Source organism: Burkholderia sp. Bp8991 (genome assembly GCF_003853795.1).
Classification (GTDB): domain Bacteria; phylum Pseudomonadota; class Gammaproteobacteria; order Burkholderiales; family Burkholderiaceae; genus Burkholderia.
On sequence record NZ_QTQJ01000017.1, the window covers coordinates 57,672 to 165,253 of the forward strand.

Annotated in this window: 108 protein-coding genes, 5 tRNA genes and 1 pseudogene; 48 read left to right on the forward strand and 66 right to left on the reverse strand. The window is 67.6% G+C overall.

Annotated elements, in window-relative coordinates:
• Window positions 1-60 precede the first annotated feature (60 nt).
• Entirely contained in the window at window positions 61-1,236 is a 1,176-nt protein-coding gene (gene hpnI / locus DIE02_RS20110) for a bacteriohopanetetrol glucosamine biosynthesis glycosyltransferase HpnI (RefSeq protein ID WP_044849116.1), read from the reverse strand.
• 640 nt (window positions 1,237-1,876) lie between these two features.
• On the opposite strand from hpnI, the gene DIE02_RS20115 reads away from it, so the two are divergent.
• Window positions 1,877-2,875: an LLM class flavin-dependent oxidoreductase gene (locus DIE02_RS20115; RefSeq protein ID WP_124487406.1), complete on the forward strand. Its 999-nt coding sequence runs from the start codon at window positions 1,877-1,879 to the stop codon at window positions 2,873-2,875.
• A gap of 42 nt (window positions 2,876-2,917) precedes the next feature.
• Here DIE02_RS20115 and DIE02_RS20120 read toward each other — a convergent pair whose 3' ends face one another.
• Complete coding sequence (locus DIE02_RS20120) at window positions 2,918-3,979, reverse strand: alpha/beta fold hydrolase (protein WP_124487407.1); 1,062 nt, start codon at window positions 3,977-3,979, stop codon at window positions 2,918-2,920.
• 174 nt (window positions 3,980-4,153) lie between these two features.
• Between DIE02_RS20120 and pdxY the strand changes: the two genes are divergently transcribed.
• The 3 genes from pdxY (at window position 4,154) to DIE02_RS20140 (ending at window position 9,103) form a co-directional block, all read left to right on the forward strand.
• Window positions 4,154-5,014 (forward strand): pyridoxal kinase PdxY, encoded by an 861-nt coding sequence (gene pdxY, locus DIE02_RS20125; protein WP_124487408.1) that lies wholly within the window; start codon window positions 4,154-4,156, stop codon window positions 5,012-5,014.
• Window positions 5,015-5,451: 437 nt separating this feature from the next.
• Window positions 5,452-7,596 carry a phosphocholine-specific phospholipase C gene (locus DIE02_RS20130; RefSeq protein ID WP_124487409.1) on the forward strand — a complete coding sequence of 715 codons (2,145 nt, stop codon included), beginning with the start codon at window positions 5,452-5,454 and terminating at the stop codon, window positions 7,594-7,596.
• Window positions 7,597-7,954: 358 nt separating this feature from the next.
• Window positions 7,955-9,103: a branched-chain amino acid ABC transporter substrate-binding protein gene (locus DIE02_RS20140; RefSeq protein ID WP_044844737.1), complete on the forward strand. Its 1,149-nt coding sequence runs from the start codon at window positions 7,955-7,957 to the stop codon at window positions 9,101-9,103.
• A gap of 218 nt (window positions 9,104-9,321) precedes the next feature.
• Here the strand turns inward: DIE02_RS20140 and DIE02_RS20145 are convergent, their stop codons facing one another.
• A complete protein-coding gene (locus DIE02_RS20145; RefSeq protein WP_124487410.1) occupies window positions 9,322-10,083 on the reverse strand; it encodes a FadR/GntR family transcriptional regulator in 762 nt (253 codons plus the stop codon).
• Between the two features lie 424 nt (window positions 10,084-10,507).
• Here DIE02_RS20145 and gudD point away from each other — a divergent pair, with 424 nt between their 5' ends.
• Window positions 10,508-11,860 carry a glucarate dehydratase gene (gudD, locus tag DIE02_RS20155; protein WP_124529690.1) on the forward strand — a complete coding sequence of 451 codons (1,353 nt, stop codon included), beginning with the start codon at window positions 10,508-10,510 and terminating at the stop codon, window positions 11,858-11,860.
• A 112-nt stretch (window positions 11,861-11,972) separates the two neighbouring features.
• Here the strand turns inward: gudD and DIE02_RS20160 are convergent, their stop codons facing one another.
• The 3 genes from DIE02_RS20160 to DIE02_RS20175 all read right to left on the reverse strand — a co-directional run bounded on the left by DIE02_RS20160 (window position 11,973) and on the right by DIE02_RS20175 (window position 14,578).
• A complete protein-coding gene (locus DIE02_RS20160; RefSeq protein WP_124487413.1) occupies window positions 11,973-12,437 on the reverse strand; it encodes a DUF2214 family protein in 465 nt (154 codons plus the stop codon).
• A gap of 37 nt (window positions 12,438-12,474) precedes the next feature.
• Window positions 12,475-13,275, reverse strand: a complete 801-nt coding sequence (locus DIE02_RS20165) for a hypothetical protein (protein WP_124487414.1) — start codon at window positions 13,273-13,275, stop codon at window positions 12,475-12,477.
• Window positions 13,276-13,513: 238 nt separating this feature from the next.
• Entirely contained in the window at window positions 13,514-14,578 is a 1,065-nt protein-coding gene (locus DIE02_RS20175) for a glycosyltransferase family 4 protein (RefSeq protein WP_044844742.1), read from the reverse strand.
• A gap of 563 nt (window positions 14,579-15,141) precedes the next feature.
• Between DIE02_RS20175 and DIE02_RS20180 the strand changes: the two genes are divergently transcribed.
• A complete protein-coding gene (locus tag DIE02_RS20180; protein ID WP_124487416.1) occupies window positions 15,142-16,971 on the forward strand; it encodes an ABC transporter ATP-binding protein in 1,830 nt (609 codons plus the stop codon).
• A 109-nt stretch (window positions 16,972-17,080) separates the two neighbouring features.
• On the opposite strand, the gene otsA is transcribed toward DIE02_RS20180, so the two are convergent.
• Together otsA and otsB are read right to left on the reverse strand one after the other, a co-directional pair.
• Complete coding sequence (otsA, locus tag DIE02_RS20185; RefSeq protein WP_124487417.1) at window positions 17,081-18,457, reverse strand: alpha,alpha-trehalose-phosphate synthase (UDP-forming); 1,377 nt, start codon at window positions 18,455-18,457, stop codon at window positions 17,081-17,083.
• Window positions 18,454-19,206 (reverse strand): trehalose-phosphatase, encoded by a 753-nt coding sequence (gene otsB, locus DIE02_RS20190; protein WP_124487418.1) that lies wholly within the window; start codon window positions 19,204-19,206, stop codon window positions 18,454-18,456. Before otsB ends, otsA begins: the two co-directional genes overlap by 4 nt.
• Before the next feature lie 283 nt (window positions 19,207-19,489).
• On the opposite strand from otsB, the gene DIE02_RS20195 reads away from it, so the two are divergent.
• Genes DIE02_RS20195 through DIE02_RS20205 form a run of 3 tightly spaced genes read left to right on the forward strand, consistent with a single transcriptional unit; the run spans window position 19,490 to window position 21,485 of the window.
• Window positions 19,490-20,137, forward strand: coding sequence for an SCO family protein (locus tag DIE02_RS20195; RefSeq protein WP_124487419.1), 648 nt, complete (start codon window positions 19,490-19,492; stop codon window positions 20,135-20,137).
• 24 nt (window positions 20,138-20,161) lie between these two features.
• Window positions 20,162-20,602 carry a copper chaperone PCu(A)C gene (locus DIE02_RS20200; protein ID WP_044844747.1) on the forward strand — a complete coding sequence of 147 codons (441 nt, stop codon included), beginning with the start codon at window positions 20,162-20,164 and terminating at the stop codon, window positions 20,600-20,602.
• A gap of 10 nt (window positions 20,603-20,612) precedes the next feature.
• Entirely contained in the window at window positions 20,613-21,485 is an 873-nt protein-coding gene (locus DIE02_RS20205; protein ID WP_124487420.1) for a cytochrome c oxidase assembly protein, read from the forward strand.
• A gap of 14 nt (window positions 21,486-21,499) precedes the next feature.
• On the opposite strand, the gene DIE02_RS20210 is transcribed toward DIE02_RS20205, so the two are convergent.
• Both DIE02_RS20210 and DIE02_RS20215 read right to left on the reverse strand, forming a co-directional pair.
• Complete coding sequence (locus DIE02_RS20210; RefSeq protein WP_124487421.1) at window positions 21,500-21,991, reverse strand: GNAT family N-acetyltransferase; 492 nt, start codon at window positions 21,989-21,991, stop codon at window positions 21,500-21,502.
• A gap of 127 nt (window positions 21,992-22,118) precedes the next feature.
• Entirely contained in the window at window positions 22,119-22,985 is an 867-nt protein-coding gene (locus tag DIE02_RS20215; RefSeq protein WP_124487422.1) for a pirin family protein, read from the reverse strand.
• Between the two features lie 110 nt (window positions 22,986-23,095).
• Here DIE02_RS20215 and DIE02_RS20220 point away from each other — a divergent pair, with 110 nt between their 5' ends.
• Together DIE02_RS20220 and DIE02_RS20225 are read left to right on the forward strand one after the other, a co-directional pair.
• Window positions 23,096-24,013, forward strand: coding sequence for a LysR family transcriptional regulator (locus tag DIE02_RS20220; RefSeq protein ID WP_044844751.1), 918 nt, complete (start codon window positions 23,096-23,098; stop codon window positions 24,011-24,013).
• Between the two features lie 165 nt (window positions 24,014-24,178).
• On the forward strand, window positions 24,179-24,691 hold the full coding sequence (locus DIE02_RS20225) for a GAF domain-containing protein (RefSeq protein WP_124487423.1): 513 nt from the start codon (window positions 24,179-24,181) through the stop codon (window positions 24,689-24,691).
• Window positions 24,692-24,818: 127 nt separating this feature from the next.
• Here DIE02_RS20225 and map read toward each other — a convergent pair whose 3' ends face one another.
• Window positions 24,819-25,625 carry a type I methionyl aminopeptidase gene (gene map, locus DIE02_RS20230; RefSeq protein ID WP_044844753.1) on the reverse strand — a complete coding sequence of 269 codons (807 nt, stop codon included), beginning with the start codon at window positions 25,623-25,625 and terminating at the stop codon, window positions 24,819-24,821.
• Complete coding sequence (locus DIE02_RS20235; RefSeq protein WP_044844754.1) at window positions 25,625-25,864, reverse strand: ParD-like family protein; 240 nt, start codon at window positions 25,862-25,864, stop codon at window positions 25,625-25,627. The genes map and DIE02_RS20235 overlap by 1 nt, the downstream gene beginning before the upstream one ends.
• A 140-nt stretch (window positions 25,865-26,004) precedes the next feature.
• Here DIE02_RS20235 and DIE02_RS20240 point away from each other — a divergent pair, with 140 nt between their 5' ends.
• Window positions 26,005-26,664: a helix-turn-helix domain-containing protein gene (locus tag DIE02_RS20240; protein WP_124487424.1), complete on the forward strand. Its 660-nt coding sequence runs from the start codon at window positions 26,005-26,007 to the stop codon at window positions 26,662-26,664.
• Window positions 26,661-27,209 (forward strand): GNAT family N-acetyltransferase, encoded by a 549-nt coding sequence (locus DIE02_RS20245; protein ID WP_044844756.1) that lies wholly within the window; start codon window positions 26,661-26,663, stop codon window positions 27,207-27,209. Before DIE02_RS20240 ends, DIE02_RS20245 begins: the two co-directional genes overlap by 4 nt.
• Before the next feature lie 332 nt (window positions 27,210-27,541).
• Here the strand turns inward: DIE02_RS20245 and DIE02_RS20255 are convergent.
• The 5 genes from DIE02_RS20255 to uvrC form a co-directional block, all read right to left on the reverse strand.
• Window positions 27,542-27,615: transfer RNA gene (locus DIE02_RS20255), tRNA-Cys, on the reverse strand.
• Window positions 27,616-27,716: 101 nt separating this feature from the next.
• A tRNA-Gly gene (locus DIE02_RS20260) sits at window positions 27,717-27,792 on the reverse strand.
• A 51-nt stretch (window positions 27,793-27,843) separates the two neighbouring features.
• Window positions 27,844-27,919 (reverse strand) — tRNA-Gly (locus DIE02_RS20265).
• A 150-nt stretch (window positions 27,920-28,069) separates the two neighbouring features.
• Complete coding sequence (gene pgsA / locus DIE02_RS20270; RefSeq protein WP_124487447.1) at window positions 28,070-28,657, reverse strand: CDP-diacylglycerol--glycerol-3-phosphate 3-phosphatidyltransferase; 588 nt, start codon at window positions 28,655-28,657, stop codon at window positions 28,070-28,072.
• Window positions 28,658-28,756: 99 nt separating this feature from the next.
• Window positions 28,757-30,799: an excinuclease ABC subunit UvrC gene (gene uvrC / locus DIE02_RS20275; protein ID WP_124487448.1), complete on the reverse strand. Its 2,043-nt coding sequence runs from the start codon at window positions 30,797-30,799 to the stop codon at window positions 28,757-28,759.
• Window positions 30,800-30,875: 76 nt separating this feature from the next.
• Between uvrC and earP the strand changes: the two genes are divergently transcribed.
• The 3 genes from earP to DIE02_RS20290 all read left to right on the forward strand — a co-directional run bounded on the left by earP (window position 30,876) and on the right by DIE02_RS20290 (window position 34,424).
• The gene (earP, locus tag DIE02_RS20280) at window positions 30,876-32,072 is read left to right on the forward strand and encodes an elongation factor P maturation arginine rhamnosyltransferase EarP (protein ID WP_124487449.1); all 1,197 of its coding nucleotides are present in this window, start codon (window positions 30,876-30,878) and stop codon (window positions 32,070-32,072) included.
• 138 nt (window positions 32,073-32,210) lie between these two features.
• Window positions 32,211-32,768 (forward strand): elongation factor P, encoded by a 558-nt coding sequence (gene efp / locus DIE02_RS20285; RefSeq protein WP_044844759.1) that lies wholly within the window; start codon window positions 32,211-32,213, stop codon window positions 32,766-32,768.
• A 270-nt stretch (window positions 32,769-33,038) separates the two neighbouring features.
• A complete protein-coding gene (locus tag DIE02_RS20290; RefSeq protein ID WP_044844760.1) occupies window positions 33,039-34,424 on the forward strand; it encodes a sigma-54 dependent transcriptional regulator in 1,386 nt (461 codons plus the stop codon).
• Window positions 34,425-34,581: 157 nt separating this feature from the next.
• Here the strand turns inward: DIE02_RS20290 and nagZ are convergent, their stop codons facing one another.
• The 22 genes from nagZ to DIE02_RS20400 all read right to left on the reverse strand — a co-directional run bounded on the left by nagZ (window position 34,582) and on the right by DIE02_RS20400 (window position 54,505).
• The gene (gene nagZ, locus DIE02_RS20295; protein ID WP_124487450.1) at window positions 34,582-35,610 is read right to left on the reverse strand and encodes a beta-N-acetylhexosaminidase; all 1,029 of its coding nucleotides are present in this window, start codon (window positions 35,608-35,610) and stop codon (window positions 34,582-34,584) included.
• A 16-nt stretch (window positions 35,611-35,626) separates the two neighbouring features.
• A complete protein-coding gene (acpS, locus tag DIE02_RS20300; protein WP_044844762.1) occupies window positions 35,627-36,064 on the reverse strand; it encodes a holo-ACP synthase in 438 nt (145 codons plus the stop codon).
• A 69-nt stretch (window positions 36,065-36,133) separates the two neighbouring features.
• The gene (pdxJ, locus tag DIE02_RS20305) at window positions 36,134-36,910 is read right to left on the reverse strand and encodes a pyridoxine 5'-phosphate synthase (RefSeq protein WP_124487451.1); all 777 of its coding nucleotides are present in this window, start codon (window positions 36,908-36,910) and stop codon (window positions 36,134-36,136) included.
• Window positions 36,907-37,746 (reverse strand): DNA repair protein RecO, encoded by an 840-nt coding sequence (gene recO / locus DIE02_RS20310; protein ID WP_014897645.1) that lies wholly within the window; start codon window positions 37,744-37,746, stop codon window positions 36,907-36,909. Before recO ends, pdxJ begins: the two co-directional genes overlap by 4 nt.
• Entirely contained in the window at window positions 37,733-38,632 is a 900-nt protein-coding gene (era, locus tag DIE02_RS20315; protein ID WP_006476493.1) for a GTPase Era, read from the reverse strand. Before era ends, recO begins: the two co-directional genes overlap by 14 nt.
• A gap of 60 nt (window positions 38,633-38,692) precedes the next feature.
• Complete coding sequence (gene rnc / locus DIE02_RS20320; RefSeq protein WP_124487452.1) at window positions 38,693-39,988, reverse strand: ribonuclease III; 1,296 nt, start codon at window positions 39,986-39,988, stop codon at window positions 38,693-38,695.
• 153 nt (window positions 39,989-40,141) lie between these two features.
• The gene (gene lepB, locus DIE02_RS20325; protein WP_124487453.1) at window positions 40,142-41,035 is read right to left on the reverse strand and encodes a signal peptidase I; all 894 of its coding nucleotides are present in this window, start codon (window positions 41,033-41,035) and stop codon (window positions 40,142-40,144) included.
• A gap of 16 nt (window positions 41,036-41,051) precedes the next feature.
• Window positions 41,052-42,845 carry a translation elongation factor 4 gene (gene lepA / locus DIE02_RS20330; protein WP_044844766.1) on the reverse strand — a complete coding sequence of 598 codons (1,794 nt, stop codon included), beginning with the start codon at window positions 42,843-42,845 and terminating at the stop codon, window positions 41,052-41,054.
• Window positions 42,846-43,083: 238 nt separating this feature from the next.
• Window positions 43,084-43,320: a glutaredoxin family protein gene (locus tag DIE02_RS20335; protein WP_124487454.1), complete on the reverse strand. Its 237-nt coding sequence runs from the start codon at window positions 43,318-43,320 to the stop codon at window positions 43,084-43,086.
• A 7-nt stretch (window positions 43,321-43,327) separates the two neighbouring features.
• On the reverse strand, window positions 43,328-44,833 hold the full coding sequence (locus DIE02_RS20340) for a DegQ family serine endoprotease (RefSeq protein ID WP_124487455.1): 1,506 nt from the start codon (window positions 44,831-44,833) through the stop codon (window positions 43,328-43,330).
• Between the two features lie 16 nt (window positions 44,834-44,849).
• Window positions 44,850-45,902 (reverse strand): MucB/RseB C-terminal domain-containing protein, encoded by a 1,053-nt coding sequence (locus DIE02_RS20345; RefSeq protein ID WP_124487456.1) that lies wholly within the window; start codon window positions 45,900-45,902, stop codon window positions 44,850-44,852.
• Between the two features lie 5 nt (window positions 45,903-45,907).
• The gene (locus DIE02_RS20350; protein WP_124487502.1) at window positions 45,908-46,525 is read right to left on the reverse strand and encodes a sigma-E factor negative regulatory protein; all 618 of its coding nucleotides are present in this window, start codon (window positions 46,523-46,525) and stop codon (window positions 45,908-45,910) included.
• Between the two features lie 87 nt (window positions 46,526-46,612).
• Window positions 46,613-47,212, reverse strand: coding sequence for an RNA polymerase sigma factor RpoE (rpoE, locus tag DIE02_RS20355; protein WP_006752490.1), 600 nt, complete (start codon window positions 47,210-47,212; stop codon window positions 46,613-46,615).
• Window positions 47,213-47,303: 91 nt separating this feature from the next.
• The gene (locus DIE02_RS20360; protein WP_124487457.1) at window positions 47,304-47,768 is read right to left on the reverse strand and encodes a hypothetical protein; all 465 of its coding nucleotides are present in this window, start codon (window positions 47,766-47,768) and stop codon (window positions 47,304-47,306) included.
• A 12-nt stretch (window positions 47,769-47,780) separates the two neighbouring features.
• Window positions 47,781-49,013, reverse strand: coding sequence for a beta-ketoacyl-ACP synthase II (gene fabF / locus DIE02_RS20365; RefSeq protein ID WP_044844772.1), 1,233 nt, complete (start codon window positions 49,011-49,013; stop codon window positions 47,781-47,783).
• Window positions 49,014-49,177: 164 nt separating this feature from the next.
• Window positions 49,178-49,417, reverse strand: a complete 240-nt coding sequence (gene acpP, locus DIE02_RS20370; RefSeq protein WP_004197638.1) for an acyl carrier protein — start codon at window positions 49,415-49,417, stop codon at window positions 49,178-49,180.
• Window positions 49,418-49,561: 144 nt separating this feature from the next.
• The gene (gene fabG, locus DIE02_RS20375; RefSeq protein ID WP_044844773.1) at window positions 49,562-50,311 is read right to left on the reverse strand and encodes a 3-oxoacyl-ACP reductase FabG; all 750 of its coding nucleotides are present in this window, start codon (window positions 50,309-50,311) and stop codon (window positions 49,562-49,564) included.
• Window positions 50,312-50,347: 36 nt separating this feature from the next.
• Window positions 50,348-51,280 (reverse strand): ACP S-malonyltransferase, encoded by a 933-nt coding sequence (fabD, locus tag DIE02_RS20380; protein ID WP_124487458.1) that lies wholly within the window; start codon window positions 51,278-51,280, stop codon window positions 50,348-50,350.
• Between the two features lie 85 nt (window positions 51,281-51,365).
• Window positions 51,366-52,355, reverse strand: coding sequence for a beta-ketoacyl-ACP synthase III (locus DIE02_RS20385; protein ID WP_044844775.1), 990 nt, complete (start codon window positions 52,353-52,355; stop codon window positions 51,366-51,368).
• On the reverse strand, window positions 52,356-53,462 hold the full coding sequence (gene plsX / locus DIE02_RS20390; protein WP_044844776.1) for a phosphate acyltransferase PlsX: 1,107 nt from the start codon (window positions 53,460-53,462) through the stop codon (window positions 52,356-52,358).
• 129 nt (window positions 53,463-53,591) lie between these two features.
• Window positions 53,592-53,771 (reverse strand): 50S ribosomal protein L32, encoded by a 180-nt coding sequence (gene rpmF / locus DIE02_RS20395; protein ID WP_006051932.1) that lies wholly within the window; start codon window positions 53,769-53,771, stop codon window positions 53,592-53,594.
• A gap of 98 nt (window positions 53,772-53,869) precedes the next feature.
• Window positions 53,870-54,505: a DUF177 domain-containing protein gene (locus DIE02_RS20400; protein ID WP_044844777.1), complete on the reverse strand. Its 636-nt coding sequence runs from the start codon at window positions 54,503-54,505 to the stop codon at window positions 53,870-53,872.
• A 265-nt stretch (window positions 54,506-54,770) separates the two neighbouring features.
• On the opposite strand from DIE02_RS20400, the gene DIE02_RS20405 reads away from it, so the two are divergent.
• Entirely contained in the window at window positions 54,771-55,403 is a 633-nt protein-coding gene (locus DIE02_RS20405) for a Maf-like protein (RefSeq protein WP_124487459.1), read from the forward strand.
• Window positions 55,400-56,122 (forward strand): SAM-dependent methyltransferase, encoded by a 723-nt coding sequence (locus tag DIE02_RS20410; RefSeq protein WP_124487460.1) that lies wholly within the window; start codon window positions 55,400-55,402, stop codon window positions 56,120-56,122. Before DIE02_RS20405 ends, DIE02_RS20410 begins: the two co-directional genes overlap by 4 nt.
• 63 nt (window positions 56,123-56,185) lie before the next feature.
• Here DIE02_RS20410 and DIE02_RS20415 read toward each other — a convergent pair whose 3' ends face one another.
• From DIE02_RS20415 to DIE02_RS20430, 4 genes are read right to left on the reverse strand one after another with little or no spacing between them, the layout of a single operon-like run.
• Window positions 56,186-57,178 (reverse strand): S49 family peptidase, encoded by a 993-nt coding sequence (locus DIE02_RS20415; protein WP_124487461.1) that lies wholly within the window; start codon window positions 57,176-57,178, stop codon window positions 56,186-56,188.
• A 12-nt stretch (window positions 57,179-57,190) separates the two neighbouring features.
• The gene (locus tag DIE02_RS20420; RefSeq protein WP_124487462.1) at window positions 57,191-57,601 is read right to left on the reverse strand and encodes a Rieske 2Fe-2S domain-containing protein; all 411 of its coding nucleotides are present in this window, start codon (window positions 57,599-57,601) and stop codon (window positions 57,191-57,193) included.
• A complete protein-coding gene (locus DIE02_RS20425) occupies window positions 57,598-58,257 on the reverse strand; it encodes an HAD-IA family hydrolase (RefSeq protein WP_044844782.1) in 660 nt (219 codons plus the stop codon). The genes DIE02_RS20420 and DIE02_RS20425 overlap by 4 nt, the downstream gene beginning before the upstream one ends.
• A 5-nt stretch (window positions 58,258-58,262) precedes the next feature.
• Window positions 58,263-59,267, reverse strand: a complete 1,005-nt coding sequence (locus tag DIE02_RS20430; RefSeq protein WP_124487463.1) for an RluA family pseudouridine synthase — start codon at window positions 59,265-59,267, stop codon at window positions 58,263-58,265.
• Window positions 59,268-59,991: 724 nt separating this feature from the next.
• Between DIE02_RS20430 and DIE02_RS20440 the strand changes: the two genes are divergently transcribed.
• From DIE02_RS20440 to DIE02_RS20465, 6 genes are all read left to right on the forward strand, one after another.
• Window positions 59,992-63,177 carry an Rne/Rng family ribonuclease gene (locus tag DIE02_RS20440; protein WP_124521937.1) on the forward strand — a complete coding sequence of 1,062 codons (3,186 nt, stop codon included), beginning with the start codon at window positions 59,992-59,994 and terminating at the stop codon, window positions 63,175-63,177.
• A gap of 131 nt (window positions 63,178-63,308) precedes the next feature.
• Window positions 63,309-64,421 carry a GTP 3',8-cyclase MoaA gene (gene moaA / locus DIE02_RS20445; RefSeq protein WP_124521377.1) on the forward strand — a complete coding sequence of 371 codons (1,113 nt, stop codon included), beginning with the start codon at window positions 63,309-63,311 and terminating at the stop codon, window positions 64,419-64,421.
• Between the two features lie 28 nt (window positions 64,422-64,449).
• Complete coding sequence (gene mobA / locus DIE02_RS20450) at window positions 64,450-65,067, forward strand: molybdenum cofactor guanylyltransferase MobA (RefSeq protein WP_124521896.1); 618 nt, start codon at window positions 64,450-64,452, stop codon at window positions 65,065-65,067.
• A 105-nt stretch (window positions 65,068-65,172) separates the two neighbouring features.
• The gene (gene glp, locus DIE02_RS20455) at window positions 65,173-66,462 is read left to right on the forward strand and encodes a gephyrin-like molybdotransferase Glp (protein ID WP_124521379.1); all 1,290 of its coding nucleotides are present in this window, start codon (window positions 65,173-65,175) and stop codon (window positions 66,460-66,462) included.
• 37 nt (window positions 66,463-66,499) lie between these two features.
• Window positions 66,500-66,775 carry a hypothetical protein gene (locus tag DIE02_RS20460; protein ID WP_006476519.1) on the forward strand — a complete coding sequence of 92 codons (276 nt, stop codon included), beginning with the start codon at window positions 66,500-66,502 and terminating at the stop codon, window positions 66,773-66,775.
• Complete coding sequence (locus DIE02_RS20465; protein ID WP_124521898.1) at window positions 66,772-67,257, forward strand: GNAT family N-acetyltransferase; 486 nt, start codon at window positions 66,772-66,774, stop codon at window positions 67,255-67,257. The genes DIE02_RS20460 and DIE02_RS20465 overlap by 4 nt, the downstream gene beginning before the upstream one ends.
• A 102-nt stretch (window positions 67,258-67,359) precedes the next feature.
• On the opposite strand, the gene DIE02_RS20470 is transcribed toward DIE02_RS20465, so the two are convergent.
• The 5 genes from DIE02_RS20470 to pncB form a co-directional block, all read right to left on the reverse strand.
• Window positions 67,360-68,838 (reverse strand): DNA recombination protein RmuC, encoded by a 1,479-nt coding sequence (locus tag DIE02_RS20470; RefSeq protein WP_124487469.1) that lies wholly within the window; start codon window positions 68,836-68,838, stop codon window positions 67,360-67,362.
• Window positions 68,835-69,824 (reverse strand): D-glycerate dehydrogenase, encoded by a 990-nt coding sequence (locus tag DIE02_RS20475; protein WP_124521900.1) that lies wholly within the window; start codon window positions 69,822-69,824, stop codon window positions 68,835-68,837. Before DIE02_RS20475 ends, DIE02_RS20470 begins: the two co-directional genes overlap by 4 nt.
• 81 nt (window positions 69,825-69,905) lie before the next feature.
• Complete coding sequence (locus DIE02_RS20480) at window positions 69,906-71,336, reverse strand: sodium:proton antiporter (protein WP_124521902.1); 1,431 nt, start codon at window positions 71,334-71,336, stop codon at window positions 69,906-69,908.
• 52 nt (window positions 71,337-71,388) lie between these two features.
• Window positions 71,389-72,051, reverse strand: coding sequence for a lactate utilization protein C (locus tag DIE02_RS20485; RefSeq protein ID WP_059523763.1), 663 nt, complete (start codon window positions 72,049-72,051; stop codon window positions 71,389-71,391).
• Window positions 72,052-72,140: 89 nt separating this feature from the next.
• A complete protein-coding gene (gene pncB, locus DIE02_RS20490) occupies window positions 72,141-73,337 on the reverse strand; it encodes a nicotinate phosphoribosyltransferase (protein ID WP_124521381.1) in 1,197 nt (398 codons plus the stop codon).
• A 283-nt stretch (window positions 73,338-73,620) separates the two neighbouring features.
• Between pncB and fdxA the strand changes: the two genes are divergently transcribed.
• The 8 genes from fdxA to DIE02_RS20535 all read left to right on the forward strand — a co-directional run bounded on the left by fdxA (window position 73,621) and on the right by DIE02_RS20535 (window position 78,009).
• Window positions 73,621-73,944: a ferredoxin FdxA gene (fdxA, locus tag DIE02_RS20500; RefSeq protein ID WP_011351384.1), complete on the forward strand. Its 324-nt coding sequence runs from the start codon at window positions 73,621-73,623 to the stop codon at window positions 73,942-73,944.
• 105 nt (window positions 73,945-74,049) lie between these two features.
• Window positions 74,050-74,125: transfer RNA gene (locus DIE02_RS20505), tRNA-Asn, on the forward strand.
• Between the two features lie 74 nt (window positions 74,126-74,199).
• Window positions 74,200-74,275, forward strand: a tRNA-Asn gene (locus DIE02_RS20510).
• A 107-nt stretch (window positions 74,276-74,382) separates the two neighbouring features.
• Window positions 74,383-74,868, forward strand: a complete 486-nt coding sequence (locus DIE02_RS20515; RefSeq protein WP_044844793.1) for a CreA family protein — start codon at window positions 74,383-74,385, stop codon at window positions 74,866-74,868.
• 61 nt (window positions 74,869-74,929) lie between these two features.
• Window positions 74,930-75,835: an AraC family transcriptional regulator gene (locus DIE02_RS20520; protein WP_124521904.1), complete on the forward strand. Its 906-nt coding sequence runs from the start codon at window positions 74,930-74,932 to the stop codon at window positions 75,833-75,835.
• Between the two features lie 117 nt (window positions 75,836-75,952).
• Window positions 75,953-76,738, forward strand: a complete 786-nt coding sequence (locus tag DIE02_RS20525) for an AzlC family ABC transporter permease (protein ID WP_124521906.1) — start codon at window positions 75,953-75,955, stop codon at window positions 76,736-76,738.
• Window positions 76,735-77,073: an AzlD domain-containing protein gene (locus DIE02_RS20530; protein ID WP_044844796.1), complete on the forward strand. Its 339-nt coding sequence runs from the start codon at window positions 76,735-76,737 to the stop codon at window positions 77,071-77,073. The genes DIE02_RS20525 and DIE02_RS20530 overlap by 4 nt, the downstream gene beginning before the upstream one ends.
• A 159-nt stretch (window positions 77,074-77,232) precedes the next feature.
• Window positions 77,233-78,009 (forward strand): DUF4088 family protein, encoded by a 777-nt coding sequence (locus tag DIE02_RS20535; RefSeq protein WP_044844797.1) that lies wholly within the window; start codon window positions 77,233-77,235, stop codon window positions 78,007-78,009.
• Window positions 78,010-78,126: 117 nt separating this feature from the next.
• Here DIE02_RS20535 and DIE02_RS20540 read toward each other — a convergent pair whose 3' ends face one another.
• A complete protein-coding gene (locus DIE02_RS20540; protein ID WP_124487477.1) occupies window positions 78,127-78,537 on the reverse strand; it encodes a hypothetical protein in 411 nt (136 codons plus the stop codon).
• A gap of 280 nt (window positions 78,538-78,817) precedes the next feature.
• Between DIE02_RS20540 and DIE02_RS20545 the strand changes: the two genes are divergently transcribed.
• From DIE02_RS20545 to fumC, 3 genes are all read left to right on the forward strand, one after another.
• Window positions 78,818-79,036 carry an RNA-binding S4 domain-containing protein gene (locus tag DIE02_RS20545; RefSeq protein ID WP_006753074.1) on the forward strand — a complete coding sequence of 73 codons (219 nt, stop codon included), beginning with the start codon at window positions 78,818-78,820 and terminating at the stop codon, window positions 79,034-79,036.
• A gap of 129 nt (window positions 79,037-79,165) precedes the next feature.
• Window positions 79,166-80,554: a multidrug efflux MATE transporter NorM gene (gene norM, locus DIE02_RS20550; RefSeq protein ID WP_124487478.1), complete on the forward strand. Its 1,389-nt coding sequence runs from the start codon at window positions 79,166-79,168 to the stop codon at window positions 80,552-80,554.
• Between the two features lie 144 nt (window positions 80,555-80,698).
• Complete coding sequence (gene fumC, locus DIE02_RS20555) at window positions 80,699-82,093, forward strand: class II fumarate hydratase (RefSeq protein WP_044844800.1); 1,395 nt, start codon at window positions 80,699-80,701, stop codon at window positions 82,091-82,093.
• Window positions 82,094-82,150: 57 nt separating this feature from the next.
• On the opposite strand, the gene DIE02_RS20560 is transcribed toward fumC, so the two are convergent.
• Window positions 82,151-82,663 carry an acyl-CoA thioesterase gene (locus DIE02_RS20560; protein ID WP_014897688.1) on the reverse strand — a complete coding sequence of 171 codons (513 nt, stop codon included), beginning with the start codon at window positions 82,661-82,663 and terminating at the stop codon, window positions 82,151-82,153.
• 136 nt (window positions 82,664-82,799) lie between these two features.
• Window positions 82,800-82,940 carry a hypothetical protein gene (locus DIE02_RS35575; protein ID WP_185500387.1) on the reverse strand — a complete coding sequence of 47 codons (141 nt, stop codon included), beginning with the start codon at window positions 82,938-82,940 and terminating at the stop codon, window positions 82,800-82,802.
• 178 nt (window positions 82,941-83,118) lie between these two features.
• Here DIE02_RS35575 and DIE02_RS20565 point away from each other — a divergent pair, with 178 nt between their 5' ends.
• The gene (locus tag DIE02_RS20565; RefSeq protein ID WP_124521910.1) at window positions 83,119-83,826 is read left to right on the forward strand and encodes a helix-turn-helix transcriptional regulator; all 708 of its coding nucleotides are present in this window, start codon (window positions 83,119-83,121) and stop codon (window positions 83,824-83,826) included.
• A 162-nt stretch (window positions 83,827-83,988) separates the two neighbouring features.
• Window positions 83,989-86,526: a DUF6600 domain-containing protein gene (locus DIE02_RS20570; RefSeq protein WP_124521912.1), complete on the forward strand. Its 2,538-nt coding sequence runs from the start codon at window positions 83,989-83,991 to the stop codon at window positions 86,524-86,526.
• Between the two features lie 162 nt (window positions 86,527-86,688).
• On the opposite strand, the gene DIE02_RS20575 is transcribed toward DIE02_RS20570, so the two are convergent.
• The gene (locus DIE02_RS20575; RefSeq protein WP_044844804.1) at window positions 86,689-87,660 is read right to left on the reverse strand and encodes a thymidylate synthase; all 972 of its coding nucleotides are present in this window, start codon (window positions 87,658-87,660) and stop codon (window positions 86,689-86,691) included.
• A 42-nt stretch (window positions 87,661-87,702) separates the two neighbouring features.
• Window positions 87,703-89,100, reverse strand: a complete 1,398-nt coding sequence (locus DIE02_RS20580) for a sigma-54 dependent transcriptional regulator (RefSeq protein WP_124521914.1) — start codon at window positions 89,098-89,100, stop codon at window positions 87,703-87,705.
• On the opposite strand from DIE02_RS20580, the gene DIE02_RS35580 reads away from it, so the two are divergent.
• Together DIE02_RS35580 and DIE02_RS20585 are read left to right on the forward strand one after the other, a co-directional pair.
• Window positions 89,080-89,478 (forward strand): hypothetical protein, encoded by a 399-nt coding sequence (locus tag DIE02_RS35580; protein WP_185641329.1) that lies wholly within the window; start codon window positions 89,080-89,082, stop codon window positions 89,476-89,478. The two genes, DIE02_RS20580 and DIE02_RS35580, sit on opposite strands and share 21 nt — an antisense overlap.
• A 123-nt stretch (window positions 89,479-89,601) precedes the next feature.
• Complete coding sequence (locus DIE02_RS20585; protein ID WP_124487482.1) at window positions 89,602-89,928, forward strand: hypothetical protein; 327 nt, start codon at window positions 89,602-89,604, stop codon at window positions 89,926-89,928.
• A 25-nt stretch (window positions 89,929-89,953) separates the two neighbouring features.
• On the opposite strand, the gene DIE02_RS20590 is transcribed toward DIE02_RS20585, so the two are convergent.
• Window positions 89,954-90,163: a hypothetical protein gene (locus DIE02_RS20590; protein ID WP_124521916.1), complete on the reverse strand. Its 210-nt coding sequence runs from the start codon at window positions 90,161-90,163 to the stop codon at window positions 89,954-89,956.
• Window positions 90,164-90,190: 27 nt separating this feature from the next.
• Between DIE02_RS20590 and DIE02_RS20595 the strand changes: the two genes are divergently transcribed.
• Entirely contained in the window at window positions 90,191-90,691 is a 501-nt protein-coding gene (locus DIE02_RS20595) for a dihydrofolate reductase (protein WP_124521918.1), read from the forward strand.
• Window positions 90,692-90,781: 90 nt separating this feature from the next.
• On the opposite strand, the gene pmbA is transcribed toward DIE02_RS20595, so the two are convergent.
• Window positions 90,782-92,152, reverse strand: coding sequence for a metalloprotease PmbA (pmbA, locus tag DIE02_RS20600; protein ID WP_044844808.1), 1,371 nt, complete (start codon window positions 92,150-92,152; stop codon window positions 90,782-90,784).
• Window positions 92,153-92,280: 128 nt separating this feature from the next.
• Here pmbA and yjgA point away from each other — a divergent pair, with 128 nt between their 5' ends.
• Window positions 92,281-92,886, forward strand: coding sequence for a ribosome biogenesis factor YjgA (gene yjgA / locus DIE02_RS20605; RefSeq protein WP_311766850.1), 606 nt, complete (start codon window positions 92,281-92,283; stop codon window positions 92,884-92,886).
• The gene (gene mog / locus DIE02_RS20610; protein ID WP_124521922.1) at window positions 92,870-93,487 is read left to right on the forward strand and encodes a molybdopterin adenylyltransferase; all 618 of its coding nucleotides are present in this window, start codon (window positions 92,870-92,872) and stop codon (window positions 93,485-93,487) included. Before yjgA ends, mog begins: the two co-directional genes overlap by 17 nt.
• A gap of 16 nt (window positions 93,488-93,503) precedes the next feature.
• Here mog and orn read toward each other — a convergent pair whose 3' ends face one another.
• Window positions 93,504-94,124: an oligoribonuclease gene (gene orn, locus DIE02_RS20615; RefSeq protein WP_124487484.1), complete on the reverse strand. Its 621-nt coding sequence runs from the start codon at window positions 94,122-94,124 to the stop codon at window positions 93,504-93,506.
• Between the two features lie 117 nt (window positions 94,125-94,241).
• Here orn and DIE02_RS20620 point away from each other — a divergent pair, with 117 nt between their 5' ends.
• Genes DIE02_RS20620 through DIE02_RS20630 form a run of 3 tightly spaced genes read left to right on the forward strand, consistent with a single transcriptional unit; the run spans window position 94,242 to window position 96,816 of the window.
• The gene (locus tag DIE02_RS20620; RefSeq protein WP_124521924.1) at window positions 94,242-95,501 is read left to right on the forward strand and encodes a M48 family metallopeptidase; all 1,260 of its coding nucleotides are present in this window, start codon (window positions 94,242-94,244) and stop codon (window positions 95,499-95,501) included.
• Window positions 95,498-96,439, forward strand: coding sequence for a ribosome small subunit-dependent GTPase A (rsgA, locus tag DIE02_RS20625; protein ID WP_040143718.1), 942 nt, complete (start codon window positions 95,498-95,500; stop codon window positions 96,437-96,439). Before DIE02_RS20620 ends, rsgA begins: the two co-directional genes overlap by 4 nt.
• Before the next feature lie 59 nt (window positions 96,440-96,498).
• Complete coding sequence (locus DIE02_RS20630) at window positions 96,499-96,816, forward strand: putative signal transducing protein (RefSeq protein ID WP_044844812.1); 318 nt, start codon at window positions 96,499-96,501, stop codon at window positions 96,814-96,816.
• Window positions 96,817-96,892: 76 nt separating this feature from the next.
• On the opposite strand, the gene DIE02_RS20635 is transcribed toward DIE02_RS20630, so the two are convergent.
• The 6 genes from DIE02_RS20635 to rpsP all read right to left on the reverse strand — a co-directional run bounded on the left by DIE02_RS20635 (window position 96,893) and on the right by rpsP (window position 101,019).
• Window positions 96,893-97,831 carry a CobD/CbiB family protein gene (locus DIE02_RS20635; RefSeq protein ID WP_044844813.1) on the reverse strand — a complete coding sequence of 313 codons (939 nt, stop codon included), beginning with the start codon at window positions 97,829-97,831 and terminating at the stop codon, window positions 96,893-96,895.
• Window positions 97,832-97,950: 119 nt separating this feature from the next.
• The gene (locus DIE02_RS20640; protein WP_044844814.1) at window positions 97,951-98,637 is read right to left on the reverse strand and encodes a CoA pyrophosphatase; all 687 of its coding nucleotides are present in this window, start codon (window positions 98,635-98,637) and stop codon (window positions 97,951-97,953) included.
• An 87-nt stretch (window positions 98,638-98,724) separates the two neighbouring features.
• On the reverse strand, window positions 98,725-99,117 hold the full coding sequence (gene rplS / locus DIE02_RS20645; protein ID WP_006486838.1) for a 50S ribosomal protein L19: 393 nt from the start codon (window positions 99,115-99,117) through the stop codon (window positions 98,725-98,727).
• A gap of 133 nt (window positions 99,118-99,250) precedes the next feature.
• Entirely contained in the window at window positions 99,251-100,045 is a 795-nt protein-coding gene (trmD, locus tag DIE02_RS20650) for a tRNA (guanosine(37)-N1)-methyltransferase TrmD (protein ID WP_124487488.1), read from the reverse strand.
• Window positions 100,045-100,722: a ribosome maturation factor RimM gene (gene rimM, locus DIE02_RS20655; RefSeq protein ID WP_124487489.1), complete on the reverse strand. Its 678-nt coding sequence runs from the start codon at window positions 100,720-100,722 to the stop codon at window positions 100,045-100,047. The genes trmD and rimM overlap by 1 nt, the downstream gene beginning before the upstream one ends.
• A gap of 42 nt (window positions 100,723-100,764) precedes the next feature.
• On the reverse strand, window positions 100,765-101,019 hold the full coding sequence (gene rpsP / locus DIE02_RS20660) for a 30S ribosomal protein S16 (RefSeq protein WP_006476550.1): 255 nt from the start codon (window positions 101,017-101,019) through the stop codon (window positions 100,765-100,767).
• Between the two features lie 153 nt (window positions 101,020-101,172).
• Between rpsP and DIE02_RS20665 the strand changes: the two genes are divergently transcribed.
• Together DIE02_RS20665 and DIE02_RS20670 are read left to right on the forward strand one after the other, a co-directional pair.
• The gene (locus tag DIE02_RS20665) at window positions 101,173-102,312 is read left to right on the forward strand and encodes a sorbosone dehydrogenase family protein (protein ID WP_124521926.1); all 1,140 of its coding nucleotides are present in this window, start codon (window positions 101,173-101,175) and stop codon (window positions 102,310-102,312) included.
• Between the two features lie 111 nt (window positions 102,313-102,423).
• The gene (locus DIE02_RS20670; RefSeq protein ID WP_124521928.1) at window positions 102,424-102,891 is read left to right on the forward strand and encodes an NINE protein; all 468 of its coding nucleotides are present in this window, start codon (window positions 102,424-102,426) and stop codon (window positions 102,889-102,891) included.
• A gap of 18 nt (window positions 102,892-102,909) precedes the next feature.
• On the opposite strand, the gene DIE02_RS20675 is transcribed toward DIE02_RS20670, so the two are convergent.
• The gene (locus DIE02_RS20675; RefSeq protein ID WP_124521930.1) at window positions 102,910-104,088 is read right to left on the reverse strand and encodes a PA0069 family radical SAM protein; all 1,179 of its coding nucleotides are present in this window, start codon (window positions 104,086-104,088) and stop codon (window positions 102,910-102,912) included.
• Between the two features lie 91 nt (window positions 104,089-104,179).
• The gene (locus DIE02_RS20680; RefSeq protein ID WP_044844820.1) at window positions 104,180-104,668 is read right to left on the reverse strand and encodes an Lrp/AsnC ligand binding domain-containing protein; all 489 of its coding nucleotides are present in this window, start codon (window positions 104,666-104,668) and stop codon (window positions 104,180-104,182) included.
• A gap of 145 nt (window positions 104,669-104,813) precedes the next feature.
• Here DIE02_RS20680 and DIE02_RS20685 point away from each other — a divergent pair, with 145 nt between their 5' ends.
• Window positions 104,814-106,100 carry a D-amino acid dehydrogenase gene (locus DIE02_RS20685; RefSeq protein WP_124521932.1) on the forward strand — a complete coding sequence of 429 codons (1,287 nt, stop codon included), beginning with the start codon at window positions 104,814-104,816 and terminating at the stop codon, window positions 106,098-106,100.
• A gap of 323 nt (window positions 106,101-106,423) precedes the next feature.
• On the opposite strand, the gene DIE02_RS20690 is transcribed toward DIE02_RS20685, so the two are convergent.
• Both DIE02_RS20690 and DIE02_RS20695 read right to left on the reverse strand, forming a co-directional pair.
• Window positions 106,424-107,359, reverse strand: coding sequence for an electron transfer flavoprotein subunit alpha/FixB family protein (locus DIE02_RS20690; RefSeq protein WP_044844822.1), 936 nt, complete (start codon window positions 107,357-107,359; stop codon window positions 106,424-106,426).
• 16 nt (window positions 107,360-107,375) lie between these two features.
• A pseudogene (locus DIE02_RS20695) lies at window positions 107,376-107,582 on the reverse strand (electron transfer flavoprotein subunit beta/FixA family protein); the annotation flags it as partial.

The window sequence follows — 107,582 nt, forward strand, 5'->3', positions numbered from 1 at the left end:
CCTTCGGGCCGGATTCGATCGGGACCGGGCGCATCGCCGGTTCCCTTCGGGGAACGTACGTCAGCGGCCGTCCCCGCCCTCCACGATCACCGTCGCGCGTTCGCCGCCGACGACCGTCATCCGCGCGCCGCGCCACACGACGTGCGTGCCGAACACGGCCGCGAGCCATTCGAGCGCGAGCAGCGTGTCGCGCACCGCGACGAGCGGCAGGTCGCGCCAGAACGCGCGCCAGCCGTCCTCGCCGCGCGCGTGCAGCACCAGCCGCCCGAACGCGCCCACCACGGCCGCGCCACCCGCCAGCGTGCCGGCGACGGTGCCGTCGAGACGCAGCGCGAGCGCCGCGCCGATCGCGAGCCACGGCGCGGTAAACGTGATGAACAGGAACGCGAAGCCGGCCGGGTTCAGCGAACGGATCGTGCGCAGCCAGCGCGTCTCGCGGTGCCAGAGCGGCCCGAACGACGGCTCGATCACGTCGGTCGCGACCTCGACCTCGGACAGCACGGTGCGCCGCCCGAGGCGGCGCGGCAGCTCGGCCAGCCAGAAGTCGTCGGCCAGCTCGTCCTTCAACGCGAGAAAACCGCCGATCCGCTCGAGCGTGTCGCGCGTGAGCGCCAGCGTCGCGCCGAAGCCGAAGCGGCTCGAGCGGCCGAGGTGCGTGATCCGGACCGACGGCGCGAACCACGCATCGACGAACTGCGCGCCGATCCGCGTCCAGAACCCGCCGACGCTGCGCGCATGATACAGGCACGTGACGACCCCGACCGACGCGTCGGCGAGCGGCGCCGTCACGCGCTCCAGATAGTCCGGCTTCACCGCGATGTCGCTGTCCGCGATCACGATGCGGCCGTACTTCGCGCGTTCGGCGAGATTGATCAGGTTGCTGACCTTCAGGTTCTTGCCGTGCACGCGCGCGTCGATCACGAGCGTGATGTCGCATTCCGGATAATCGGCGCGCAGCCGCTCGACCACGGCGACCGCCGGATCGGAGGCCGACGCGACCCCGAACAGCACTTCATGGCGCGGGTGGCGCTGTTCGCAGAACGTCGCGAGGTTCTCGTACAGGTGCGGCTCGGCGCCGCACAGCGGCTTGAGCACGCTGACGGGCTCGAAACCGTCGCGTGCGGCGGTGCGCGGCGTGCGCGGACGCGGCGCGAACGCCGCGACGAACGCATAGCCGGCCGCAGCCAGCGTGAACACGGTCAGGAGCCAGTCGAGCAGCGTGACGGTCGGCGTCATGCGCGACGCCCTCCGGCGACGCGGGCGCCCTGCCGACCGATCGAACCGGGTTGAACGTGATTGGGTATTCCGACAGCAACGAACGCGGGCACGACCCGACTCCTTGTTCCAGCAGCGTCTGTGTAATGGGGAGGCACGGCCCATTTCCCCGAAAGCGGCCATGCCCGGCATCGCGTGGCACATCCTCGCGCGATGCCCGGACGGGATGCGGGAAGATTCTAATGGCTACCGTCGGCACAACATGGACAGGCGCCGGATTTTAGCAGCCCGCGCCACCCCGCGCTTGGCACCACGCGAAACGGACTACTGCGATTTCGGCAAAGCTGTGCGGCCGGGGAACCATTCCGGTGCCACCTCGTTCACGTTAGCGTAAGCACTTTGCAGGCGGATTGCAGTCTTGAAAATCAAACGTTTCGTGGAAATTTGTATGTCGATGCGAAGACATGCCCAATCGCCGTAAAGATCGGTAATTATTCGGTGATTAGATTGATTTTTGCAACAGTTGCCCGCGCCACCTTGCGCCCCTGAAAGGCGCATGGGTATCCGCGCGTCGCCAGCGCGTTCCGGAACCCTTTGGCAAAATCATCGCCAACTGTTGCGCATCCGCATCACCGCGCCCCTCCCTTCCGAAGGCCACCCGATGATTCCGTTTTCCGTACTCGATCTCGCCCCCATTCCCGCCGGCGCAGACGCCGCGCAGGCGTTCCGCAACACCGTCGATCTCGCGCAGCACGCGGAGCGCCTCGGCTACCGGCGCTACTGGCTCGCCGAACATCACAACATGCCCGGCATCGCGAGCGCGGCGACGGCCGTCGTGATCGGCCACGTGGCGGGAGCGACGAAGACGATCCGCGTCGGCTCGGGCGGGATCATGCTGCCGAACCATGCGCCGCTCGTGATCGCCGAGCAGTTCGGCACGCTCGCGTCGCTGTATCCGGGGCGCATCGACCTCGGGCTCGGTCGCGCGCCCGGCACCGACCAGACCACGTCGCGTGCGCTGCGCCGCGACCTGATCGGCAGCGCCGACTCGTTTCCGGACGACGTCGCCGAGCTGCAGCGCTACTTCGCGGAACCGGTGCCCGGCCAGCGCGTGCGCGCGGTGCCCGGCGCGGGGCTGGACGTGCCTGTGTGGCTGCTCGGTTCGAGCCTCTTCAGCGCGCAACTCGCCGCGATGCTCGGGCTGCCGTTCGCGTTCGCGTCGCACTTCGCGCCGGACTACCTGATGCGCGCGCTCGAAGTCTATCGCGCGCAGTACCGGCCGTCGGCCGCGTGGCCGAAGCCGCATGCGATGGTCGGCGTCAACGTGTTCGCGGCCGATACCGACGACGAGGCGCGGCGCCTCTTCACGTCGCTGCAGCAGCAGTTCATCAACCTGCGTCGCGGCACGCCCGGCAAGCTGCCGCCGCCCGTCGACGCGCTCGAGGCGAGCGAGTTCGAACTCGCGAACGTCGCGCATGCGCTGTCGTTCGCGGCCGTCGGCTCGCGCGACACGGTGCGCGACAAGCTGCGCGACCGGATCGCGCAAACCGGCGCTAACGAGGTGATCATCACCGCGCAGATCTACGATCACGCCGCGCGCGTGCGCTCGTTCGAGCTGGCCGCGCAGATCCGCGACGAACTCGCGAACGAAACCCGCTGACCTGGCGCACGTGCCCCCCAGGCGGGTGCGCCCGCCTGCGCGTCACTGCGGGTGCACCGCCCCCATCCCGTCGAGCAGCGCCTTGTGGAACGCGTCCGGATCCTGGATCTGCGGCGCGTGCCCGAGCGCCGGGAATTCGACGAGCTGCGCGCCGGGAATCGCCGCCTGCGTGCGTTTCGCGAGTTCCGGGTAACGGCCGAGCTTCGCGTGCACGTCCGGCGGCGCCACGTCCTTGCCGATCGCGGTCGTGTCCTTGTCGCCGATCAGCAGCAGCGTCGGCACGCGTATCGCGCCGAGTTCGTAGACCACCGGCTGCGTGAGGATCATGTCGTAGATCAGCGCCGAGTTCCACGCGACCGCGTCGCGGCCCGGGCCGCGATACATGCCGGCGAGCATCTGCACCCAGCGCTCGTATGACGGCGCCCACTTGCCCGCGTAGTAGGTCGCCTGCTCGTAACGGCGGATGCCGTCCGCCGTCGTCTTCTGCTCGCGTGCGTACCAGTAGTCGACCGACAGCGGCGGCACGCCGAGCGCCTTCCAGTCCTCGAGGCCGATCGGGTTCACCAGCACGAGCTGCTCGGTCGCCTTCGGGTACATCAGCGCGTAACGCATCGCGAGCATCCCGCCCGTCGAATGGCCGACGATCGTCGCCGATTTCACGCCGACCGACTCGAGCAGCGCATGCGTGTTGCGCGCGAGCTGCTGGAAGCTGTACTGGTAGCGCTCGGGCTTCGACGACTTGCAGAAGCCGATCTGGTCCGGCGCGATCACGCGATAGCCGGCGCGGCTCAGCACGCCGATCGTGTCTTCCCAGGTCGCCGCGCAAAAGTTCTTCCCGTGCAGCAGCACGACGGTGCGGCCGTTCGGGTGCGCCGGCTGCACGTCCATGTACATCATCTCGAGGGTGTCGCGCTGCGACACGAACGCGTAGCGATGCACCGGCTCCGGATAGGCGAAGCCTTCCAGGCGAGGGCCGTACGCGGGCCCGTCGTTGCCGGCCGGTGCCGGGACGGCGACCGCGACCGACGTCGCGCATGCGGCGGCGACGCCCGCGCCGAGCACGGCCGCGCGCGCGAGGGAGAACATCTTGCAATTCGAAGGCATGGCGCTCACGGTAATGGGAAATGCACGCGGTCAGCCGGGCGGCTTCACGCCCCGCGATTCTACGCGGTCGGGCTGACGACGGCGCGCAACACTCGTCGGCCGAGCGACTTCCGCGCACGCGACGAACTCGGGTATCGTGTGACGAGACCCTGAAACGCCTGCAGGCGAACGCTCATGAAAAACGTCCTCAGCATTCAGTCGCACGTCATCTACGGACACGCCGGCAACAGCGCGGCCGTGTTCCCGATGCAGCGCCTCGGCGTCAACGTCTGGCCGCTCAACACCGTCCAGCTGTCGAATCACATGCAGTACGGCCACTGGGCCGGTAGCGCGATCGACGCCGCGAAGATGGAGCAGCTGGTCGACGGCGTCGCCGCGATCGGCGCGCTCAAGCGCTGCGACGCGGTACTGTCCGGCTTCCTCGGCTCGCCGGCGCAGGCGCGCGCGACGGTCGAGATCGTGCGCTCGGTGAAGGCGATGAACCCGAACGCGTGGTACTTCTGCGATCCGGCGATGGGCCAGACGGGCGGCATCCGCCCCGAACCCGGCGTCGAGGAATTCATCGTCGCGGAGATGCCGGCGCTCGCGGACGGCATGTCGCCGAACCACACCGAGCTGCAGAAGCTCGCCGGGCGGCGCATCGAGACCGTCGCCGAAGCCGTCGACGCGTGCCGCGCGCTGATCCGCCGCGGGCCGAAAATCATCCTTGTCAAGCACCTGCACGACCGCAGCAGCCCGGCCGACCGCTTCAACATGCTCGCCGTCACCGAGACCGAAGCGTGGATCGGCCAGCGCCCGCTGTATGCGTTTCCGCGCCATCCGGTCGGTGTCGGCGACCTCACCAGCGCCATTTTCGTCGCGCGCCGGTTGCGCGGCGACTCGGTGCGCGCCGCGTTCGAGCACACGCTCGCGGCGGTGCACGCGGTCGTGAAGGCAACCTACGACGCACGCCGCTACGAGCTCGAACTCGTCGCCGCGCAGGACGAAATCGCGCGCCCGAGCGAATGGTTCGGCGCGTGGGTGACGGACGCCTGACGCCGCTGCATCCGCATCGCCGGCGCGCGTCAAGCGCCATCTGCTGCCTGCTGTCCTGCTGTCCTGCTGTCCTGCTGTCCTGCTGTCCTGCTGTCCTGCTGTCCTGCTGTCCTGCTGTCCGCTGTCCCGCTGTCCCGCTGTCCCGCTTTCCCGCTTTCCCGCTTTCCCGCTTTCCCGCTGTCCGCTGTCCGCTGTCCGCTTTCCCGCTATCCGCGTCCCCGCTGCCCGCTGCCCGCTGCCCGTTGCACCGCGACCGTCGGCCGTTGTCCGTTCAACGCCGCGCCTGCAAACGTTTCCGGACTTCACATGAATGACACCGATTTCTCGCTATGCTCGCGGCGGCACGACCCGGCGCAGCCGCATCCTGCGCCACGGGGCGCGTCCATTTTCCGCATGTCCCGCCAACCGGCTCCCCCCTTTAACGCACGATAACGACCATGACCCGATCGAACCGTCGTGACTTCCTGCGCGTCGCCGCCGGCACCGCCGGCGCAGCCGCGCTGAACCTGTTCCCGCCCGTGATCCGCGATGCGCTCGCCATCCCCGCGAACCGCCGTACCGGCACGATCCGCGATATCGAACACATCGTGATCCTGATGCAGGAGAACCGTTCGTTCGACCATTACTTCGGCACGATGCGTGGTGTCCGCGGATTCGGCGACCCGCGCCCGCTGCGCCTCGCGAGCGGCAAGTCGGTGTTCCATCAGCCGGTCGGCCCGGCCGAGCTGCTGCCGTTCCACCCGGGCGCCGACAAGCTCGGCCTGCAGTTCCTGCAGGACTTGCCGCACGGCTGGCAGGACATGCACGCCGCATGGAACAAGGGCCGCTACGACCAGTGGGTGCCGAACAAGGGCACCACGACGATGGCGTACCTGAAGCGCGACGACATCCCGTTCCACTACCAGCTCGCCGACGCGTTCACGATCTGCGACGCGTACCACTGCGCGATCCCGAGCTCGACCGACCCGAACCGCTACTACATGTGGACCGGCTACGTCGGCAATGACGGCACGGGCGGCGGCCCGGTGCTCGGCAACGAGGAAAAGGGCTACGGCTGGACGACCTATCCGGAAGTGCTCGAGCAGGCCGGCGTGTCGTGGAAGATCTACCAGGACGTCGGCACGGGGCTCGACGCGAACGGCTCGTGGGGCTGGACGCAGAACCCGTACATCGGCAACTACGGCGACAACGCGCTGCTCTACTTCAACCAGTACCGCAGCGCGCTGCCCGGCACGCCGCTGTACGACAAGGCGCGCACCGGCACCAACATCAGCGCCGGCGGCACGCTGTTCGACGTGCTGCAGCAGGATGTGAAGAACGGCACGCTGCCGCAGGTGTCGTGGATCTGCGCGCCGGAAGCGTACTCGGAGCACCCGAACTGGCCGGCGAACTACGGCGCGTGGTACATCGAGCAGGTGCTGAAGGTGCTCGTATCGAATCCGGACGTGTGGAGCAAGACCGCGCTCTTCATCACCTACGACGAGAACGACGGCTTCTTCGACCACGTGCCGCCGCCGTTCGCACCGCAGTCGCGCGAGAACGGGCTGTCGACGGTCGCGACGACCAACGAGGCATTCGCCGGCGACGCGTCGCACATGGCCGGCCCGTACGGGCTCGGGCCGCGCGTGCCGATGCTGGTGGTGTCGCCGTGGACCAAGGGCGGCTGGGTCTGCTCGCAGACCTTCGATCACACGTCGCTGCTGCAATTCATCGAAGCACGCTTCGGCGCGCAGTACGCGGTCACCGCGGCGAACGTGTCGCCGTGGCGCCGCACGGTGTGCGGCAACCTGACGTCCGCGTTCGACTTCGCGACGCCCGACGCAAGCTGGCCGCAGCTCCCGGACACGAGCGGCTACGCGCCGCCCGACCGCAACCGTCACCCCGACTACATCCCGGTGCCGCCGGTCGTCCAGCATCTGCCGAAGCAGGAGGCCGGCCTGCGTCCGGCGCGCGCGCTGCCGTACGAACTGTTCGTGCACGGCCGGATCGACAATGCGAGCGGCCAGTTCCGGCTGACCTTCGCGAACACCGGCACCGCGGGCGCGGCGTTCCAGGTCCAGGCGCGCAATCGTGTCGACGGCCCGTGGACCTACACGGTCGACGCCGGCAAGCGGGTTTCCGACCTGTGGAGCCCGGCGCCGTCGCTCGGCCTGTACGACCTCGACGTGTACGGCCCGAACGGCTTCTACTGCCACTTCCGCAGCCCCGCGGCGATGGCGGTCGGCCCCGCGAGCATCAACCCCGAGGTGATCTACGGCTACGACGTCGCGAACGGCAACATCACGCTGCGCCTGATGAACCGCGGCCACCAGGCCGTGCGGCTCAAGGTGACGAGCGCCTACGGCCACGGCCATGCGCGCGAGTTCGACCTCAAGCCGGGTACGCACGTCGACGACTACTGGGATCTGCGCGGCAGCCACGGCTGGTACGACCTGACCGTCAGCGACGGCCGCCCGCTCGGCTTCCTGCGCCGTTTCGCGGGCCACGTGGAGACCGGCCGCCCGAGCACGAGCGACCCGGCGATCCGCACGAACGCGTCGCATGACGACGCCGAAGCCGCGTCGGACGCCCTGTCCGACTGACGACGGCGAACGCGGCGCGGCCCCCTCTGGGGGTTGCGCCGCCCGCCCGCACCCGCCTCCCGTCCATTCGTGACGGGAAACTCCCGATACCAGCCGCCCGCGCTCGCGCGGAAGCTGTGCGCAAATCCGCATCGAATGCGCGGCAAATTGCCAAGACCCGCGCATATCGGCGACCTATATATCGAGACGATCGGGGCTCCTCGCAGAGCCTGACGGGAGGTCCTTTCCGGGAAGCATCAGCAAGCCGACCTCCACGTCCGATTCCGAGAAGCGGTCGAACCGCCCGCCCGTCGCACGCGCCCGGCCCGCCGGCTGCGTGCGGTACCCACCCGCTGGTGTTAGAACAAGAGGAACGAACATGACATTCCGTCATTCCCTGTTGTCGGTATCGGTCGTATCCGCGGTAGCCCTTCTCTCGCAACACGCCGCCCAGGCCGCCGACGCGTCCGACGTGAAGGTCGGCTTTGCCGCGCCGCTCACCGGCGTGAACGCCGGCTACGGCAAGGATCTCCAGAACGGCGTGCAGCTCGCGCTCGACGACGCCGCCGCGCAGAAGGTGCAGATCGCCGGCAAGCCCGTGCATTTCGACCTGGTCGTGCAGGACGACCAGGCCGACCCGCGCATCGGCGTGCAGGCCGCGCAGGCGCTCGTCGACCAGAACGTGTCGGTGGTGGTCGGCCACTTCAACTCGGGCACGACGATTCCGGCGTCGGTGGTCTACGACAAGGCCGGCATTCCGGTGATCGACCCGGCCGCGACCAACCCGACGCTCACGTCGCGCGGGCTCGCGAACATGTTCATGGTGATCGCGACCGACGGCCAGAACGCCGGCAACGCGGGCAAGTACGCGGTCGACGTGACCAAGGCGAAGCGCATCGCGATCATCGACGACCGCACCGCGTTCGGCCAGGGTGAGGCCGACGAGTTCGAGAAGGCCGTGAAGGCGGCCGGCGGCAACATCATCGGCCGCGAGTTCACCAGCAACCAGGCGGTCGACTTCCGCGCGCAGATCACGAGCCTGAAGGGCAAGAACCCCGACCTGATCTTCTTCGGCGGTCTCGACTCGCTCGCCGCGAACTTCATCAAGCAGATGCGCCAGCTCGGGCTGAACGCGCAGTTCGTCGGCGGCGGCGGTGTGAAGGACAACGAGTTCATCAAGATCGCCGGCCCGGCCGCGGAAGGCGCGATGGCGTGGGAATACGGGCGGCCGCTCGACGAGCTGCCGCAGGGCAAGGATTTCGAGCAGCGCTTCAAGAAGCGCTTCGGCGTCGACGTGCTGTCGTACGCGCAGTTCGGCTACGACGCGGCGTGGGCGGCGATCAAGGCGATGCAGGCGGCCAACTCGACCGACCCGAAGGTCTATCGCCCGGCGCTGAAGAAGGTCGACTTCGAAGGCGTCACCGGCCGCATCTCGTTCGCGAACGACGGCTCGCTGAAGAGCGGGATGTCGACGCTGTACCAGGTGAAGAGCGGCGCGTGGAAGACCATCGTGACGAAGGGGGGCTGATCGGGCAGGATCGGCGGTCCGGGTAGGGGGCCGCCCCGGGGCGCGGGCGACGGCGGGAACGCCGCCCCGGCGCCCCTCCCACGATGCAGGTGAACGGACGATCCGCAGCCGGCGCTAAAACGATCGGCGCAATCGCATCGATCTCATACGATGACTGATGTTGCGGCGATATTCGTCAAGGCCTGCGGCGCCGCGCAGGCCATGTCGGCGGCCACGCGTCAGCTGGCCTGCGTGTCGCGTTCCGCCTCGGCCGCCTCGTGCGCACGGCGCAGCCGCTCGCGGCTGTTGGTCAGGTGCGTGCGCATCGCGGCGCGCGCGGCTTCCGGGTCGTGACGCGCGATCGCCTCGTAAATGTCTTCATGCTCGTGATTGAGCCGGCCGACATAGCGCTCGAGGTCGTCGCCGGCGAAGCGCGCCGAATTCACGCGCGTGCGCGGAATGATCGACGCGCCGAGCTGCGTCATGATGTCGACGAAATAGCGGTTGCCGGTGGACTGCGCGATCTGCAGGTGGAACTGGAAATCGAGTGGTGCCGTGTCACGGCCGCCGCCCGCCCCCGACGCGATCGCGTCGAGCGCGCGCCGCAACGCGGCGAGGTCGGTATCGTTCGCGCGCTGCGCGGCGAGGCTCGCGCATTCACTTTCGAGGCTGATGCGCAACTCGAGCACCGCGAGCACGTCGCGCAGCGTCGTGATGGTCGCGGGATCGATGCCGAGCGTCTGCCGGCGCGCCGGCTCGAGCACGAAGCTGCCGATGCCGTGGCGCGTCTCGACGAGGCCGCTCGCCTGCATCCGCGAGATCGCTTCGCGCACGACCGTGCGGCTGACGCCCTGCGCCGCCATGACTTCGGTTTCGGTCGGCAGCTTGTCGCCGGGACGCAGCGTGCCGTTTTCGATCTGCGCGGTCAGCGCGTCGACGACATCTTGTGCGAGGCTGCGTGCGCGACGGCGCGGCGCTGCGGGAAGCGTGGGCACGGACATGAGGCCGGTTCCTTTTTGAATGATCGTAATGTGAGCCGAGGGTTTACGCGGGGTTTGAGCGAACGCCGATGATTCATTATACTGCGTCACAAGTCATCCGACGACTGATGATCGCGACACGGATCTCCTGTCGACCGAGGCTGGCGCTCCAGCACTGCCCGGTCCCGTGGTTCGCGATCGGCCGGCATTCGCGCTTCTGCGCGGCTGCCGGCGCCCGGTTTCGGGACCGATCGAAGCGCGCTTGCGCGCGTGCTCCGGCCTGTCGCGACACCGGCATCGAGCGGGTCGCCCCCATCCTTTCGGGTTGCTGTCGACATGCGGGGCTTGCGCACCGCGCACGTCGGTTGTCGAATGATCGCACCTCCCGCCGCGCGCAGCAAAGATTTTGCCGCACGGCATTGCCCACTCTTTTGCCATCGCCGCCATGAACGCCGTCACTGCCTCGCCTTCCCACGACACGCCGCGCATCGTCGACCTGCAAGCCATTCCGGTCGCCGGCCACGACAGCATGCTGCTCAACCTGAGCGGCGCGCACGGCCCGTTCTTCACCCGCAACCTCGTGATCCTGAAGGACAGCGCGGGCCGGACCGGCGTCGGCGAGGTGCCGGGCGGCGAAAGCATCCGCCGCACGCTGGAGGACGCGCGCGCGCTCGTCGTCGGTCAGCCGGTCGGCAATTACCATGCGGTGCTCAACGACGTGCGGCGCACCTTTGCCGACCGCGATGCGAGCGGCCGCGGCCTGCAGACCTTCGACCTGCGCACCACGATCCACGCGGCCACCGCGCTCGAAGCCGCGCTGCTCGACCTGCTCGGCCAGCATCTCGGCGTGCCCGTGGCGGCCCTCCTCGGCGAAGGGCAGCAGCGCGAGCGCGTCGAGATGCTCGGCTATCTGTTCTACATCGGCGATCGCACGCAAACTGCGCTGCCCTATCGCGACGGCCGCTGCGCGACCGACGACTGGACCCGCGTGCGCGACGAAGCCGCGCTGACGCCCGAGGCGGTCGTGCGCCTCGCCGAAGCCGCGCATGCGCGCTACGGGTTCAACGACTTCAAGCTGAAGGGCGGCGTGTTCGAAGGCGCGCGCGAGGTCGAGGCCGTGACGGCGCTTGCCGAGCGCTTCCCCGAAGCGCGCGTGACGCTCGATCCGAACGGCGCATGGTCGCTCGACGAGGCCGTGCGGCTGTGCCGCGACCTGCATCACGTGCTTGCGTATGCGGAAGATCCGTGCGGCGCGGAGAACGGTTATTCGGGCCGCGAGGTGATGGCCGAATTCCGCCGCTCGACCGGGCTGCCGACGGCCACCAACATGATCGCGACCGACTGGCGCCAGATGGGCCACGCGGTGCAGTTGCAGGCGGTCGACATCCCGCTCGCCGATCCGCACTTCTGGACGATGCAGGGCTCGGTGCGCGTCGCGCAGATGTGCCGCGACTGGGGCCTCACGTGGGGCTCGCATTCGAACAACCACTTCGACGTATCGCTCGCGATGTTCACGCACGTCGCGGCCGCCGCGCCCGGCCAGGTCACCGCGATCGACACACACTGGATCTGGCAGGACGGCGAACGGCTGACGCGCGAGCCGCTGAAGATCGAGAACGGGCTCGTGGAAGTGCCGAAGCGTCCGGGCCTCGGCATCGACATCGACATGGAGGCGGTCGCGGTCGCGCACGAACTGTACAAGCAGCACGGGCTCGGCGCGCGCGACGACGCGGCCGCGATGCAGTATCTGATTCCGGGGTGGACGTTCAACAACAAGCGCCCCTGCCTCGTGCGCTGAGCGCGGGACAAAACGGGCGGCGGGTCCGCCCGGTCGGCATGCGCGGCCGGCCGGGCCTAGCCGGCCAGACCTAGCCGGCCGCACCTACCAGGCCAGACCTAGCCGGCCGCACCTACCCGGCCAGCCCAATCCCCCGCGCCATCCCCGACGCGGCGAGCACGATCACCATCACGAGCACGGCCTGCCAGTGGCCGATCCGCACATAGGTCCGTGCGCGGCCCAGATCGGGCATCTGCTGCTGCCGCGCGGCGATGCGCCAGCGGATCAGCCCGAGCATCGGCACGATCTCGAGCAGCAGGATCAGCACGAGCGCGGTCATCTTGAGGTGAAAGAGCGGCTCATGAAGGTAGTACGCCGAGCCCTTCTCGAAGCCGCCGAATGCGCGCGTGAGCCCGGTCGCGATCAGTACCAGCGCGGACAACCCCCAGGCCGCGTCGGCCTTGAACACGCCGGGCAGGTCGGCGGCCTGCGCCGACGCGATGACCCGGCGCAGCGCACGGTTGCGTCCCGCGATCGCGGCGAACGCGACGCCGAATGCCATCAGGTGAACGGCTGCCAGCAACCAGCGGACGATCATTGCGCCTCCTTGTCGCCCGCGCGCCGCGCAGGCCTTGTCAGACGATCTGTTTGAGCGCCGCGTCGAGCGCGAGCACCGCGACGCGGTCGCCCTCGGTCGCGAGCGGCGCGCGCATCACGATCTGCCGGTTATGGCCGACGGCCGCCGGCGAATCCCACAGCAGCTCCACCTTCGGCCGCCGGAACAGGCTGCCGCGACGCGGCGGCACGGCGGCCGGCTGCGCACCCTGCTCGCCCGCGGCGGGCGCGACCCGGCCGGGCCAGCGCACCGACAGTTCGCGCGCGTCGTACTGACCGACCTTGCGGCTCTCCATCCAGACGATCGCGGTACGCGTGAGCGTGTCGAGCGAGATCGCGTAGCGGCCGACCGCGAAGCGGCGCGCGGCCACGTTGGTGCGCCACAGCGGCCGCGGGCGGCACATCCAGACGATCGCCGCATAAAGCGCCGGCGCGGCGACGAGCCAGCCGTTGGTCGCCGTCACCGCGTGCAGCGCGCGGCGCCAGCCGGCCGCCCACGCGAATGCGCCGATCGACCACACGGCGAACAGGAAACCGATCAGCGCGAAGACCCGCAGCGCCTGGCGCAGCCACTGCGGCAGCGGATGGAACGGCCGCTCGGCGCGCGCGACGGCGCCCGGCAGCGCGAGCAGCAGGAAGATCAGGACGAGATAGACGAACGCCCAGGGCGACGACACCATCGCCGACAGCGACGCGCGATAGCCCATCTGGGACATCGAGAACAGCCAGCGCGCGAGCAGCACGAGACCGATCGCGCGCAACGCGAAGATCACGCCGGCGCCGGGGGCCGGTGCTGCGCGCGTGGTTTTCGTTCTCGCCAAGACTGCTCTCCTCTCGATGTTCGTGCGGGGCCGGATTTCACGGCACGGCCATTATAGGGACATTACCGTCTGGACAGACGGCCGGATGGCGTGCCGGACCGCTTCCGCGGCCGTTCGTGGCGCCGGGCGCGGCGAGAATACAACAGATCCGCGCCGCAGATGTGACAACGCCCCGCCGGAGACCCGGACGGGGCGTCGATGACGGGGCCTCAGCCGCGGTGCGGCCGGCGGCCCGGCATCAGCCTGCGTTGACTTCGCGCAGGACGGTGCGGCGCTTCTGGCGCAGCAGTTCCTCGTAGCCCTTCACATAGTTCTGCGCCATCACCTTCGACGAGAAACGGGCTTCGAACGCGGCGCGCACCTTCTCGCGCGGCAGCGTATCGAGGCGCTTGAGCGCCGCGACGGCCGACAGTTCGTCTTCGACGACGAAGCCCGACACGCCGTTCTCGATCACTTCCGGCACCGAGCCGCGCTTGAACGCGATCACCGGCGTGCCGCACGCCATCGCCTCGATCATCACCAGGCCGAAGGGCTCCGGCCAGTCGATCGGGAACAGCAGCGCGTGCGCATTGCCCAGGAATTCGGTCTTTTCCGACTCGCTGATTTCGCCGATGTACTCGACGTGCGGCAGCGCGAACAGCGGCTTGATCTTCTCTTCGTAGTACGCGCGGTCAGCCTTGTCGAGCTTCGCGGCGATCTTGATCGGCAGGCCGGCCTGCTCGGCGATGCGGATCGCGGTGTCGACGCGCTTTTCCGGCGAGATGCGGCCGAGGAACGCGAGGTAGCTCGGCTTCACGTTCGGGATCGGCGTCAGCAGGTTTTCCGGCAGGCCGTGGTACACGGTCGACAGCCAGTTCGCCTGCGGCAGCGGGATACGCTGGTTATCGGAGATCGACACGACCGGCACGTCGCTGAACGCATTGAAGATCGGCTGCAGTTCCGGCAGGTCGAGACGGCCGTGCATCGTCGTCAGATGCGGGACCGGCTGGCGCGAGAACAGCGAGAACGGGTAGTAGTCGATGTGGCAGTGCAGGACGTCGAACTCTTCCGCGCGGCGGCGCACCTGCTCGAGGAGCAGCATATGCGGAGCCATCACGTCGCGGATCGTCGGGTCGAGGCGCAGTGCCTGCGGCCAGCACGCTTCGAGCTTCGCCGACGTTTGCGAATCGCCGCTCGCGAAGAGCGTGACGTCATGCCCCATCTCGACAAGTGCTTCGGTGAGGTAGGACACCACTCGCTCGGTACCACCGTACAGTTTCGGGGGCACCGCTTCGTGCAACGGAGCGATTTGGGCGATTCGCATGCGTAACTCCTAAAAAATCGGCTAAAAACCAGGTATGGGTCGGCAACCTGCCGGCGGTCCGGGCTGGATGCATTTCATCCGAAAAATCGGACGAATCAGCCTGCCGGGGGCGTCGAACCCGCGCTGCTCAAGGAGCGTCGGCGACGCGACAGGCATAGAACGTTTGAAACGAAGACCCGTTGACAGGGGTTCGTAAAAACCTGGAATCGAACCCGGAGCCGATTATCTAGGGTTAATCCCGATACGGCGCACAACATTTCAAACTCTTTGCTTTGTTACAAAGGCGCAACACTTTGCAACCCGCGGACTTGGGTGTCCGTTCTAGAGTGGAAGGCTCTTTTTGGCGTTCCGAGTCATCCGCCACGGCCGGCATCGTGATTCCGGTGCACGCGGCAGGACGGATGCCGGATTTTATCTCAAAATTGATCGCGCGCCCCTGACCAAGGCAAGATTCGCGCTGCGCAATGCACGGCCTTGTTTACAATGCCGGATTATTCAGTCCGGGCGGCCGTGGGCTGCGATCCTGACGATCCGCTCAACCACCGAATCACCGCACGCATATTTTGGAATCTCTCACCCCTGCCCAGCGCAACGCCCACAACGCGAAGCTGTCGAGCTACGCGCATCGGCCGATCGCGTTCCTGTTCCGCTACATCCGCCTGCATCCGGTCGCGCACCTGGTCGTGCTCTGCAGCGTGCTGGCCGCCGTCGGCTGCGCGCTCGGCTCGCAATACGCGATCAAGCACCTGATCGACGTGCTCGCGACCGGGCGCCATCATCCGGGCCCGCTGTGGAGCGCGTTCGCGCTGCTCGTCGGCCTGATCGCGGCCGACAACCTGCTGTGGCGCGTCGGCGGCTGGGCCGCCGCGCACACGTTCGTCGCGGTCACCGGCGACCTGCGGCGCGACCTGTTCCAGTACCTGATCGGCCATTCGCCGACCTACTACTCGGAAAAGCAGCCGGGCACGCTCGCGAGCCGCATCACCGCCACGTCGAACGCCGTCTATACGTCGGAGAACACGATGGCGTGGAACGTGCTGCCGCCGTGCATCGCGGTGATGGGCGCGATCCTGATGATCATCGTCGTGAACCCGCTGATGGCCGCCGGCCTGCTCGGCTGTTCGGCCGTGCTCTCCGTCGTGCTGTTCAAGCTCGCCGGGCGCGGCTCCGCGCGCCATCACGCGTTCGCGTCGAAGGCCGCCGCGGTCGACGGCGAGCTCGTCGACGTGATCGGCAACATGGGCCTCGTGCGCGCATTCGGGATGACGCTGCGCGAACAGAAGCGCTTCGGCGCGACGGTGAAGGCCGAGATGGACGCGCGCCAGCAAAGCCTGTTCTACCTCGAGAAGCTGCGCCTGCTGCACGCGGTGATCACCGCGATGCTGTCCGCCGGCCTGCTCGGCTGGGCGCTGTGGCTGTGGGACCAGGGCCGCGCGACCTCGGGCGACATCGTGCTCGTCAGCTCGCTCGGCTTCACGATCCTGCACGGCACCCGCGACCTCGCCGTCGCGCTCGTCGACGTCACGCAGCACGTGGCACGCCTGTCCGAAGCCGTGAAGACGCTGCTCGAGCCGCACGGGATGCCGGACCGCTCCGACGCGCAGCCGCTGTCGGCCAAGGGCGGCCGCGTCGATTTCGAACGCGTGACGTTCGCGTATCCGCATCGCCGCGCAATCCTCGACCACTTCGATCTCCATATCGAACCGGGCCAGCGCGTCGGCCTGATCGGCAAGTCGGGCGCCGGCAAGTCGACCGTGCTCGCGCTGCTGCAGCGCTTCTACGACACGCAGGACGGCGCCGTGATGGTCGACGGCCAGGACGTGAAGGCGATCACGCAGGACAGCCTGCGCCATGCGATCGCGCTCGTGCCGCAAGACATCTCGCTGCTGCACCGGACCATCTACGACAACATCGCGTACGGCCGCCCCGACGCGACCCGCGAGGAAGTGCTTGCCGCCGCGCGCGACGCCCGCTGCTCGGAGTTCATCGAGGCGATGCCGGAAGGCTATGACACGATCGTCGGCGACCGCGGCGTGAAACTGTCGGGCGGCCAGCGCCAGCGCATCGCGATCGCGCGCGCGATCCTGAAGGACGCGCCGATCCTGCTGCTCGACGAAGCGACGTCCGCACTCGACAGCGCATCCGAGGAAGCGATCCAGAGCGCGCTCGACCGCCTGATGGTCGGCCGCACGGTGATCGCGATCGCGCACCGGCTGTCGACGCTGCGCAACTTCGACCGGATCATCGTGATGAGCAACGGCAAGGTGATCGACGACGGCAGCCCCGACGTGCTGCGCAATCGTCCGGGCCTGTACCGCGACCTGCTCGCGAAGCAGCACGGCCGCCATCACGCCCCCGACGGCACCGCGCCGACCGGCGAACGCGTGGCCTGACGCCGCCCAGGCAGCATCCCGTCCTGGCAGCCGATAAAAAAACCGCCGTGCGCGAAGCACGGCGGTTTTTTTCATGGCGCCGCGCGACCGTCGCCGCGCGGCACGCGGATCACACGCGCTGCAGGTCGCGCAGGAAGTTGTCGCGCCACACCGACACGTTGTTTTCGCGCAGCTGCGCGATCATGTCCGCATAACGCGCGCGCCGCTCCGCGAGCGGCATCGTCAGCGCCTGCGACAGCGCATCGGCCATCCCGTCGATGTCGATCGGATTGACGATCAGCGCGCCCGTCAGCTCGCGCGCGGCGCCCGCGAAGCGCGACAACACCAGCACGCCCGGATCGTCCGGATTCTGCGCGGACACGTACTCCTTCGCGACCAGGTTCATCCCGTCGCGCAGCGGCGTCACGAAGCCCACGCGGGCGAGGCGATACAGTGCGGCCAGCACCTGCCGATCGTACTGGCGGTGAATGTAGAGGATCGGCGCCCAGTCGAGCTCCGCATAGCGGCCGTTGATGCGCCCCGACTCCGCTTCGAGCTGCAGGCGGATGTCCTGGTACGCGCGCAGGTCGGCGCGCGTCGACGGCGCGATCTGCAGGAACGACACGCGGTTGCGGATCGAGGTCTGGTGCTCCAGCAGCTTCTCGAACGCGCGGAACCGCTCGACGAGCCCCTTCGAATAATCGAGCCGGTCGACGCTCATGATCAGTTGGCGCCCGCGCAGCGACGTGGCCATGCGCGCGGCCTTGCCGTGCTCGCCCGCCTGCGCGAGCGACGCGATCTCGTCCGGATACACGCCGATCGGATAGGCGGCCGCGCGCAGCGTGTTGCCGAACGCGCTCACGCGCACCGTGTGCCCTTCGCGCGCCACTTCGCCGCCGGCCTCGAACTCGATGTAGTCGCAGAACGCGCGCAGGTCCGGCTCGGTCTGGAAGCCGAGCAGATCGAACGCACACAGCGACTCGACGAGCTCGCGATGCGGCGGCACGTTGACGAGCACCTGCGCGGCCGGAAACGGAATGTGCAGGAAAAAGCCGATGCGGTTCTTCACGCCGGCCGCACGCAGCGCACGCGCGAACGGGATCAGGTGATAGTCGTGCACCCAGATCACGTCGTCGTCCCGCAGCAGCGGCACGAGCTGCTGCGCGAGCCAGACGTTCACTCGGCCGTAGCCGTCGAACTCGTGGCGGTCGTACTGGATCAGGTCCGCGCGGTAATGGAACGCGGGCCACAGCGTCGCGTTCGAGAAACCGCGGTAATACTGGTCGTAATCGCGGCGCGACAGCCCGACGGTCGCGAACGTCACGGGGCCGCGCTCCTCGATGCGGATCTGCGGCGCACCGGACGCGACCACCTCGCCGCTCCAGCCGAACCACATGCCGCCCGTCTCCTTCAGCGCATCGTAGACGCCGATCGCGAGACCGCCCGCCGCCGGCTCGCCTTCCGAAATCGGGGCGACGCGGTTCGAAACGATGATGAGTCGACTCATGCGCCCTGCAGCTCCGCGCCAAGCCAGCGGGCGATCTGCGCGTGCAGCGCGTCGACCGAGTCGAGCCGCGTGCGGGCCGACGTCTCGCCCGCGCCGACCTTGATCGACAGGCCGCCGCGCGCGTTGACCACCGCGAAGCCCTTCTCGTCGGTCAGGTCGTCGCCCGCGAACAGCGGCACGCGGCCCGCGAACGGCGGCTCGTCGAGGAACGCGGCCAGCGCGCGCCCCTTGTCGACACCCTTCGGCTTGATCTCGAACACCATCTTGCCGGGCTGCAGCACGTACGCATCCGCATATTCGGCGACGAGGCGCTCGGCCGCCGCGCGCGCGGCCGGCTCACGCTCGGGCGCGTTGCGGTAGTGCAGCGCGACGGCCGCCCCCTTGATTTCGAGCAGCATGCCCGGATGACGGTCGACGACGGCCGCGAGCTCGCGCTCGATGCGCAGCAGCCGTTCGTCGTTGAAGCCGATGCGCTGCGTGTCGCCGTTCGCGTCGCGCCGCTCGGCGCCGTGCAGGCCGGCGATCGGCAGGTCCGGCATGTTCAGGAACGTGTCGAGGTTGTCGATGCCGCGACCCGACACGATGGCGACTGCACCGTGCGAACGGCGCCGCAGTTCATCGAGCAGCGTCAGCAGCGACGCCGGCACGTGAATGCTGTCGGGCGTCGGCGCCAGCTCGACGAGCGTGCCGTCGAAGTCGAAAAAGAACGCGGTATCGGTCAGGGACAGGGAAGCCGGAACGGATTGCATCGATTCGATGGTCTGAGAGCGGCCTGCCAACGCGGGGGCCGCCGCTGCGAGAATGGAATTGTGCGCATCTTACCGCGCCTGCGTACCGAGATGGGCGAAACCGGTGCGGGGCTTGCCTCGCGCCGCCGTCCGCGTCAACTGCGACATATTGCCCCGCTCGCCCGTGCCGTACGGGTTTCGAAAGGACGCGGGCGCGGGAATTGCGCTACAGTCGGCAACCGCCGGCCGCGCGACGCATGGCGCCGCGCCGGCCGACGACCGTTCCGTCCGATCGAGCCCCAGGATGTCGTCTGCCCGTCCCGCGCCGCACTGGCGCTTCCTCAGCCTGACCCGCCTCGTCCGCGCGGCCGCGGCGCTGACCGCCGCCGTCGCGCTCGCGGCCTGCACGCACGACGAGCCGGGCTGGCGCCTGACCAACGTCACGGGCCACCTGCCCGACCTGTCGTTCACGCTCACCGGCGGCGACGGCCGCACGGTCGACGCGAACGCGTTTCGCGGCCGCATCGCGCTCGTCTACTTCGGCTACACGCACTGTCCCGACGTCTGCCCCGAAACGATGGCGCGGCTGATGGAAGTGCTCGCGAAGCTCGGCCCGCAGGCGAACGGCGTGCGCATCCTGTTCGTCTCGGTCGATCCCGCGCGCGACACGCCGCAGGCGATGCAGTCGTACGTCTCCGCGTTCGATGCCGCGCACGCGCGCGGCCTGACCGGCACCGACGGCCAGATCGAATCGCTCGCGAAACGCTATCGGGTCGCGTACCAGATGGAAAAACGCGACCCGTCCGGTGGCTACGAAGTCACGCACAGCTCGGCCGTGTACATCTTCGACGCGACCGGCCGCGCGCGCCTGCTCGCGACCGACCGCGATTCGCCCGACGCGATCGCCGCCGATGTCCGCCGTATCATCGACACCGCCTCCACCTCCTCCTGAATTCCGAACTCCGACATCTCCGACATGAAGACGACCCTCAAGACGTTCGCCCTCCTCGCCGCGCTGTGCACCGCTGCGCAAGCCTGTGCCGCGGGCGCGATCACCGCGCAGAATGCATGGGTGCGCTGGCTGCCGAACCGGCTGCCCGCGGGCGGCTACGTGACGCTCGTCAACACGGGCGACAAGCCCGTCGATCTGGTCGACGTCGACAGCCCCGACTACGGGATGGCGATGCTGCACCAGACCGTGTCGAACGGCTCGACGCAGAAGATGGAAATGGTCGACAAGCTGACGATCCCCGCGCGCGGCAAGGTCGACATCGCGCCGGGCGGCTATCACTTCATGCTCGAGGAACCGAAGCACGCGATCAAGCCCGGCGACACCGTGCGCCTGCGCCTGAAGTTCTCCGACGGCGAAACGGTCGACACGCCGTTCGCCGTGAAGTCGCCGGCCCAGGCGAAGTGATGCGCGCGCGATGAACGTCCTGTACTGGCTCGATCCGTGGGAACCGTCGCCGACCGTGGTCATCGCGGTGCTGACGGCCGCCGTGCTGTTCGCGCGCGGCGTGAAGAAGGCGAAGGTGTCGCCGCTGCGGCAGTTCTCGTTCTGGCTCGGGCTGACGGCGCTCTACATCGCGCTGCATACGCGGCTCGACTACTTCTTCGAGCACGAATTCTTCCTGCACCGCGCACAGCACCTGGTGCTGCATCACCTCGGGCCGTTCTTCATCGCACTGGCCTACCCGGGCGCCGCGATCCGCGCGGGCATTCCGTTTCGCTGGCGGCAGCGCTTCGTGCGCCCCGCGCTCGCGTGGGCACCCGTGCGCGCGACGCTCGACGTGGTGTTCCATCCGGTCGTCGCGGTCGTGCTGTTCGTCGGGCTGATCTATTTCTGGCTGCTGTCGCCGATCCATTTCGTCGCGATGCTGGACTGGCGCCTGTATCGCGTGATGAACTGGAGCATGGTGATCGACGGGCTGCTGTTCTGGTGGCTCGTCGTCGATCCGCGTCCCGCGCCGCCCGCGCGGCTGTCGCCGGGCCGCCGGATCCTGATCGTCGTCGCGGCGATTCCGCCGCAGATCGCGCTCGGCGCGCTGATCTTCTTCACGCCGCACGAGCTGTATCCGATCTACTCGATCTGCGGACGTGCGTTCACGTGGCTCAGCCCGCTGCGCGACCAGCAGATCGGCGGCCTGCTGCTGTGGATTCCGGGTTCGATGATGAGCGTGATCGGCGCGCTGATCGCGCTGCGGCACTGGTTGCGGTTGTCCGCGCGCGGCCGCTTGATCGAAGAGCGGGCTGCAGCCCTGCACGCGGCACGCCCGCCGGTGACGCGCCCCGCCCACTGACGGCGCGCCGCGCGTCAGCCGCGCGCGCTGGTCATCCACACGTGCGGGATGCCGTCCTCGTCGTGCACGTCCGAACTCGGCGTGAAGCCGAATGCCCCGTAGAAGCGCTGCAGGTGCGCCTGCGCATGCAGGCTCACCTGCGCATCCGGCCACTGCGCGCGGATGTGCCCGATCGCGCGAGAGAGCAGCGCGTTACCGAGGCCGGCGCCGCGAAACGCGGCGGTCGTCAGCACGCGGCCGATGCGCACGTCAGGGTGCTGCGCATCCGGCAGCAGCACGCGCAGGTAACCGGCGAGACGGCCCGCGGGATCGTATGCGGCCAGGTGCCACGCAGCCTGGTCCGCACCGTCGATGTCGCGATAGACGCAGTTCTGCTCGACGACGAACACGGCGCTGCGCGCGTCGAGGATCGAATAGACTTCGCGCGCCGTCAGCGCGTCGAAGAATTTCCAGTGCCAGTCGAGATCGTCGGCATGCAGGGATGCGGCGGGTGCGGAAGCATTCATGGTCGGTCCTGATTCGGGCGCGCCGGCCGGCGCGCGGCAGCCGTCGATTATGCCTCGAAGCGCACGCGGCACGCGTGCCGCCCTTCCCCGCGTGAAAAAGGGCCCCGCATTGCGCGGGGCCTGTCCGTCATGCCGGCATCCGGCCGAAGCGGCCGTTGTTGAAATCGTCGATCGCGGTCCGGATTTCCTCTTGCGAGTTCATCACGAACGGCCCGTAACCGACGACCGGCTCATCGATCGGCTCGCCGCTCAGGATCAGCAGCTTGGCGTCGCCGTTCGCTTCGATCTCGACGTCGCGGCCGTCGCGGCTCAACTGCACGAACTGCGCTTCACGGGCGACCGTCTCGCCGTTCACCAGCAGCGTACCGCTCAGCACGACCACCGCGAGCGTGCGCCCTTCGGCGATCGGGAACCGCGCACGGCCGCCGGCTGCGAGCCGCACGTCCCACACGTCGATCGGCGTGTGCGTGCGGGCCGGGCCGCGCCGGCCGTCGAATTCGCCCGCGATGATCCGCGCGCGACCTGCGCCGTCCGGCAGTTCGACCACCGGGATGTCCGCGTCCAGAATCGTCTGATAGCCGGGCGCACCCATCTTGTCGGCGGCGGGCAGGTTCACCCACAGCTGCACCATCTCGAGCGGGCCGCCCCGCTTCGTGAACGCTTCCGAGTGGAATTCCTCGTGCAGGATCCCGCTCGCGGCCGTCATCCACTGCACGTCGCCCGGGCCGATCACGCCGCCCGCACCGGTCGAGTCGCGGTGCGCGACTTCGCCGTCATAGACGATCGTCACCGTTTCGAACCCGCGGTGCGGGTGCTGGCCCACCCCGCGCGGTGCCGAAGCCGGCTCGAAGTTCGCGGGACCCGCGTAGTCGAGCAGCAGGAACGGGCTCAGGTGCGTCCCGTGAGACTGGTAGCTGAACATCGAACGCACCGGGAAACCGTCGCCGACCCAATGACCGCGCGGCGCACTGTACACACCCTGGATCTTCTTCATTTGCCTTCTCCGAATTGCGGCGAAACACGTGTTTCGCAACCTGAGTAGGAATATAGAGGTGGAACGATCGATCCGGTAGACTGCCAAAATCGCACTCAGCGTTCTATTTCATGAACGATAACGAACGGGATCTGAACGATCTCTATTACTTCGTGCAGGTGGTCGAGCACGGCGGCTTCGCACCGGCCGGGCGCGCGCTGAACATGCCGAAGTCGAAGCTGAGCCGCCGCATCGCGCTGCTCGAGGCGCGGCTCGGGATGCGGCTGATCCAGCGTTCGACGCGCCGTTTCACCGTCACCGACGTCGGCCAGACCTACTACGCGCATTGTCGCGCGATGCTCGTCGAGGCGGACGCCGCCGACGAGGCGATCGCGTTGCTGCACGAGGAGCCGCGCGGCATCGTGCGGGTCAGCTGCCCGGTCGTGCTGCTCGATTCGCTGGTCGGCACGATGATCGCCGCGTTCATGGTCGCGTGCCCGCGCGTCGAGATTCACCTGGAAGCGACCAACCGGCGCGTCGACGTGGTCGGCGAAGGGATCGACGTCGCGATCCGCGTGCGCCCGCCGCCGCTCGAGGACAGCGACCTCGCGCTGCGCGTGCTGGCCGAACGCGGCCAGTGCCTCGTCGCGAGCCCCGCGTTGCTGCGCGAGCGCGGCGTGCCGGCCGTCCCCGCCGACCTGACCCGCCTGCCGAGCCTCGATCACGGCGTGCCGCAGGCCACGCACGTGTGGCGGCTGCGCGGCCCCGACGGCGCGCATGCGGAAATCCACCATCAGCCGCGGCTCGTCACGGGCGGCATGCTCGCGCTGCGCGCGGCCGCCGTCGCGGGGGTCGGCGTCGTGCAGCTGCCGACGATGATGGTGCGCGACGAAGTCGCGCGCGGCGAACTGGCGACCGTGCTGCCGGACTGGGCGCCGCGCCGCGAGATCGTGCATGCGGTGTTCGCGTCGCGGCGCGGGCTGCTGCCCGCGGTGCGCGCGCTGCTCGATTTCCTGGCCGAGCGGTTCGCCGAACTCGAGCCCGATTGAGCGGCATCGCCACGGCGGTCACCCCGCGTTCGGCGTTTCGGCGTGTGCGTCGCGAACCGGACGCTGCAGACCGGCCGCGCGTGCCGTAGACTGCGGGACGCGCATCGCGCTTTTCACGCCGTTTTCACAACCCCGCTGTTCACAACCTCTTTTCGCCCTTCAGCCATGTTCACGCTGTCCACCGACCCTCACGCCTCCAAGGCCGAACTCTATGCGACGCTCGTCGAGCAGGCACGCGCGCTCGTCGAATCGGAACGCGACCTGACCGCGAACGCCGCGAACTTCTCCGCGCTCGTCTATCACTCGCTCGACCGCCTGAACTGGGCCGGCTTCTATTTCTTCGACGGTTCGGAACTCGTGGTCGGGCCGTTCCAGGGCAAGCCCGCGTGCGTGCGGATCGCGCTCGGCAAGGGCGTGTGCGGCACGGCTGCGCAGACCCGCGAGACGCAGGTCGTGCGCGACGTGCATGCATTCCCCGGCCATATCGCCTGCGATGCCGCGTCGGAATCGGAAATCGTCGTGCCGCTGGTCGCTGCCGACGGCACGCTGATCGGTGTGTGGGACGTCGACAGCCCCGTCGCCGCGCGTTTCGACGACGAGGACCGCAACGGAATGGAAGCGCTGTGCCGCGTGTTCGTCGAACACGCGTGGCAGAAGGCGCGCGGTCGAGCCGCGTGACGCTGCCGGCGGTGGCTGCGGAGGCCGCAGCCTGCTGATCGCGCCGCTTGGCCGCCAACGAAAACGGGCCCCGCTCATTCACGCGGGGCCCGTTTTCGTTGCGTCGCGGCGCGCGGCGCGCCGCGTGTCAGGCCGCGTGCGTGCCGGAAAGCGCCGCGAACGCCGGCGGCTTCACGTCGTCCGACAGGATCTCGAAGCCCTGCTCCGTCACGACGACCATGTGCTCCCACTGCGCGGACAGCGAATGATCCTTCGTGACGACCGTCCAGCCGTCCGCCAGCACGCGCGTATCGCGCTTGCCCGCATTCAGCATCGGCTCGATCGTGAAGATCATCCCCGGCCGCAGCGGCACGCCGGTGCCCGGGCGACCATAGTGCAGCACCTGCGGCTCGTCGTGGTACACGTCGCCGATCCCGTGCCCGCAGTACTCGCGGACCACGCTGAATCCCTCGCGATGCGCGACCTGCTGGATCGCATAGCCGACGTCGCCGAGCGTCGCGCCGGGACGAACCGCGCGGATGCCCGCATGCATCGCCTCATAGGTCGTCGCGACGAGGCGCCGCGCGAGTTCGCCCGGCTCGCCGACGAAGTACATGCGGCTCGTGTCGCCGAACCAGCCGTCCTTGATCACCGCGATGTCGAGATTCACGATGTCGCCGTCGCGCATCGGCCGCGACGACGGAATGCCGTGACAGACCACGTGATTGACCGACGTACACAGGGTTTTCGGATAACCGTGATAGCCGATGTTCGCCGGGATCGCGCCGAGCACGTCGACGATATATTCGCGGCAGCGCACGTCGAGCTCGTCGGTGGTGACGCCCGGTTTCACGTGTTCGGTGATCATCGTCAGCACCTGGGACGCGAGCTTCGCGGCCTCGCGCGACTTGGCGATTTCCGCGGCACCGCGGATCGGGATTTCGCGCCTCGCCATTACGCCACCTGCTCGATGCCGTGGGCGACGACCGATTCCGTGCCGCCGGCATCGCCGCCGCGCGCTTCGGTCTCGATCAGCAGCCGGCAGATATCGCCGTAGGACAGCGACGGATTGAGTTCCGCCAGCATCCCGACGCGCAGCCAGTGCTCCGCCTGCGCATTGATCGAACGGCTCAGCGCGGTACTGGTCGAGCGCAGCCGTTCGTGCATGTGCTCGGATATCTTGATGATTCCCATATGTCTCTAATTAAACGAAATATAGTCGTTTCGTATATTACGCTCACCCCGGTCGCCCGGCAAGCGCCCGGCTGCCGGCGAATCGCCGATCCGGGATCCCGTTGACATCGAATTCCAACTTGCTGGAAAATAAATCCATCATGAAAGAATCAATCGACGCCCCTGGCGACGACACCGGCATCAACGAACGCATCGCCCGGCGCGTGCGCGAGCTGCGCACGCTACGAGGCTACACGCTCGATGCGCTCGCCGCGCGTTCCGGCGTCAGCCGTTCGATGATCTCGCTCATCGAGCGCGCGTCGGCGAGCCCGACGGCCGTCGTGCTCGACAAGCTCGCGGCCGGTCTCGGCGTGTCGCTGGCCGGGCTGTTCGGCGGCGATCGCGACGACGCGCCCGCGCAACCGCTGGTGCGGCGCGCGCAGCAGGCGGAATGGCGCGATCCGGCGTCCGGTTACGTGCGGCGCAACCTGTCGCCACCCGGCTGGCCGTCGCCGATCCAGCTCGTCGAAGTCGATTTCCCGCCCGGCGCGCGCGTCGCGTACGACTCCGGCGGGCGCGAAAGCGCGCTGCATCAACAAACATGGGTCATCCACGGGCGCGTCGACGTCACGTGCGGCGACCAGCTTCACGAACTTCACGAAGGCGACTGTCTGGCCATGCGCGTCGATCAGCCGCTGATTTTCAGCAACCCGTCGTCGCACGTCGCGCGCTATGTCGTCGCGATCTGCGATGTCCCCGCCGCCGCCGGCGCGCGGAGTGTTTCATCCGTTCAAGGCCGACAGGCGCAGGAGCCAGCATGAATTCCCCGAAACCGCGCGAAGACGTGCGCCTGATCGATTGCAGCGAGGCCGAGCATGCCGCGGCCATCCTCGACATCCTGAACGACGCGATCGTGAATTCGACCGCGCTGTACGACTACCGGCCGCGCCCGCCGGAAGCGATGGTCACGTGGTTCGCGACGAAGCGCGCCGGCGGTTTTCCGGTCGTCGGCGCGGTGGATGAATCGGGCACGCTGGTCGGCTTCGCGAGCTGGGGCACGTTCCGCGCATTCCCCGCGTTCAAGTACACGGTCGAACACAGCGTGTACGTCCACCGCGACCATCGCGGCCGCGGGCTCGGCGAGCTGCTGCTGCGCGAGTTGATCCGGCGGGCGCGCGAAGCCGAAGTGCATGTGCTGGTCGGCTGCATCGATGCGACCAACGGCGGCAGCGTCGCGCTGCACACGCGCCTCGGCTTCGTGCACTCGGGCACGATCACCGAAGCGGGCTTCAAGTTCGGCCGCTGGCTCGATGCGGCGTTCTATCAGCTGAGGCTCGACACGCCGGCTCGGCCGGTCGATGGCTGATCGGCATCGTCGAATGTTTGGCACGCTCATGATGACGCGGGCGGCCGCAGCCGCGGTCCGGAAAACGGCATCGACACCCCGTCGGATCTCGAATCGAAAATTCGCAAACAGGTTTTAGACGAACCGGCCGACGGCAACAATCCGAATCGCAGGACGATCGTGCTGCCGATCCTGAACAGCAAGGGCCGGCATCTGCTCGCGATTTACGACTATGGCGGCAAGAGCACGTCGAAGTGCGAGCGGGTGACGCTGACGTATCCGGCGGAGTAGCCGCGCGGATCGAGCGCAGAAAAAAGAAAAGCCCCGCCGAAGCGGGGCTTTTCTTTTCTTGCTGGAGGCGCGAGCCGGAGTCGAACCGGCCTAAACGGCTTTGCAGGCCGCTGCATAACCGCTTTGCTATCGCGCCATAAGCGGACTGTCCGGATGCCGTTGAGGCAAGCGACATATTTTTTATTCGAGGACCATCAGTCCATCAAATAAAAAGGGAAGCGTGGCTTCCCCATGACTTGGAGCGGGAGACGAGTCTCGAACTCGCGACCTCAACCTTGGCAAGGTTGCGCTCTACCAACTGAGCTACTCCCGCATTGTCCTGCACCTGCAGCGCTTTGCCTTACAACACGCTGCCAGAAAAATCTGGAGCGGGAGACGAGTCTCGAACTCGCGACCTCAACCTTGGCAAGGTTGCGCTCTACCAACTGAGCTACTCCCGCGTATTGCTGCGCTACTTCTACTGCTTCCCCGTCACACACTTACTTCGTCGTGCAGCGGAGAAGCGAGATTATGTCGAAGGCACATTCGTGTGTCAAGGGCTTTTCCAGCCCTTTTTCCAAAAAACTGCGAACCGACCGTGCAGGGGCCGGTCACGCACCGCCGCGCTCGCGAATCTGCGGCCATGCGAGCTTCATGTAGTACAGCATCGACCAGATCGTCAGCACCGCGGCGAGGTACATCAGCCACTCGCCCCACGCGCGCGTGTCGATCGTCGCGATGCCGAGCGGCAGCGGGCCGTAGTACAGCAGCATCGGAATCGCGACCATCTGGCACGCGGTCTTGAACTTGCCGAGCTGGTTCACCGCGACGCTCTTCGACGCACCGATCTGTGCCATCCATTCGCGCAGCGCCGAAATCGCGATCTCGCGGCCGACGATCACGAGCGCGATCGCCGCATCGACCCGCGAAATCTGCACGAGGATCAGCAGCGCGGCCGTCACCATCAGCTTGTCCGCGACCGGATCGAGGAACGCGCCGAACGACGACGTCTGGTTCCACTTGCGGGCGAGAAACCCGTCGAACCAGTCGGTCAGCGCGGCGAGGATGAAGATCGCCGCCGCCGCGAGGTTGCGGTGCGCGCCGCCCATCACCGTGTCCGGCAGATAGAACACGCCGACGACGAGCGGGATCAGCACGATCCGTACCCACGTCAGGAAAATCGGGAAATTGAACGGCATGGCATGCGGGTCAGTAAAGGATTCGCAATTGTGCCGTGTCGACCGGCCTGCCACAAGAACGCGAGATCGCGCTCAGGCGCGGCCGGTCGCACGGCCGGATCAGTGAAGCTGCTTGTAGATCTGCTCGGCGAGCGCGTGCGAGATGCCGTCGACGCTCGCCAGTTCCTCGACGCTCGCCGCGACGACACCGCGCAGCCCGCCGAACCGCGCAAGCAGCCGCTGCCGGCGTTTCGCACCGACCCCTTCGAGCTCCTCGAGCCGCGAGGTCTGGCGCGCCTTCGCCCGTTTCGCGCGCATCCCGGTGATCGCGAAGCGGTGCGCCTCGTCGCGGATCTGCGCGACGAGCATCAGCGCGGCGCTCTCCTTGCCGAGTTCGAGCGGCGTGCGGCCGTCCGCGAACACGAGCGTCTCGAGGCCGACCTTGCGCCCCTCGCCCTTCGCGACGCCGACCAGCATCGACGTATCGAGCCCGAGCTCGGTGAACACCTGGCGCGCGATCTCGACCTGCCCCTTGCCGCCGTCGATCAGCACGATGTTCGGCAGCAGGCTCGATGCCTCGGCCTGGCGCGTCGATTCGCCGTCGATGCCGGCCGCATCGTCGACGGCCGCCGCCTGCGCGGCCTGCTCGACCATCTTCTCGTAGCGGCGCGTCAGCACCTGCCGCATGGCCGCGTAATCATCGCCCGGCGTGATGCCGGTGATGTTGTAGCGACGGTACTCGCCCGACTGCATCTTGTGATGGTGATAGACGACGCACGACGCCTGCGTCGCCTCGCCCATCGTATGGCTGATGTCGAAACATTCGATCCGCAGCGTCGCGAGATCGTCGCTTTCGAAGCCGAGCGTTTCCGCGAGCGCGCGCGTGCGCGCCTGCTGCGAACCCTGCTCGGACAGCAGCCGCGCGAGCGCGATCTGCGCGTTCTGCTCGGCCATCGACAGCCACGCGCGCCGCTGCCCCTGCGGCTGCCGCACCAGCGAGACCTTGTGACCGGCCTGCTCGGACAGCAGCTCGAGCAGGTCGCGGCTCGCGGGCGCATGGCTCACGACCAGCACGGGCGGCACGCGATTGCCGAGATAGTGCTGCGCGATGAACGCATCGAGCACCTCGGCCTCCACCGACGCGCCCGCGTCACGCGCGGCGGCAGCGTCTTCCGCGGGCCGGTCGGGCAACGCCGCAGCGGTGTCGCCGGCAGCCTCCGCTGCGTCGGCCTCGCCCTCGGCCTCGTCGCCGAGCCCGCCTTCGGCCAGCGTCAGCGCACTTTCGACGTGCGCCGGGAAATAGGCCTTGTCGCCGAGATGCCGGCCGCCGCGCACCATCGCCAGGTTCACGCACACGCGTCCGCCCTGCGCGACCACCGCGAGGATGTCGACGTCGCTGTCGCTGCCGACCTCGATCGCCTGCTGGTGCAGCACCGTCGCGAGCGAGCTCATCTGGTTGCGCACGGCGGCTGCCTGCTCGAACTTCAGCTCGGCCGCGAACGCGTGCATCTTCTGCTCGAGTTCCTTCATCACTTCCGATTGCCGGCCGAGCAGGAAGCGCGCGGCGTTCGACACGTCGATCGCGTAGTCGTCCTCGGAAATCGCGCCGACGCACGGCGCCGTGCAGCGCCCGATCTGATGCAGCAGGCACGGCCGCGTGCGATTGTTGAAGACCGAATCCTCGCAGGTGCGCAACTGGAATACGCGCTGCAGGATCTGGATGCTCTCGCGCACGGCCCACGCGCTCGGGAACGGCCCGAAATACTGGTTCTGCTTGTCGACCGAGCCGCGGTAGTACGCCATGCGCGGAAAGCGGTGCGCGGTGAGCTTCAGGTACGGATACGACTTGTCGTCGCGAAACAGGATGTTGTAGCGCGGCGCGAGCGCCTTGATCAGGTTGTTCTCGAGCAGCAGCGCCTCCGCCTCCGAGCGCGTGACGGTCGTCTCGATGCGCGCGATGCGCGTGACCATCATCGCGATGCGCGGCGACAGCTGCGTCTTCGTGAAATAGCTCGAGACGCGCTTCTTCAGGTCGCGCGCCTTGCCGACGTAAAGCACGGCGCCCGCCGCATCGTAGTAGCGGTAGACGCCCGGCATGTGCGGCAGTTGCACGAGGATCTTCTTCGGTTCGAACGGGGTGTCGGCGGCTTCTGGGGATGTCATGCGCGATTCGGGTGCCTTGTGGCGCGGAACGGGTCCATTAGAATCGCCAGTTTAGAGCATTCACCGGTCCGCTTCGATGCCCCGCACCGCCCTCGCCTCCCCTGCCTCCGCTGCGCCGCTCGCGCCCGACGAACCGATCGCGTGCGACCTCTTCTGCACCGTGATCGACAACTTCGGCGACATCGGCGTGTGCTGGCGCCTCGCCCGCCAGCTCGCGCACGAGCACGGCTGGCAGGTGCGCCTGTTCATCGACGACCTGCGCACGTTCGCGCGGCTGCTGCCGGGGGTCGATCCCGATGCCGGGCGGCAGACGCTCGACGGCATCGTGATCGAGCACTGGCATGCGGAAGTCGGCGACGCACTGGAGATCGCCGACGTCGTGATCGAGGCCTTCGCATGCGAGCTGCCCGGCGCCTATCTCGCCGCGATGGCGCGCCGCGCGCGCCGCCCGGTGTGGATCAATCTCGAATACCTGAGCGCCGAGGACTGGGTCGCCGATTTCCATTTGCGGCCGTCGCCGCATCCGCGCTATCCGCTGCTGAAGACGTTCTTCTTCCCGGGACTGTCGGCCGGCACGGGCGGCGTGCTGAAGGAACGCGACCTCGACGCGCGCCGCACCGCCTTCGAAGCCGACGCGGCGGCGCGCACCGCCTGGTGGCGGCATGCGACGGGCGACGCGCCACCGGCGCCGGGCACGACCGTCGTCAGCCTGTTCGCGTATGAGAATCCGGGCGTCGACGCACTGCTCGCGCAGTGGCGCGACGGCGCGTCGCCCGTCGTCGCGCTCGTGCCCGCCGGCCGCGTGTCGCCGGCCGTCGCCCGCTTCTTCGGGGTCGAATCGTTCGGCGCCGGCGCGCGCGCAAGCCGCGGCAATCTGACCGCGTACGGGCTCGCGTTCGTCCCGCAGGCCGACTACGACCCGCTCCTGTGGGTGGCCGACGTCAACTTCGTGCGCGGCGAGGACTCGTTCGTCCGCGCGCAGTGGGCGCGCAAGCCGTTCGTATGGCACATCTACCCGCAGGCCGACGATGCGCACCTGCCGAAGCTCGACGCCGCGCTCGCGCACCTGTCGGCCGGCCTCGCCGACGCACCGCGCGCGGCACTCGGGCGCTTCTGGCATGCATGGAACGGCGCCGGCACGCCCGACTGGGCCGATTTGCTGCAACACCGTGCCGCACTGGATGCCAACGCGGCGTGCTGGGCCGACGCGCTGGCGAGCGTCGGCGATCTCGCCGGAAAGCTGGCGGAATACGTAAAATCTCAGTTAAAATAAGCGGTTATCCGACGGCTGACCACGCAAGCGCTCGCGTTTGGGGCTCTTGGCACCTACCGGAACGCACCGCCGCTTGCGCCGTCAGCCGTTGCGCAACGCTCAGGCACCTATTTATTTGATTGGATCAGGACAGTTTTTATGAAGACCGCACAGGAACTCCGCGTAGGCAACGTCGTGCAGATCGGCAGCGAAGCATGGGTCATCGCAAAGGCGGAATACAACAAGTCGGGCCGCAACTCCGCCGTCGTCAAGATGAAGATGAAGAACCTGCTGACGAACGCAGGCCAGGAATCGGTCTACAAGGCTGACGACAAGTTCGACGTCGTCGTGCTCGACCGCAAGGAAGTGACGTACTCGTACTTTGCCGACCCGATGTACGTGTTCATGGACGCCGACTACAACCAGTACGAAGTCGAAGCAGAAATGATGGGCGAAGCGCTGAACTACCTCGAAGACGGCATGGCGTGCGAAGTCGTGTTCTACAACGAGAAGGCGATCTCGGTCGAACTGCCGACGATCCTGGTTCGCGAGATCACCTACACGGAACCGGCCGTCAAGGGCGACACGTCGTCGGGCAAGGTGCTGAAGAACGCCAAGCTCGCAACGGGCTTCGAACTGCAAGTGCCGCTGTTCTGCAATACCGGCGACAAGATCGAAATCGATACGCGTACGAACGAATATCGCAGCCGCGCGTAATCGCCTGCGATTTCCGGATCGAACAAAGCGCCCTTCGGGGCGCTTTTTGTTTGTCTGGCGTCAACAGCAGCGGGCGTCGGCACCATGGACAGCACGAAATCCAGCATTAAAGGTATTCAATTTGTATCATCGGTAACTGTTTTATAGCGTGAAAGAAATAATGCACGTCAGGCGTTCAGCGGGGCATAAAATCAGTTTTTAATCTGACATGCGGCTGCGGCCGGCTCGATGGCCGACAGCCCGCCTCTCTTGACTCGACTCGCGTCCACCATGCCACACGCCCTGATTGTCGAAGACGATCCCAACAGTCTGTCCGGCCTGACCGCGCTGCTCGCCGCAGACGGCTTCTCGGTCGACACGGCCACGTCGCTCGCCGAGGCACGCACGGCGCTCGGCCGCTCGATTCCCGATGTCGTCCTGGTCGACCTGAACCTGCCGGACGGCAGCGGGTTCGACCTGCTCCAGCACCTGCCGCAGCAGCAACCGAACGGCTCGCTGCCGGTGATCGTGCTGACGGGCAACGCGACGGTCGAGAGCGCGATCGAAGGCCTGCGTCACGGCATCTGGGACTACCTGCTGAAGCCGATCAACATTCCGCGCCTGCGCAGCCTGCTGGCCCGGATTCCGCGCCCCTACGAACTGATCGACGAAGTGCGGACGCTGCGCGCGTCGCTGCGCCACCTCGGCCGCTTCGGCGCGCTGGTCGGCCGCAGCGAGGCGATGCAGCACGTGTACGACATGATCGAGCACAACGCGGGCACCGAAACGGCCGTGCTGTTCACCGGCGAAGCCGGCACCGGCAAGAAGCTGGCCGCGCGCACGCTGCACGACCTGAGCCGGCGCCGCAAAGGGCCGTTCGTGTCGTTCGACTGCCGCACGATCGCCCAGGCCGGACGCCACGGCGCGTCGCTCGACAGCGTGCTGTTCGGCCATGAGCGCGGCGCGTTCGACGGTGCCGAGCGGCGCGAGTCGGGCCTATTCGAACAGGCCGGCGGCGGCACGCTGTTCCTCGACGAGATCACCGCACTGCCGCTCGTGCTGCAGGAGGCGCTGCTGCATGCGCTCGACTCGCAGAACTTCATGCGGATCGGCGGCACGAGCTCGATCGCGAGCGACTTCCGGCTGATCGCGACCACGCGCCGCCCGGCCCGCGAGGCGGTCGCGAACGGTATGCTGCGCGAGGATCTGTGGCTGCGTCTCGATGCGGCGTCGATCACAATGCCGCCGCTGCGCGAACGCGACGGCGATGTCCTCGCCATCGCGGACGCGCTGATCGACGACCTCAACCGCGAAGCGCGCGGCACCGGCCGCAGCACAACCGACAAGCGCGCGGCGCCGGGCTTCGTGCGCGAATGCGTGTCCTACGAATGGCCCGGCAACGTGCGCGAACTGCAGGAGCGCGTGCGCTTCGCCTATGACGCATCCGGCGATTTCATCGAAACGCTGCGCGCGGGCGAAGCAAGCTTCGCGGCCGGCGCCGCGCTGAACGGCAGCAGCGTGCAGATCAAGGTCGGCACCCCGCTGTCCGACGTCGAGGATCTGCTGATCCGCGCGACGCTCGACGCGGTCGGCGGCACGCGCCATCGCGCAGCGACGCTGCTCGGCATCAGCCCCAAGACGCTGTACAACAAGTTGCAGCGGATGAAGGTCAACTGACCGGGCGGCCGTTGTTCGGGGCGCCGGCCGGAGCTGACGGTTAGTTGCGCAAAGGCGTGTGACCCCATGCTTCGCCGTCAAAGCAAAAAAGCCGCGCAAAAGCGCGGCTTTTTTGCTTTCGGCAACGGAACAGGCGGCTTCGCGCCGCCCTTCCCGCTTACGCCAGTGCGCTGCTCAGCAGCGCCTGCGCCTGCAGATACTCGGGCTGCGCGATCAGCTTGTCCCACTTGAGCGGCTTGCCGCGCGCCCGCATCCGCTTGATGCGCCGCACCGACTCGGCCGACGCCTGCGCCTTCAGGCCGTTCAGCACGACTTCGGCCGCATCCGGCTGGTTGCAGACGAGCACCATGTCGCAACCGGCGGCGAGCGCCGCGTCGGCCGCCTGCGTGAGCGTGCCGCCCTCGCGTGCCGCCTCCATCGACAGGTCGTCGCTGAAGATCGCGCCCGTGAAGCCGAGCTGCCCGCGCAGGATGTCCTGCAGCCACACGCGCGAGAAGCCGGCCGGCCGCTTGTCGACCTGCGTGTAGATCACGTGTGCGGGAATCACCGCGGTCAGCGCCAGGCCGAGCCAGTCGTACGGCGCAACGTCCTGCTTGAGGATCGCGTCGAGCGGCCGGTCGTCGGTCGGCAGCGCGACGTGCGAATCGGCTTCCGCGAAGCCGTGCCCCGGGAAATGCTTGCCGCAGTTCGCCATGCCCGCGAGCGACAGCCCATGGTTGAGGCTCTTCGCGAGCAGCGTGACGACGCGCGGGTCGCGATGGAACGCACGATCGCCGATCACCTTCGAGTGCCCGTAGTCGAGATCGAGCACCGGCGTGAAGCTCATGTCGATGCCGCATGCGCGCAGCTCGGACGCCAGGATGTAGCCGACCGCGGTCGCGACCTTCGTCGCGAGCAGCACGTCGCGGTCCCACAGTTCGCCGAGGCGGCGCATCGCCGGCAACACCGTGAAGCCGTCGGTGCGGAACCGCTGCACGCGGCCGCCTTCGTGATCGACGGCGATCAGGATGTCCTCGCGCACCGCGCGGATCGAGTCGGTCAGCGCGGTGAGCTGCGCACGGTTCTGGAAATGCCGCGCGAACAGGATCACGCCGCCGGTGTTCGGATGCGCAAGGCGCCGCGCATCGTCGCGCGACAGGGCCGTGCCGACGACGTCGAGCATGACCGGGCCGGGAGTCGTTTTCATCGAATCGGAAAGTCCGTCAGGGAGTGGTTCGGGAAACAGGTGCGGGTGCAGGCGGCGCTGCGTCGGTCTCGGCGACCACGAACGACACCGCGTAGTCGCGTTCGTCGCTGACCGTCACGCGCGCCGTGATGCCGCGCGCGGCGAGCCAGTCGGCCAGCTCACCCGACGCGACGACGTACGGCTCGCCGCTGCGCTGGTTGAGGGTCTGCAGCGCGCGCCACGTCATCGGCCAGTGCATGCCGAGCCCGATCGCCTTCGAGAACGCTTCCTTCGCGGAAAAGCGCGTCGCGAGAAACGCGATGCCGCGCGCCTCGGAGCGCGCGCGGCGCGCATGGAACACGCGCAGTTCGTCGGGGCCCAGCACCTTCTCGGCAAACCGGCCGCCCGTGCGCTCGAGCACGGCCGCGATGCGGCTCACCTGGACGATGTCGGTACCGATGCCGTAGATCGCCATGTCAGCGCCCGCCGTGACGCACGGACGACGCCGGGTGACGAGCGAAGCGCGCGCGCACGGAATGCATCGTCAGCGCGCGCCGCCGTGCAGCGCGGCCACACGCGCGGCGACCATGATCGCCTTCATCTCGCGCACCGCGTTGTCCCAGCCCGCGAAGATCGCGTGCGCGACGATCGCGTGGCCGATGTTCAGCTCGACGATGCCGTCGATCGCGGCGATCTGCTGCACGTTCGTGTAATGCAGTCCGTGACCGGCGTTGACCTTCAGGCCCAGTTGCGCGCCGGCCTGCACGCCCGCGACGATGCGTTCGTATTCGCGCTGCTGCTCGGCTTCGTCGTGCGCATCGGCGTAGCGGCCGGTATGCAGCTCGACCACCGGCGCGCCGGCTTCGTGCGCGGCGCGGATCTGCGTTTCGTCCGGATCGATGAACAGCGACACGCGCACGCCGGCGTCGGCGAGCTGCTGGCATGCCGCACGCACGGCCTCGAAGCGGCCGGCGACGTCGAGACCGCCTTCGGTCGTCAGTTCCTCGCGCTTCTCGGGCACGAGGCACGCGTCGTGCGGACGCACTTCGCATGCGATGTCGAGCATCTCGGCCGTCACCGCGCATTCGAGGTTCATCCGCGTCTTCAGCTGCGGGCGCAGCGTGCGCACGTCGGCGTCGACGATGTGGCGGCGGTCCTCGCGCAGGTGCAGCGTGATCGCGTCAGCACCGGCCTCTTCGGCCGCGAGCGCCGCGCGGATCGGATCGGGATAGGCCGTGCCGCGCGCGTTGCGCAGCGTCGCGACGTGGTCGATGTTCACGCCGAGGTCGATGACGGTGGGCGTTGTCAGGAAGAAGCTCATAGGTTTTGCAGGTCGATCAGGATCTGACGCGTGGCAAGCGGCGTACCGCCGAGATAGGTGTTCAGCAGGAAGCGCATCAGCGTCTTGCTTTGCGCGACCGTCTGGGCTCGATGGTAATCGTCCTGCTCCATGTCGAGCAACGTCTGTCCGGTAATCACCGGCCAGTGCGACGGCACGTCGTCGTCCGCATTGCGCACGCCGCGCTCGGGATCGAACACGTAGCGGCGATCGGGCTCGACCGCCCGGCGCGCGACCGTGCGGTTCAGCGCCATCGCATAGCCGGTCTCGCGCAGCAGCACGCGCTCGAACGAGCGCAGCACCTGCACCGCGGGCTCGCCGTGCGCGAGACGCGTCAAGGTCAGCACGTAATGATTGAAGAGCGGTGGCTGCGGATCCTCGCGCGCGCAGAATTTCACGAGCAGCTCGTTCGCGTAGAAGCCGCACAGCAGCCCGTCGCCGCCGAGCGGCAGCATCCCGCCGACCCACTCGGCGCCCGTCAGCGTGCGCACTTCGGATTTGCCCGACCAGGACAGCAGCAGCGGCTGGAACGTCTGCAGCACGCCGCGCAGCGCGGAGTGCGGGCGCTTCGCGCCCTTCGCGACGAGCGCGAGCCGGCCGTGATCGCGCGTCAGCACGTCGATGATCAGGCTCGTTTCCCGGTACGGATAGCTGTGCAGCACGAACGCCGGCTGCTCGGCGACGCGGAAATCGGACGTGCGAGAGGTCGCGCGCCGCGCCTTGCGACGCGGCGGTTCGGGCGGTGCCGGCAATGGCGCGTCGTTCGCGCCGGCGGTCACCGCATCTTCGGTCGACGTCAGCGCGTCATTCGTACCCATAGGCGCGCAGCCCCGCCTCGTTGTCGGCCCAGCCGCTCTTCACCTTCACGAAGGTCTCGAGGTACACGGGGCCGTCGAACAGCTTCTCCATGTCCATCCGCGCCTCGGTGCTGATCTGCTTGAGCTTCTCGCCCTTCTTGCCGATCACCATCGCCTTGTGCGAATCGCGTTCGACGAGGATCGTCGCGAAGATGCGCTTCAGGCGCCCTTCCTCCTCGAATTTGTCGATCAGGACGGTGCTCGTGTACGGCAGTTCGTCGCCGGTCCAGCGGAACACCTTCTCGCGCAGGATTTCGGCCGCGAGAAAGCGCGAGCTGCGGTCGGTCAGCTCGTCCTCGCCGTAGATCGGCTCGCCTTCCGGCAAGTACGGCTTGATCGTGTCCAGCAGGCGCTTGATGTCTTCCGGCTTCTGCGCCGACAGCGGCACGAGCTCGGTGAATTCGCGCAGCTCGCTCACCTTCTGCATGAACGGGAACAGCGTAGCCTTGTCGTTCACGCGGTCGATCTTGTTCGCGATCAGCAGCGTCGGCATGCCGGGCGGGATCAGGTCGAGCACCTTCTGGTCGTCGGGCCCGAAGCGGCCGGCCTCGATCACGAACAGGATCACGTCGACCGACGTGAGCGTCGACGTGACCGCGCGGTTCAGCGAGCGGTTCAGCGCGGTGCTGTGACGGGTCTGGAAGCCCGGCGTGTCGACGAACACGAATTGCGCGTCGTCGAACGTGTTGATGCCGGTGATGCGATGGCGCGTGGTTTGCGCCTTGCGCGACGTGATGCTGATCTTCTGGCCGACGAGTGCGTTCATCAACGTCGACTTGCCGACGTTCGGGCGGCCCACGATCGCGATCATGCCGCAACGGAAACCGGTAGGAGCGGGAGTGTTCATATCGTTTGGGAGACAGGTTCGGAAACGGCCGCGCGACGCGCGGCACGATCGATGGGCAATTCAGTGATCGGCATCGGCCACGCGCGCCTGCGCGGCAGCGAGGCTTGCGCCGCCCTGCGGCGCCTCGGGGCCGGGCGCCGCGGCGTCGCGGGCGCGCGGTGTCGCACGCGAAGCGGCGTCGGAACCGGCAGCAGGCTTGTCGGCGGACGACACGGCCGGATCGGTCGCCTGGCCCGCCGGCTTGTCGGCTGCACGGGGCGCGCCTTCGGCTGGCTTGTCAGTGCGTTCGGCTGGCTTGTCCGCCGCGCGCGCGCCGGGTTCGCTGCGATCCGCCGGCTTGTCTGACGGTTTGTCGGTCGCCTTGTCGGCAGGTTTCTCGCCAGGCTTGTCGGCCGTCGGTTTCGCGGGCCGGTCGGCCTTGTCCGCGGCTGTATCGACATGCGCCGCGCGAATCGCGGCCATCGGCGCCTGCGCCGGCCGATCGCCCGGCTGTGCGCCGGCATCGGCCGCTGCGGACGCGGCGGCGGCCGCCTTCGCGTCGCGCGCCGCCGCACGCTCCTTGCGCTCCGGAGAACGCAGGTCGAGCGCTTCCTGCACCCCCTTCACGCCGGGCACGATTTCAGGCTCGACATGCTTCGACCCGCGTGCGTTCTTCGAACGCTTCGGCTTCGCGGCCAGCATCGGCGCGGCTGCCAGCACCTCGTCGAGCGCCTTCTTCGCGGCGGCCTGCTCGGCCGCCCGCCGGCTCGCGCCGGAGCCCGACACCTTCACGTCGAGCTTCGGCACCGTGCATTCGACCTCGAACTGCTGATTGTGCGCCGCACCATGGGTCGCGACGACCGTGTAGGTCGGCAGCGCGATCTTGTGCCCCTGCAGGTATTCCTGCAGCAGCGTCTTCGCGTCCTTGCCGAGCGTGCGCGGATCGATGTGGTCGAGAATCGGGATATAGAGGCGCTTGATGACCCCTTGGGCGGCTTCGAAGCCGCCATCGAGGAATACCGCCCCGATGATGGCTTCGAACGCGTCCGCGAGGATCGACGGGCGACGGAAGCCGCCGCTGCGCAACTCGCCCTCGCCCAGCCGCAACCCTTCGGAAATATTCAGGGCCTGAGCGATTTCATACAGCGACTGCTGCTTGACGAGATTGGCGCGCACGCGCGACAGGTCGCCTTCGTCCAGCTTGCTGAAACGCTGGAACAAAAGGGCGGCCACCGCGCAATTCAGAACGGAATCGCCGAGAAACTCGAGCCGTTCGTTGTGCGTGGCACTGTGACTGCGATGGGTCAAAGCCTGGCGCAACAATTCCGCATTGCGAAATTCGTAGCGCAGCCGGCTTTCCAACTGGGATAGGGGCATGTGCAGGAGTATAACGCGGGCGCCGGTCGGGCCGAAACGGCACGGCCGGACGCGAAAAGGCGTGACGAGGCGGTGTTGCCGCCGGTTCTTAAAGTAGTTCGGCAATACGCGACGCGGCCCGTGCGTCGCGTATTGCGTGTGAATCGAATACGGTCAGTTGAAGGAACCGATGCGCTTCAGGTCGCCGAAGTTCATCCAGATGAAGAACGCACGGCCGACGATGTTGTTGTCCGGCACGAAACCCCAGTAGCGGCTGTCCGCGCTGTTGTCGCGGTTGTCGCCCATCATGAAGTAGTGACCGGGCGGCACCTTGCAGATCACGCCGCGGCTGTTGTACGTGCAATTGTCGCGATACGGATAGTCGTAGGCGCCCATCACGAACGGCGGCACGGCGGGATTGTTGAGGATCGCGTTCTTCTTCGTGCCGATCGTTTCCTCGAACTGCTTCGCGTAGTTCTGGCGCTCGTCGTCGAAGAAATCCGGCAGCGGCGTTTCGGGCACCGGCTGGCCGTTGATCGTCAGTTGCTTGTCCTGGTAAGCGACCGTGTCGCCCGGCAGGCCGATCACGCGCTTGATGTAGTCGACCGACTCGTCCTTCGGATAACGGAACACGACGACGTCGCCGCGCGACAGCGGGCTGCCCTGCGTGATCTTCGTGTTCGTGATCGGCATGCGCAGGCCGTATTCGAACTTGTTGACGAGGATGAAGTCGCCGACCAGCAGCGTCGGCACCATCGAGCCCGACGGGATCTTGAACGGCTCGACGATGAACGAACGCACGACGAACACGGCCAGGATCACCGGGAAGAAGCTCGCGGTGTACTCGAGCCACCACGGCTGGCGCAGCTTTTCGTCGCGCAGCTTCGAACGCGTCTGCCCCGCGTTTTCGTCCGCGAAACGCTTGTCGATACGCGACTGCTGACGATCGAACTCCTCGATCGCCGCGTCGGCCGCCTTGCGCCGCTGCGGCAGGAACACCAGTTTGTCCAACACCCACGCTACGCCCGTCACGACGACGAGCACAAAAAGAATCAGCGCAAAATTCATAAAAGGATCAGTCCTGTTATTTGTCTTCGACGCGCAAGATCGCGAGGAACGCCTCCTGCGGGATCTCGACCGAACCCACCTGCTTCATGCGTTTCTTACCTTCTTTCTGCTTCTCGAGCAGTTTCTTCTTTCGCGTGATGTCGCCGCCGTAGCACTTCGCGAGCACGTTCTTGCGCAGTGCCTTGATGTTCTCGCGTGCGACGATGTGCGCGCCGATCGCGGCCTGGATCGCCACGTCGTACATCTGGCGCGGAATGATCTCGCGCATCTTCGCGGCAACCTCGCGACCGCGGTATTGCGACTGCGACCGGTGCACGATGATCGACAGCGCGTCGACCTTGTCGCCGTTGATCAGCATGTCGACCTTCACGACGTCCGACGAACGGTATTCCTTGAACTCGTAGTCCATCGACGCATAGCCGCGCGACACCGACTTCAGGCGATCGAAGAAGTCGAGCACGATCTCGGCCATCGGGATTTCGTACGTGAGCTGCACCTGGCGGCCGTGATACTGCATGTTGATCTGCGAGCCGCGCTTCTGCTCGCACAGCGTGATCACGGAACCGACGTAGTCCTGCGGCATGTACAGGTTCACGGTGACGATCGGCTCGCGCACTTCGGCGATGCGGCCGGGCTCCGGCATCTTCGCCGGGTTCTCGACCATGATCGTCGAGCCGTCGCTCTGCACGACCTCGTAGACGACCGTCGGTGCGGTCGTGATGAGGTCCATGTCGAACTCGCGCTCGAGTCGCTCCTGCACGATTTCCATGTGCAGCAGCCCGAGGAAGCCGCAGCGGAAACCGAAGCCGAGTGCCTGCGACACTTCCGGCTCGTACTGCAGCGATGCATCGTTGAGCTTCAGCTTCTCGAGCGATTCGCGCAGCGCGTCGTACTGGTTCGCCTCGACCGGATAGAGGCCCGCGAACACCTGCGGCTTCACTTCCTTGAAGCCCGGCAGCGGTTCGGCGGCCGCCTTGGTCGCGTGCGTGACGGTGTCGCCGACCTTCGCGGCCGTCAGTTCCTTGATGCCGGCGATGATGAAACCCACCTGCCCCGCCGACAGCGAGTCGAGATTGCGCGACTTCGGCGTGAACACGCCGACGTGCTCGACCGGATACTGCGCGCCGGTCGCCATCATCTTGATCTTGTCCTTCGGACGCAGCGTGCCGTTGACGATCCGCACGAGCATCACGACGCCGACGTAGTTGTCGAACCACGAGTCGATGATCAGCGCCTGCAGCGGCGCGGCCGGATCGCCCTTCGGCGGCGGCACCTTCGCGATCAGCGCTTCGAGCACGTCCTCGACGCCGAGACCCGTCTTCGCGCTGCAGCGCGTCGCGTCGGTCGCGTCGATGCCGATCACGTCCTCGATCTCCTCGATCGCATTCTCGGGGTTCGCGGCCGGCAGGTCGATCTTGTTCAGCACCGGCACGACCTCGACGCCGAGCTCGATCGCCGTGTAGCAGTTCGCGACCGTCTGCGCCTCGACGCCCTGGCTCGCGTCGACCACGAGCAGCGCCCCTTCGCACGCGGACAGCGAACGGCTGACTTCGTACGAGAAGTCGACGTGCCCCGGCGTATCGATCAGGTTGAGGTTGTAGACCTTCCCGTCGCGAGCGCGATAGGACAGTGCAGCCGTCTGCGCCTTGATCGTGATGCCGCGCTCGCGCTCGATATCCATCGAGTCGAGCACCTGCGCTTCCATTTCACGGTCGGCGAGGCCGCCGCATACCTGGATGATGCGATCCGCGAGCGTCGACTTGCCATGGTCGATGTGCGCGATGATCGAGAAATTGCGAATATGATCCATTCAGTGCCGATCAAGCGAAAAAGGCGCGCTCGACGACTGCGGAGCACGCCTTGTAAGTCGGTGAAAAAACGGCTTATTTTAGCCGAAAAGGCCTTTGCCGGGCGGTAATTTGGGACGCCCGGTCAGGGACGCCCGGTCAGGGACGCCCGGCCAGGGACGCCCCGCCGGAGGCCCTGGCCGGCGCGTCCGCCGCCGGAAGCCCCGCGCAACGCGCGGCCGGCCGGCAGCAGAGCCGGGTTCAGCGCCGAGCCGCGAGCGCGCCGCGCACCCTCGCCTCGTCGAACCGGTGGCGGCACACTTCCGTGCCATCCAGCAACAGCACCGGCACGTCCTCGTCGTAACGCGCAACGAGTGCCGGATCCGCATCGATGTCGACGTAGTCGACCGCGACGCCGAATTCGGCCGCCAGCGGCGCCAGCGCATCGCGCAGGTCGTCGCACAGATGGCACCAGCCGCGGCCGTAGAGCGTGAACATCGGCGCGTTACTTCTGAACCGCGCGCGGGCGCACCGGCACGAACTGCGTGTTGTCGCCGCGCCGCACCAGCACCGCGACCGCCTTCTGCGGATCGAGCTGCGCGGTCACGTCGGCGAACTGCTTCGCGCTCGTGATGTCGGTGTCGCCGACGCGCAGCACGATGTCGCCGCGCTGCAGCCCCGCTCGGGCCGCCGGGCCGTCGACGCCGTCGATCTGCACGCCGTTCTTCAGCTTCAGCGACTTCAGCTGATCCGCGGAAAGGTCGCTGACCGTCAAGCCGAGCGAATTCGCCTGGCGCGGCTTCTGCGGCGCGCTCTTGCGCTGCTCGGCCTTCGCCGTCGTCTCGGCCGGCGTCTCGGCGATCGTGATCGGCAGATCGCGCGCCTGACCCTTGCGCCATACGCTGACGGTCGCCTTGGTGCCCGGCTTCGTGTCGCCGACCATGCGCGGCAGATCCGACGCCGCATCGACCGGCCGGCCGTTGAACTTCAGGATGATGTCGCCCGGCTGGATACCGGCCTTGTCGGCCGGACCGCCCGGTTCGACGCTGCTGACGAGCGCGCCTTCCGCCTTCGGCAGCCCGATCGAGTCGGCCACGTCCTTCGTCACCTCGCCGATCGCCACCGCGATGCGGCCGCGCGTGACCTTGCCGGTCGCCTTCAGCTGGTCGGCCACGCGCATCGCCTCGTCGATCGGGATCGCGAACGAAATGCCCATGAAACCGCCGGTGCGGCTGTAGATCTGCGAGTTGATGCCGATCACCTCGCCCTGCATGTTGATCAGCGGGCCGCCCGAGTTGCCGGGGTTCACCGCGACGTCGGTCTGGATGAACGGCAGGTAATCGCCCGTGTTGCGGCTCTTCGAACTCACGATGCCGGCCGTCACGGTGTTGTCGAGGCCGAACGGCGAACCGATCGCGACGACCCACTCGCCGACGCGCACCTTGTTCGAATCGCCGATCGCGACGACCGGCAGGTTCGACGCCTGGATCTTGACGACCGCGACGTCCGTGCGGTCGTCGACGCCGATCAGCTTCGCCTTGAATTCGCGCTTGTCGGTCAGCGTCACGTAGATGGTGTCCGCGTCGTCGACGACGTGCGCGTTGGTCATCACGTAGCCGTCTGCCGACACGATGAAGCCCGAACCGACACCGCGGTTCTGTTCGGTGTCGGGCGGATTGTCCGGCGCCGGCGCGTTCTTCGGATTGCCATTACCGCCGCCACCACCGTTGCCGGGCGCCTGCGGCAGCGGAATGCCGAAGAAGCGCCGGAAGAATTCCGACATGTCGCCATTATCGAAGCCTGGCGGGAGCACGCCGCGCGGGCCGGGCGTCGGCACGTTCGCGGTGGTCCGGATGTTCACGACAGCCGGCCCGACCTTTTCGACCAGATCGGCGAAATCGGGAAGGCTGGCAGCGGGAGGCGTGACCGCGGCCGCGGTATGCGGGGCGAGCGGCAGGCAGGCACACAGCACCGCCGCCGCGAACACTTTGCGCAGCGTGAGTTTCGTCATGTCGGAAGCCGTAGCGTTACTTGGAAGCCTTGTATTCTATGGCAGACGCGAACTGCTGCAACGTGGCCGGCGGCACTTCGCCGAGCACGGTGATCCAGTAGTCGCCGCGACGCTTCACGAGCACGTGGGTCGCGCCGGTGCTGCCCGCGCCTTCCTTGCGCGTATTCTTTTCGGCCGGCTCGATGAAGACGGAGATCGTCGCGAGGCCGTCCGTGAAGACGGCCTGGTCGACCGGAATCGGCGGATCACCGGCGTCACGCGCGGCCATCGGCCGGCGCACCTCGCGAATCTTCCGGAAGCCGGCGATGGTCGGCGCGATCTGCCAGCCCTGCGCCTCCATGTCGACCGCCGCGACCGGCGGGCGGACCACCGTCCAGCCGCTCAGGTTGCGCATGCCGGCCGCGATCGCGGATTTGTCACCGGTCGCGCCGCCCGTCTGCAGCTGCGAAAACGCGACCTGCTCGAGCACGTGATCGCTCGCATCGAGCGTCTGTGAACGCAGCAGCAGCCCGGTGCGGGTGTCGGCCCACAGCTTGTAGGTGAAGCGGTACGCGTCCTTCGGCACGAGCTCGACCACCTGCGCGTCGATCCCGGCCACACGGTCCTTGCCGAGCAGCTTCGCGTCGTAGACGGACATCACGTGCTCGCCGCCGGCACCGAGCAGCGCGGGGAACGAATCGCGCGTCTGGCGGCGCTCGACCACGCACAGCTTGCGCTCGGGCACGAACGTGTACAGCTCGTCGTTATGCCGCAGCACCTTGCGCGGCTTGCCGTCGAGCGACTCGATCCGCTCGAACTCGCCGTCGCGGGACGCCACATGCGCGATGCGCGACGACTGGACATACCCGCCGCGCTGGTAGACGAACGTACCCTCGTAGCTCTGCTGCTGCGCCGCCTGCTGGATGCGGTCGAGCCAGTCCGCCGCACCCTTGCGGGTCGCGACGGGATCGTCCGGTTGCTGGGCGCTGGCAGGCAGGGATTGAACGGACAACAGGGCGGCTGCGCAAAGCAGGAGAGCCGGCAGCCGCTTCCATCCGGAGATGGCGTGATTCAACTGCAATGTCCGCATCGGGTTTATTGGCCTGGCGTGGTGGTCACGGCAGCGCGGATCAGCGGCATCGAGCCCGTGACGACGGGCTGCTGCGCGAATTGCTGATGCGCTTCAAGGTATTGGTCGAGACTTGCGTCGCGGATGATGTTGACGTCCTGCAGGCCCGGCTGCGCGGATGCCTGTGCAACCGTCACGCGCTGCAGGTTGCCGCTCTGCGGCGCGCCTGCCGATGCGACCTGGACGGCGCCCGGCACACCCGCCGTCTGCATCTGCGGGACGACGATCCACGTCAGCGTGGCTGCCGCGGCGGCCACCGCGAACGCGGGCACGACACGCCGGCGCAGCGACAGCAGCTTGCGCGCGACCGGCGCGGCGGCCGGCGCGAGCAGGTGCGGCTCGCTTTCGAGCGCGGCGGACATGCGCGCGGTGAACGCGACGCTCAGCGCAGGCGACAGCGCGAGCTCGTCCGAGCGCAGCGCATCGCCGATCAGGTGGTAATGGGCCCACGCAGCGCGATCCGCGCGGTCGAGCTCAGCCAGAAACTGCCCGTGATCCGGGCCGTCGAACAGTTCACCGTCGACCAGAGCGGAAAGGCGCTCGCCGCGCGAGCACGCTTGCGACTGCGTATTGACCGACCCCATGATGCTCCCCATCTTGCACACACCCCGTCGTGATTTCACGACTCTATCCGTAATAGACCCCGACCCGCGTCGTTGCGCCCGTCGCGCTTACCAGCGCTTGCCTTCGGGCGTATCGAGCAGCGGACGCAATTTCGCAGCGATTGCCTCGCGCGCCCGGAAGATCCGCGACCGGACCGTCCCGATCGGACAATCCATCATTTCCGCGATCTCTTCGTAGCTCAAGCCTTCGATCTCGCGCAGCGTAATCGCCTGGCGCAGCTCTTCGGGCAGGACGGCCATTGCAGCGTTGACCGTCTCGGCAATCTGCTTGCTCATCAACATCGACTCAGGCGTGTTGATATCCCTTAGTTGGTCTGCGTCGGAGAAAGTTTCCGCTTCCTCGGCATCGGCCTCGGTGGAGGTCGGTGCCCGCCGGCCCTGCGTCGCAAGGTAGTTCTTCGCCGTATTGACGGCAATCCGGTACAACCACGTGTAGAACGCCGACTCGCCGCGAAATTGCGGCAGCGCACGATACGCCTTGATGAACGCGTCCTGGGCCACATCCTCGACCTCGGCGGGATCCCGCACGAGGCGCGAGATCAGCCGAATGATCTTGCGGTGGTATTTGGAGACCAGGAGTTCGAACGCTGCCTTGTCGCCTTTCTGTACGCGCTCGACCAGAGCCTGATCGATTTCTTTTTCACTCACCTGACAAATCCGTTAACTAGGGATGCAACGCGGAGCGTTATTGTAGCGTTCCGGCGCCGGCCGCTGGTTACGGCTGGTAACCGCGCCGCCGTCATGCCCGCCCCGCCGTGCCCGCGGTACGCGCCAGCACGGACAGCGCGCTGAACGACGCGGTGTCGAGCGCATCGGCCGGAATCAGCAACGGCCGCGCGCGCCGGGCGCCCTGCCCGACCGACAGCACGAGCAGCAGGCTGCTCCAGTGTGCATGACCCGTCACGCGGCCCCGGGCCAGCAAGCGCCCGGTGCGGCCAAACGCCGCAATCTCCCCGAATGCATCGATCCGCAACTCGGCCGGCAGCCGGCGGGCACAGGCTCGCGCGGCGCACACGGCAAGCAGCGCGGCCGTCGCCGCCGACACGCACGCGCCGGCAGCGGCACCGGCCCGCGGCGCCCAGAACAGGTACGCGGAGACGGCCGCCGCCGCGACGAACGCGGCCAGCACCACATACGACACGGCCGAGGCCCGCAATGCAAAGCATTGCGGACGCCCGGCCGGAGCATCGAATGGACTCGTCAAGCGATTTCAGCGTCAGACGCGCTTGAACACCAGCGTGCCGTTGGTACCGCCGAAGCCGAAGTTGTTCTTCACGGCCACGTCGATCTTCATGTCACGCGCGGTGTTCGCGCAGTAGTCGAGATCGCACTCGGGGTCCTGATTGAAGATGTTGATGGTCGGCGGCGACACGTTGTTGTGCAGCGCCAGCACCGTGAACACCGACTCGAGGCCGCCCGCGCCACCCAGCAGGTGACCCGTCATCGACTTCGTCGAGTTCACCACGAGCTTGTACGCGTGCTCGCCGAATGCCGCCTTCACCGCATCGGACTCGTTCTTGTCGCCGAGCTGCGTCGACGTGCCGTGCGCGTTCAGGTACTGGACCTCGTCCGCGTTCACGCCGGCGTCGCGCAGTGCCGCGACCATGCAGCGGCGAGGACCGTCCATGTTCGGCGCGGTCATGTGGTACGCATCGCCCGTCATGCCGAAGCCCGAGACCTCCGCATAGATCTTCGCGCCGCGTGCCTTCGCCGCCTCGTATTCCTCGAGCACCATCACGCCTGCACCCTCGCCCAGCACGAAGCCGTCACGGTCCTTGTCCCACGGACGGGACGCGGTGGCCGGATCGTCGTTGCGGGTCGACAGCGCGCGCGCGGCCGCGAAACCGCCGATGCCCAGCGGCGACACCGTCGATTCGGCGCCGCCCGCGACCATCACGTCGGCGTCGCCGGCCTGAATCAGGCGCGCCGCGAGGCCGATGCTGTGCAGACCGGTCGTGCAGGCCGTCACGGCCGCGAGGTTCGGGCCCTTCAGGCCGAACATGATGCTCAGGTGACCCGAGATCATGTTGATGATCGAACCCGGCACGAAGAACGGCGAAATCCGGCGCGGGCCGCGATCGACGTAGGTCTGGTGCGTGTCTTCGATCATCGGCAGGCCGCCGATACCGGAGCCGACCAGCACGCCGATGCGTTCCGCATTGGCTTCGTTCACTTCGAGGCCGCTGTCCCGGATCGCCTGGACGCCGGCTGCGATGCCGTAATGGATGAACGTATCCATGTTGCGGGCTTCCTTCGCCGGGATGTACTCCTCGGCGCTGAAACCCTTCACTTCGCCCGCGAAATGGCAGGCGAGGTTCGACGCATCGAACTTCGTGACGGTGGCGATACCGGACTTGCCGGCGACGAGATTGGCCCAGCCGTCGGCAACATTATTGCCAACAGGCGAAATCAGCCCCAGGCCTGTAACAACAACACGACGGCGGCTCACGGTAACCTCTTTTCCATTATTGGATGACAAAAACAAAAGCCACAGTGGCCACAGGAACCAGCCCTGCGAGCCCTGTGGCTGTTAGTCCGTCCGGCACGAAGCCGGCAGGATGGCGCGTCAATCGCGAAGATCGCGGCGACGTGGCGGACAAGCGCGAAAGGCGCTTACGCCTTGACGTTTGCGCGAGCGTAGTCGATCGCTTGCTGAACGGTCGTGATCTTCTCTGCTTCTTCGTCCGGGATTTCCATGCCGAACTCGTCTTCCAGAGCCATCACCAGTTCGACCGTGTCGAGCGAATCCGCGCCCAGATCGTTCACGAACGATGCTTCGTTCTTGATCTCGGCTTCCGCGACGCCCAGTTGCTCAGCGACGATCTTCTTGACACGTTGTTCGATGTTATCCATTACCCCTCCGAGGGAAAGTTCAGATTTACAAGTGCGCGCATTTTATCAGGTTTGCTGACGGCAAAACGCGCGTTGGCTTGATGGTCGATCAAGCACCGATCCGCCTGAAAAACGGGATACGGCGCGGATGGTAAACGAAAACCGTTACGACATGTACATGCCGCCGTTCACGTGCAGCGTCGTGCCGGTGATATAACCGGCCTGCGGCGATGCGAGGAACGCGACGGCATGGGCGATGTCTGCCGGGCTGCCGAGGCGGCCGAGCGGAATCTGGGTCTTGAGCGCGGCCTGCTGTTCTTCCGGCAGCGTCTTCGTCATGTCGGTGTCGATGAAGCCCGGCGCGACGCAGTTCACCGTGATGCCACGGCTGCCGATTTCACGTGCAAGCGCACGCGTCATGCCCGCGACGCCGGCCTTCGCGGCCGCGTAGTTGACCTGGCCCGGGTTGCCGGCCGAGCCGACCACCGACGTGATGTTGATGATGCGGCCGCCGCGGGCCTTCATCATCGGGCGCAGCACCGCGCGCGACAGGCGGAACACCGACTTCAGGTTGGTGTCGATCACCGCATCCCAGTCCTCGTCCTTCATCCGCATCGCGAGCTGGTCCTGCGTGATCCCCGCGTTGTTGACGAGCACGTGGAGCGCGCCGAATTCCTTCACGGTCGCGTCGATCAGCGCTTCGGCTGCCGCCGCGTCGTTGACGTTCAGCACCGCGCCGCGGCCCGTCACGCCCGCTTCCGCGAACCCGGCGGTAATCGCGGCGGCGCCCGATTCGCTCGTCGCCGTGCCGATCACCGTCGCGCCCAGGCGCGCGAGTTCGAGCGCGATCGCCCGGCCGATGCCGCGCGATGCGCCGGTCACGATCGCGACCTGTTTATCGAGAGTCTTTTCCATGAATCGAATATCCGTCTCTTGAGGAAAGGCGCCGCGTCAGGCGGTCGCCAGCTTCAGTGCTTCGTCGAGCGAAGCCGGATCGAACACCGATGCGCCGACCAGGTTGCCGTCGATGCGCTTCGTCAGGCCTGCCAGCACCTTGCCCGGACCGCATTCGATCACGTGCGTGACGCCCGTGCCCGCGATGTGCCGCACGCATTCGACCCAGCGCACCGGGCCCGCGGCCTGGCGCACCAGCGCGTCCTTGATCGCGGCCGGATCGCTGACCACCGCGACGTCGATGTTGTTGACGACCGGAATCTGCGGCGCCTTCACGTCGACGCTCGCCAGATAGTCGCGCAACTGGTCCGACGCCGGCTTGAGCAGCGACGAATGGAACGGCGCCGATACCGGCAGCGGCAGCGCGCGTTTCGCGCCCTTCGCCTTCGCGATCTCGCAGGCCTTCTCGACGGCCGCCTTCGCGCCCGCGATCACGACCTGCGCCGGCGCGTTGAAGTTCACCGCTTCGACGATGCCCGCTTCCGCGGCTTCGGCGCACACGGCGCGCACCGTGTCGTCATCGAGACCCAGGATCGCCGCCATGCCGCCCTGGCCGACCGGCACGGCCGTCTGCATCGCCTGCGCGCGGAAGCGCACGAGCGGCACCGCGTCCTTGAACGCGATCGCGCCCGCGGCGACGAGCGCCGTGTATTCGCCGAGGCTGTGGCCCGCGACGATCGACGGTGCCGGACCGCCGGCCTGCTGCCATGCGCGATAGCACGCGTAGGCGGCCGTCAGCATCACGGGCTGCGTGTTGGTGGTCAGATTCAGCTCTTCGGCCGGACCTGCGGCGATCAGCTTGCCGAGATCCTGATTGAGTGCATCGGATGCTTCCTGGAGCGTCTCGCGCACGACGGCGAGATCGGCGAATGCGTTGAGCATGCCGACCGACTGCGAGCCCTGCCCCGGAAAAACGAATGCGAATTTCATATCGTCCCCAATTGAATCGATTCGGACGGCGCGCACGAACGGCGCGCCGGTTCGGGATCCGCGCGCAGCAATTGCGCGCCGCGGATCAGTAGCGGAAGACGGACGCGCCCCACGTGAAGCCGCCGCCGACGCCTTCGATCAGCACGTGCTGACCGCGCTGGATGCGGCCGTCACGCACCGCGGCGTCGAGCGCCAGCGGGATCGACGCAGCCGACGTGTTGCCGTGCTGGTCGACCGTCACGACCATGCGCTCCTGCGGCAGGCCGAGCTTGCGGCAGGTGCTGGTCATGATGCGGATGTTGGCCTGGTGCGGAATCAGCCAGTCGACCTGCTCGGGCGCGAGATTCGCCTTGGCGAGCGCCTCGATCGCGACCTTTTCGAGCACGTTGACCGCGAGCTTGAACACGGCCTGCCCATCCATGTACAGGAACGCGCTGCCGTCGATCACACCGCGATTGACGTTGCCCGGCGTGCAGAGGATGTTCGAATAGCTGCCGTCCGCGTGCAGCGCGCTGCCGAGCACGCCCGGCTCTTCCGAGGCGGACAGGATCACCGCGCCCGCGCCGTCGCCGAACAGCACGCAGGTCGTGCGGTCCTTGAAATCGAGAATGCGCGAGAACGTCTCCGCGCCGACGATGAGCGCCGTGCGGTGCTGGCCGCTGCGGATGAAGCTGTCGGCCGTCGCCATCGCATAGGCGAAGCCCGAGCACACGGCCTGCACGTCGAATGCCGCGCCGCCGTTCTTGATGCCGAGCTTGTTCTGCAGCAGGCAAGCCGTGCTGGGGAACACGAAATCGGGGGTCGAAGTCGCGACGATGATCAGGTCGATCGACTGCGGATCGATATCGGCCGCCTCGATCGCACGGCGCGCCGCTTCGAGCGCGAGATCGCTCGTCGTGACGTCCGGTGCGGCGAAATGGCGCGCATGGATGCCCGTGCGCGCAACGATCCACTCATCGCTCGTCTCGATGCCTTCCTTCGCGAGACGGTCGGCGAGCTGCTGGTTCGTGACCCGGTCGGGCGGCAGGTAGCTGCCCGTGCCGAGCACGCGGGAATAGAGAGTCGATTGGGCCATTTATGCTTTAGAGGATTGCGCAGCGGAAGGTTCGGCGTGGTGGCCTGCGGCCGGGCTCGTCGGGCCTGCGCCGCCCGCGTCGTGTTCGCCGTCGCCGAGCGACACCGAATTGTCCGCCATCGCACGCGTGAGGCGCTCCAGCACGCCGTTTTTGACGGCATCATAACCCCGTTTGATCGCCCACTCAAACGCGTAGGCGTCGGCCGAACCGTGGCTTTTGATCACGAGGCTCTTCAGCCCCAGCAGCGCCGCGCCGTTGTACTGGCGGTGATCGACGCGCTTCTTGAAACGCATCAGCACCGGCAGCGCGAGCAGCGCCATCAGCTTCGACATCAGCGACCGGCCGAACTCCTCGCGGATGATGTCGGACAGCATCTGCGCGAGCCCTTCGGACGTCTTCAGCGCGACGTTGCCGACGAAGCCGTCGCAGACGATCACGTCGACCGTGCCTTTGTAGATGTCGTTGCCTTCGACGTTGCCACGGAAATTCAGCGTGCTGGCGCGCAGCAGTTCGCCGGCGCGCTTGATGGTCTCGTTGCCCTTGATGACCTCTTCGCCGATGTTCAGCAGGCCGATCGTCGGACGCTCCTTGCCTTCGAGCGCGGCGACGAGCGCGTGCCCCATCTCCGCGAACTGCAGCAGGTGCTGCGGCTCGCAGTCGACGTTCGCGCCGAGGTCCAGCATCATCGTGTAGCCGGTCGGGTTCGGCAGCGCGAACGCGATCGCAGGCCGCTCGATGCCGGGCAGCGTCTTGAGCACATAACGGGAAACGGCCATCAGCGCGCCGGTGTTGCCGGCGGAAATACAGGCCTGGGCCGCGCCTTCCTTGACGTGGTTGAGCGCGACACGCATCGAAGAATCCTTCTTCTTGCGCAGCGCCACTTCAACAGGGTCGTCCATCGCCACGACTTCGGTGGCGGGCACGATGGTCAGCGCGGGATCGTCGAGGGCTTTCAGCTTTTTCAGCTGAGCGCGGATCGCGCTTTCGATGCCGACGAGCATCAGGTGCGCATCGGGATGCGCGCGGACGAACTTGACTGCCGCGGGAACGGTCACGGACGGGCCGTGGTCGCCTCCCATGCAATCGATTGTGAGCTTTACGGTCATGGAATGCGACGAATTTCAGGCACAAAAAAGCGGCAGTTGAATGCCGCCTTTTTGTTGAGCCAGGAAAGTGTCAAGCGAACCAGTTGTCACGCGAACGGCGATCGTAGCGCGCAACGCGTGACTTGACGCTTAGTCGTTCTTCGTCTTGACGACTTTCTTGCCGCGATAGTAGCCGTTCGGGCTGACGTGGTGACGCAGGTGCACTTCACCCGTGCTCGGCTCGACTGCCAGCGGCGCTGCCGTCAGGAAATCGTGCGAACGATGCATGCCGCGCTTCGACGGCGACTTCTTGTTTTGCTGGACTGCCATGACTAACTCCTAAATAATTTTCCGGATTCTAACACAGCCCGATCCGGCGCTTAACTACCCTGGCCCAAAGCCCTTACGCCTTCCCGCGCCACAACTGCTTAGTGTTTCTTGCTGCCGTCCCCGTCCTTCTTCAGCGCTTCCAGCGCTGCGAACGGATTCGGCCGTTTGCCTTCGTCCTCGTCTTCGGCGGACTCGTCGTCCGCGTCTTCCGAAGGACCGCTCGCACCCGACACGAGGCTTTCGTGAACTGCCGGGCAAACCTCGTGCTTGGGCACGAGCGGCAACGAAAGCAGCAACTCCTCTTCGATCAAGTCGACGAGATCGAACTGGCGTGAGCCCACGATCACATCGGCTTCATCGTCGTCGAGCGGAAATTCTTCAGCTTCTTCTTCGGTCGCAACGACCCGGTACGTCATGTCGACGTCGAACGTCTGGTCGTACGGGGTCATGCAGCGCTGACACGTGAGCCACGCATGGCCATGCACCGCGAGGCGCAGATACGGCTGCTGCCCATCGGCGCCGTCGTCCTGCAACTCCTTCTGGGTGAACCCTTCGGCCTGCCACGTGAAGACCGTGTCGCGATCGGGCGCGTCCGCCGGCACTTCGTTCAGCATGCGCGGCAGTTGCGACAGGCGCACGGCACCCGCTGCCTGCCGCCCGCTGCGGGCGAATTCGAACAGATCGACCGCGTGCGGATCAAGCGCTGCCGCAGGCTTGCCAGAAGAAGTGTTCATGTTGCGCTCCTGCCTACAGGCTGACTTGCGGGATCCGGCTTGCTGGCGCCACTCATTTGACGCCGCGCACGTACGCGATCCACGCCGCGTACGCCTCGCACGATTACGTACTTTACTTCCGAAGACCCGGCAGGCGCCACCACTGCGGAAAGCCTGCCGACGAAAAGCGGGAAAGCATACCTGTTTTACCTTTTGCGGTCAATCACTTATGCTTGCGCCCTTGCAACACCGCGCCACACCCGACGACTCACCGACCCAACCGACCATGCCGGATACCGTTTGCCGCCCGCCGCGGCTGATTCTCGCCTCCAGTTCCCGCTACCGCCGCGCGCTCCTCGAGCGCCTCGGCCTGCCGTTCGACGTCGTGTCGCCCGACCTCGACGAAACCCCGCTCGCGGGCGAAGCGCCGGCCGCGACCGCGCTGCGCCTCGCCGGTGCGAAGGCGCGCGCGGTCGCCGCGACGATCGACGCGCCGGACGGCGTGCTGGTGATCGGGTCGGACCAGGTCGCGACGTTCGACGGCCACCAGATCGGCAAGCCCGGCACGCACGAGCGCGCGCTCGCGCAGCTGCTGTCGATGCAGGGCCGCGACGTCGAATTCCACAGCGCGCTCAGCCTTTACGACAGCCGCACCGGCGAAACGCAGAGCGAGGACGTCGTCACGCACGTGCGCTTTCGCTCGCTGCCCGAAGCCGAACTCGATGCGTACCTGCGCGCGGAAACGCCGTACGACGTCGCCGGCAGCGCGAAGTCCGAAGGGCTCGGCATCGCGCTGCTGGATGCCATCGACTCCGACGACCCGACGGCGCTCGTCGGCCTGCCGCTGATCGCGCTCACGCGGATGCTGCGCGCCGTCGGTTATCCACTGTTCGCCGCCCCCCAAGGAGACCGCGCATGACCGCCGGCACGCTCTATCTCGTCCCGAACACGCTCGGCGAGGGCGACGCATCGATGCTCGCCGCCGTACTGCCGGCCGCCGTGCAGGCGCGCGCCGGCACACTCGGCTATTACATCGGCGAAAACGCGAAAACGACCCGCGCGTTCCTGAAGAAGATCGGCACGACGCGGCCGATCCAGGAAATCGAGATCAGCGAACTGAACGTCAATACGCCGGCCGGCGCCATCGACCGGCTGCTCGCGCCCATACTGGCCGGCGCGGACGCCGGCCTCGTGTCGGAGGCCGGCTGCCCGGCCGTCGCCGATCCGGGCGCGCTGCTGGTGCGCCGCGCGCACGAGCGCGGCGTGAAGGTCGTGCCGCTCGTCGGGCCGAGTTCGATCCTGCTCGCGTTGATGGCGTCGGGCCTGAACGGCCAGAGTTTCGCGTTCAACGGCTACCTGCCGGTCGATGCGGCCGCACGTGCGAAGCGCTTGCGCGAACTTGAGCAACTGTCACGCAAGGCGCGCCAGACGCAGATCTTCATCGAGACGCCGTACCGGAACCAGGCGATGCTGGATACGCTGGTCGCGACCTGCGCGCCGTCGACGCAAATCTGCGTCGCGGCCGACCTGACCCTCGAGACCGAGACGATCGCCAGCCGCTCCGTGGCAGACTGGAAAAAGACGCCTGCGCCGAATCTGCAGAAGCGCCCCGCCATCTTCCTGCTGCTCGCGAACTGAAGCCGGCGGCCGCGCGACACGGGGCGCCCTGCCCCGTTCGCCGCGGCGCCGGCCGGCCGCCGCTCAGCGCAGGCTGAACGACGTGCCGCCCGCGGTGAGCGCCTTCATCGCGGCACCGCCGACCGCCGCGCCGAACTTGCGCGCGACGCGGTTCGTCAGGCTTTCCTTCACCGTATAGTCGACGAGATCCGGCGCCTTCAGCACGTCGCGCGCGACCGTGTCGGTCGTGCCGTAGCCGTCGGCGAGCCCGAGCTCGACGCTCTTTTCGCCGGTCCAGAACAGCCCCGAGAACATGTCGGGCGTTTCGTGCAGCCGCTTGCCGCGGCCGTCCTTCACGGCCTTGATGAACTGCGCATGGACCTGGTCGAGCAGCGCCTGCGCGTGGGCATCCATCTTCGGCGTCTCGGGCGAGAACGGGTCGTAGAAGCCCTTGTTTTCGCCCGACGTATGCAGGCGGCGATCGACGCCGAGCTTGCCCATCAGGCCCGTGAAGCCGAACCCGTCCATCAGCACGCCGATCGAGCCGACGATGCTCGCCTTGTCGACGAAGATCTTGTCGGCGGCGGACGCAATGTAATAACCGCCCGATGCGCACATGTCGGTCACGACGACGTACAACGGCTTGTCCGGATACTTCTTGCGCAGGCGGCGGATCTCGTCGTAGACCATCCCGGCCTGCACCGGGCTGCCGCCCGGGCTGTTGATCCGCAGCACGACGCCGGCCGTGCCGCTGTCGTCGAAAGCAGTATCCAGCGCCGTGTTGATGTCGTCGGCGTTCGCGTTGGTGCCCGCCGCGATCTCGCCGTCGATCGTCACGAGCGCCGTGTGGCGCCCGCTCGCCGAGAATTTCGAGTCGCTCGAGAAATCGATCAGCGCGAACGCGAGCAGCACGAACACGCCGAGGAACGCGAAACGGAAGAAGATCTTCCACCGCCGCGCGGCGCGCTGTTCCTTGACGGCCGCGAGCGCGATCCGCTCGAGCGCCGCGCGCTCCCAGTTCGGTTCGCGGCTGTCGGAACGGGACGAGGAATCAGGAAGGTTCGGTTGGTCGGCCATGCAGTGGTGTCGTCAGTCGGTCGTGGCGGGAGGGGGCGAAGCGGCGGGACCCAGGTCGGCATCCGGTAGCCAGAATACCGCACGCCCGTCCGGCGTGTCGCGCTCGTCGACCTCGACCGGCCGCAGGCGGCCGCCGCGGCACGGGCCGCCGACGCACTTGCCGGTATCCGGCGCGTAGATCGCGCCGTGCGTCGCGCACATCAGGTACAGGCCCGACGACTCGAAGAACTGCCCTTCGGCCCAGTCGAGCTCCATCGGCACGTGCGCGCAGCGGTTCAGGTAGCCGTATGCACGGCCTTCGTAGCGCACGAAGAACACGACCGCCTGCTCGCCGCGCAGCGTCGCATCGACGCGCACGCCGGCACCGCCGTCGGCCAGCGCGTCCGATGCGCACACGCGCACGGCATCCGGCGCCGCGCTCACGCGTGCTCCCGCAGCCACGCGGCCAGCGCGCCGACGTCCGGCGCGACGAAGCGCGGTGTCAGCGCGGCCAGCGCATCGGCCGTGTGCGCGCCGTACGCGACGCCGATGCCGGCCGCCCCCGCACTCGCGGCCATCTGCAGGTCGTGCGTGGTGTCGCCGATCATCACGGTACGCGCGAGATCCTGCCCCAATTCACGGGTCAATTCGTGCAGCATTGCCGGATGCGGCTTCGAGAACGTTTCGTCGGCGCAGCGCGTCGCATCGAACAGGCTCGTGAGCTTCGATTGGTCGAGCACGCGGTTCAGCCCGACCCTGCCCTTGCCGGTCGCGACCGCGAGCAGGTAGCCGGTATCGCGCAATTCCGCGAGCAGTTCGCGCACGCCGGCGAACAGCTCGATGCGCTGATCGTCCAGCAGGTAGTGATAGCGGTAGCGTTCGGCCAGCCGCGGATAGTCGGACGGATCGAGGGTCGGAGCAGTAATCTGCAGTGCATCGCGCAGGCCGAGGCCGATGACGTAGCGGGACGCCTCGTCCGACGGCGTGGGCAGGCCGAGATCGCGGCAGGCGGCCTGGATGCTGTGCGCGATGTGCGCAGTCGAATCCATCAGCGTGCCGTCCCAGTCGAAGACGATCAGATCAAATTGCTGTCGGGCCATGCGAGTCAGGCGGTATCGCGCAGAGCGCGGAGTTGATCGAGGAAGCGCCGGCATTCGTCCGGCAGCGGCGCATCGAACTGCAGCGCCTCGCCGGTCAGCGGATGCGCGAGCTTGAGCCGGTGCGCATGCAGGAACATCCGCTTGAGCGACGGTTGCGCGTTCGCGCGCGCCAGCGCCTTGTTCAGTGCGAAATCGCCATACTTGGCGTCGCCGGCGATCGGCAGGCCGAGATGCGCGAGGTGCACCCGGATCTGATGGGTCCGACCCGTCTTGAGTTCCGCCTCGACCAGCGCGTAGTCCGGCCAGCGCTCGATCAGGTTGAACACCGTGTGCGACGGCAGGCCATCGTCCTGTACGCGCACGCGCCGCTCCCCTTCCGGGGTCGAATACTTGAACAGCGGAGCCTTCACCACGCGACGGTGGCCCCAGTCGGGCTGCCATTCGCCGTATCCGCACGCGAAGTAGCGCTTGTCCATCCGGTTCTCGCGGATCTGCTCGTGCAGGCCGACGAGCGCCGTGCGCTTCTTCGCGAGCATCAGGATCCCGGAGGTCTCGCGGTCGAGCCGGTGCACGAGTTCGAGGAATTTCGCGCGCGGGCGGGCCTGGCGCATCTGCTCGATCACGCCGAACGCGACGCCGCTGCCGCCGTGCACGGCGACGCCGGCCGGCTTGTTGATGACGAGCAGCGCGTCGTCTTCGTACAGCACCTCGAACTGCGCGGGCGGCACGATCGGCGTGTCGGCGCGCGCGAGGTCGGCCGCCGCCACCCGCACGGGCGGCACGCGGACGAGGTCGCCGAACGCGAGACGGTACTGGGCGTCGACCCGCCCCTTGTTCACGCGGACTTCGCCGCTGCGCAGGATCCGGTAAATATGGCTTTTGGGCACGCCTTTACAGACGCGCAACAGGAAGTTGTCGATCCGCTGACCGGCCGAGTTTTCGTCGATCTGGATCATCGATACCTGGCCGCTTGCGACTGAATTCTGGGATATTTTGCCTAACTCATTCATACTGAATATAATTTTGCCCAGCCTGACGTTGAGGGTGGCCTGACAGGCCGGTCCCGACGGAATCGGGCAAGGCGCAAGCGCAAAGCGTTATTTTACTTGCGCCGGGGGTCTGCTGCTCGCCCCTAATCAAAGAGATGCAGCAAGTTGCACGCACGGCGCCGGCCGTCGGCAAGGATCGCGCCCACAGGCGGATTCGGTCGATCAGGCGCCGCGGTAACGGAAAGTTGGTTGAAAAGAATTTGATCGGCAGCCCGACGGCGCGAGGTGCGTCCGCAGGCTGCCGGTTGCGAAAATTACGGCGTTGCGCCCGATTTGGCCCCGCGAAGCGTGCGGGGCTTGGCGACGTCAAACCAGGGAAGTACACCCCAGGCGGGAAAGTCGGGCTGGATTCGATACTCCCCGCTGCGGCCCAAGCCGCAGCATCTGCCGCCCGTCGGCGCGCGCGACGCATTGCGCGCGCCCCGTGGCAGTGCCCCGGTCTCAGGCTTAGCGCGCTTTCGCAGCGTGCGGTGTGTGGACGCCGTGCTTTGAAGCCGTGTTCGCAGGTGCCCTATGGCCGCCGGCCCCGTCTTTCGGGCCCAAGCGCCTCTTCAGGCAATTCTCCCCGCCATCCTTCCCGCTCCAGCGTGCTTGTGACAACACAACAAGGTGCGGCCTGCCGTCGTTCCCGCCCTCGCGACTGACAACCGCGAGGCGCCGGCAGCAGAGCCGCCTGGAGTCGTTCATGAAACGCATGCTGTTCAATGCGACGCAGCAGGAGGAGCTGCGCGTCGCCATCGTCGATGGGCAAAAGCTCATCGACATCGACATCGAGACAGCCGGGCGCGAACAGCGCAAAGGCAATATCTACAAAGGTGTCATCACGCGCATCGAGCCGTCGCTCGAAGCGTGCTTCGTCAACTACGGCGAAGACCGCCACGGCTTCCTGCCGTTCAAGGAAGTCGCCCGCCAGTACTTCAAGGAAGGCATCGACATGCGCTCCGCGCGCATCCAGGATGCCCTGCGCGAAGGCCAGGAGCTGATCGTCCAGGTCGAGAAGGAAGAGCGCGGCAACAAGGGTGCCGCCCTCACGACCTTCATCTCGCTCGCCGGCCGCTACCTCGTGCTGATGCCGAACAATCCGCGCGGCGGCGGCGTGTCGCGCCGGATCGAAGGCGACGAGCGTCAGGAACTGCGCGAAACCATGGCGCAGCTGCAGATTCCGGACGGCATGAGCATGATCGCCCGCACTGCGGGCATCGGGCGCAGCGCCGAGGAACTGCAGTGGGACCTGAACTACCTGCTGCAGCTGTGGCGCGCGATCGAAGCGGCGTCGCAAAGCGGCAATGCCGGCCAGCCGATGCTGATCTATCTGGAATCGAGCCTCGTGATCCGCGCGATCCGGGACTATTTCCAGCCCGATATCGGCGAAATCCTGATCGACACGACCGAGATCTACGATCAGGCCCGTGCGTTCATGGACATCGTGATGCCGGACAACGTGTCGAAGGTGAAGCGCTACCACGACGACGTGCCGCTCTTCTCCCGCTTCCAGATCGAGCACCAGATCGAGACCGCGTACTCGCGCACGGTGCCGCTGCCGTCGGGCGGCGCGATCGTGATCGACCACACCGAGGCGCTCGTCGCAATCGACGTGAACTCGGCGCGTGCGACCAAGGGCGCGGACATCGAGGAAACGGCGACCCGCACGAACCTCGAGGCGGCCGACGAAGTGGCCCGCCAGCTGCGCCTGCGCGACCTCGGCGGCCTGATCGTCATCGACTTCATCGACATGGAGTCGGCGAAGAGCCAGCGCGAAGTCGAGCAACGCCTGAAGGACGCGCTCAAGCACGACCGTGCGCGCGTGCAGATGGGCAAGATCTCCCGCTTCGGCCTGATGGAACTGTCGCGCCAGCGCCTGCGTCCGGCCCTGTCGGAAGGCAGCCACGTGACGTGCCCGCGCTGTAACGGCACGGGCCACATCCGCGATACCGAATCGTCCGCGCTGCAAGTCCTGCGGATCATTCAGGAAGAAGCGATGAAGGAAAACACCGCGGCGATCCATTGCCAGGTGCCGGTCGAGGTGACCGCCTTCCTGCTCAACGAAAAGCGTCAGGAAATCAACAAGATCGAGTCGCGCTTCAAGGTCGGCATCGTGCTGATCCCGAACAAGCACCTCGATACGCCGCACTACAAGCTCGAGCGCCTGCGCCATGACGACGCGCGCCTCGACGATCCGCGCGCGTCCTGGAAGATGGCCGAGGAAGCCGCCCGCGAACTGGAGTCGGAAACCGGCTACAGCAAGCGCGCGGCCGACGTGAAGCCGAAGCAGGAAGCGGCGGTCAAGGGCATCACGCCCGAGCGTCCGGCGCCGAGCCCGGCACCGCAGCGCCCGGTCGAGCCGGTTGCGGCACCCGCACCGGTCGCCGCGGCGAGCGGCGGCTTCATCGGCTGGCTGAAGGGTCTGTTCGGCATGTCGCCAGCCCCGGCGCCCGCGCCGGTTGCACCGGCACCGGCAAAGGAACAGGCTGCCCGTCCGGCCCGCGAGCGGACCGAGAAGACCGAGCAGCGCGGCGGCGATCGCAACCGCAATCGTCGTGGCGGCGCCCAGCAGGCTCAGGGTGGTCGCGACCAGGCAGCGGCAGGCCGTGGCCAGTCGCAACGCCAGGAACGCGAAGGCAAGGAAGCGCGCGAGTCGCGTGAACCGCGCGAGGGTCGCGAACCGCGTGAAGGCCGCGAGCCGCGCGAAAGCCGTGAAGGTCGCGAGGGCCGCGAAGGTCGCGAGGGCCGTGGCCCGCGCGAAGGCCGCGAACCGCGCGAGCCGCGTGAAAGCCGTGAGCCGCGCGAACCGCGCGAGAACCGCGAACCGCGCGAGAACCGCGAACCGCGCGAGCGCACCGAGCAGCCGGAAGCCGTCGAGGCAGCCGGCCGCGGCGAGCGCCAGGAACGCGGCGAACGTCGCGAGCGCGGTGAGCGCCGCAAGCCGACGCAACACGCTGCTACGCTCGAGACCGTCACCCGTGGCGAGAACCATCCGGAAGCGGAAGCCGACCAGGCCGCAGCCGTCGCCCTGCCGGGCGCCGATGTCGCAGCCGACGCGGAAGCCGGCGCACGTGACGGCGAGGAACGTCGTCGCCGCCGCCGCGGTCGCCGCGGCGGTCGTCGCGAGCGCGAGGACGAAGGCGCAGTCGTCGACCACGCCGAGCAAGGCGCGGACGGCGAAGCCGTGCAAGCTGTGACGACGGAAGCCCCGAGCGCGTTCGAGCCGGCCCATACGGCCGCACCGGTCGCCGTGGCAGCGGTCGCCGCAGCGGGCGCCGTGGTAGCCGAGGCCGCAGTCGAACAGCGTGCCGAAGCGGTCGAGCCGGCCGTGGTCGAGCCGCAACCGGCACCGGTTCGCGTCGAAGCGACGCCGGTCGCGCCGATCGAACCCGCCCCGGTCGCACCGGTCGCCGAATCGGTACCGGTCGCGCCGGCCGCTGCTCCGGAAGCCGGCCCGGCACCGGTCGCGGTGTCGCCGACCGATGCGTTCGAAGTGCCGGCTGCCGTCGAAGCGCCGCAGTTCGCGCCCGTCGAGCAAGCCGCACCGGCACCGGTCGCCGCGGTTGAAGTCGCTCCGGCACCGGTCGCCCCAGCACCGGTCGCGCCGGCAGCCGTCGAACCGGCTCAGGTCGAACCGGCCCCGGTCGAAGCCGTTGCCGCGCCCGCGCCGGCGCCGGTTCAACCGGCCGCTGCGCCCGCTTCGGCGAGCCTCGACGTCGTGCTGGAACAAGCCGGCCTCGTGTGGGTGAACACGGATGCCGACAAGTTCCGCGCTGCCCAGGAAGCCGCGTCGCGCCTGCCGCGTCCGGCCCGCGTGCCGCGCGAGCGCAAGGCGCTGCCGCCGGTCGATACGACCCCGATGCAGCAGGTCGAGACGTCGCACCATTAAGCGGCGCATCGCCCGACCAGGAAAAGCCCGCCTCCGGCGGGCTTTTTCATGTCCGCGCTGCGGGTTTCCGCCCACCGGCCCGGCCGGCCGCTTGCGGCTAAAATAGAAGACTGGCTCGCACTTCTTTCAACATGTCCCGACGCATCATTCCCCTCGCCGACGTCAGCGGGATGCCGGATATCTCCGGCGTCGCGCATACCCCTGACGGCGCCCTGGCCGACACGTTCGCCAGGCCGCTACGCGACCTGCGCATCTCGGTGACGGATCGCTGCAACTTCCGTTGCGTGTACTGCATGCCGCGGGACGTGTTCGACAAGGACTACCCGTTCCTGCCGCACAGCGCCCTGCTCACGCACGAAGAGATCGAGCGCGTGGCACGGCTGTTCGTCGCACACGGCGTCGAAAAGATCCGGATCACCGGCGGCGAGCCGCTGCTGCGCAAGAACCTCGAGTTCCTGATCGAGCGCCTCGCGCGCCTGACGACCCACGACGGCCGCCCGCTCGACCTGACGCTGACCACCAACGGCTCACTGCTCGCGCGCAAGGCGCGCACGCTGAAGGATGCCGGCCTCACACGCGTGACGGTCAGCCTCGACGCGCTCGACGACACGCTGTTCAAGCGCATGAACGATGCCGACTTCGCGAGCGCCGACGTGCTCGACGGCATCTTCGCCGCGCAGGCCGCGGGCCTCGCGCCGGTCAAGGTCAACATGGTCGTGAAGCGCGGCACCAACGACGGCGAGATCCTGCCGATGGCCGAGCGCTTCCGCGGCACCGGCGTGATCCTGCGCTTCATCGAATACATGGACGTCGGCACGTCGAACGGCTGGAACATGACCGAAGTGCTGCCGTCCGCGGACGTCGTCGCGCGGATCGCCGAGCAGTTCCCGCTCGTTCCGCTCGAGCCGCACACGGCGGCGGAAACCGCGCAGCGCTGGGGCTATGCGGACGGCAGCGGCGAAATCGGCGTGATCTCGAGCGTCACGCAGGCATTCTGCGGCGACTGCACGCGCGCGCGGCTGTCGACCGAAGGCAAGCTGTACCTGTGCCTGTTCGCGTCGACCGGCCATGATCTGCGCGCACTGGTGCGCGGCGGCGCGAGCGACGCCGAGATCGCGACCGCGATCGCCCGGATCTGGCAGGCCCGCACCGACCGCTACTCGCAGCTGCGCGGCAGCGCGGCCGCCGACGCCGCGCCCGACGGCGCCGGCAAGCGCGTCGAAATGTCGTACATCGGCGGCTGACGCGCGCCGCCCGCCCCGCTTTCCCGCGATGTCCGCTTCCGCCTCGCCTTCCATCACCGGCCTGCTGCTCGCGGGCGGGCGCGCGACGCGCATGGACGGCGCAGACAAGGGCCTGCAGCTGCTCGACGGTACGCCGCTCGCGCTGCACGTGCTGCGCCGGCTCGCGCCGCAGGTCGACGAGACGCTGATCAGCGCGAATCGCAACGCCGCGCGCTACGCCGAACTCGGTGCGCCGTTCGATGCGCGCATCGTACCGGACGAAACCCCCGATTTCCCCGGCCCGGCCGCGGGCCTGCTCGCCGGCATGCGCGCGGCGCGCGCACCGCTCGTCGTGTGCTCGCCGTGCGATACGCCCTATTTGCCGGCCGACCTCGTCGCGCGGCTGCACGCGGCGCTCGACGCGCAGCAGGCCGACATCGCGATGGCGGTGACCGTCGACGCGCACCACGCGCGTTCGCCGCAGCCGACCTTCGCGCTGCTGCGCGCGTCGCTCGCCGACGATCTCGCGGCCAGGCTCGCGGCCGGCGAGCGCAAGGTGCGTGCGTGGTACGCACGCCACAAGACGGTCGAAGTCGAGTTTCGCGACGAGCGTGCGTTTTACAATGCCAATTCCTGGCAGGAACTTGCCGCGCTTGCCCGCCGCTGACGGCACCGGCATCCGTTCCCGCCCGCCGCATGCGCCTTCGCGCTTCGGCGCCCTCCGCGGGCCACCGGCCACGAACCCGATACGCCTCGCGGCGCAGTCCGACTGATGATCACGCAATCCTCGCCCGCCTCCCGAACCGCACCCGATTCCGCGGCCCCGCTGTCGCTCGCCGATGCGCAGGCGCTCGCGTGCCGGTTCGCGGTGCCGGTCGACGCGTGCGAAACGGTACCGCTGCATGACGCCCTCGACCGCGTGCTCGCGGCCGACGTGAATGCGCCGTTCGACATTCCCGCATACGACAACTCGGCGATGGACGGCTACGCATTCGACGGCAGCGCAGTCGCGCTGGCAGCGGCCGCCGACATCGCGCTGACGGTCGCCGGCACGGCACTCGCCGGCCATCCGTTCGATGGGGCCGTGGTGCCCGGCACGTGCATCCGCATCATGACCGGCGCGGCGATGCCGGCCGGATGCGACACGGTCATTCTGCAGGAACGCGTGCGCGTCGACGGCGACGTCATCCGCTTCGCCGCACACGAGGTCGCGCGCGGCGCAAACTGCCGCCGGGCCGGGGAGGATCTCGCGCGCGGCGCCTGCGCGCTTGCCGCCGGCCGCATCCTGCGCCCGTCCGATCTCGGCCTGCTCGCATCGTTCGGATTGCGCGAAGTCACGGTGCGCCGCCGCGTGCGCGTCGCCGTGTTCTCGACCGGCGACGAACTGCGCGAACCCGGCGAGCCGCTCGGCCGCGGCACGCTGTACGACAGCAATCGCGGGATGCTGGTCGCGATGCTCGAAAGGCTGCACATCGACGCACTCGATCTCGGGATCGTCCGCGACGATCCGGCCGCGCTCGAACGCGCATTGCACGATGCGATCGCCGCACAGGCCGACGCGGTGATCACGTCCGGCGGCGTATCGGTCGGCGAAGCCGATTTCACGCGCGACGTGATGGCGCGGCTCGGCGACGTGACCTTCGCGAGCCTCGCGCTGAGGCCCGGCCGGCCGCTCGCGTGCGGCACGCTCGCGCGTGCGGGCGACGGCCGCGTGCTGTTCTTCGGGCTGCCCGGCAATCCGGTCGCCTCCGCCGTGACGTTCTACGCGATCGTGCGCCCCGCACTGCTGACGCTGGCCGGCGCGCACACGCCGCCGCCGACGATGTACACGGCACGCAGCACGCAGGCGCTGAAAAAGCGTCCGGGCCGTACCGAATACCTGCGTGCGATCGCGACGCGCGCCGCCGACGGCCAGTGGCACGTCGCGCCGGCCGGTTCGCAGAGTTCCGCATCGCTGAGCGGCCTTGCGGCCGCCAACTGTTTCATCGTCCTGGGCCACGATTCCGCGGCAGTCGACGCGGGCGCCCCGGTCGACATCCTGCCGCTCGACGGCCTGATCTGAATTCCAATCGGTATATTTCTACGGGGGCAATCCGCACATGAAGAAACAAATCTCGTCGATCGCCGCGGGGCAGACCGCGAAGGCGCTGATCCTCGTCTACCTGACGTTCAGCGTGCCGATCGTGCTGCTCGGCATCCTGGTCGCGTACATCCGCTACGGGATGGTCGAACTGAGCACGATCCTGAGCGCGCTGCTGCTGAACGCGATCCTCGGTTTCGTGCTGCTGTGGATCGCCTGCCACGCGTACAACTGGGTCGCGTCGCGCTTCGGCGGCATCGAGATCGTGCTGTCCGATCCGCCGGAGGAAGCGTGAGCGGCACACCGCTGATCCGCGCGGCGCAAGCGCGCGACGTCGGCGCGATCCTCGCGCTGATGCGCGAGCTGGCCGCGTTCGAGAAGCTCACGCACCTGTTCGTCGCGAGCGACGCCGACTTGGCCGACGCGCTGTTCGGCGAACGCCCCGCCGCCGAAGCGCTGGTGGCCGAGCGCGACGGCGCGATCGTCGCGTATGCGCTGTTCTTCCACAACTATTCGACGTTCCTCGGCCGGCGCGGGCTGTATCTCGAGGATCTGTACGTGCAGCCGTCGCAGCGCGGCACGGGCCTCGGCACCGCGATGCTGCAGCACCTCGCGGCACTTGCCGTCGAGCGCCGCTGCGCTCGCTTCGAATGGTCGGTGCTCGACTGGAACCAGCCGGCGATCGACTTCTACGAGAAGATGGGCGCGACCGTGCTGCCGGAGTGGCGCATCGTGCGCGTCACCGGCGACGCACTGGACGCGCTCGCCGCACGCTGAACGCGCGCCGGCTACGCCGGTCGCCGTGTCAAAGGAAAACGGGCGCCGCGGCGCCCGTCTTCGTTCCAGCCGGTTTCGGCTGCGTGCATCATGCGGGATGCGTCATGCGTCGTCCGCATCGGCGCCGTCGGCGGCTTCCGCGCCGAGCAGCCCGGCCGCCGTCTCGCCCGGCAACGCCTCGACCTGTTTCAGCTTGCGGTTCATCACACGGGTGCGCTGCTCGGCGGCCTCGATCGAACGCGTGACCGTCTCGAGCTGCGCCTTCGTGCGTGCGAGCACGTCGCCAAACTTGCCGAATTCGGTCTTCACCGCACCGAGCACCTGCCATACCTCGCTCGAGCGCTGCTCGATCGCGAGCGTGCGGAAGCCCATCTGCAGGCTGTTCAGCAACGCGGTCAGTGTGGTCGGCCCGGCCACCGTCACGCGATAGTCGCGCTGCAGCAGGTCGGTCAGCCCCGGGCGGCGCAGGATCTCCGCATAAAGCCCCTCGGTCGGCAGGAACAGCAGCGCGAAATCGGTCGTATGCGGGGGCGCGACGTACTTCTCGGCGATCGTGCGCGCCTCCATCCGCACGCGCGCCTCGAGCGCACGGGCCGCCTCCTCGACCGCCACCGAATCGGCACGCTCCTGCGCATCGATCAGGCGCTCGTAGTCCTCACGCGGAAACTTCGCGTCGATCGGCAGCCACACCGGCGGCGCGTCGCGCGTGCCCGCGTCGCGTCCCGGCAGCCGGATCGCGAACTCGACGCGTTCGCTGCTCTTCGGCACCGTCGCGACGTTCTTCGCATACTGGTCGGGCGTAAGCATCTGCTCGAGCAACGCCTCGAGCTGCACCTCGCCCCAGGTGCCGCGCGTCTTCACGTTGGTCAGCACCTTCTTCAGGTCGCCGACGCCGGCCGCGAGCGTCTGCATCTCGCCGAGCCCGCGGTGCACCTGCTCGAGCCGGTCCGACACGAGCTTGAACGATTCGCCGAGCCGCTGCTCCAGCGTCGCATGCAGCTTCTCGTCGACGGTGCGGCGCATCTCCTCGAGCTTCGCCGCGTTGTTCGTCTCGATTTCCTTCAATCGCTGTTCGAGCGTCGCGCGCACTTCGCCGATCCGGCGATCGTTGGCCTCGGTCAGCTGTGTGAGCTGCCGGTTCAGCGTGTCGCCGAACAGCCGCAGCGCGACCGTCTGCTCTTCGCGCGCCTGCTGCGCCTGGCGCTGCACGCTCTCGCGCATCGCGTCGAACTGCTGCGCGTTGCCCGCGACCAGCTTGCCGAGCTGTTGCGCGAAACCGTCGATCTGGTTGTTCTGCACGGTCGCGATGCTCGTCAGCTGCGTCGCGAGCGTCTGCTGAAGCTGCGAGAAACTGCCGGCCAGCTCGGTGCGCGAACCACGCGCGTTCTCGACGATCTCGCCGCGCAGCTCGCGTTCGAGCCGCTCGACCGCAAGCGCCTGCGCGTGCGCGGCGTCCTCGATCTGGTCGCCGAGCACGGCCGCGTCGTCGTGGCGGCCGCCGCCGCGCACGATCGCGACGATCGCCACCGCCAGCGCGACGGCCAGCACGACGACCGCCGCCAGCAACAACATCGTCGTCATGCGCGCGGCTTCCCGATCACGTCAGGGTTGATCGGATTCGGCGGCTGCCCCGCGCGCGGCCCTTCGCCCAGCGCGGCGATCAGGTTGTCGGCCGCGAGGTTCGCCATCGCGCGGCGCGTCTTTTCGGTCGCGCTCGCGATATGCGGCGTCAGCACGACGTTCGGCACCTCGAGCAGCGCCGGGTGCACGCTCGGCTCGCCTTCGAACACGTCGAGGCCGGCCGCGGCAATCGTCCCGTCGCGCAGCGCGACGGCCAGCGCCGCGTCATCGACGATGCCACCGCGCGCGATGTTGGTCAGCGTCGCGGTGGGCTTCATCTTCGCGAGCTCGGCCGCGCCGATCGTATGATGGTTCTCCTTCGTGTACGGCAGCACCAGCACGACGTGATCGGCGCGCGTGAGCAGCGCATCCTTCGACACGTATTCGGCGTTCAGCTCGGCCTCGATCTCGGGCGCGACCCGCGACCGGTTGTGATAGATCACCTGCATCCCGAAGCCGCGCGCGCGGCGTGCGAGCGCCTGGCCGATGCGCCCCATGCCGATGACGCCGAGCGTCGAGCCGTAAATGTCGCCGCCGAGGAAACCGTCGTACGCCCACTTCTGCCAGTGCCCGGCGCGCAGCCAGTGCTCGGATTCGGCGATCCGGCGCGCGGCGGCCATCATCAGCGCCCAGCCGAAATCCGCGGTCGACTCGTTCAGCACGTCGGGCGTGTTGGTGCCGAGCACGTTCGCCGCGTTGAATGCGGCCATGTCGAAGTTGTTGTAGCCGACCGCCATGTTCGACACGACGCGCAGGCGCGGCGCCGCCGCGAGCGCAGCCGCCCCGACCGGGTCGCCCGCCGTCAGCGCGCCGTCCTTGTCCGCGAGACGCGCGGCGAGCGCATCGGGGGCGAGCGCGTCGCCGTTGTTCCAGTCGACTTCGAAATACTGCTCGAGCCGTTCGATCACGTCCGGAAAGATCGGACGTGCGACCAGGATCTTCTGCATCGCCATCTCCGCATGCCGCGGCCGGAACGCGGCGCATCGTGCGCCGCCCGAACCGTCCGCGCTTGGTTGAAAATCGTCAGCCTACGCCGTGAAGAAGATCCACGACGTCAGCAGGAATACAGGTACCAGTATGGCGAACGCCCAGCCGAGATACGCGAAGAAGCTCGGCATCTTCACGCCGCGCGATTCCGCGATCGCCTTCACCATGAAGTTCGGCGCGTTGCCGATGTAGCTGTTCGCGCCCATGAACACCGCTCCCGCGGAGATCGCGGCGAGCGTCGTCGCGCCCGCCGTCATCAGCGCTTGCGCGTCGCCGCCCGCGAGGTTGAAGAACACGAGGTAGGTCGGCGCGTTGTCGAGGAACGACGACAACAGGCCGGTGGCCCAGAAGTACATCGCATCGATCGGCTTGCCGTCCGACCCCGTCACGAGATGGACGATCTGCGCGAACGCACCGTCCGCCCCCGCGCGCAGGATCACGATCACCGGCGCGATCGTCACGAAGATTCCCGCGAACAGCTTCGCGACCTCCTCGATCGGCGCCCAGTTGAACGCGTTGCCTTCGCGCGCGGAGCGCGGCGTCAGCGCAAGCGACGCGAGTGCCACGACAACCAGCGCGACGTCGCGCACGAGATTCTGCAGCGCGACGTGCGTGCCCCGCACGTCGAACGTGATGCCCGGCTTCCAGATGCCGCTCATCAGCACGAGGCCGATCACGGCCGCGAGCAGCACGAAGTTGACCTTGCCGTCGATCGACAGCGCGCCATCGTCAGGTGTCGGGTCGAGCACGACCGGCCGCTCCTCGCCGCCCTTCCGGTAGAAGTACGTATCGAGCACGAAGAACAGCGTCAGCAGCACCGCGCAGATGAACAGCATCGGCAGCGCGAGATGCGTGGTCGTCCAGAAGAAGCTCACGCCGTTCAGGAAGCCGAGGAACAGCGGCGGATCGCCGAGCGGCGACAGCGAGCCGCCCGCGTTCGCGACGAGGAAGATGAAGAAGATCACGACGTGCACGACGTGCCTGCGATTGTCGTTCGCGCGCAGCAGCGGCCGGATCAGCAGCATCGCGGCGCCCGTCGTGCCCATCACGCTCGCGAGCAGCGTGCCGAGCGCGAGGATCGCGGTGTTCAGCTTCGGCGTGCCGTGCAGGTTGCCGTTGACGCAAATGCCGCCGGCGACCGTATACAGCGCGGTCAGCAGCACGATGAACGGGATGTACTCCTCGAGCAGCGCGTGCACCAGCGTTCCGAACGCCGTGCCCGCGCCGAACGCGACCGCGAACGGGACCAGAAACGCGATCGCCCATGCCGCGGCGATCTTGCCGAAGTGGTGATGCCAGAACACCGGCGCGACGAGCGGGAACACCGCGATGGACAGCAGGATCCCGGCGAACGGGATGCCCCAGAGTGCGGACAGCGTGGCACCGTCGAGCGTGGCGGCCGATGCGAGCGCGGGAACGGCGCCAAGCGCGGCTCCCGACGCCATGCCCGCCCAGGCGGCATGTCGTTTCATGCAGAACTTCCTTGTGCGAGTGAGTCGAGTGAGGATCGAGCGGACGCGATCGTCATGCACCGCGCACGACGATCGCGTGAACGCGGTACGGGCCGTGTGCGCCCAGCACGATGGTCTGCTCGATATCGCCGGTGCGCGACGGGCCCGATACGAAATTGACCGCGCGCGGCAATTCGCCGCGCTCCGCGCGAATCAGCGCGAATGCGTCTTCATGGCCCGCGACGATCCGCGACGCCGGCACGATCGCGATGTGGGTTTCCGGCAGCAGCCCGGCCGATGCATAGGTGTCGGGGCCGGACAGCAGCACCAGCGAGCCCGTTTCGGCGGTGGCGCAAAAGCAGCCGGTGAGGCCGACGAGATCGCCGTCGCGCGGCTTGCGGCATTCGACCGACAGGCCGGCGCCGGCCCAGTCGAGCTCGGCCAGCGTGCGCCATGCGACGGCCTGCATCGGCAAGCCGTGAGCGGAAAGATAGCGGGCAGCGGCGGCGGGCGCGTCGGCCAGCGTCGCGACTTCGTCGACCGTCGTCGACAGGCGCGCCGCTTCATCGACGAATGCGGCGACGAGGTCGGCCGGCATCGGCGGCCGCGGCCCCTCGGGATGGCGGGCGAGATAGTCGGCGACGCCGTCGCGCTCCGCTGCATCGGGTTCGGGCGCGCGTCCTTGCGCCGCGCGAATGCGTGCGAGGATCTGGCGACGGGCAGCGGAAGTGTCCATGAACGGTCCTCGTGACGTTGGCGTGCGATACCGTCGGATTATACCGGCCGCCCCCGCCGCGACGCACCTCGCCGGACGGCCGACGCTTGCTACGATGCGGCGTCGTCGGCCGGCTGCGCGATGCCGAACACCTGGCGCAGGTACGCGAGATACGCCTTGTCGTCGCACATGCTCTTGCCCGGCGTATCCGACAGCTTCGCGACCGGCTGCCCATTGCAGCGGACCATCTTGATCACGATCTGCAGCGGCACGTAACCGAGATCGTTCGTGAGGTTGGTGCCGACGCCGAACGCGAGCTTGCAGCGGCCGCGGAACCGTTCGTACAGCTGCATGACCTTCGGAATGTCGAGCGCGTCGGAGAACACGAGCACCTTGGTGCGCGGATCGCAGCGGTTCGCCTCGTAGTGGCGCAGCATGCGCTCGCCCCACTCGAACGGATCGCCTGAATCGTGGCGCGCTCCGTCGAACAGCTTGCAGAAGTACATGTCGAAGTCGTTCAGGAACGCGTCCATCCCGTAGACGTCCGACAGCGCGATCCCGAGGTCGCCGCGATACTCCTTCGCCCACATCTCGAAACCGTAGGTCTGCGAATCGCGCAGCCGCGGGCCGAGCGCCTGGCAGGCCTGCAGGTATTCGTGCGCCATCGTGCCGAGCGGCGTCAGGCCGTGCTTCATCGCGTAGAACACGTTGCTCGTGCCCGCGAACTGCGGTCCGAGCCCGTCGCGCAGCGTCAGCGCGACCTCTTCGTGCCAGACCTTCGAGAAGCGCCGGCGCGTGCCGTAGTCGGCGATCTTGCAGTCGGCGAACTCGGGCTTCGCGCCGAGCAGCTTGATCTTCTCGCCCAGCCGCTCGCGGCCTTCGCGATAGTCGGGCTCGCGCTGCGTGTTGCGGAAATAGACCTCGTTGACGATCGCGAGCACCGGGATCTCGAACAGGATCGTGTGCAGCCACGGCCCTTCGATCACGATGTCGATCTCGCCGTTGCCCTTCGGCGAAGGCGTGATCGAGATGTACTTCTCGTTCAGGTGGAACAGCGCGAGGAAGTCGACGAAGTCGCTCTTGATGAAGCGCATGCGCCGCAGGTAGTCGAGTTCGTCGTCGGTGAAGCGCAGCGCACACAGGCCGCGCACCTCGTCGCGGATCTCGTCGATGTACGGCACGAGATCGACGCCGGGCGTGCGACACCGGAACCGGTACTCGACGTTTGCGGCAGGAAAGTGATGCAGGACGACCTGCATCATCGTGAACTTGTAGAGATCCGTGTCGAGCAGCGAAGTGATGATCATGTTTACGGCACCGCCAATATCGTGACAGGGCCCCGGCGCACCGCGCGCCGCCCGGTCTGTCGGCCATGTTACCCGAATGCGGGCCCGACCATCGTGAAACCGCCCTGCCCGACGCGCCGGGCGCGCGGCCGCACGCACCGCGCCCGCCGCCAGCCCCATAAACTAATCACGAAACGATATAAGCCGGAAAGCCGACCACGCCATGCGGGTTTTGCGCTTCAGTTACAATGCCGCTTTTGGCGCACACGCCACCCCATATATACCGCCAAGCAGGAGCGTTTTAATGACTCACGTTGTGACCGAAGGCTGCATCAAGTGCAAATACACGGATTGCGTGGATGTGTGCCCGGTGGATTGCTTCCGTGAAGGTCCCAACTTTCTCGCCATCGATCCGGACGAGTGCATCGACTGCGCCGTGTGCGTCGCCGAGTGCCCGACCAATGCGATCTATGCCGAAGAAGACGTTCCGGGCGACCAGCAGCAGTTCACCGCGCTGAACGCCGAGCTGGCGAAGGACTGGCCGTCGATCACGAAGACCAAGCCGGCACCGGCCGACGCGGACGAGTGGAAGGACGTGCAGGACAAGCTGCACCTGCTCGAGCGCTGATCGCGCAGCGGCGCTGCAAAAATTTTTTGGTGCGCCGCCGCTCAAAAGTGTTGACAGGTTAGCGAACACTCCATACAATCTCGTTTCTCTGCTGTTGTTGTTTGTTCCCCGATAGCTCAGTCGGTAGAGCGCCGGACTGTTAATCCGTAGGTCCCTGGTTCGAGCCCAGGTCGGGGAGCCAAAAAACAAAGGCCCGTTGAAAGTGGACGGGTTTTTTGTTGGTTACCGAACACGCAAGCAGATGTACCGATTTATTCCCCGATAGCTCAGTCGGTAGAGCGCCGGACTGTTAATCCGTAGGTCCCTGGTTCGAGCCCAGGTCGGGGAGCCAGACAGCGAAAGGCCCGTCATTCGACGGGCCTTTTGTTTTTCCGGCGCCCGCCGGTCACCGCCGCGCATGCTAGAGTTTCTGTCCCGCATTCGCATCCGGTTCCGTCGATGAAGCACCGCCTCCTTTCCGCCGCGTCGCTCGCCCTTCTGCTCTCCGCCTTTGCCACCGCGCCGCTCGCGCACGCGGAGGAAGTCGGCAGCGTCAACACGCATTTCCGCGTGACGGGCTCCGACCGCGTGGTCGTCGAAGCGTACGACGATCCGCTCGTGACGGGCGTCACCTGCTACGTGTCGCGGGCGCGCACCGGCGGGATCAAGGGCACGCTCGGCGTCGCCGAGGATCCGAGCGAAGCGTCGATCGCGTGCCGGCAAGTCGGCCCGCTCAGCTTCAAGGAGCCGCTCAAGCAGCAGACCGACGTGTTCAGCGAACGGATGTCGTTCATCTTCAAGACGCTGCACGTCGTGCGCGTGGTGGACAAGAAGCGCAACACGCTCGTCTACCTGACCTACAGCGACCGCATCGTCAGCGGCAGCCCGAAGAACGCCGTGACCGCCGTGCCGATGCCGGCCGGCACGACGATTCCGGTCAAGTAAGCCCGCGCCGGCCGGGCGCGCGACCGCTACACTGTCGATTCGACCGCCCTCGCGCCCGACCATGTCCGCCCCCCGCCTTCTTCCGGACTCCGCACGTTACTGGCGCACGCCGCTGCTGCCGGACGCGGATCTGCTCACCGCCACCTATCGCGACCATACGTTCGCGCCGCACTGGCACGACGCGTACACGATCCCCGTGATCCTCGAGGGGGCGGAGCGCTACACCTGTCGCGGCAGCGGCCATGTCGCCGAAACGGGCACCGTGCCCGTGATCAATCCCGGCGAAGTGCACACCGGCTCGCGCGCGACCGACGAAGGCTGGTGCTATCGCGTGAGCTACGTGCCGGTCGACTACATTCGCGCGCTCGCGAGCGCGATCGCGGGGCGGCCGCAGGATGCGCCATGGTTCCCGTCCGACGTGATCCGCGACACCGATCTCGCGGCACGGCTCGCGCTGGCCCACCGGATGATGGAGGCCGGCAGCGAACGCATGCCGCCCTTCCCCCACCACGAGCAGCCGGCCGCCAATGATCCGGCCGCCGCGGCACCGCGCGTCTACGATCCGCTCGCCGCCGAAACGGCGATGCTCGATGCGCTGTCGACACTGATCGCGCGCCATGCCGACGCGCGGCTGCAACCGGCGGCGCTCGCGGCCGACGAACCGCGCGTCGACGCGATGCGCGAACGGCTCGCCGCCGATCTCACGGGCACGGTCACGCTCGACGACGTCGCGCAGGCCGCCGGCCTGTCGCCGTTTCACGCGGCGCGCCTGTTCACGCGCACGACCGGGATGCCGCCACATGCGTGGCGCAACCAGCTGCGGCTGCAGCGCGCGCTTGCGCCGTTGCGCGCGGGCGTGCCGATCGCCGATGTCGCCGCGGCCAGCGGCTTCGTCGACCAGAGTCACTTCACGCGGCATTTCAAACGAATGTTCGGCGTACCGCCCGGACGCTGGCAGGCGCGCTGACGCCCTTCCCTGCATTCGACGACGGACGGCAACCGGCACGCACGCAGCGCCATCGGCACCCGTGCGGGCGCAAGAACATACAAGCCGCCGCTGCATCACCCCGCTATCCTCCATTTCATGGAGACGCGCCCCTTGAACCCCACACCCACACCCACACCCACACCTACGCCCCCGCCTCGCCGCCCGCTCAACGAGTGGCTCGACGGCGCACGCGACACGATCCCGATGATGATCGGCGCGGCACCGTTCGGCGTGATCTTCGGCACGCTCGTCGGCGGCGGCCCGCTCGCCGCATGGCACGGCGCGCTGATGTCGCTCGCGGTGTTCGCGGGCTCCGCGCAATTCATCGCGCTCGGCCTGATCGCGGGCAGCGCGAGCTTCGTCGTCGTGCTCGCGACGACGCTGATCGTGAACCTGCGTCACCTGCTGTACAGCGCGACGCTCGCGCCGTACGTCGTGCACCTGCCGCTGCGCTGGCGCGCGACGCTCGGCGCGCTGATGACCGACGAGGTGTTCGCGGTCGCCTACGCGCACTACCGCCACTTCCCGCCCGGCGCGATCGGCCCGCACTACTTCTTCGGCTCGGGCCTCGCGATGTACCTGAACTGGCAGGTCTGGACGCTCGCGGGCATCGGCTTCGGCGCGGCCTTCCCGGGCCTCCAGTCGCTCGGCCTCGATTTCGCGATGGCGGCCACCTTCATCGCGATCGTCGTCCCGCAGCTCGGCACGCTGCGCTATCTGGCGGCCGCCGCGACGGCCGGCACGCTCGCGTACTTCTGGCAGGGCTGGCCGTACAAGCTCGGGCTGCTGGGCGCGGTCGCCGCCGGCGTCGTGGTCGGCGTCGCGCTCACGCTGCTGCACGAGCGTTCGCGCACCGCTTCACGCACGGAGGCCGCATCGTGAGCTACGCGCTGCTGATCCTCGGGATGGCCGTGATCACCTATGCGATCCGGACGACGCTGTTCCTGTTCGGCGAGCGGCTGACCTTCCCGCCGCTCGTGCGGACCGCGCTCGGCTTCGTGCCCGTCACCGTGCTGACTGCGATCATCGTGCCGATGACCGTCTCGCCGCACGGCGGCACGGCCGAGCTGACCTGGCGCAATCCGCAGCTGGTCGGCGCGCTCGCCGCCGTGCTCGTGTCGGCGACGACACGCCGGCCGCTCGTGACGATCGCGGTCGGGCTCGCGGTGTTCTTCTTCTGGCAAGGGGTCGTGATGCCGCACTGGCTGCCGGCCTGAGCGGACCTCGCCGGCCGCGCTCAAGTTTCCGTCCGGCGCGCCGATATAGGAAGTGAAGACCCGCCATCGGCCTCGGCGCGAACCGGTCCGTCGACGCCGCGCCCGCACCGGTGCGCGATGTCGGCCGCCGGCCCGCGCGGGCCGCCATCGAGACGATTCATGGGCCAGATCACCCTTTCCCTCAAGGACGACACGCTTGCGTCCCTGCGCAAGGACTACGACGCGTTCGTGCGCGTGTCGCTGAAACTCGACCCGCAGTTCGCGACGCCGTCGTTCGAGGATTTCCTGCGCGCCAAGCTGCTCGACAACATGGTGCCGCTGACCGAGCACGCCGTGCAGCGGATGCTCGAGGGCGGCCAGTACGCGTGGGCGAAGCGCACGCTCGACAAGGAATTCCCGGACGTCGTCGCGATCCTGATGCGGCAGGCCGGCGAATTCGGCTTCGGCTTCGCGTCGCGCTCCGAATGGACGCCCGACGAGCTTGCGAAGGCGTGCCGCGACTGGGCCAAGGCGATCGTCGCCGAAGCGCAGGGCGATGCGTCGCTGGTCGATCCGCTCGCGGCGCAGATCAAGAGCGCGGTCCACGACATCCAGGCGCTCGAGGAATCGATGCAGACGCCCGCGTGGCGGCTCGCGGAATCGCTGCGCCAGCGCATCTACGAGGCGAAGCTCGCGTGCGAGATGAGCGTCGGCAGCGCCGCGCGCGACAAGCTCGGCGAACTGCGCGGCCTGCTGCGGCTCGGGCTCGCGCACGGCTCGTTCCAGAAACAGGAAGCGCAGCAGATCATGGAATATCTGCGGCTGCTGAAGCCCGAGATCTTCGTCGACGAGCCATACGACGTATTCACGCGGCTCGCCGCGTGGCTGCGCAGCGTATTTACCCCGTCCGCGGCACGACCGGCACACGGACCGGGGCCGGAGCAGCGCCGGCCGTGACGGCCCGCGTCCACGCATGAAGAACGGCCCGGTTCGCGCGAAGCGAACCGGGCCGCCGGTCGATCGCCGTCACGACGCGCCGTCCGGGGCGAGCGTCGTGCGACGTCGGGGTGCCGCTTACTGCGCGGCGCCCGAGGCCGATGCACCGCCCTGCACGCCGGCCGACGCACTGCCTTCGACCGCTTCGTCGCCCACCTTCGACTTCGCCGAGCCGGCGTGATGCTTGGCCGACTTCGCCGCATGCTTCGCGTGCTTCTTGGTCGAGTGGACCGACGACGCCGCCGTATCCTTCGCGCCGTCCGCTGCCGCGCCAACCGCATCGGTTGCGCCGCCGACCGCGTTGCCCGACGCATTCGCGCCGGCACCACCCTGCATACCCGCGTCTGCGCCTGCCCCCGCTGCCGGCGCCTGCGTCTGCACGCCGGCGCCTGCAGTGCCCTGCGCCGCGACGCCGGTCTGCGCGAATGCGGCCGAAGTGGCGAACGCCGTCAGCGCGGCACCGATCAGCATCGTACGAATCTTGGACATGACAATCCTCCTCAAGAAGTTGTGGGCGCGGAGCGCATCGATACGCTCCGTCGCGTCCCCTGCCGCGACACGCAGCAGGTACGATGAAAGACCCGCGGGCGGCACGGCCGGTTCTCGAATCTCTCAGACTGTTACCCACCGTTTCATTTGCTGACGAATCGCTCACAGTCCTTAACAGCTATGGGGCGCAAACATGCGCGCGCGGCCGCACTCGCGCGCGGGCCCGCGGTGCCGTATGATGCGGGGCGATTCATCCCGCGCGTCGCGCGCCTCCTTCGTCATGCCCAACCTGGATTTCACGCTGACCGGCGAATACGTCGAGCTGCACAACCTTCTCAAGATCACCGGCCTCGCCGACAGCGGCGGCACCGCGAAGATGTTCGTCGCGTCCGGCGCGGTGAAAGTCGACGGCGTGGTCGAACTGCGCAAGACCTGCAAGATCCGCGCGGGCCAGGTCGTGCTGTTCGGCGATACGCGGATCGCGGTTCACGACGCATAGCGGTTCCCCCTCACCGTGACATGGCCATCGGCGCGCGCGTTCGACACCGTTCGAATAAAGCCGTAAGCTAGCCGTCTCTCAAAATAAATACAGACAGCGCGGGCCCGTACCCGCGCGAGCGCCCATTCCATGTCGCATTCCGGTCTTACGCGGACGGCCGCCGCGCCGCCGTCGCTGTCCAGTCATGCCGCCGATACCGCGCGCCTCGCCGCACCGCTCGCGATCGCACAACTCTCGCAAATGGCGATGAGCGTCACCGACACGGTGCTGCTCGGCTCGCTCGGCCCCGATTCGCTCGCCGCGGGCGGCCTCGGCGCGAACTTCTTCTTCGTCATCGTGACCGTGCTGCAGGGTGTGCTGTCGTCGGTCAGCGTGAGCGTCGCGCATGCGCGCGGCGCGCAGGCGGAACACCGCGTGCCGCACATCTACTGGACCGGCTTCGTGCTGTCCGTGCTGCTCGCGATTCCGGCGATCGTCGCGCTGTCGCTGTCCGAACCGATCCTGCTGATGTTCCACGAGCCGCCCACGCTCGCGCGTCACGTCGGCGAGTACACCGGCATCCTGCGGTTCGCGGCGCTCGGCAGCCTGATCGGCGTCGGGCTGATGCGCGCCTTCCTGCCGGCGATCGGCGCCGCACGGCGGCTGCTGTGGGTGTCGATCGGCGGCGTCGGCGTGAACGGCGTGCTGAACTACGGGCTGATCCACGGCGCCTTCGGCTTGCCGCGGCTCGGCTTCCTCGGCTCGGCGGTCGCGACGACCATCACCATCTGGCTCACCGCGCTCGCGCTGATCTGGCTGCTGCACGGCCGCCAGCGGTTCCGCCATTTCGTGACCGCCGCGCGCCCGAAACTGCCGATGATGGGCGAGCTGATCGGCATCGGCTGGCCGGTGGCGATCACGTACGGGGTCGAATCGACGCTGTTTCTCGCCACGGGCCTGACCATCGGCGTGCTCGGCGCGACGTCGCTTGCCGCGCACCAGATCGCACTGAACGTCGCGTCGGTGGCGTTCATGGTGCCGCTCGCGATCGGCCAGGCCGCCAACGTGCGGGTCGGCTACTGGGTCGGCGCCGGCCAGCCGGTCGCCGCGCGGCATGCGGGCTTCGTCGCGCTCGGCCTCGGCGTCGCGTTCATGTCGCTGTCGGGGCTCGTGCTGATCGTCGTGCCGCATGCGATCGTCGGCCTGTACCTCCAGCTCGACGATCCGGCCAACGCGGCGACCGTGTCGCTGGCCGCGTCGCTCCTCGGCATTGCCGCGGTGTTCCAGATCGTCGACGGCATGCAGACCGTCGGCTCGGGCGCGCTGCGCGGACTGCGCGATACGCGCATCCCGATGCTCGCGGCGACCCTCGGCTACTGGGGCATCGGCTTCCCGACCGGTTACTGGCTGGCGTTCCATGCAGGCCTTGGCGCACGCGGCCTGTGGTGGGGGCTCGCGGCCGGCCTCGCGAGCGTCGCCGCGCTGATGGCCTGGCGCTTCCATCTGAAGAGCGCATCGCTCGTCGCATCGACGCGCTGAGCGCGACGACACGACGCAAAATCGCGGCCGGCGCTATGCTTGTCGGTTGAAGACCCAACGCGTCGCGCCAGCGGCGCGACTGCCTCACGATACGCCAGACGCCGCGCGACGCGCGGCCTTTCCCCTTCCCAAGAGGAGTGCATCATGAACGAAGCAGTTCGGATGGAACGCGACACGTTCGGCGAGATCGCCGTGCCGGCCAATCGGCTCTGGGGCGCGCAGACGGAACGCTCGCTGCAGAATTTCCGGATCTCGACCGAGAAGCAGTCGCCCGAGCTGATCCACGCGCTCGCGATCGTCAAGCGCGCCGCGGCCGCCGTGAACCAGTCGCTCGGCGTGCTGGCCGACGACAAGGCGCGCGCGATCATCGACGCGGCCGACGAGATCATCGCGGGCAAGCATCCGCGCGAATTCCCGCTCGCCGTATGGCAGACGGGCTCCGGCACGCAGACCAACATGAACCTCAACGAGGTGATCGCGAACCGGGCGAGCGAACTGCTCGGCGGCGAGCGCGGCGAAGCACGCAAGGTCCACCCGAACGACGACGTGAACCGCGGCCAGTCGTCGAACGACGTGTTCCCGACCGCGATGCACGTCGCGGCCGCGTACGCGATCGTCAACCATCTGCTGCCCGCGCTGCGCACGCTGCGCGCGACGCTCGACGCGAAGTCGAAGGCCTTCGCCGATATCGTGAAGATCGGCCGCACGCACCTGCAGGACGCGACGCCGCTCACGCTCGGGCAGGAATTTTCCGGTTACGTCGCGCAGCTCGACCAGGGCATTCGGCACGTCGAATCGGCGCTGCCGCACCTGTACGAACTCGCGCTCGGCGGCACTGCCGTCGGCACCGGGCTGAACGCGCATCCGGAGTTCGCGGTGCGCGTCGCCGACGAGATCGGCCGGCTGACGACGCTGCCGTTCGTGACCGCGCCGAGCAAGTTCGAGGTGATGGCGGCCGCCGACGCGCTGGTGTTCGCGCACGGCGCGCTGAAGACGGTCGCGGCCGGCCTGATGAAGATCGCCAACGACGTCCGCTGGCTCGCGAGCGGGCCGCGCTGCGGGCTCGGCGAACTGTCGATTCCGGAAAACGAGCCGGGCAGCTCGATCATGCCGGGCAAGGTGAACCCGACGCAGTCGGAAGCCGTGACGATGCTGTGCTGCCAGGTGTTCGGCAACGACGTCGCGGTAAACGTCGGCGGCGCGAGCGGCAACTTCGAGCTGAACGTGTTCCGGCCGATGATCGCGCACAACGTGCTGCAGTCGGTGCGGCTGCTCGCCGACGGCGCGCAGAGCTTCAACGACCACTGCGCGGCGGGCATCGAGCCGAACCGCGCGCGCATCGATCTGCTGCTGAACGAATCGCTGATGCTCGTGACGGCGCTCAACCCGCATATCGGCTACGACAAGGCCGCGCAGATCGCGAAGAAGGCGCACAAGGAAGGCACGACGCTGAAGGCCGCCGCGCTTGCGCTCGGCTACCTGACCGAGGCGGAATTCGACGCGTGGGTGCGCCCCGAGGAAATGATCGGATCGCGGTAATCGCGGGGGCGACGCGATGATGCGACGGGCGCGGCGCGAACGCCGCGCCCGTTGTCGTCAGACGGTGCCCTTCGCCACTTCCTCGGGCTTCATCTCGACGATCTTGTCGAGCGCGGCGCGCACGTCGGCCGCATACTTCGCGAGCACCTTCTGCTCGTCGGTCTCGGGCACGAACGGCGGCACCGGCACCGGGTTGCCGTTCTCGTCGACCGCGACGAACACGACGAGGCAGTCGGTCGTCTGGCGCAGCACGCCGCCCTTCGGATCGCCGGCGTGCACGGACACATGGATGTGCATGCTGGTGCGGCCCGTCGCGACGACGCGCGCCTTCAGCTCGACCAGGTTGCCGACGAGGATCGGACGCTGGAAGCGGATGTTGCCGACGCTGACCGTCACGCAATAGCGGCTCGACCAGACCGCCGCGCACGCATACGCGACCTCGTCGATCCACTTCATCAGCGCGCCGCCATGCACCTTGCCGCCGAAGTTCACGGACGACGGCTCGGCGAGGAAGCGGAATACGGTTTCGGTGCGGTCGAGGGCGGCCGGTACGGGGGATGGTTGGGACATCGTGGTAGCTCCAGGCGGCGGGGGTACGGCAATCGGCGCATTATACGTTGCACTGCGGCAACACGTCGCAGCGCCCGCCGCACGGCCGGCCGCGGCCGTGCACCGAACCGGCATCGGCACCGGCGATCGACGTCCGTCAGCGGCGCACCGTGATGCCCTGATCGATCGTCCCGTACATCTCGAGGCTGCCGCCCCGCTCGCCGGCGGCGCCTGCACCGCCCTGCGCACAGGCCGCGCAAAGGAACGCGGCGGCCAACAGGCAGAAAATCGTCTTCATCGTTGCATCGTGTCGCATCCGGCGGCCCACTGCCGCCGCGTCCGGCCATTCTACGCGTGCACGGCCGGCGACCGCGGGTCGCGCACCGCTCCGCCGCATCCGACATTTCACCCGAACACGAAACATCGAATGTGCGCAGCACCTACACTGCAGTCATTCCGCCTGACGAGACACGACGATGACCGATCAAGACGACCACCACTTTCCGGGCCTGAGCCGAATCGGAGCCCTGATCGCCGATCCGGGGCGCGCCGCGATGCTGTGGGTACTGATGGACGGCAGCGCGCGGCCGGCCGGCGAACTGACGATGATCGCTGGGCTGTCGCCGTCCGCGGCGAGCGCGCACCTCGCGCGCCTGACCGAAGGCGGCCTGCTCGCGCTCGACGTTCGCGGCCGGCACCGCTACTACCGGCTCGCGTCGGCCGACATCGCGGCGTCGCTCGAGGCGCTCGCGAACGTGGCCCGCGCGGCCGCGCCGAACCGTCCGGTGCCGCCGCCGTCGCGCGCGGTGCCGGCCGAACTGCGCTACGCGCGCACCTGCTACGACCACATGGCCGGCGAACTCGCGGTCCGCATCTTCGACGGGCTCACCGCACGCGGCTGGCTGCAGGCGGACGGCGACGCGATCGAAGCCACCGAACTCGGCACGCAAGCGCTCGCGCGCTGGGGCATCGACGTCGCGCAGCAGCGCATGCGCCGCCGCCGCTTCGCATGCGGCTGCCTCGACTGGAGCGAGCGCCGCCCCCATCTCGGCGGCGCGCTCGGCGCGGCGCTGCTCGACAGCTTCTGCGCCCACGGCTGGATCGAGCGCACCGCACGGCCGCGCGTGCTGCGCGTCACCGTGCCCGGACAGCAGGTTTTCGACGACTGGCTTACGTCCGCTTGACGCGTACATTCCGAGGGGACGACAACGGCGCGCGATGGACAGGTTTTGTTACATCGCGTGCCATCCGACTTACAAAACACCGAGCACTGAAACAGGCCGAGCGGATATCGTGAATTCAACGGCACGAATCGACGCGCCGCGATAACGACGAAGACGCTCATCATGGCTTCCCTGTTCACGCTCAAGCGAACCGCCCGCTGCACGCTGCTCGCGTTCGCCGCGCTGGCGACCGTGCCCACCGCATTCGCGCAAACGACCGAGGCCGCCGCGTATGCGGCCGCCGCCCGGCAACCGGGCGGCGATCCGCCGAGCCGCGTCGCCCGGCTCAACTACAAGTCGGGTGCCGTGACGACGGAGCCCGCCGGCACCGATACGTGGTCGTACGCCGCCGTGAACCGGCCGCTGACCACCGGCGACCAGTTGTGGAACGATGCCGGCGCGCGCTCGGAACTGCACATCGGCTCGACCGCGGTGCGACTCGGCGAATCGACGAGCCTGTCGGTGCTCAACCTCGACGACACCACGACGCAGCTGAAGGTCGGGCTCGGCACCGTATCGACGCACGTGCGCGATCTGCCGTCCGGCGGGTCGTACGAAATCGACACGCCCAATCTCGCGCTCGGCATCTCGGGCCCGGGCGACTATCGCGTCGACGTCGCGCCGAATGGCGCAAGCACGACGGTCACCGTGCGCAGCGGCAGCGCGACCGTCTACGGCAGCAACGGGCAGTATCCGCTGTCGTCCGGACAGCAGGTCGTGTTCACCGGCACCGACCTGCAGGTCGCGCAGCAATCGGCCGCGCCGGCTCCCGATGCGCTCGACCAGTGGGCCGCCGGCCGCGATGCGGCCGAGCAGCGCTCGGTGTCGGCCCGCTACGTATCGCGCGACGTGCCCGGCTATCAGGATCTCGACGCGAACGGCACGTGGCGCGAAACCCCGAATTACGGCGAGGTCTGGGTGCCGAACGACACGCCCGCCGACTGGGCGCCGTATCACGACGGTCACTGGATCTGGCAGGCGCCGTGGGGCTGGACCTGGGTCGACGATGCGCCGTGGGGCTTCGCGCCGTATCACTACGGCCGCTGGGCCTATGTCGACGACAGCTGGGCGTGGGTGCCCGGCCCGATGGTCGTCAGCCAGCCGCCCGTCTACGCGCCGGCGCTCGTCGCCTTCGTGGGCGGCGGCGGCGGTCCCGACTGGAGCGTCGCGCTGACGGTCGGCGGCGTCGCGGCGGCCGGCTGCGCATGGTTCGCACTCGGTCCGGGCGAACCCTGGCATCCCGGCTGGGGCGGCTGGAGCCCGCATTACTACGATCGCGTGAACCGGAACATCGTGGTCAACAACGTGACGGTCAACAAGACCGTGAACGTGACGAACATCACCAACATCACGAACATCAACAAGACGTACGTGAATTTCCGCGCGCCGCATGCGATCACGGCCGTGCCGGCGTCCGCGTTCGTGCACGGCCAGCCGGTCGCGCACTTCGCGCAACGCGTCGATCCGCAGCAGTGGCGCAACGCGCACGTGATGCCGGGCACGCCCGGCATTGCGCCGGTACGCCAGAGCTTGACCGGCGGACTGCGCACGGCCAGCTATCGTCCGCCGGCGGCGCTCGGACAGCACACGTTCGTCGCGACGCGCAATCCGGCCGTGCCGGCCGCCTATCGTGACCAGGCGGCCGCGCATCTCGCGCGGCAGGGCCAGCACGTGCCGGGCGCAGGCGCACCGGTCGCGAGGACGAGCGTGCCGGCCGACTACCAGGCGCGCCCGGTCCGCGTTCCGGGCAACCCGAAAGCCGGTGCGTGGGCGATGCGCAACGTGCAGCTCGTGAATCCGCACGGTCCCGTCGTGCAACCGGCGCACGCACCACGCGACAGCCAGCCGGCACCGGCCCAGGCCGCGCGGCCTGGTGTGCCGATGCCGGTCGTGGCGGACGGCGCACGACCGACGAACGGCGAAGCCCCCAATGCGCCGCGCTTCGCCAACGGTGCGATGCCGCAGGTGCCGGGCAATCCGGCTCCGCATCAGGCGTTGAGTCCCGGAAATGGCGTCCCGCATCCGCCGGCGGCCGCCAACGAGCCGGCCGGGCGCGACAACACGCATGCGGCCGCGGCGCCCGCGCCCGCGTGGATGCAGCCGCACACGCCGATGGAGCGTCAGCGCCCGACGCCGCCGACGGCACTCCACGCAGCCGGACAGAACGCGCTGCCGCCCGTGCGCAGCGCGGCGCCGGTCCCGCATCCGGAAGCCACGCCCGGTACGCAGCCCGGCCGTCGGCAGGAAACGCCGCGCGCGTTGCCGCAACCGCGACTCGACATGACCGCGCAGATTCCGCAGCAGCGTCCGCGCCCCGATTTCGCGGCACCGGCCCAGCATGCGCAGCCGCGGCCCGAGCGGACCGCTCCGGCACCGCAACCGCGCCCCGAATTCGCGCAACCGGCACCGCGCCGCGAAGTCGCGCCGGCGCACGTGAACGAGTACCGTCCGCCCGCGCCCGCCGTGCATGACATGCCGCGACCGCAGCCGCAGGCCCCGCGCATGGAGCCGCGGCCGTCGATGCCCGCGCCGCACATGGAACCGCGGCCGTCCATGCCCGCGCCGCGCATGGAACCGCGGCCGCAACCGGCGCCGCACGTCGAGGCGCCGCACCCGGGCAATCCGCCGCCCGGCGGCCACGACGAGCGGCGCCACCAGTAATCCGACCGCTGAAACGGCAAGGCCCGACATGAAAAACCCCAAGGGTCGGATCTATGTCCAACCCTTGGGGTTCAGTTCAACCGGCGAGTGCCGGTCGGGCCTTCTTCATTCTGCCTGGCGCGGGTCGCGGGTCGCGTCACCCGCCGCCGTCGCAGGCCGGGCTCAGACCGCCATCGGCGCGGTCAGCGGCTCATGGTGACGGTAGCCGACGAGCGAGAAATCCGACGGCTCGATCTGCTCGAGCCATTCGGGCGCATAAACACCGGTCTTCGCGTAGTCCGGCACGCGCTCGGCAATTTCGAGCCGCGGGCTGTCGTACGGCTCGCGCGTGAGCTGCTGCTGCAGCATGTCGAGCTGGTTCTCGTAGATGTGCGCGTCACCGATGAAGTACGTGAACCAGCGCGGCGTGTAGCCCGTCAGCCGGCCGACGAGCGACAGCAGCGCGGCCCCTTCCGTCAGATTGAACGGCGTGCCGAGCCCGACATCGTTGCTGCGGATGTACAGGCACAGCGAAATCTCGCGCTTCGTGACGTTCGGCAGGAACTGGTACAGCAGATGGCAGGCGGGCAGCGCGATCTGGTCGAGTACGGCCGGATTCCATGCGTGAAACAGGATGCGGCGGTCGGCCGGGTTCTCCATGATCGTGTCGAGACACTGGCGCAGCTGGTCGATTGCCTTGTACAGCAGCACCTTCGGCACCCCGTCCTCGTCGAAACGCGTGACGATCCGGAAACCGCGGCGCGTCGCGTCGGCGATCTGCGCCTCGGCGCCCGCGTCGAGCACCTTGTAGCCGGGCCACTGGCGCCATTGCACGCCGTACACGTCACCCAGATCGTCGACGCCCTGGCGGTACGGGTTCGCGAGCCACTGTGCGTTGTCGTTCGCGTTCGCGTCCCACACCTTGCAGCCGAGCGCGCGGAAATCGGCCGCGCTGCGCGATGCGCGCAGGAAACCGACCAGTTCGCCGATCGCGGACTTGAACGCGAGCTTCTTGGTCGTGACCGCCGGGAAACCTTGCTGCAGGTCGAACCGCAGCATCGCACCGGGCATGCTGATGGTGCGGATGCCCGTGCGGTTCTCCTGCCAGGTGCCGGTGTCGAGGATGGTGCGAACGAGGTCGAGGTACTGTTTCATGCGGGTTCCTTCGGCCGCGAGGGCGACCGTTACCCGCCAATTCTAGCAAGCGTGATGCTGAACCTCCGGCAACGGTGCCGAAAACCCGCCCAGCGGGTCGCCGCGATCGCGCATGCCATGCGCGCACATCAGCCGGTACAGCGTGACGCGCGACACACCCAGTTCGCGCGCCGCGTCGGCAAACCGGCCGCGGTGACGCAGCAGCGCCTGCTCGATCACCTGCCGTTCGGCCGCTTCGCGCGCCTCGGTGAGCGAGACGGGCGCCAGTACCGCGAATTCGTTGAGTTCGAGATCGGCCGCGGTAATCATCCGGCCCTCCGACATCACGATCGCGCGGCGCACGCGATTGATCAGCTCGCGCACGTTGCCCGGCCACGAATAGCCGTACAGCGCGGCGATCGCGTCCGGCGAGAAGCCGCGCAGGCGGCGATGCGCATCCCCCTTGAAACGCTCGAGCATGTGGCGCGCCAGCAGTTCGATATCCTTGCCGCGCGCGCGCAGCGGCGGCTCCTCGATCTTCAACACGCACAGCCGATGAAACAGGTCCTCGCGGAACCGCCCTTCGCGCAGCGCCGCTTCCATGTCCACGTGCGTCGCACAGATCACGCGCACGTCGACCGGCACCGATACATGCGCGCCGAGCCGTTCGATCTTGCCTTCCTGCAGGAACCGCAGCAGGCTCGCCTGGCTCTCGAGCGGCAGGTCGCCGATCTCGTCGAGAAACAGCGTGCCGCCGTTCGCGGCCTCGACCCTGCCGATCTTGCGCTGGTTCGCGCCCGTAAACGCGCCGCGCTCATAGCCGAACAGTTCGGCCTGGAGCAGCGTCGACGGAATCGCACCGCAATTGATCGCGACGAACGGCGCTGGCGCGCGCGCCGAGCGCTCGTGGATCGCCACGGCCGTCAGTTCCTTGCCGGTACCCGATTCGCCGGAGATGAACACCGGCGCATCGGTCGTCGCCACGCGCCGGATCGTCCTGAACAGCCCGAGTATCGCGTCGCAGGTGCCGACCATCTCGCCTTCGGCGCGTCCGGCACCGACGGGTGCGGCTACCGGCTCGGTCAGCGCGATCATGCCGTGCGCGTGGCCGATGGTCTCGACGATGCGCGCCGCCTCGTACGGCATCGTGACGTAGTCGAAGCAATAGTCACGAATGAGATGCCGCAGCGTCGCGTCCTGCAATTGGCCGCGCCGGGTCGCCGCGATCCAGCCGATGTGCTGGATGCTCAGACACGCTTCGAGTTCGCGCAGATCCGCGGGCCGAAAACCCGGCGAGAAATCGAGCAGGCCGGCCGTTGCCACGCCGTGCTGCACGACACGCCGCACGTCGCGTGCGCTTTCCGCAAGATCGACGCGCCACCCGCATTCGTCGAAATGCCCGCGCAACGCGTCGTTCGGCTCGCGCGAGAAGTAGATCACATGCCGCTGCTCGGCTCCCATATGCTCACCCCGTTCATCAACCGTCTAACGATTGCCGTACACGCCAAGTCGCGTGCAAAAGGATCGAACCGGGTCAGCCGAAGCGGCTCGATTCGCCATGCCGATGCGCGGCGACGACAGGCCTCGCATGATGGCGCTCATCTCGCGTCCAGTTATTTTTTTGATCAAGACAGCTTAGTTATAGGCGCCGAATACGACAAACCGATTGCAGCGCGGATGAGCGAACGGTCGAATCGCTCAGTGGTCGACGTTGATCAATCATCTGCACATAGAAACGCGCAGCGACGCGTACCTGCATCGACACACGCGCAAATTTTCATCCTTGAAGCGTATCGATTGAATCCGCAGTATTCCCGAGCCCCCTCGTTTCACGCCTGAAACATTTCCCGGCGTTTTCGATCGCAAGTCACGACGCTTCCCCGCAAATCGCAGACGCGGCAATGCGCTTCGCCCGATGGCATGCATTTCGCTGAACGCGTAACGGATCGGGAGAAGGCGGCCATGCGAACAGTTTTTTTGCAGTCTTGTGTGCAGATGACGATTGCATTCGCACTCGCCTGCCACTTCATGCCGGCACGCTCGGAAGAAAGCACGAGGCCCGAACGCGCGATGCCGCTTGCCGATAACGCGCCGCGCATGCAACAGGACCACCGCTTCCGCATCATGCCCGTCGCCGCGCCGCGAGCGCGTTCGTCAGACAAGTCGTCGGTGACGCTGTGGGACGAGCTCGTCCCGCCGGCCCGGCTGCCGATACCGATTCCTGTGGCGCTCCCCGGCAACGCGCAGCATGCGATGGAAGGAACCGCAGGGAACCGCATGCATCAATAATCCGCACATGACTCCATCATGCTGCTTAATCGATGAGGATTGCAGAATAAAATGAACGGCGCAGGTCGTTTCTTGCAGCGTCGACTTCGCGACGCGAACCGTTTTTTGTGTCCGTCCCCCGGCGGGCACTCTTTTTATTCAGGACATCACGAAGCAAAGGCCGGAAACCGCACATATGCCCGCGCATCTTCACCGGCGCGGTCTCGCGCCGCCACTCCGGTAGAATCGGCGCCATTCCGGTTCTCCTCTTCCCCCGATCTTCATGACGACGTTGACCCTGATCGTCGCGCGCGCCCGCAACGGCATCATCGGCCGCGACAACCAGTTGCCCTGGAAACTTCCCGAGGACCTCGCGTTCTTCAAGCGCACGACGATGGGCGCGCCGATCGTGATGGGCCGCAAGACCCACGAGTCGATCGGCCGGCCGTTGCCGGGCCGCCGCAATATCGTCGTCACGCGCGACGCAGCGCGCCGCTTCGACGGCTGCGACACGGTCACGTCGCTCGCCGACGCGCTCGCGCTCGCCGCGCGCGACGGCGCGGCCGAAGCATTCCTGATCGGCGGCGCACAACTCTATGCGGAAGGCCTCGCGCTCGCCGACAAGCTGGTCATCACCGAGATCGATGCCGACTTCGACGGCGATGCGTCGTTCCCGGCGCCCGATCCCGCGCACTGGCGCGAAGTCTCGCGCGACCCGCACCAGGCCGCCACGCCCAATACGTTCGGCTATGCGTTCGTCGTGTACGAGCGCAAGCGCGGCTGACACTCGGCACGCGGCACGCGACAAAAAAGCCCGACCGGCTCATGAACGCCGGTCGGGCTTTTCGTTTCCTGGCGGCCGATGCCGCGCCGCTTACTGCCCGGCGATCGTCATCTGCTCGATCAGCACCGAGCCCGTTTCCTTCGTACCGCGCACGATCGAATCCGCGCCGATCGCGACGATATGCCGGAACATCTCCTGCAGCGTGCTCGCGACGGTGATTTCCTCGACCGGATACTGGATCACGCCGTTCTCGACCCAGAAGCCGGCCGCGCCGCGTGAATAGTCGCCGGTCACGTAGTTCACGCCCTGCCCCATCAGCTCGGTCAGCAGCAGGCCCGTGCCGAGCTTCTTCAGCATCGCGTCGAAATCGTCGCCCGGCTGCGTGTTCGAGCTGCGCAGCGCGAGGTTGTGCGAGCCGCCCGCGTTGCCGGTGGTCTGCGTGCCGAGCTTGCGTGCCGAATAGGTCGACAGGAAGTAGCCTTCGACGACACCGTCGTTGACGACGCTGCGCGCACGCGTGCGCACGCCTTCCTCGTCGAACGGCGCGCTGCCCATCGCGCGCGGCACGTGCGGATCCTCGACGACCTGCACGTGCGGTGCGAACACCGGCTTGCCGAGGCTGTCGACGAGGAACGACGTCTTGCGGTACAGCGCGCCGCCGCTGACGGCCTGCACGAATGCGCCGAGCAGGCCGGCCGCGAGCGGTGCCTCGAACAGCACGGGCACCTTGCGGGTGTCGAGACGGCGCGCGCCCATCCGCGCCAGCGCACGTTCGGCCGCATAGCGCCCGACGGCTTCCGGCGCCGCGAGATCGACCGCGCTGCGCTTCGACGAATACCAGTCGTCGCGCTGCATGTGGCGGCCGGTGCCCGCGATCGGCGCGCACGCGATGTAGTGGCGCGAGTACGGGTAGCCGGCGAGGAAACCGCGCGACGTCGCGAGCACGAACTGCGAATGCTGCGCCGACACGCTCGCGCCTTCCGAGTTACGGATCTGCGGGCTGACCGCGAACGCGGCGTCCTCCGCGCGGCGGGCGAGCTCGACGGCCTCGTCGGCCGTCAGCGCCCACGGGTGATAGAGGTCGAGGTCGCGCGGGTCGGTTTCGAGCAGTTCGGCCTCGGCGAGGCCGGCCGCGTCGTCCTCGGCCGTGAAGCGCGCGATGTTGTACGCGGCGGCGACGGTATCCTTGATCGCGGCCGGCGAGAAATCCGACGTGCTCGCGTTGCCGCGCTTCTTGCCGATGAACACCGTCACGCCGACCATCTTGTCGCGGTTGTGTTCGATCGTCTCGACCTCGCCGCGGCGTACCGACACCGACAGGCCGTCTCCTTCGGAGATTTCGGTCGCGGCGTCCGTCGCGCCGAGCGCCTTCGCATGGCGAAGGATGTCCGAGGCAATTTCTTTGAGCTGGTCCTGCGTGTGCGGGAAATAGCGCGCTTGTACGTCGAGATTGGCTGCCATCGTCGTGTTATCCGGTGGCGGGCGATCCGCCCGCATGGTCAAAATGTTGCGTATCCCGCGATCATAGCAAGGTCCGGGGCCATATACCGACAAGCTTGGGGCGTCCGCGCCGCGATACAATGCCGCCCATGACACGCAAAACCCGAATCCAGCCGATCGAGCACGCCGACGACGACGCCGGCAATGGCTACGATCGCCCCAGCAAATCCCAGTTGAAACGCGAGATGCACGCGCTGCAGGAGCTCGGCCAGGCCCTGGTCGACCTGCCGAAGGACGCGCTCAAGCGCATGCCGATGCCCGAGGACCTCGCGGACGCCGTGCGCGAGGCACGCCGGATCACCGACCACGAAGGCAAGCGCCGCCAGCTCCAGTACGTCGGCCGCGTGATGCGCTCGCTGACCGACGACGAAACGGCCGCGCTGCGCACCGCGCTCGACGCCCAGCGAGGCGTGAACAAGGCCGCGACCGCCCGCCTGCACTGGATCGAGCGCACGCGCGACCAGCTGCTCGCGAACGACGACGCGCTGACCGAGTTCCTCCGCCAGCACCCCGAAGCCGACATCCAGGAAGGCCGCACACTGATCCGCAACGCACGCAAGGAAGCGCAGCAAGGCAAGCCGCCGCGCTACTTCCGCGAGCTGTTCCAGTGGATCAAGACCGCCAGCGGCACCGACGAGGCGGAGGCAGACGAAGCGCCGGACGACGCCGGAGACGACCATGACGACGAAGCGTAACCACCCGGACGAACTCGTGGTCGGCCTCGTGTCGATCAGCGACCGCGCCAGCACGGGTATCTACGAGGACAAGGGCATCCCGGCACTCCAGGAATGGCTCGCCGGCGCGCTGCGCTCGCCATGGCGCGCCGAAACCCGGCTGATCCAGGACGACGCGCCGACGATCTCCGCCACGCTGGCCGAACTCGTCGACATCGCCGGCTGCGATCTGGTGCTGACGACGGGCGGCACCGGCCCGGCGCGGCGCGACGTGACGCCGGAAGCCACGCTGGCCGTGGCGACGAAGGAAATGCCGGGATTCGGCGAACAGATGCGGCAGATCAGCCTGAATTTCGTGCCGACCGCGATCCTGTCGCGGCAGGTCGCGGTGATTCGCGAGACGGCCGACCACGCGGCGCTGATCATCAACCTGCCCGGCCAGCCGAAGTCGATCCGGGAAACGCTCGAAGGGCTGCGCGACGCCGACGGCAAGTCGACCGTGCCCGGCATCTTCGCGGCGGTGCCCTACTGCATCGACCTGATCGGCGGCCCGTACATCGAGACCGACGCCGCGGTGGTCGCGGCGTTCCGGCCGAAGAGCGCGCAGCGCGCGCCACGCTGAGCGCGTGCCGGCCCGCTCAGGCGGCCGGCGCGGACTCGCCTGCCGGCGCCGACGCGGCCGGAATCAGGAAATGCTCGCGGTAGTACTTCAGTTCGTCGATCGACTCGTGGATGTCCGCGAGCGCCGTGTGCATCGCACGCTTCTGGAAGCCCTTGTAGATCGCCGGCTGCCAGCGGCGGCACAGCTCCTTGAGCGTGCTGACGTCCAGGTTGCGGTAGTGGAAGAATCGTTCGAATTCCGGCATCCAGCGCGCCATGAAGCGGCGATCCTGGCAGATCGAGTTGCCGCACATCGGCGACTTGCCGGGCGACACGTACTGCGAGAGGAACGCCTGCAACTGCGCGGCGGCGTCCGCCTCGGTCACGGTCGACGCGCGCACGCGGTCGATCAGCCCCGAACGGCCGTGCGTCGACTTGTTCCAGTCGTCCATCTTCGCGAGCGTTTCGTCGCTCTGGTGGATCGCGAACACGGGGCCTTCCACCGCGATGTCGAGCGTCGAGTTGGTCACGACGACCGCGATTTCGATGATGCGGTCGTTATCCGGGTCGAGGCCGGTCATCTCCATGTCGAGCCAGACGAGGTTCAACTCGTTGCGCACGAGCGCGGACTGGCTGGCGGAAGCGGCGGTATCGGTCATGAGTCATCCTGGAAAATGGCGGACGGCGCATGGCGCCGCCCGGGCGGCCGGCATCGCGTGAGCGGGCCCGGTCCGCAAGAACATATAATTCTCGCATAGAACCCTTTGGCGCCTTCGATGTCACCCTTTTCGTTCACCCTGCTGTTCGCGATCGCCGTGCTCGCGATGGTCGTCACCAAGCTGTGGCTCGCGTCGCGGCAGATCCGCTTCGTCGCCGCACATCGCAACAGCGTGCCCGCGCAGTTCAGCGCCACCATTCCATTGACCGCCCATCAGCGTGCGGCCGACTACACGGTCGAGCGCACCCGGCTGGCGATGTTCGAGATCGTCGTCAGCGCGGCCGTGCTGGTCGGCCTCACGCTGCTGGGTGGCGTCGGCGCCCTCGACACGCTGCTGACGGGCTGGTTCGGCCGCGGCTACGGGCAGCAGGTCGCGCTCGTCGCCGCCGTGCTCGCGATCACGAGCGTAATCGACGTGCCGTTCGAGTATTACCGCCAGTTCGGGATCGAGCAGCGGTTCGGCTTCAACCGGATGACCAAGCGCCTGTTCTTCACCGACATGCTGAAGAACACGCTGCTCGGCGCCGTGCTCGGCCTGCCGCTGCTGTTCGTCGTGCTGTGGCTGATGAACCAGGCCGGCAGCCTGTGGTGGCTGTGGACCTGGATCGTCTGGGTCGCGTTCCAGATGCTCGTGCTGCTGATCTATCCGACCTTCATCGCACCGATCTTCAACAAGTTCGAACCGCTGAAGGACGAAGCGCTGCGCACGCGCATCGAGTTGCTGATGAAACGGTGCGGCTTCGCGGCGAAGGGCCTGTTCGTGATGGACGGCAGCCGCCGTTCCGCGCACGGCAACGCGTACTTCACGGGCTTCGGCGCATCGAAGCGGATTGTCTTCTTCGACACGCTGCTCGCGCGGCTGACGGGCCAGGAAATCGAGGCCGTGCTCGCCCACGAGCTCGGCCACTTCAAGCGCCGCCACGTGATGAAGCGGATGCTCGTGTCGTTTGTGCTGAGCCTCGTGCTGCTCGCGCTGCTCGGCTGGCTCGCGCAGCGCACCTGGTTCTATACGGGGCTCGGCGTCACGCCGTCGCTCGACACGAGCAACGCGGGCGCCGCGCTCGTGCTGTTCTTCCTCGCGATCCCCGTGTTCCTGTTCTTTGCAACTCCGTTCAGCAGCCTGACGTCGCGCAAGCACGAATTCGAGGCCGACGCGTTCGCGGCCAGCCAGACCGACGCGCAGGATCTCGTCAGCGCGCTCGTGAAGCTTTATGAGGACAACGCGTCGACGCTCACGCCGGACCCCGTCTACACGGCCTTCTACTACTCGCATCCGCCCGCGTCGCAGCGGATCGACCGCCTGATGCAGCACGCATGAGCCGGCCGACCTCCCGCAAGCCGGCCCCGCGCGCGTCGGGCGCGCCGCGTGTCGAAGGCCGCGTGATCGCGGCGCACGGCCGCCACTACATCGTCGCGCCCGACGACGGCGGCCCGATGCTGCAGTGCTTCCCGCGCGGCAAGAAAAGCGAGATCGCGGTCGGCGACCGCGTCGTATACGAGCAGGCGTCGGCCGACCAGGGTGTGATCGTCGAGATCGGCGAGCGGCGCAACCTGCTGTACCGCTCCGACCAGTTCAAGTCGAAGCTGTTCGCGGCCAACCTCGACCAGCTGCTGATCGTGCTCGCGACCGAGCCCTATTTCAGCGAGGACCTGCTCGGTCGCGCACTGATCGCGGCCGAAGCGAACGAACTGAAGCCGCTCGTCGTGCTGAACAAGATCGACGTCGAGGCCGCGCTGCCGGTCGCCCGCGAGCGCCTCGCGCCCTACCGCGCGCTCGGCTACGACGTGCTCGAGCTGTCGGTGAAGGGCGCGCCCGACGATGCGCGTGCGCAGCTGATGCCGCATCTGGCCGGCCATTCGACCATCCTGCTCGGCCAGTCCGGAATGGGCAAGTCGACGCTCGTGAACCTGCTCGTGCCCGATGCCGAGGCCGCGACCCGCGAAATCTCGGCCGCGCTCAACAGCGGCCGCCACACGACGACGTTCACGCGCCTCTACCCGCTCGACGGCGGCGGCGCGCTGATCGATTCGCCGGGTTTCCAGGAATTCGGCCTCTACCACCTGACGGAAGGCCGCCTCGAGCGCGCGTTCCCGGAATTCCGCCCGCTGCTCGCGGACTGCCGTTTCTATAATTGCCATCATCTGCACGAGCCGGGCTGCGCGATTCTCGAGGCCGTCGCCGACGGCCGCATTGCACCGTCGCGGCATGCGCTTTACGCGCAGCTCGTGCACGAGGCAAGCCAGATCGTCCGCTGACCGCGCGGCGGGCAGAAGGCGGCCGGTGCCCCGCCCGGCCTTCACCGACAGGAGCCGCGATGCGTTTCAAGGCCCCCGATCTCGCCACCGCGCAGCATTGGGCGAACGTGCTGCAGGTGGCCGGCATCGGCTGCGAGTTGCACAACTGCTACGCGACCGGTGCGCTCGGCGGCCTGCCCGCCGACGCGTGCACGCCCGAGCTGTGGCTCGACGACGAGCGCGACGATGCGCTCGCGCGGCGGCTTCTCGATGCCGCGTCACACGGCCCGTCGGCCGGCGCCGCGCCGTGGCGCTGCCGTCAGTGCGGCGAGGCGCTCGAGGCCCAGTTCACCGCCTGCTGGCAATGTGGCGCCATACGCGATCCGCTCGACGACTGAGCGACTGGCCCGACGCACAGCAAAAAGGCCGGCATGAAGCCGGCCTTTTCGTTTCATCGCGAACTGCGCTGCCGCGTCACGATACCCAGACGGCCAGCGTCAGCATCAACAGCAGGATCATCCACAGGATCACGGCGCGCCACACCAGGCCGACTGCGGACTGCAGCGTGCGCGGCGTGCAATCGTCACCGACCGTCAACGGACCGCTGTCGCCGACCGCCAGCGCGTCGAGGCTCGATGGTTCCGCGAGCGGCCCCGCGAGGCGCGCGCCGAGCGCGCCGCTACCGGCCGCGAGCAGCACGCCGTCGTTCGGGTCGGGCCACTGACGCGTGTGATTGCGCCACGCGTAGATTGCATCCTCGAAGTTGCCGACGATCGCGAAACCGAGCGCGGTCAGCCGCGACGGAATCCAGTCGATCACGAAGAACGCGCGCTGCGCGAACGTCGAGAACGCGGCCGTGCGATCGTCGCCCGGCGTCGACCAGCTGCGCGCGAGATATTCGGAGATGCGGTACAGCACGGCGCCGGCCGGACCGATCGGCAGCACGTACCAGAAGAACACGCCGAACACGTGACGATGCGACGCAACGACCGCATGAATCAGCGTATGACGGACGATTTCGCCGACCGGCATGTCGACCGTGTCGAGGCCCGTCCACTCGTGCAGGATTTCACGCGCGCGCGGCACGTCGTCGTTGTTGAGCGCGAGATGGATATCGGTGAAGTAGTGGCTGAACTGGCGAAAACCGAGCGTGAAATACACGACGGCGACGTTCCAGATGAACGCCAGCACGAAGCTCACCTTGTACAGCAGGAAGTAGATCAGCGCGACGATCAACACCCACGGCAGCACGACCGCGAGCCATGCGAGCACGCCATGCTTTTGCTTGCCGGCGTCGAGGCCATGCGCGACGGTTTCCGCGTGAAACTGGAACAGCGCGAACACCGGATTGCTCGGCGACAACGCGCGGACCTGTTCGATGATGAGAGCGAGGAGAACCGAAAAGAAAGTCATGCGTGCGCCGTCTTCGGAGTTATGTCATTTTTTGCATAACGATAGCACAGCGTAAGCGACGCATGGCTGACGATGCGATCGCCCGGCGGCCGGCCGCGCGCGCCGCACAGCGCGGGAAGTCAGCCGGCTGCCAAAAAGCGGTAGAGATTGCGCAACATGCCGGCAGTTGCGCCCCAGATGAAGTAATGCCCGGCTGATTCGCCACTGGGATAGGGCATCGCAAAAAAACGACGCTCGCCGCCTTCCCAGCGGAACACGCGCACCTGGTGGTTCGCGGGGCTCATCAGGAACGCGAGCGGCACCTCGAAAATCTCGGCGACTTCGAACGTGTCGGCCTGCACGGTGAACGGCGGATGCACGAGCGCCACGACGGGCGTCACGCAGAAACCGGTCCCCGTCAGGTAGTCGGGCAGCGCACCGAGAATCTCCACCGGCTCGGCGGCCAGTCCGATTTCTTCCTTCGCCTCGCGCAACGCGGTTGCCGTCGCATCGCGATCGAACGGCTCGCGACGGCCGCCGGGGAAGCTGATCTGCCCGGCATGGTCGTTCAGGTGATCGGCGCGCTGGGTCAGCAGCACGGTGAGGCCGCTCTCGCGAACGACGAGCGGGATGAGGACGGCGGCGCTGCGCGGGTCGACGCCCTCCTGCAGCCGCGCCTCGCCGGGCTCGACGCTCCATTCGAGCGTGCGCGCAAAACGCTCGCGCAGCCCGGGCGGCGTCATCAGGCGGGACTCGATGGACGGCAGGCCCGCGCCGGTGCCTTCAACCGGCAGCACTTCGGGATCGATGATGGGGCGGCGATTCAATGGGGCTCTCGTGTTCGTGACATAACGAGCATATTGTCGCGCCAGAATGAAAAAAGCACCCGGGTGGGTGCTTTTTCCTTACAGCTCTTACTCTTGGGAAGCTGCTGCGGCGCGATCCTTCGACACCAGCTTTTCCTTGATACGAGCCGACTTGCCCGAACGCTCGCGCAGGTAGTACAGCTTCGCACGACGCACATCACCGCGACGCTTCACGACGATGCTCGCCAGCAGCGGCGAGTACGTCTGGAACGTACGCTCGACGCCTTCGCCCGACGAGATCTTGCGGACGATGAAGTTCGAGTTCAGGCCGCGGTTGCGAATCGCGATCACGACGCCTTCGTAAGCCTGAACGCGCTTGCGGTTACCTTCAACCACGTTCACGTTCACGATCACCGTGTCGCCCGGGGCGAAATCGGGGATCGTCTTGCCGGCGAGCGCGCGCTCGATCTCTTCCTGCTCAAGTTTTGCGATCAGATTCATTACTGACTCCTTATGCCATCTTGTCGGCGTTTGCACCCGCCCGTTTCCAGGCCTGGCCCCGATAGAGGATGGATTCACATCAGGCACCGCACACACATGCACGGCACCGCCATTTCCCGTCCGCGACGCCGCCTCAGGAGGCGTTCTTCGCTTCGCGTGCGAGGTTCGCAAGCCACGCCTCGTCGGCACGACTCAGCAACTTCTCGCGGCGCGCCCGGACGATCAGGTCCGGCCGCTTCCGCAACGTATTCTTCAATGCTTCCTGCCGCCGCCACTTCTCGATCTCGGCATGATGCCCGCCGAGCAGCACGTCCGGCACACGCATTCCCTCGTATTCCTCGGGGCGCGTGTAATGTGGGCAATCGAGCAGCCCGTCGGCGAAGCTGTCCTGCACGGCCGACTGCGCATCGTTCAGCACGCCGGGCAACAGGCGCACGACGGCATCCATCATCGCCATCGCCGGCAGTTCGCCGCCGGACAGAACGAAATCGCCGAGGCTGATTTCCTCGTCGACACAACGGTCGAGCAGACGCTGATCGATCGCCTCGTAGCGACCGCACAGCACGATGACACCGGGCTCCTGCGCCATCCGCACCGCACGTTCGTGTGTGAACGGCGCACCTTGCGGCGACATCATCACCACCCGCGTGCTCGCGACGCCCTGCTCCGCCTGCGCGGCTTTCGCAGCACCGATCGCGGCCTCGAGCGGCCTGGCCAGCATCACCATGCCAGGACCACCGCCGTACGGACGATCGTCGACCGTGCGGTAGTTGTCCGTCGTGAAATCACGCGGATTCCAGGTGCGCAGCCCGAAGCGCTCCTGCTTCACGGCCCGGCTGGTGATTCCCCAGTCGGTCAGCGCGCGGAACATTTCGGGAAAGAGCGTGACGACGTCGAACTGCACCGCGCTCTCCGTAACCTGGTTCATTAGTAATCGGCTTCCCAGTCGACGACGATGCGACGTGCCGCCTGATCCACCGTCTTGACGTAGACGCCGACGAACGGAATCAGCCGCTCGTCGGTGGTCGGCCGACCATCCTTGCCGACTGCCGGATACTCGACGCGCATGATCGAATGCACGCCGTTGTCGATCATCCCGCTCACCGTCCCGAGCGCCACCGATTGCTCGTTGACGACCTCGAGGCCGATCAGGTCGACCCAATAGAATTCGTCCGCGGCCAATGCCGGGAAATCTTCCCGGCGCACGAACACGCGAAAGCCGCGCAAAGCCAGTGCGGCATCGCGGTCGCTGACACCCGCGGTATGCGCGACGACCGTGTCGCCGTGCGTCTTCGACTGCAGGATGCGGGCGGACAACCGCTCCCCACCCCGTTCCAGCCACCAGCGGCGCGCCGTGAGCAGCGCATCGCCGCCGCGACCGGCGTCGGCATGTGTCGCCACCTTGACCCATCCTTTCAGGCCGTAGGCGTCGACTACTGCCCCGACCTCGACAGCATCGTCGGGCCAGGCTTGCACCGCTTCGAGACTGCCCTGCTCGGCAGCCGTACCGGCGCTCGCGACAGTGTCGCGCTCGACCGGCTTGCGGACGAATGCGCCAAACGACGCTCGCCCGCGCCTTGCGTTACCGGAATCGTGACCGGACATCAATGCTCCTTGCAGCCGGCACGACCGGCACACCGCGCCATGTTAGGCAGCCGGTTGCGCCTTTTGCGCTTCCTTCACGAGACGCTGGACGGTCGGCGACAGTTGCGCGCCAACGCCTTGCCAGTACGTCAGGCGGTCCTGAGCGATACGCAGCGATTCGCCCTTCGTAGCGACCGGGTTGTAGAAGCCGACGCGCTCGATGAAGCGGCCGTCACGACGGTTGCGCGAATCGGTAGCAACGATGTTGTAGAACGGGCGCTTCTTCGAGCCGCCGCGAGCCAGACGGATGATAACCATATGAAATCCTTCGGGAAAACCGGGTTCGAAACTACTGAAACGTGCGATTATAGCCGGAAACCAAAGCCACAACAAACACTTACGCGCAAAAATTCCGCAGACGCCCTGTTCGCCGGGCATACAATCGTCGCGTCCACGACGCTTCCCGCCGCCATGCCGCTATTTCGCGTCACCCCGGCGCGCCGCGCGCAGCACCGCCTCGCAGGCTTGCTGACCGGCCTCGTCACCTGTTTCGCATCCGCCGCGGCTTGCGCCGCGCCACCGGTGGACGAACTCGTCGTGCCGCCCGGCTTCCATGTCGACGTGCTGACCAATGCCGTGCCGACCGCCCGCGAAATGGCGTGGTCGCCGCGCGGCATCCTGTATGTCGGCTCGCGGGAAGGCCGCGTGCATGCCTTCGTGATGCAAGAGGGCCGGATCACTGCCCGCCATGTGATCGCGTCGGGGCTCGACACGCCCGTCGGCGTCGCGTATCGCGATGGCGCCCTCTATATCTCCGCCGTGTCGCGCATCCTGCGCCTCGACCACATCGACGACCGGCTCGCCAGGCCACCCGCGCCGGCGGTCGTGACGGACGCGCTGCCGACCGATCATCATCACGGCTGGAAATTCATCGCGTTCGGCCCCGACGGCAAGCTCTACGTGCCGGTCGGCGCACCGTGCAACGTCTGCCTCGCCGATCGCAGCCGATACGCGATCATCGCACGCATGCACGCCGACGGCAGCAACCGCGAAGTATTTGCCCGCGGCGTACGCAATACCGTCGGCTTCGCGTGGCACCCCGATTCGGGCGAGCTATGGTTCACCGACAACGGGCGCGACATGATGGGCGACGACGTGCCCGACGACAAGCTGAACCGTGCGCCGCGCGCGGGCCTCGATTTCGGCTTCCCGTACTGCCATGGCGGCGACACGCCCGACCCCGAATTCGGGAGCCCCGACGTGTGCCGGCGCTACGCGCCGCCCGCGCTGAAACTCGGCGCGCACGTCGCGGCGCTCGGCATGCGCTTCTATACGGGGCCGATGTTTCCGGCGTCGTATCGCAACAACATCTTCATTGCCGAGCACGGTTCGTGGAATCGCAGCACGAAGGTCGGCTACCGCGTGATGCGCGCTGTCGTGTCGGCCGACGGCAGTCATACGCGCCAGACGCCGTTCATCACGGGCTGGCTGCGCGCGGACGGCAGCGTGTGGGGACGCCCGGCCGACGTACTGCCGCTACCGGACGGCTCGCTGCTCGTCAGCGACGACTACGCGGGCGCCATCTACCGTGTCACCTATGCGGCACCTTGACGCAGACGAGGGGTGACCGGGCCCTACCGGGCATCGTAGAATGCGTGCCGGGCCCGAGCGCCCTGCGCCGGCCTGCCGGCCGCCCATGCCACCGATAATCCGCCGCCACCCATGTCCAGCAGCACCGCATCGCCCCGCCGCTTCCGCTCCAAGACGCTCACCGCCGCCCTCGCGTTCCTGTTCGGTTCGCTCGGCGCGCACCGCTTCTACCTGTACGGCTTGCGCGACGTGTACGGCTGGGCGCACCTGCTCGCGACGATCGTCGGGATCCCGGGTTTCCTGCTGCTCGCCGCGACCCAGCGCAGTGCCGGCCTCGGCTGGTGGCTCGCCGTGCCGGGTGCGATCTCGCTGCTGGCCGCGTTCCTCGCCGCGCTCGTCTACGGCCTGCGCGCCGACGAGAAATGGGACGCGCAATTCAATGCCGACACGGGCAAGCACAGCCGGTCAGGCTGGACGGTGATCTTCATCGTGATCTTCTCGCTGCTGATTGGCGCGTTCCTGCTGATGACCGCGCTCGCGCTGTCGTTCCAGACGTATTTCGAGTCGCAAGTCGAAGCGGCGAAGCAAATCTCGCAGTAAGCTGCCGACGCGGGTCGGTCAGAACAGACTCAACTGCACGTCGTCGCGCGAGTTCGCGCCAGTTGCGCCCGCCAACGCGCGCTGCGCGGCCGCCCCGGCCGCCGGCGCACCGCGAAACTGAGACAGATCCAGAATGCCGTTCCTGCGCTCGTTCAACCCAAGCCGCTTCACGGCCTGACGGAAACGCTGCCGCAACAGGTCGGCCCAGATCCCCTCGCCCTTCATCCGTTTCGAGAAATCCGAGTCGTAGTCCTTCCCGCCGCGCATGTCGCGCACGCGATTCATCACGCGCTCCGCTCGATCGGGGAAATGCGCGGAGAGCCAGTTCTTGAACAGTGGCGCGACCTCCCACGGCAGCCGCAGGATGATGTAGCTCGCGTGCGTCGCGCCGGCTTCCGCACAGGCTTCCAGCACACGCTCCATGTCCGGCTCGGTGACGAACGGGATCATCGGTGCAATGCTCACACCCACGGGCACGCCCGCGTCGCGCAGTGCGCGGATCGTACGCAGCCGGCGCGCCGGAGTCGCCGCACGCGGCTCGAGCGTGCGCGCGAGATCGGCGTCGAGCGTCGTGATCGTGACTGCGGCCATCACCTGCCCGCGCTCGGCCATCGGGGCCAACAGATCCAGATCGCGCTCGATCAGCGACGATTTCGTGATCGCGGCGAACGGCAGCCCGTAATCGTGCATCACCTGGATCACGCTACGCGTGATGCGCAGATCGCGCTCGACGGGCTGGTATGCATCGGTGTTGACGCCGAGCGCGATCGGCTCCGGCACGTAGCGCTTGCGCGAAATCTCGCGCTCGAGCAGTTCGGCCGCGTTGACCTTCGCGTAGATGCGACTCTCGAAATCGAGCCCCGGCGACAGGCCGAGATAGCTATGGGTCGGCCGTGCGAAGCAGTAGATGCAGCCATGCTCGCAGCCGCGATACGGATTGAGCGACACGCTGAACGGAATGTCCGGCGACTGGTTGTGCGTCAGGATGCTCTTTGCGCGCTCCTCGAACACCTGGGTGCGCAGCGGAGCAGGCAGATCGGCGTCGCCCGATTCGTGCGTCCAGCCGTCGTCGACCGCTTCGCGCAGCGCCGTTTCGTACCGCCCCTGGAGATTGTCGACCGCACCGCGCCCCTTGCGGGGCGCCGGCGGCGCTATCGGAAATTCGTTGTCGGACCGACCGTCCATGTGCTCACCCATTCGCCTGCACCCAATACTGTATATTTATACAGTATTGGGTGCAGCATGCCAAGGGTGAGATAGCGGAGCCGGCAGCGGGCCCCCGCCGCGCTCATTCGCCGACCGAAATCGTCAGCGTCTCCTTGATTTCCTCCATCACGACATAGCTCTTCGACTGCACCGCGCCGGGAAGTTGCAGCAGGATGTCGCCGAGCAGCTTGCGATAGTCGGCCATTTCGCCGATCCGCGCCTTGATCAGGTAATCGAAGTCGCCGGACACGAGATGACATTCGAGCACCTCGTCGATCTTCATCACTTCGCGGCGGAACTGCTCGAACATGTTGCCGCCCTTGTGGCCGAGCGTGATCTCGACGAACACCAGCAGCGCGGCATCCAGCTGGTGAGGATCGACACGCGCGTGGTAGCCGGTGATCACGCCGTCGCGCTCCATGCGCCGCACGCGCTCGATGCACGGCGTGACGGTCAGTCCGACCTGTTCCGCAAGGTCCTTCATCGCCATCCGGCCGTCGTCCTGGAGCAGTTTCAGGATGCGCCGGTCGAGCTTGTCGAGCGAGCGTACTGGCTGGCGTTGCGTTCTCATTTGTTTATGCTGAAAACCTGAAAAATACGATAACAAAACCTACACATTCGACAATACCATAGCGCAAAAAACTAGATCAGCTAGAGGTTACACGGAGACGCAGGTGCGCCCGGCCTCGACCTGATCCCTTCCATCTGGAGCAGCTATGCGAGTCGTCATTCTGGGCAGCGGTGTGGTGGGCGTGGCAAGCGCGTATTACCTCGCGCGCGCCGGTCATGAAGTCACGGTGATCGACCGGGAAGCCGGCCCGGCGCTCGAGACGAGCTTCGCAAATGCAGGTCAGATCTCGCCCGGCTATGCGGCGCCGTGGGCCGCGCCCGGCGTGCCGCTGAAGGCCGTCAAGTGGATGTTCGAGAAGCACGCGCCGCTCGCGATCCGCCTCGACGGCACGCGCTTCCAGCTCCAGTGGATGTGGCAGATGCTGCGCAACTGCACGGCCGAGCGCTATGCGGTCAACAAGGGCCGCATGGTCCGCCTTGCCGAATACAGCCGCGATTGCCTGCAGGCACTGCGCGCCGACACGGGCATCGAGTACGAAGGGCGCACGGGCGGCACGCTGCAACTGTTCCGCACGCAACAGCAACTCGACGGCGCGGCGAAGGACATCGCGGTGCTGCAGGAAGCGAACGTGCCGTTCGAACTGCTGTCGCCGGCCGAACTGAAAAATGCCGAACCGGCGCTCGCCGCCGTGTCGCACAAGCTGACCGGCGGCCTGCGCCTGCCCGGCGACGAAACGGGCGACTGCCAGCTGTTCACGACGCGCCTCGCGGCGCTCGCGGAGTCGCTCGGCGTGAAGTTCCGCTACAACACGCCGATCGACGCGCTCGCGATCGCGGGCGGCAAGATCGCCGGCGTGCAGTGCGGCAGCGAGACGGTGCGCGCGGATGCGTACGTCGTCGCGCTCGGCTCGTACTCGACCCGCTTCGTCTCGAACCTGATGAAGATTCCGGTCTATCCGCTGAAGGGCTATTCGATCACCGCGCCGATCGTCGACGAGGCGGCCGCCCCCGTGTCGACGGTGCTCGACGAAACCTACAAGATCGCGATCACGCGTTTCGACCAGCGCATCCGTGTCGGCGGCATGGCGGAGATCGTCGGTTTCGACAAGAACCTGCGCGCAGCGCGCCGCGAAACGCTGGAAATGTGCGTGAACGACTTGTTCCCGGGCGGCGGCGACACGTCGAAGGCAACCTTCTGGACGGGCCTGCGCCCGATGACGCCGGACGGCACGCCGATCGTCGGCCGCACGCCGGTCTCGAACCTGTTCCTGAACACCGGCCACGGCACGCTCGGCTGGACGATGTCGTGCGGATCGGGCCAGTTGCTCGCCGACCTGATCTCGGGCAAGAAGCCGGCGATCCAGGCCGACGACCTGTCGGTGCATCGCTACCTGAAGGACGTGGCCGGCCAGACGCGCCCGGCATACGCATAAGTCGGGACGGCCCGCGGCGACGCAGGCCGGTCGGTATCAGTGGAGAAGGCGCCCGTCAGGGCGCCTTTTTCGTTTCAGCGCATGCGATACCGGCTCGGAAAGGGGCTTGCGTCAACGCGCACGCGCGTTGCCCCTTCGCTCCGGCGATCGATGCTTCGGTCCCATCTGCTCGCACAAAAACTGTTCCGTACGGCATGGTGCGATGGCGATGCGCTGCATCGAAGATGGATGCGTCCCCGCCCCTTCTGCCATTGCACAAAAAAGGGGCGCTCATCGCGCCCCTTGTCGTACGACTTGCTGCCGAAGCATCAAGTCACGCAGCGTCAGCCCAGCTCGTTCACGAGCTCCGGCACGAGCGCGAACAGATCGCCGACGAGGCCGTAGTCGGCCACGCTGAAGATCGGTGCTTCCGGATCCTTGTTGATCGCGACGATCACCTTCGAATCCTTCATGCCGGCCAGATGCTGGATCGCACCCGAGATACCGACCGCGATGTACAGCTGCGGCGCGACGATCTTGCCGGTCTGGCCGACCTGGTAGTCGTTCGGCACGTAACCGGCGTCGACTGCCGCGCGCGATGCGCCGAGTGCGGCGCTCAGCTTGTCGGCCAGCGGCTCGAGAACCTTCGTGTAGTTCTCGCCGCTGCCCAGGCCGCGGCCGCCCGACACGATGATGCTCGCCGACGTCAGTTCCGGACGGTCCAGCTTCGTCACTTCACGGCTCACGAACTGCGACTTGCCTGCGTCCGCCGCGGCTTCGATCTTCTCGATCGCCGCGCTGCCGCCTTCGGCTGCCACCGGATCGAAGCCCGTCGCACGCACCGTGATGACCTTGATCGGGTCGCTCGACTGCACCGTCGCGATCGCGTTGCCCGCGTAGATCGGACGCTCGAACGTGTCGGCACTGTCAACAGCCGTGATGTCGGAGATCTGCGCGACGTCCAGCTTCGCGGCGATACGCGGTGCGATGTTCTTGCCGTAAGCCGTTGCCGGCGCGAGGATGTGCGAGTAGTCCTTCGCGATGTTCAGCGCGGTCGCTTCGACGTTTTCCGCGAGGCCCGCTTCGAGTTGCGGCGCATCGGCCAGCAACACCTTTGACACACCTGCGATCTTCGCTGCCGCATCGGCCGCGCCTTGCGCATTGTGACCCGCGACCAGCACGTGGATGTCACCGCCGATCTTCGCTGCTGCTGCCACCGTGTTCAGCGTCGCGGCCTTGATCGACGCGTTGTCGTGTTCTGCAATCACCAGAATCGTCATTTCTTTCCGCTCCCTCTTACAGCACCTTGGCTTCGGTCTTCAGCTTCTCGACCAGCGTCTTCACGTCCGGCACCTTCACGCCGGCCGCGCGCTTCGGCGGCTCGGCCACCTTCAGCGTCTTCAGACGCGGCGCGACGTCCACGCCCAGGTCTTCCGGCTTCACCGTTTCCAGCGGCTTCTTCTTCGCCTTCATGATGTTCGGCAGCGTCACGTAGCGCGGCTC

Excerpts from the sequence above, each read along its gene's own strand:
- hpnI (WP_044849116.1), bottom strand. The coding sequence starts at position 1,236 with ATGACGCCGACCGTCACGCTGCTCGACTGGCTCCTGACCGTGTTCACG.
- DIE02_RS20115 (WP_124487406.1), top strand. The coding sequence starts at position 1,877 with ATGATTCCGTTTTCCGTACTCGATCTCGCCCCCATTCCCGCCGGCGCA.
- DIE02_RS20120 (WP_124487407.1), bottom strand. The coding sequence starts at position 3,979 with ATGCCTTCGAATTGCAAGATGTTCTCCCTCGCGCGCGCGGCCGTGCTC.
- pdxY (WP_124487408.1), top strand. The coding sequence starts at position 4,154 with ATGAAAAACGTCCTCAGCATTCAGTCGCACGTCATCTACGGACACGCC.
- DIE02_RS20130 (WP_124487409.1), top strand. The coding sequence starts at position 5,452 with ATGACCCGATCGAACCGTCGTGACTTCCTGCGCGTCGCCGCCGGCACC.
- DIE02_RS20140 (WP_044844737.1), top strand. The coding sequence starts at position 7,955 with ATGACATTCCGTCATTCCCTGTTGTCGGTATCGGTCGTATCCGCGGTA.
- DIE02_RS20145 (WP_124487410.1), bottom strand. The coding sequence starts at position 10,083 with ATGTCCGTGCCCACGCTTCCCGCAGCGCCGCGCCGTCGCGCACGCAGC.
- gudD (WP_124529690.1), top strand. The coding sequence starts at position 10,508 with ATGAACGCCGTCACTGCCTCGCCTTCCCACGACACGCCGCGCATCGTC.
- DIE02_RS20160 (WP_124487413.1), bottom strand. The coding sequence starts at position 12,437 with ATGATCGTCCGCTGGTTGCTGGCAGCCGTTCACCTGATGGCATTCGGC.
- DIE02_RS20175 (WP_044844742.1), bottom strand. The coding sequence starts at position 14,578 with ATGCGAATCGCCCAAATCGCTCCGTTGCACGAAGCGGTGCCCCCGAAA.
- otsA (WP_124487417.1), bottom strand. The coding sequence starts at position 18,457 with ATGAGTCGACTCATCATCGTTTCGAACCGCGTCGCCCCGATTTCGGAA.
- otsB (WP_124487418.1), bottom strand. The coding sequence starts at position 19,206 with ATGCAATCCGTTCCGGCTTCCCTGTCCCTGACCGATACCGCGTTCTTT.
- DIE02_RS20195 (WP_124487419.1), top strand. The coding sequence starts at position 19,490 with ATGTCGTCTGCCCGTCCCGCGCCGCACTGGCGCTTCCTCAGCCTGACC.
- DIE02_RS20200 (WP_044844747.1), top strand. The coding sequence starts at position 20,162 with ATGAAGACGACCCTCAAGACGTTCGCCCTCCTCGCCGCGCTGTGCACC.
- DIE02_RS20205 (WP_124487420.1), top strand. The coding sequence starts at position 20,613 with ATGAACGTCCTGTACTGGCTCGATCCGTGGGAACCGTCGCCGACCGTG.
- DIE02_RS20210 (WP_124487421.1), bottom strand. The coding sequence starts at position 21,991 with ATGAATGCTTCCGCACCCGCCGCATCCCTGCATGCCGACGATCTCGAC.
- DIE02_RS20215 (WP_124487422.1), bottom strand. The coding sequence starts at position 22,985 with ATGAAGAAGATCCAGGGTGTGTACAGTGCGCCGCGCGGTCATTGGGTC.
- DIE02_RS20220 (WP_044844751.1), top strand. The coding sequence starts at position 23,096 with ATGAACGATAACGAACGGGATCTGAACGATCTCTATTACTTCGTGCAG.
- DIE02_RS20225 (WP_124487423.1), top strand. The coding sequence starts at position 24,179 with ATGTTCACGCTGTCCACCGACCCTCACGCCTCCAAGGCCGAACTCTAT.
- map (WP_044844753.1), bottom strand. The coding sequence starts at position 25,625 with ATGGCGAGGCGCGAAATCCCGATCCGCGGTGCCGCGGAAATCGCCAAG.
- DIE02_RS20235 (WP_044844754.1), bottom strand. The coding sequence starts at position 25,864 with ATGGGAATCATCAAGATATCCGAGCACATGCACGAACGGCTGCGCTCG.
- DIE02_RS20240 (WP_124487424.1), top strand. The coding sequence starts at position 26,005 with ATGAAAGAATCAATCGACGCCCCTGGCGACGACACCGGCATCAACGAA.
- DIE02_RS20245 (WP_044844756.1), top strand. The coding sequence starts at position 26,661 with ATGAATTCCCCGAAACCGCGCGAAGACGTGCGCCTGATCGATTGCAGC.
- pgsA (WP_124487447.1), bottom strand. The coding sequence starts at position 28,657 with ATGCCGTTCAATTTCCCGATTTTCCTGACGTGGGTACGGATCGTGCTG.
- uvrC (WP_124487448.1), bottom strand. The coding sequence starts at position 30,799 with ATGACATCCCCAGAAGCCGCCGACACCCCGTTCGAACCGAAGAAGATC.
- earP (WP_124487449.1), top strand. The coding sequence starts at position 30,876 with ATGCCCCGCACCGCCCTCGCCTCCCCTGCCTCCGCTGCGCCGCTCGCG.
- efp (WP_044844759.1), top strand. The coding sequence starts at position 32,211 with ATGAAGACCGCACAGGAACTCCGCGTAGGCAACGTCGTGCAGATCGGC.
- DIE02_RS20290 (WP_044844760.1), top strand. The coding sequence starts at position 33,039 with ATGCCACACGCCCTGATTGTCGAAGACGATCCCAACAGTCTGTCCGGC.
- nagZ (WP_124487450.1), bottom strand. The coding sequence starts at position 35,610 with ATGAAAACGACTCCCGGCCCGGTCATGCTCGACGTCGTCGGCACGGCC.
- acpS (WP_044844762.1), bottom strand. The coding sequence starts at position 36,064 with ATGGCGATCTACGGCATCGGTACCGACATCGTCCAGGTGAGCCGCATC.
- pdxJ (WP_124487451.1), bottom strand. The coding sequence starts at position 36,910 with ATGAGCTTCTTCCTGACAACGCCCACCGTCATCGACCTCGGCGTGAAC.
- recO (WP_014897645.1), bottom strand. The coding sequence starts at position 37,746 with ATGGGTACGAATGACGCGCTGACGTCGACCGAAGATGCGGTGACCGCC.
- era (WP_006476493.1), bottom strand. The coding sequence starts at position 38,632 with ATGAACACTCCCGCTCCTACCGGTTTCCGTTGCGGCATGATCGCGATC.
- rnc (WP_124487452.1), bottom strand. The coding sequence starts at position 39,988 with ATGCCCCTATCCCAGTTGGAAAGCCGGCTGCGCTACGAATTTCGCAAT.
- lepB (WP_124487453.1), bottom strand. The coding sequence starts at position 41,035 with ATGAATTTTGCGCTGATTCTTTTTGTGCTCGTCGTCGTGACGGGCGTA.
- lepA (WP_044844766.1), bottom strand. The coding sequence starts at position 42,845 with ATGGATCATATTCGCAATTTCTCGATCATCGCGCACATCGACCATGGC.
- DIE02_RS20335 (WP_124487454.1), bottom strand. The coding sequence starts at position 43,320 with ATGTTCACGCTCTACGGCCGCGGCTGGTGCCATCTGTGCGACGACCTG.
- DIE02_RS20340 (WP_124487455.1), bottom strand. The coding sequence starts at position 44,833 with ATGACGAAACTCACGCTGCGCAAAGTGTTCGCGGCGGCGGTGCTGTGT.
- DIE02_RS20345 (WP_124487456.1), bottom strand. The coding sequence starts at position 45,902 with ATGCGGACATTGCAGTTGAATCACGCCATCTCCGGATGGAAGCGGCTG.
- DIE02_RS20350 (WP_124487502.1), bottom strand. The coding sequence starts at position 46,525 with ATGGGGTCGGTCAATACGCAGTCGCAAGCGTGCTCGCGCGGCGAGCGC.
- acpP (WP_004197638.1), bottom strand. The coding sequence starts at position 49,417 with ATGGATAACATCGAACAACGTGTCAAGAAGATCGTCGCTGAGCAACTG.
- fabG (WP_044844773.1), bottom strand. The coding sequence starts at position 50,311 with ATGGAAAAGACTCTCGATAAACAGGTCGCGATCGTGACCGGCGCATCG.
- fabD (WP_124487458.1), bottom strand. The coding sequence starts at position 51,280 with ATGAAATTCGCATTCGTTTTTCCGGGGCAGGGCTCGCAGTCGGTCGGC.
- DIE02_RS20385 (WP_044844775.1), bottom strand. The coding sequence starts at position 52,355 with ATGGCCCAATCGACTCTCTATTCCCGCGTGCTCGGCACGGGCAGCTAC.
- plsX (WP_044844776.1), bottom strand. The coding sequence starts at position 53,462 with ATGACCGTAAAGCTCACAATCGATTGCATGGGAGGCGACCACGGCCCG.
- rpmF (WP_006051932.1), bottom strand. The coding sequence starts at position 53,771 with ATGGCAGTCCAGCAAAACAAGAAGTCGCCGTCGAAGCGCGGCATGCAT.
- DIE02_RS20400 (WP_044844777.1), bottom strand. The coding sequence starts at position 54,505 with ATGAACACTTCTTCTGGCAAGCCTGCGGCAGCGCTTGATCCGCACGCG.
- DIE02_RS20405 (WP_124487459.1), top strand. The coding sequence starts at position 54,771 with ATGCCGGATACCGTTTGCCGCCCGCCGCGGCTGATTCTCGCCTCCAGT.
- DIE02_RS20410 (WP_124487460.1), top strand. The coding sequence starts at position 55,400 with ATGACCGCCGGCACGCTCTATCTCGTCCCGAACACGCTCGGCGAGGGC.
- DIE02_RS20415 (WP_124487461.1), bottom strand. The coding sequence starts at position 57,178 with ATGGCCGACCAACCGAACCTTCCTGATTCCTCGTCCCGTTCCGACAGC.
- DIE02_RS20425 (WP_044844782.1), bottom strand. The coding sequence starts at position 58,257 with ATGGCCCGACAGCAATTTGATCTGATCGTCTTCGACTGGGACGGCACG.
- DIE02_RS20430 (WP_124487463.1), bottom strand. The coding sequence starts at position 59,267 with ATGAATGAGTTAGGCAAAATATCCCAGAATTCAGTCGCAAGCGGCCAG.
- DIE02_RS20440 (WP_124521937.1), top strand. The coding sequence starts at position 59,992 with ATGAAACGCATGCTGTTCAATGCGACGCAGCAGGAGGAGCTGCGCGTC.
- moaA (WP_124521377.1), top strand. The coding sequence starts at position 63,309 with ATGTCCCGACGCATCATTCCCCTCGCCGACGTCAGCGGGATGCCGGAT.
- mobA (WP_124521896.1), top strand. The coding sequence starts at position 64,450 with ATGTCCGCTTCCGCCTCGCCTTCCATCACCGGCCTGCTGCTCGCGGGC.
- glp (WP_124521379.1), top strand. The coding sequence starts at position 65,173 with ATGATCACGCAATCCTCGCCCGCCTCCCGAACCGCACCCGATTCCGCG.
- DIE02_RS20460 (WP_006476519.1), top strand. The coding sequence starts at position 66,500 with ATGAAGAAACAAATCTCGTCGATCGCCGCGGGGCAGACCGCGAAGGCG.
- DIE02_RS20470 (WP_124487469.1), bottom strand. The coding sequence starts at position 68,838 with ATGACGACGATGTTGTTGCTGGCGGCGGTCGTCGTGCTGGCCGTCGCG.
- DIE02_RS20475 (WP_124521900.1), bottom strand. The coding sequence starts at position 69,824 with ATGCAGAAGATCCTGGTCGCACGTCCGATCTTTCCGGACGTGATCGAA.
- DIE02_RS20480 (WP_124521902.1), bottom strand. The coding sequence starts at position 71,336 with ATGAAACGACATGCCGCCTGGGCGGGCATGGCGTCGGGAGCCGCGCTT.
- DIE02_RS20485 (WP_059523763.1), bottom strand. The coding sequence starts at position 72,051 with ATGGACACTTCCGCTGCCCGTCGCCAGATCCTCGCACGCATTCGCGCG.
- pncB (WP_124521381.1), bottom strand. The coding sequence starts at position 73,337 with ATGATCATCACTTCGCTGCTCGACACGGATCTCTACAAGTTCACGATG.
- fdxA (WP_011351384.1), top strand. The coding sequence starts at position 73,621 with ATGACTCACGTTGTGACCGAAGGCTGCATCAAGTGCAAATACACGGAT.
- DIE02_RS20515 (WP_044844793.1), top strand. The coding sequence starts at position 74,383 with ATGAAGCACCGCCTCCTTTCCGCCGCGTCGCTCGCCCTTCTGCTCTCC.
- DIE02_RS20520 (WP_124521904.1), top strand. The coding sequence starts at position 74,930 with ATGTCCGCCCCCCGCCTTCTTCCGGACTCCGCACGTTACTGGCGCACG.
- DIE02_RS20525 (WP_124521906.1), top strand. The coding sequence starts at position 75,953 with ATGGAGACGCGCCCCTTGAACCCCACACCCACACCCACACCCACACCT.
- DIE02_RS20535 (WP_044844797.1), top strand. The coding sequence starts at position 77,233 with ATGGGCCAGATCACCCTTTCCCTCAAGGACGACACGCTTGCGTCCCTG.
- DIE02_RS20540 (WP_124487477.1), bottom strand. The coding sequence starts at position 78,537 with ATGTCCAAGATTCGTACGATGCTGATCGGTGCCGCGCTGACGGCGTTC.
- DIE02_RS20545 (WP_006753074.1), top strand. The coding sequence starts at position 78,818 with ATGCCCAACCTGGATTTCACGCTGACCGGCGAATACGTCGAGCTGCAC.
- norM (WP_124487478.1), top strand. The coding sequence starts at position 79,166 with ATGTCGCATTCCGGTCTTACGCGGACGGCCGCCGCGCCGCCGTCGCTG.
- fumC (WP_044844800.1), top strand. The coding sequence starts at position 80,699 with ATGAACGAAGCAGTTCGGATGGAACGCGACACGTTCGGCGAGATCGCC.
- DIE02_RS20560 (WP_014897688.1), bottom strand. The coding sequence starts at position 82,663 with ATGTCCCAACCATCCCCCGTACCGGCCGCCCTCGACCGCACCGAAACC.
- DIE02_RS35575 (WP_185500387.1), bottom strand. The coding sequence starts at position 82,940 with ATGAAGACGATTTTCTGCCTGTTGGCCGCCGCGTTCCTTTGCGCGGCC.
- DIE02_RS20565 (WP_124521910.1), top strand. The coding sequence starts at position 83,119 with ATGACCGATCAAGACGACCACCACTTTCCGGGCCTGAGCCGAATCGGA.
- DIE02_RS20570 (WP_124521912.1), top strand. The coding sequence starts at position 83,989 with ATGGCTTCCCTGTTCACGCTCAAGCGAACCGCCCGCTGCACGCTGCTC.
- DIE02_RS20575 (WP_044844804.1), bottom strand. The coding sequence starts at position 87,660 with ATGAAACAGTACCTCGACCTCGTTCGCACCATCCTCGACACCGGCACC.
- DIE02_RS35580 (WP_185641329.1), top strand. The coding sequence starts at position 89,080 with ATGCCGCTGCTCGGCTCCCATATGCTCACCCCGTTCATCAACCGTCTA.
- DIE02_RS20580 (WP_124521914.1), bottom strand. The coding sequence starts at position 89,100 with ATGGGAGCCGAGCAGCGGCATGTGATCTACTTCTCGCGCGAGCCGAAC.
- DIE02_RS20585 (WP_124487482.1), top strand. The coding sequence starts at position 89,602 with ATGCGAACAGTTTTTTTGCAGTCTTGTGTGCAGATGACGATTGCATTC.
- DIE02_RS20590 (WP_124521916.1), bottom strand. The coding sequence starts at position 90,163 with ATGGCGCCGATTCTACCGGAGTGGCGGCGCGAGACCGCGCCGGTGAAG.
- DIE02_RS20595 (WP_124521918.1), top strand. The coding sequence starts at position 90,191 with ATGACGACGTTGACCCTGATCGTCGCGCGCGCCCGCAACGGCATCATC.
- pmbA (WP_044844808.1), bottom strand. The coding sequence starts at position 92,152 with ATGGCAGCCAATCTCGACGTACAAGCGCGCTATTTCCCGCACACGCAG.
- yjgA (WP_311766850.1), top strand. The coding sequence starts at position 92,281 with ATGACACGCAAAACCCGAATCCAGCCGATCGAGCACGCCGACGACGAC.
- mog (WP_124521922.1), top strand. The coding sequence starts at position 92,870 with ATGACGACGAAGCGTAACCACCCGGACGAACTCGTGGTCGGCCTCGTG.
- orn (WP_124487484.1), bottom strand. The coding sequence starts at position 94,124 with ATGACCGATACCGCCGCTTCCGCCAGCCAGTCCGCGCTCGTGCGCAAC.
- DIE02_RS20620 (WP_124521924.1), top strand. The coding sequence starts at position 94,242 with ATGTCACCCTTTTCGTTCACCCTGCTGTTCGCGATCGCCGTGCTCGCG.
- rsgA (WP_040143718.1), top strand. The coding sequence starts at position 95,498 with ATGAGCCGGCCGACCTCCCGCAAGCCGGCCCCGCGCGCGTCGGGCGCG.
- DIE02_RS20630 (WP_044844812.1), top strand. The coding sequence starts at position 96,499 with ATGCGTTTCAAGGCCCCCGATCTCGCCACCGCGCAGCATTGGGCGAAC.
- DIE02_RS20635 (WP_044844813.1), bottom strand. The coding sequence starts at position 97,831 with ATGACTTTCTTTTCGGTTCTCCTCGCTCTCATCATCGAACAGGTCCGC.
- rplS (WP_006486838.1), bottom strand. The coding sequence starts at position 99,117 with ATGAATCTGATCGCAAAACTTGAGCAGGAAGAGATCGAGCGCGCGCTC.
- trmD (WP_124487488.1), bottom strand. The coding sequence starts at position 100,045 with ATGAACCAGGTTACGGAGAGCGCGGTGCAGTTCGACGTCGTCACGCTC.
- rimM (WP_124487489.1), bottom strand. The coding sequence starts at position 100,722 with ATGTCCGGTCACGATTCCGGTAACGCAAGGCGCGGGCGAGCGTCGTTT.
- rpsP (WP_006476550.1), bottom strand. The coding sequence starts at position 101,019 with ATGGTTATCATCCGTCTGGCTCGCGGCGGCTCGAAGAAGCGCCCGTTC.
- DIE02_RS20665 (WP_124521926.1), top strand. The coding sequence starts at position 101,173 with ATGCCGCTATTTCGCGTCACCCCGGCGCGCCGCGCGCAGCACCGCCTC.
- DIE02_RS20670 (WP_124521928.1), top strand. The coding sequence starts at position 102,424 with ATGTCCAGCAGCACCGCATCGCCCCGCCGCTTCCGCTCCAAGACGCTC.
- DIE02_RS20675 (WP_124521930.1), bottom strand. The coding sequence starts at position 104,088 with ATGGGTGAGCACATGGACGGTCGGTCCGACAACGAATTTCCGATAGCG.
- DIE02_RS20680 (WP_044844820.1), bottom strand. The coding sequence starts at position 104,668 with ATGAGAACGCAACGCCAGCCAGTACGCTCGCTCGACAAGCTCGACCGG.
- DIE02_RS20685 (WP_124521932.1), top strand. The coding sequence starts at position 104,814 with ATGCGAGTCGTCATTCTGGGCAGCGGTGTGGTGGGCGTGGCAAGCGCG.
- DIE02_RS20690 (WP_044844822.1), bottom strand. The coding sequence starts at position 107,359 with ATGACGATTCTGGTGATTGCAGAACACGACAACGCGTCGATCAAGGCC.